This window comes from Paenibacillus sp. FSL R10-2199 (assembly GCF_038000235.1).
GTDB lineage: Bacteria > Bacillota > Bacilli > Paenibacillales > Paenibacillaceae > Paenibacillus_AQ > Paenibacillus_AQ phytohabitans.
Genome location: NZ_JBBOBO010000002.1, coordinates 1787819 through 1903161 on the forward strand (window position 1 = coordinate 1787819; position 115343 = coordinate 1903161).

Annotated in this window: 85 protein-coding genes, 14 tRNA genes and 3 rRNA genes (1 of these 102 cut by a window edge); 25 read left to right on the forward strand and 77 right to left on the reverse strand. The window is 53.2% G+C overall.

Translation table 11 applies throughout. The features are described 5' to 3' along the window. From NYE33_RS35585 to NYE33_RS35595, 3 genes are all read right to left on the reverse strand, one after another. Positions 1-799, reverse strand: partial view of a carbohydrate ABC transporter permease gene (locus NYE33_RS35585; protein ID WP_081970408.1) — the 5' portion only. The gene continues 74 nt to the left of window position 1, outside the view; only the first 799 of its 873 coding nucleotides appear in the window; it begins with the start codon at positions 797-799; its stop codon lies beyond the left edge, outside the window. Positions 800-853: 54 nt separating this feature from the next. Continuing rightward, the gene (locus NYE33_RS35590; RefSeq protein WP_341070101.1) at positions 854-3736 is read right to left on the reverse strand and encodes an extracellular solute-binding protein; all 2883 of its coding nucleotides are present in this window, start codon (positions 3734-3736) and stop codon (positions 854-856) included. Between the two features lie 138 nt (positions 3737-3874). Then, complete coding sequence (locus NYE33_RS35595; RefSeq protein ID WP_042133768.1) at positions 3875-5236, reverse strand: ABC transporter substrate-binding protein; 1362 nt, start codon at positions 5234-5236, stop codon at positions 3875-3877. A 491-nt stretch (positions 5237-5727) separates the two neighbouring features. On the opposite strand from NYE33_RS35595, the gene NYE33_RS35600 reads away from it, so the two are divergent. After that, positions 5728-6732: a LacI family DNA-binding transcriptional regulator gene (locus tag NYE33_RS35600; protein WP_341070000.1), complete on the forward strand. Its 1005-nt coding sequence runs from the start codon at positions 5728-5730 to the stop codon at positions 6730-6732. Positions 6733-7079: 347 nt separating this feature from the next. Then, entirely contained in the window at positions 7080-7583 is a 504-nt protein-coding gene (locus tag NYE33_RS35605; protein ID WP_042133764.1) for a hypothetical protein, read from the forward strand. Between the two features lie 96 nt (positions 7584-7679). On the opposite strand, the gene NYE33_RS35610 is transcribed toward NYE33_RS35605, so the two are convergent. From NYE33_RS35610 to NYE33_RS35645, 8 genes are all read right to left on the reverse strand, one after another. Next, positions 7680-8618, reverse strand: coding sequence for an alpha/beta fold hydrolase (locus tag NYE33_RS35610; RefSeq protein ID WP_341070003.1), 939 nt, complete (start codon positions 8616-8618; stop codon positions 7680-7682). A gap of 1047 nt (positions 8619-9665) precedes the next feature. Beyond that, on the reverse strand, positions 9666-11033 hold the full coding sequence (locus NYE33_RS35615) for a sensor histidine kinase (protein WP_341070004.1): 1368 nt from the start codon (positions 11031-11033) through the stop codon (positions 9666-9668). Then, the gene (locus tag NYE33_RS35620) at positions 11030-11704 is read right to left on the reverse strand and encodes a response regulator transcription factor (RefSeq protein ID WP_042133756.1); all 675 of its coding nucleotides are present in this window, start codon (positions 11702-11704) and stop codon (positions 11030-11032) included. Before NYE33_RS35620 ends, NYE33_RS35615 begins: the two co-directional genes overlap by 4 nt. 101 nt (positions 11705-11805) lie before the next feature. Further along, the gene (locus NYE33_RS35625) at positions 11806-12681 is read right to left on the reverse strand and encodes a radical SAM/SPASM domain-containing protein (RefSeq protein ID WP_042133754.1); all 876 of its coding nucleotides are present in this window, start codon (positions 12679-12681) and stop codon (positions 11806-11808) included. A gap of 55 nt (positions 12682-12736) precedes the next feature. Continuing rightward, positions 12737-13723, reverse strand: a complete 987-nt coding sequence (locus NYE33_RS35630) for a Gfo/Idh/MocA family protein (protein WP_042133752.1) — start codon at positions 13721-13723, stop codon at positions 12737-12739. A gap of 314 nt (positions 13724-14037) precedes the next feature. Continuing rightward, positions 14038-14811 (reverse strand): SDR family NAD(P)-dependent oxidoreductase, encoded by a 774-nt coding sequence (locus NYE33_RS35635; protein ID WP_197074332.1) that lies wholly within the window; start codon positions 14809-14811, stop codon positions 14038-14040. A gap of 77 nt (positions 14812-14888) precedes the next feature. Next, on the reverse strand, positions 14889-15710 hold the full coding sequence (locus tag NYE33_RS35640) for an acetoacetate decarboxylase family protein (RefSeq protein ID WP_052421673.1): 822 nt from the start codon (positions 15708-15710) through the stop codon (positions 14889-14891). Positions 15711-15734: 24 nt separating this feature from the next. Continuing rightward, positions 15735-17675, reverse strand: coding sequence for an oxidoreductase (locus NYE33_RS35645; RefSeq protein WP_042133750.1), 1941 nt, complete (start codon positions 17673-17675; stop codon positions 15735-15737). A gap of 119 nt (positions 17676-17794) precedes the next feature. Here NYE33_RS35645 and NYE33_RS35650 point away from each other — a divergent pair, with 119 nt between their 5' ends. Next, on the forward strand, positions 17795-19081 hold the full coding sequence (locus NYE33_RS35650; protein ID WP_042133747.1) for a PucR family transcriptional regulator: 1287 nt from the start codon (positions 17795-17797) through the stop codon (positions 19079-19081). A gap of 442 nt (positions 19082-19523) precedes the next feature. On the opposite strand, the gene thrC is transcribed toward NYE33_RS35650, so the two are convergent. The 13 genes from thrC to NYE33_RS35715 form a co-directional block, all read right to left on the reverse strand. After that, entirely contained in the window at positions 19524-20912 is a 1389-nt protein-coding gene (thrC, locus tag NYE33_RS35655) for a threonine synthase (RefSeq protein WP_042133745.1), read from the reverse strand. A gap of 220 nt (positions 20913-21132) precedes the next feature. Then, entirely contained in the window at positions 21133-21627 is a 495-nt protein-coding gene (locus NYE33_RS35660) for a CYTH domain-containing protein (RefSeq protein ID WP_042133743.1), read from the reverse strand. Between the two features lie 94 nt (positions 21628-21721). Beyond that, positions 21722-22267: a hypothetical protein gene (locus tag NYE33_RS35665; RefSeq protein ID WP_042133741.1), complete on the reverse strand. Its 546-nt coding sequence runs from the start codon at positions 22265-22267 to the stop codon at positions 21722-21724. Positions 22268-23203: 936 nt separating this feature from the next. Next, a complete protein-coding gene (locus tag NYE33_RS35670; RefSeq protein ID WP_042133737.1) occupies positions 23204-24925 on the reverse strand; it encodes an adenine deaminase in 1722 nt (573 codons plus the stop codon). A gap of 22 nt (positions 24926-24947) precedes the next feature. Continuing rightward, positions 24948-26021, reverse strand: a complete 1074-nt coding sequence (locus NYE33_RS35675; protein ID WP_042133735.1) for an ABC transporter ATP-binding protein — start codon at positions 26019-26021, stop codon at positions 24948-24950. A 30-nt stretch (positions 26022-26051) separates the two neighbouring features. After that, positions 26052-26840, reverse strand: a complete 789-nt coding sequence (locus NYE33_RS35680) for an ABC transporter permease (RefSeq protein WP_039310212.1) — start codon at positions 26838-26840, stop codon at positions 26052-26054. Between the two features lie 4 nt (positions 26841-26844). Further along, on the reverse strand, positions 26845-27663 hold the full coding sequence (locus tag NYE33_RS35685; RefSeq protein ID WP_039310210.1) for an ABC transporter permease: 819 nt from the start codon (positions 27661-27663) through the stop codon (positions 26845-26847). Then, positions 27656-28627: a nucleoside hydrolase gene (locus NYE33_RS35690; RefSeq protein ID WP_042133732.1), complete on the reverse strand. Its 972-nt coding sequence runs from the start codon at positions 28625-28627 to the stop codon at positions 27656-27658. The genes NYE33_RS35685 and NYE33_RS35690 overlap by 8 nt, the downstream gene beginning before the upstream one ends. Before the next feature lie 2 nt (positions 28628-28629). Then, the gene (locus tag NYE33_RS35695; protein WP_042133730.1) at positions 28630-29721 is read right to left on the reverse strand and encodes an ABC transporter substrate-binding protein; all 1092 of its coding nucleotides are present in this window, start codon (positions 29719-29721) and stop codon (positions 28630-28632) included. 315 nt (positions 29722-30036) lie between these two features. Next, positions 30037-30381 (reverse strand): hypothetical protein, encoded by a 345-nt coding sequence (locus NYE33_RS35700; protein WP_039310202.1) that lies wholly within the window; start codon positions 30379-30381, stop codon positions 30037-30039. A gap of 1256 nt (positions 30382-31637) precedes the next feature. Continuing rightward, positions 31638-33791: an alpha-galactosidase gene (locus NYE33_RS35705; RefSeq protein WP_042133728.1), complete on the reverse strand. Its 2154-nt coding sequence runs from the start codon at positions 33789-33791 to the stop codon at positions 31638-31640. A 183-nt stretch (positions 33792-33974) separates the two neighbouring features. Further along, complete coding sequence (locus NYE33_RS35710) at positions 33975-34121, reverse strand: hypothetical protein (RefSeq protein WP_156118527.1); 147 nt, start codon at positions 34119-34121, stop codon at positions 33975-33977. A 326-nt stretch (positions 34122-34447) separates the two neighbouring features. Next, on the reverse strand, positions 34448-36985 hold the full coding sequence (locus NYE33_RS35715; protein ID WP_042133726.1) for a beta-mannosidase: 2538 nt from the start codon (positions 36983-36985) through the stop codon (positions 34448-34450). A gap of 292 nt (positions 36986-37277) precedes the next feature. Here NYE33_RS35715 and NYE33_RS35720 point away from each other — a divergent pair, with 292 nt between their 5' ends. From NYE33_RS35720 to NYE33_RS35745, 6 genes are all read left to right on the forward strand, one after another. Further along, positions 37278-38630, forward strand: a complete 1353-nt coding sequence (locus NYE33_RS35720; RefSeq protein ID WP_039310194.1) for an ABC transporter substrate-binding protein — start codon at positions 37278-37280, stop codon at positions 38628-38630. 249 nt (positions 38631-38879) lie between these two features. After that, positions 38880-39773, forward strand: coding sequence for a carbohydrate ABC transporter permease (locus tag NYE33_RS35725; protein ID WP_042133723.1), 894 nt, complete (start codon positions 38880-38882; stop codon positions 39771-39773). A gap of 2 nt (positions 39774-39775) precedes the next feature. Further along, the gene (locus NYE33_RS35730) at positions 39776-40609 is read left to right on the forward strand and encodes a carbohydrate ABC transporter permease (RefSeq protein ID WP_042133722.1); all 834 of its coding nucleotides are present in this window, start codon (positions 39776-39778) and stop codon (positions 40607-40609) included. Between the two features lie 25 nt (positions 40610-40634). After that, positions 40635-42446 carry a sensor histidine kinase gene (locus NYE33_RS35735; protein WP_042133719.1) on the forward strand — a complete coding sequence of 604 codons (1812 nt, stop codon included), beginning with the start codon at positions 40635-40637 and terminating at the stop codon, positions 42444-42446. Positions 42447-42497: 51 nt separating this feature from the next. After that, positions 42498-43994 (forward strand): response regulator, encoded by a 1497-nt coding sequence (locus NYE33_RS35740; protein WP_042133718.1) that lies wholly within the window; start codon positions 42498-42500, stop codon positions 43992-43994. Further along, the gene (locus tag NYE33_RS35745) at positions 43966-44751 is read left to right on the forward strand and encodes a fused MFS/spermidine synthase (protein WP_156118526.1); all 786 of its coding nucleotides are present in this window, start codon (positions 43966-43968) and stop codon (positions 44749-44751) included. Before NYE33_RS35740 ends, NYE33_RS35745 begins: the two co-directional genes overlap by 29 nt. A 366-nt stretch (positions 44752-45117) precedes the next feature. Here the strand turns inward: NYE33_RS35745 and NYE33_RS35750 are convergent, their stop codons facing one another. The 6 genes from NYE33_RS35750 to NYE33_RS35775 all read right to left on the reverse strand — a co-directional run bounded on the left by NYE33_RS35750 (position 45118) and on the right by NYE33_RS35775 (position 56193). After that, positions 45118-45315, reverse strand: a complete 198-nt coding sequence (locus NYE33_RS35750) for a DUF4177 domain-containing protein (protein WP_042133716.1) — start codon at positions 45313-45315, stop codon at positions 45118-45120. Between the two features lie 37 nt (positions 45316-45352). Further along, a complete protein-coding gene (locus NYE33_RS35755; RefSeq protein ID WP_042133714.1) occupies positions 45353-45712 on the reverse strand; it encodes a nuclear transport factor 2 family protein in 360 nt (119 codons plus the stop codon). 126 nt (positions 45713-45838) lie between these two features. Further along, entirely contained in the window at positions 45839-48229 is a 2391-nt protein-coding gene (locus NYE33_RS35760) for a helix-turn-helix domain-containing protein (protein ID WP_042133712.1), read from the reverse strand. 121 nt (positions 48230-48350) lie between these two features. Continuing rightward, complete coding sequence (locus NYE33_RS35765; protein ID WP_052421672.1) at positions 48351-50696, reverse strand: hypothetical protein; 2346 nt, start codon at positions 50694-50696, stop codon at positions 48351-48353. Next, positions 50662-52854 (reverse strand): right-handed parallel beta-helix repeat-containing protein, encoded by a 2193-nt coding sequence (locus NYE33_RS35770; protein WP_042133710.1) that lies wholly within the window; start codon positions 52852-52854, stop codon positions 50662-50664. The genes NYE33_RS35765 and NYE33_RS35770 overlap by 35 nt, the downstream gene beginning before the upstream one ends. A gap of 252 nt (positions 52855-53106) precedes the next feature. Continuing rightward, a complete protein-coding gene (locus NYE33_RS35775; protein ID WP_341070011.1) occupies positions 53107-56193 on the reverse strand; it encodes a fibronectin type III domain-containing protein in 3087 nt (1028 codons plus the stop codon). 320 nt (positions 56194-56513) lie between these two features. On the opposite strand from NYE33_RS35775, the gene NYE33_RS35780 reads away from it, so the two are divergent. The 4 genes from NYE33_RS35780 to NYE33_RS35795 all read left to right on the forward strand — a co-directional run bounded on the left by NYE33_RS35780 (position 56514) and on the right by NYE33_RS35795 (position 62477). Then, complete coding sequence (locus tag NYE33_RS35780) at positions 56514-58838, forward strand: helix-turn-helix domain-containing protein (protein ID WP_341070013.1); 2325 nt, start codon at positions 56514-56516, stop codon at positions 58836-58838. Between the two features lie 138 nt (positions 58839-58976). Then, positions 58977-59966, forward strand: a complete 990-nt coding sequence (locus NYE33_RS35785; RefSeq protein ID WP_042133706.1) for an ABC transporter permease subunit — start codon at positions 58977-58979, stop codon at positions 59964-59966. A gap of 17 nt (positions 59967-59983) precedes the next feature. Continuing rightward, positions 59984-60877 (forward strand): carbohydrate ABC transporter permease, encoded by an 894-nt coding sequence (locus NYE33_RS35790; RefSeq protein ID WP_341070015.1) that lies wholly within the window; start codon positions 59984-59986, stop codon positions 60875-60877. 31 nt (positions 60878-60908) lie between these two features. Then, positions 60909-62477, forward strand: coding sequence for an ABC transporter substrate-binding protein (locus tag NYE33_RS35795; RefSeq protein WP_052421670.1), 1569 nt, complete (start codon positions 60909-60911; stop codon positions 62475-62477). A 281-nt stretch (positions 62478-62758) separates the two neighbouring features. Here NYE33_RS35795 and NYE33_RS35800 read toward each other — a convergent pair whose 3' ends face one another. From NYE33_RS35800 to NYE33_RS35815, 4 genes are all read right to left on the reverse strand, one after another. Next, complete coding sequence (locus tag NYE33_RS35800) at positions 62759-62905, reverse strand: hypothetical protein (RefSeq protein ID WP_341070018.1); 147 nt, start codon at positions 62903-62905, stop codon at positions 62759-62761. Positions 62906-63028: 123 nt separating this feature from the next. After that, entirely contained in the window at positions 63029-68008 is a 4980-nt protein-coding gene (locus tag NYE33_RS35805; RefSeq protein ID WP_341070019.1) for a DUF4132 domain-containing protein, read from the reverse strand. A gap of 28 nt (positions 68009-68036) precedes the next feature. After that, on the reverse strand, positions 68037-68456 hold the full coding sequence (locus NYE33_RS35810; protein WP_042133701.1) for a hypothetical protein: 420 nt from the start codon (positions 68454-68456) through the stop codon (positions 68037-68039). Between the two features lie 98 nt (positions 68457-68554). Then, positions 68555-69214: a hypothetical protein gene (locus NYE33_RS35815; RefSeq protein WP_340947922.1), complete on the reverse strand. Its 660-nt coding sequence runs from the start codon at positions 69212-69214 to the stop codon at positions 68555-68557. 189 nt (positions 69215-69403) lie between these two features. Here NYE33_RS35815 and NYE33_RS35820 point away from each other — a divergent pair, with 189 nt between their 5' ends. Further along, positions 69404-70156, forward strand: coding sequence for a 3'-5' exonuclease (locus tag NYE33_RS35820; protein ID WP_341070021.1), 753 nt, complete (start codon positions 69404-69406; stop codon positions 70154-70156). A gap of 341 nt (positions 70157-70497) precedes the next feature. Beyond that, entirely contained in the window at positions 70498-71262 is a 765-nt protein-coding gene (locus NYE33_RS35825; protein ID WP_341070103.1) for a MerR family transcriptional regulator, read from the forward strand. Positions 71263-71333: 71 nt separating this feature from the next. Here NYE33_RS35825 and NYE33_RS35830 read toward each other — a convergent pair whose 3' ends face one another. The 6 genes from NYE33_RS35830 to rbsK form a co-directional block, all read right to left on the reverse strand. Continuing rightward, positions 71334-71903: a PepSY domain-containing protein gene (locus NYE33_RS35830; RefSeq protein WP_341070023.1), complete on the reverse strand. Its 570-nt coding sequence runs from the start codon at positions 71901-71903 to the stop codon at positions 71334-71336. 192 nt (positions 71904-72095) lie between these two features. Next, a complete protein-coding gene (locus NYE33_RS35835; protein ID WP_336103273.1) occupies positions 72096-72728 on the reverse strand; it encodes a PepSY domain-containing protein in 633 nt (210 codons plus the stop codon). Continuing rightward, the gene (locus NYE33_RS35840; protein WP_341070025.1) at positions 72725-74089 is read right to left on the reverse strand and encodes a sensor histidine kinase; all 1365 of its coding nucleotides are present in this window, start codon (positions 74087-74089) and stop codon (positions 72725-72727) included. Before NYE33_RS35840 ends, NYE33_RS35835 begins: the two co-directional genes overlap by 4 nt. Then, positions 74086-74778: a response regulator transcription factor gene (locus NYE33_RS35845; RefSeq protein WP_171720666.1), complete on the reverse strand. Its 693-nt coding sequence runs from the start codon at positions 74776-74778 to the stop codon at positions 74086-74088. Before NYE33_RS35845 ends, NYE33_RS35840 begins: the two co-directional genes overlap by 4 nt. A gap of 460 nt (positions 74779-75238) precedes the next feature. Further along, positions 75239-76003 (reverse strand): type I 3-dehydroquinate dehydratase, encoded by a 765-nt coding sequence (gene aroD / locus NYE33_RS35850; RefSeq protein WP_341070026.1) that lies wholly within the window; start codon positions 76001-76003, stop codon positions 75239-75241. 324 nt (positions 76004-76327) lie between these two features. Beyond that, positions 76328-77296: a ribokinase gene (gene rbsK, locus NYE33_RS35855; protein ID WP_341070028.1), complete on the reverse strand. Its 969-nt coding sequence runs from the start codon at positions 77294-77296 to the stop codon at positions 76328-76330. 293 nt (positions 77297-77589) lie between these two features. Between rbsK and glgP the strand changes: the two genes are divergently transcribed. From glgP to katA, 3 genes are all read left to right on the forward strand, one after another. Beyond that, the gene (gene glgP, locus NYE33_RS35860; protein ID WP_341070030.1) at positions 77590-79206 is read left to right on the forward strand and encodes an alpha-glucan family phosphorylase; all 1617 of its coding nucleotides are present in this window, start codon (positions 77590-77592) and stop codon (positions 79204-79206) included. Between the two features lie 388 nt (positions 79207-79594). Continuing rightward, positions 79595-80119 carry a discoidin domain-containing protein gene (locus tag NYE33_RS35865; protein WP_341070032.1) on the forward strand — a complete coding sequence of 175 codons (525 nt, stop codon included), beginning with the start codon at positions 79595-79597 and terminating at the stop codon, positions 80117-80119. Between the two features lie 352 nt (positions 80120-80471). Then, the gene (gene katA, locus NYE33_RS35870) at positions 80472-81923 is read left to right on the forward strand and encodes a catalase KatA (RefSeq protein WP_341070034.1); all 1452 of its coding nucleotides are present in this window, start codon (positions 80472-80474) and stop codon (positions 81921-81923) included. A 93-nt stretch (positions 81924-82016) separates the two neighbouring features. On the opposite strand, the gene NYE33_RS35875 is transcribed toward katA, so the two are convergent. From NYE33_RS35875 to NYE33_RS35970, 20 genes are all read right to left on the reverse strand, one after another. Next, positions 82017-82967, reverse strand: a complete 951-nt coding sequence (locus tag NYE33_RS35875; protein ID WP_042133682.1) for a helix-turn-helix transcriptional regulator — start codon at positions 82965-82967, stop codon at positions 82017-82019. A gap of 218 nt (positions 82968-83185) precedes the next feature. Beyond that, positions 83186-83256: transfer RNA gene (locus tag NYE33_RS35880), tRNA-Gly, on the reverse strand. Between the two features lie 12 nt (positions 83257-83268). Beyond that, positions 83269-83342, reverse strand: a tRNA-Pro gene (locus tag NYE33_RS35885). Between the two features lie 153 nt (positions 83343-83495). Next, a tRNA-Arg gene (locus NYE33_RS35890) sits at positions 83496-83572 on the reverse strand. Positions 83573-83582: 10 nt separating this feature from the next. Further along, positions 83583-83657 (reverse strand) — tRNA-Gly (locus NYE33_RS35895). Positions 83658-83664: 7 nt separating this feature from the next. Next, positions 83665-83748 (reverse strand) — tRNA-Leu (locus NYE33_RS35900). Between the two features lie 16 nt (positions 83749-83764). Then, positions 83765-83840: transfer RNA gene (locus NYE33_RS35905), tRNA-Lys, on the reverse strand. 27 nt (positions 83841-83867) lie between these two features. Then, positions 83868-83942: transfer RNA gene (locus tag NYE33_RS35910), tRNA-Gln, on the reverse strand. 94 nt (positions 83943-84036) lie between these two features. Beyond that, positions 84037-84114, reverse strand: a tRNA-Asp gene (locus tag NYE33_RS35915). 4 nt (positions 84115-84118) lie between these two features. Further along, a tRNA-Met gene (locus NYE33_RS35920) sits at positions 84119-84195 on the reverse strand. A gap of 33 nt (positions 84196-84228) precedes the next feature. Further along, positions 84229-84304, reverse strand: a tRNA-Val gene (locus NYE33_RS35925). Between the two features lie 5 nt (positions 84305-84309). Beyond that, positions 84310-84381: transfer RNA gene (locus NYE33_RS35930), tRNA-Glu, on the reverse strand. Between the two features lie 51 nt (positions 84382-84432). Beyond that, positions 84433-84522 (reverse strand) — tRNA-Ser (locus NYE33_RS35935). A gap of 3 nt (positions 84523-84525) precedes the next feature. Further along, positions 84526-84601, reverse strand: a tRNA-Asn gene (locus NYE33_RS35940). A 3-nt stretch (positions 84602-84604) separates the two neighbouring features. Then, a tRNA-Ile gene (locus tag NYE33_RS35945) sits at positions 84605-84681 on the reverse strand. A 63-nt stretch (positions 84682-84744) separates the two neighbouring features. Next, positions 84745-84861, reverse strand: a 5S ribosomal RNA gene (gene rrf / locus NYE33_RS35950). 78 nt (positions 84862-84939) lie between these two features. Beyond that, positions 84940-87870: ribosomal RNA gene (locus NYE33_RS35955) — 23S ribosomal RNA — on the reverse strand. 301 nt (positions 87871-88171) lie between these two features. After that, a 16S ribosomal RNA gene (locus tag NYE33_RS35960) occupies positions 88172-89729 on the reverse strand. The 16S, 23S and 5S rRNA genes sit together here with 14 tRNA genes alongside, the layout of an rRNA operon. Positions 89730-90237: 508 nt before the next feature. After that, complete coding sequence (locus NYE33_RS35965; RefSeq protein WP_341070035.1) at positions 90238-91413, reverse strand: Acg family FMN-binding oxidoreductase; 1176 nt, start codon at positions 91411-91413, stop codon at positions 90238-90240. 40 nt (positions 91414-91453) lie between these two features. Further along, the gene (locus NYE33_RS35970; protein WP_341070037.1) at positions 91454-92101 is read right to left on the reverse strand and encodes a TetR/AcrR family transcriptional regulator; all 648 of its coding nucleotides are present in this window, start codon (positions 92099-92101) and stop codon (positions 91454-91456) included. 279 nt (positions 92102-92380) lie between these two features. On the opposite strand from NYE33_RS35970, the gene NYE33_RS35975 reads away from it, so the two are divergent. Further along, positions 92381-92506, forward strand: a complete 126-nt coding sequence (locus NYE33_RS35975; protein ID WP_076248006.1) for a DUF4023 family protein — start codon at positions 92381-92383, stop codon at positions 92504-92506. A gap of 157 nt (positions 92507-92663) precedes the next feature. On the opposite strand, the gene NYE33_RS35980 is transcribed toward NYE33_RS35975, so the two are convergent. The 3 genes from NYE33_RS35980 to NYE33_RS35990 all read right to left on the reverse strand — a co-directional run bounded on the left by NYE33_RS35980 (position 92664) and on the right by NYE33_RS35990 (position 95063). Beyond that, positions 92664-93380, reverse strand: a complete 717-nt coding sequence (locus tag NYE33_RS35980) for a stalk domain-containing protein (protein WP_042133678.1) — start codon at positions 93378-93380, stop codon at positions 92664-92666. 126 nt (positions 93381-93506) lie between these two features. Further along, a complete protein-coding gene (locus NYE33_RS35985) occupies positions 93507-94046 on the reverse strand; it encodes a GNAT family N-acetyltransferase (protein ID WP_341070105.1) in 540 nt (179 codons plus the stop codon). A 189-nt stretch (positions 94047-94235) separates the two neighbouring features. Further along, on the reverse strand, positions 94236-95063 hold the full coding sequence (locus tag NYE33_RS35990) for a methyl-accepting chemotaxis protein (RefSeq protein WP_171717870.1): 828 nt from the start codon (positions 95061-95063) through the stop codon (positions 94236-94238). Positions 95064-95357: 294 nt separating this feature from the next. On the opposite strand from NYE33_RS35990, the gene NYE33_RS35995 reads away from it, so the two are divergent. Further along, positions 95358-96893 carry an acyl-CoA synthetase gene (locus NYE33_RS35995; protein WP_047013997.1) on the forward strand — a complete coding sequence of 512 codons (1536 nt, stop codon included), beginning with the start codon at positions 95358-95360 and terminating at the stop codon, positions 96891-96893. A 158-nt stretch (positions 96894-97051) separates the two neighbouring features. On the opposite strand, the gene NYE33_RS36000 is transcribed toward NYE33_RS35995, so the two are convergent. From NYE33_RS36000 to NYE33_RS36020, 5 genes are all read right to left on the reverse strand, one after another. Next, positions 97052-97942 (reverse strand): CPBP family intramembrane glutamic endopeptidase, encoded by an 891-nt coding sequence (locus NYE33_RS36000; protein ID WP_341070041.1) that lies wholly within the window; start codon positions 97940-97942, stop codon positions 97052-97054. Positions 97943-98050: 108 nt separating this feature from the next. Beyond that, on the reverse strand, positions 98051-98623 hold the full coding sequence (locus NYE33_RS36005) for a hypothetical protein (protein ID WP_341070042.1): 573 nt from the start codon (positions 98621-98623) through the stop codon (positions 98051-98053). 20 nt (positions 98624-98643) lie between these two features. Next, positions 98644-99603: a DUF561 domain-containing protein gene (locus NYE33_RS36010; protein ID WP_341070044.1), complete on the reverse strand. Its 960-nt coding sequence runs from the start codon at positions 99601-99603 to the stop codon at positions 98644-98646. Positions 99604-99679: 76 nt separating this feature from the next. Next, positions 99680-100120 carry a HEAT repeat domain-containing protein gene (locus NYE33_RS36015; RefSeq protein WP_042133669.1) on the reverse strand — a complete coding sequence of 147 codons (441 nt, stop codon included), beginning with the start codon at positions 100118-100120 and terminating at the stop codon, positions 99680-99682. A gap of 135 nt (positions 100121-100255) precedes the next feature. Then, complete coding sequence (locus NYE33_RS36020) at positions 100256-101509, reverse strand: MFS transporter (protein ID WP_039306503.1); 1254 nt, start codon at positions 101507-101509, stop codon at positions 100256-100258. A 245-nt stretch (positions 101510-101754) separates the two neighbouring features. On the opposite strand from NYE33_RS36020, the gene NYE33_RS36025 reads away from it, so the two are divergent. Continuing rightward, complete coding sequence (locus NYE33_RS36025) at positions 101755-102696, forward strand: NADP-dependent oxidoreductase (RefSeq protein WP_341070046.1); 942 nt, start codon at positions 101755-101757, stop codon at positions 102694-102696. A 156-nt stretch (positions 102697-102852) separates the two neighbouring features. On the opposite strand, the gene NYE33_RS36030 is transcribed toward NYE33_RS36025, so the two are convergent. Further along, positions 102853-103563, reverse strand: coding sequence for a DUF554 domain-containing protein (locus NYE33_RS36030; RefSeq protein ID WP_341070048.1), 711 nt, complete (start codon positions 103561-103563; stop codon positions 102853-102855). 330 nt (positions 103564-103893) lie between these two features. Between NYE33_RS36030 and NYE33_RS36035 the strand changes: the two genes are divergently transcribed. Together NYE33_RS36035 and NYE33_RS36040 are read left to right on the forward strand one after the other, a co-directional pair. Continuing rightward, entirely contained in the window at positions 103894-105084 is a 1191-nt protein-coding gene (locus tag NYE33_RS36035; protein WP_336103184.1) for a nucleotidyltransferase domain-containing protein, read from the forward strand. 8 nt (positions 105085-105092) lie between these two features. After that, positions 105093-105218, forward strand: a complete 126-nt coding sequence (locus NYE33_RS36040) for a hypothetical protein (RefSeq protein WP_341070050.1) — start codon at positions 105093-105095, stop codon at positions 105216-105218. A 477-nt stretch (positions 105219-105695) separates the two neighbouring features. On the opposite strand, the gene NYE33_RS36045 is transcribed toward NYE33_RS36040, so the two are convergent. The 6 genes from NYE33_RS36045 to NYE33_RS36070 form a co-directional block, all read right to left on the reverse strand. Next, positions 105696-107495, reverse strand: coding sequence for an ABC transporter ATP-binding protein (locus NYE33_RS36045; protein WP_341070052.1), 1800 nt, complete (start codon positions 107493-107495; stop codon positions 105696-105698). A gap of 13 nt (positions 107496-107508) precedes the next feature. Further along, positions 107509-107967 carry a lasso peptide biosynthesis B2 protein gene (locus tag NYE33_RS36050; protein WP_042133659.1) on the reverse strand — a complete coding sequence of 153 codons (459 nt, stop codon included), beginning with the start codon at positions 107965-107967 and terminating at the stop codon, positions 107509-107511. Continuing rightward, positions 107964-108263, reverse strand: a complete 300-nt coding sequence (locus NYE33_RS36055) for a lasso peptide biosynthesis PqqD family chaperone (protein ID WP_042140743.1) — start codon at positions 108261-108263, stop codon at positions 107964-107966. The genes NYE33_RS36050 and NYE33_RS36055 overlap by 4 nt, the downstream gene beginning before the upstream one ends. Before the next feature lie 2 nt (positions 108264-108265). Beyond that, a complete protein-coding gene (locus NYE33_RS36060; protein WP_042140742.1) occupies positions 108266-109201 on the reverse strand; it encodes a hypothetical protein in 936 nt (311 codons plus the stop codon). Between the two features lie 116 nt (positions 109202-109317). Next, positions 109318-109443, reverse strand: coding sequence for a paeninodin family lasso peptide (locus NYE33_RS36065; protein WP_039306512.1), 126 nt, complete (start codon positions 109441-109443; stop codon positions 109318-109320). A gap of 29 nt (positions 109444-109472) precedes the next feature. Next, entirely contained in the window at positions 109473-111398 is a 1926-nt protein-coding gene (locus tag NYE33_RS36070) for an asparagine synthase-related protein (protein ID WP_341070054.1), read from the reverse strand. Between the two features lie 279 nt (positions 111399-111677). Between NYE33_RS36070 and NYE33_RS36075 the strand changes: the two genes are divergently transcribed. Then, positions 111678-112265 carry a GNAT family N-acetyltransferase gene (locus NYE33_RS36075; protein ID WP_042133655.1) on the forward strand — a complete coding sequence of 196 codons (588 nt, stop codon included), beginning with the start codon at positions 111678-111680 and terminating at the stop codon, positions 112263-112265. A gap of 13 nt (positions 112266-112278) precedes the next feature. Further along, positions 112279-113163, forward strand: coding sequence for a GNAT family N-acetyltransferase (locus NYE33_RS36080; RefSeq protein ID WP_042133653.1), 885 nt, complete (start codon positions 112279-112281; stop codon positions 113161-113163). Positions 113164-113186: 23 nt separating this feature from the next. Here NYE33_RS36080 and NYE33_RS36085 read toward each other — a convergent pair whose 3' ends face one another. Both NYE33_RS36085 and NYE33_RS36090 read right to left on the reverse strand, forming a co-directional pair. Then, positions 113187-113840 carry a M48 family metallopeptidase gene (locus NYE33_RS36085; protein ID WP_042140741.1) on the reverse strand — a complete coding sequence of 218 codons (654 nt, stop codon included), beginning with the start codon at positions 113838-113840 and terminating at the stop codon, positions 113187-113189. 23 nt (positions 113841-113863) lie between these two features. Continuing rightward, positions 113864-115267 (reverse strand): hypothetical protein, encoded by a 1404-nt coding sequence (locus tag NYE33_RS36090; RefSeq protein ID WP_341070056.1) that lies wholly within the window; start codon positions 115265-115267, stop codon positions 113864-113866. Between the last annotated feature and the right edge of the window lie 76 nt (positions 115268-115343).

A 115343-nucleotide genomic window follows, 5' to 3' on the forward strand; every position in this document is an offset into this window, starting at 1 on the left:
CAATCGCTGAAGCATAGCCCATCTCGAACCTTGTGGTGCCAAAGTCGATCAGGTGCGTCACGATGGTCTCCGCTGCATAGTTCACGCTCGGGAATCCGGCCAGGGCAATCGAAACATCAGCTACGGCGAACGCGGTCGTAATCTGGATGACAGCACCGAACATCAGCTGCGGGCGCATGGAAGGCAAGGTGATATACCAGAGCTCCTGCCAGCGGTTCTTGATTCCGTCCACGGCTCCCGCTTCGTATAAGGTTCCATCCACGGTCTGCAGTCCGGCAATGAAGGTCAGGAAGCCCGTTCCCAGACTGAGCCATAACTGGACCAGGATGATGATCGGCATAATATAGCCTTCTGTCTTCAGCCACTGGATCGGTTCCAGAATGAAGCCGAACTTCAGCAGCAGCCCGTTCATGATCCCGTACCGGTCCCCGGAGAAGATCATCAGCCAGATGAAATAGACATTTCCCGAGATGGACGGGGCATAGAACACGAGCGTCATTACAGCTCTAAGCTTCGGTGACAGCTCATTGATGATCCAGGCGAACACGAAACAGGCGATATAGCTTATCGGACCTGTAATTACTGCGAACAGCAGTGTGTTCTTGAGGGCAATCAGGAATACATCATCCTCCAAAAAAAGACGCGTGTAGTTCTGCCACCCAATGAACTTCGGAAATTCCAGCATATTGAAATATGTGAAGCTAAGTACAACCGAGACCAATACCGGCAGCACCGTAAATACGGCGAACAACAGCATATACGGCGCCATCAGAATGTACGAATGCTTATTCGCTCTCATCTGCTGCCATTTCAGGCTCCACCAAGTTTGCACGCTTGACTCTCCCCCTTACCGCTATAGACCAAACTCTTTGCGTTTGGTGGTGATTTCGTCCTGAATATACTGGACATAGTCCATGATGGATTCCCTGGCTTCCACACCGCCGACCACTGTTTTGTAAAAAGCATTAAACAAATGCCGGCCTGTGAAATATCCGCCCGGAACCTCAGGAACCCCTTCCGCCCATTCGAACTGGGCTTTCAGATTCTCGTAATCGGCGATCGGCCAAGGCAAGCTGTCCAGCGCTTTGATATTCGCTGTCGGATAACGTGCGGCAGCGCCCATCAAGCCTTCCATCTCACGCCCGAACACCGTCTGGGTCTGTTCACTCGTCCACCACTTCATGAATTCCCAGGACGCATCCTTGTCCTTTGCTTTATCCAGCATTACGACTGCACTGCCGCCACTGGAGACTGTGCGGTCCAGCGTACCGTCTTCCTTCACGGTTCCGGGGATCGGCACGAAGCCCCACATGCCCCTGATCTCCGGAGCAAAGACAGACAGCTGGTTGTATAAGGTATAATCCGCGATGCCGATCGGCATTTCACCTGTACGGAAACGGTTGGCAAAGTCATATTCGCGTTCCAGCTTGTAATCGGTATAGAATTCGCTCCATTGCTTGAAGGTCTCGATTCCGGTACGCGAATCCAGATCTGACGCTTTGCCGCCATCGCGGTAGAATTGCCCGCCATTCTGGAACAGCAGTGCGGCAAACATCGAATTCGGCGGGATGTTCTGTCCCTGCACTGCCGATTGGACCACTACGGGCAGGCCAAACTGCATATGATTCTTGCTGAGCACCGCGAGCAGTGTGGATACCTCATCCCAGGTCTGCGGAACCTCAAGCTCCAGCTCCTGCAGAATGTCCTTGCGGTAGAAGAGCATATTGAAGGTCTGGGTCTCAGGCAGGGCATAGACACCGCTGTCATACCGGTAAGGCAGCACCGCACTCTCGCGGAAACGTGTGCTCACTTCCCCGAAATCCGCAAACTGCGTCAGATCTGCCGCCGCATTGCGCATTGCAAAGTTAACCGGCAGATCATTGCCGATCTGCATTGCCACATCCGGCCCTTGTCCGGCCAGGGTCGCCGGAAGCAGCGTGGTCATGTTGACCAGCTTCAGATTGACATTAATCCCGGTGGCTGCGGTGAACGTCTCATCGATCATCGCCTTCATCGTATTCGCCTGATCCCGTCCGCTGCCGATCCATACGGTTACCGACTTCTGGTCATCCTCATCCGACACATTGCCGATCTGGTTGTAGTCGGTGAAGAAGGACGTGAAGAAGGCTGCGGTCTCATGCTTCAGCTTCGCGCCGAAGCCCATCCCTTTCTTCGAGAGCTTCTGATCAGGTGAAGCTATGTAGAGCGCATCCACTTCAAGCGGCTGCTCTCTTGCCGTCTGGACCCAGGTGCCGAGTCCGCCGGTATTCGTCTTGTAGGCGGTAAGTCTTTTGGGGACCGTATCCGGGTCCTCAATCATCTCGTCCAGCTGCTCGGCCATCGTCTTGAGCAGCGCTTCCTGATCACTGGATTGTCCGGATAAACGGACCAGTTCCTTCGCAATCCCCTTCAGGCGGTCGCGCTCCGCAGCGAATACCTCCAGGAGGCCCGGAATCTTCCGGTCCAGCTGGTAATCCCGGTACTCATCCGGCTTCGTTCCGGTAATCATCAGAATCTTGCGGTACATGGAGTTGAGATTGTACAGGCTGTTCTCTACCTCGCGGATGAGCGGGGCGAACTCGCCAAGGCTAACCTCAAGCCTTACGACATGTTTCCCTTGTTCGAGCTTGTATAGATAGGGCTCATTGCCGCCCATAATGTCCAGCCGATAAGAGCTTTTATACCGGAAAGGAACCTTGGCCATTTCCGCAAACGGGACGGTACCATCAATGGTCAGCTTCCGGGTTGAATAGATTCCCCGCACATAATTCTGCTGCGTCTTGAAGGCCAGCTTATAGAATCCGGTCTCAGGCACATCCACTTCCCATTCGATCCACTGACCCGGTATCCGCCAGTTCAGCCCGCCAATAGTGTTAATTTTAATTACAGAAGAACTGTACGGAGTCACTGCCGGGCTCGAACGCTCATTCAGCGGGTACAACGTCGGGGAGGATTTCGCCGTTGCGTCTTCTGCCTGAACGGTCAGGAGCTGGCCGCTTACGGCCTGAATGCCTTCGGAGTCCCACGCTTTCTTCGCTTCTTCGTACGGCAACGGCGCACTTTGCCTGAACAGCTTCAGCTGCTTAATCAGTACAGGTTCTCTTGAAGATTCCAGCGTTAGGGTATGTGTGCCGGCGCTGAAATAAAATAAAAACGGCTCATTCTCATAACCGTCAGAGTCCTGAAACGCCTTCTCGCTCCAGACCGGCCGCTCCACCTGCCTTGGCCGCAAATCATTGCCCTGGTTGTCCTGGATCAGCTGATCCGACTGATTATCCCAAATCCGGTCAAACTGCAGGAACGCTGCCTCCTTGAAAGGGAGCTGCCCGTCAATATAGAAGGCGCGCTCAATAGCCGAACTTTTCCCTTCGACGGGATAGTACAGCATCGACAAGTTATAGAAGCCGGCTTCCTTAATTTGAACAGTCCACTCGGCCTTGCCGGTTTCACCGGTTAACAGCGCTTCACCGGCCATACCTTCGTAATCGGACCACTTCTCGAAGCCGCCGCCTTCTACATGACTATAGTCAGCCGCCTCCAGAATAATTTCCTGATCAGGTCTGGGAGCGTCCTTATGTTCAGCCAGATAGGCAACGTATTTATTCTCTTGATTCGCGGCAATCTCTATGGGTTCGCCGGGAGCCTGCTCATTTGCGGCCACAGCCTGCGTAGTTGTCTCAGCCTGTACATTCAAGCCTGCCGGAAGCATGATCAGCAATGCTACAGCAGCAAGCATTATATTCTTGGCTATTTTGGATTGACGCTTTTTATCTGTCACCAGAAGTCCTCCTTACAAGCGGAAATCTTATATCCATACAATAGGGGGAGTCACCAAGACATCCCCCCGTTGTTATGACGATCCGGAACCCTCCTATTACTTGCCTAGCTTAGCAATGGAAGCTTCTGCTTCCGGCTTATACTTCTCGGCAGTCGCAGTAACCGATTGATTGTCTACAATAATGTCCTTCATATAACCGTAAGTCGGATATTCCGGGTAAGCGGTTTCAAGCAGGATCTGGCCTGTGTTATTGATATGTTCATGCATCATAGCGACATCTTCTTCATGTGCGTAGATACTTTCCAGCCATTCCTGGCTAGGGAAATCACCGGTTTGTGTAATATCATAGGTATCTTCAAAAGCCTGATAGACAGCCTGCGGATCTTTCACACCTTTGGGAACGAAGAATGCATTCTTGCCGTTATCGGCATAGGTAACTTCAGGCGATCCGGAAGGTCCGTTAGGGAAAGGAACCACACCGAAATCGAAGGTCAGATCGCCCAGGTTCCAGATCGGAGCCGGGAACATCGCTACATCGCCATCCTTGAAGGTATTGAACTCGTCATAGCCGACTTTGTCTGCGCCTTTGACTTTGACTACGTTCTCTACGTTGTACAGACGGTTAATGAATTCAGCCGCCTCAATAACCTTCGGATCAGTCAGACCCTGAGTGCTTGTTGCTTCATCCACCAGCTTGCCGCCGTTGGCAGCGGAGAAGTTGCGCAGCATATCGATTGCCCAGCCCGAGAAGCCGTAAGTATCGATTTTGCCGTCATTGTCCGTATCCTTGGTGGCCTGCTTGGCAACTTCAACGAACTTATCCCAGTTCCACTGTCCGCTGGCATACAGCTCCTGCAGGTCAGGAAGCCCCAGCTTCTTGAACAAATCACGGTTGTAGTGAATACCGGCTCCCCCAACGCCAGGTTCAGCGAAGGCATAGTCCTCATTAGCAATTTTAGGCGCCTTCACCAGCAGATTAGCTTCGTTGTTGATATTGGAAGCCGCTGTTGTATATTCGCTTACTTTCATCAGCTGTCCCTTGAGGATCGCAGGCCAGGCCGAGTTGTACTCCATAATTACGATATCAGCAAAAGGTTCCCCCGTAAGCGCGGTTGCCGTGAATTTGGGCATGAATTCTTCGAAGGGAACATTTACAAATTCGAACTTGCAGTTGTACTTTTGCTCCACTTCAGTAATCTTGGCCAGACGTTCCTTCTCGGATGCGGAATTGCCCGCAGGCTTCAGATCCCACCAGGCCGCTACCTTAATTACACGTCCGCCCATATCAACAGGGGCTGCCGTCGGTTCCGCTGTTGCTTCTGCCACTGCCTCTGTAGCAGCAGGCTCAGCCGTCGCATTGGCCTTGGTATTATTGGCTGCATTGTTGCCGCCGCTGCAGGCTGTAAGTAAAAAAACAAAACACAATAATAAAACTGAATACCCCTTTATCTTTCTCATCCGTCAAACCTCCCATGATAATTGATAAATGATGAATACTTCAGTGCTGCCGCATCTCTTATAAAGCGCTTACAATGCTGGTTAAAAAAATAACAAAAGCCCATTTACCTTTGTTTGTTTTTCACACCGCCCCTATTTGTTATTGTTTATTTGTTTTTCTTAGCATAACAAATATTACCACCAGGCAGGAAAATGGTCAATAATATTTTATTAAAAATCCTTATTTTAACATAATAAAGGCTTGTTTACGTGGGAAAACCGCTTATTTCTTGTCGGAAGTGTATACCAATGTTATCTTAAGAATAACAAAATAACAATATATGAAAACAAAATTATAATATTTAACCGAATTTATAATAACAGATAGATTCATAGACAATACCATTTTCAGAAAACTAAAAAAACAAGTGTTAGTCTACTCTTCTTCATGTAAAATTGGAATGTAGTTCTTCTGAGGAGACTAAATAAACTGACTAAAGTAGGATGATTTCATGCGGCGTAAAGTAACTATCCAATCCATAGCAGATTTTACGGGGCTATCTAAATTTGCAGTGTCACGCGCATTATCCGGCAAACCCGGTGTAAGCACACAGACCAGAGATATGATTTTCAAAGCCGCAGGGCAGCTCGGATACTTTAAAGACTCAACCGCTGCGCAGCCTCCGGGTGAGCTTATTGATCTGGATGCCCGCAAATGGTCGGGAACCATTCTGATCTTATTTCCCAACATCCGCTACCAGAATCCGGACTCCTTATATTGGGGCCCGCTGTTCAACGGCATCTCTACCCGGCTGGATCAGCGGGGCATTAATGTGCTAACGCTGACAGAGCCCAAAGATGATTCAATGTTCTCGCTCCTCAATCCCGAGGCCATCATGGGGGTCATTACAGTCGGCTCCATTTCCACACCGATTCTGGCAGAGATCAGGAGTCTCGGCATTCCGGTCATGATGGTGGATCACTACGACCCCAGCTTTCCGTGCGATTCTATCTTTACCGATAATCTGTCCTGCATGAGAGAACTGATGAACCTTGTCATCAAGAAGGGCTACCGCAGCTACCAGTTCCTCGGCAACATCCGCGATGCCCAGAGCTTCTATGAACGGTTCCTGGTCTTCCGGGCCGCACTTGAGGATAACGAGATCGAACTTAAGCAGAACCCTTCCCTTAACGGGCCGGAGATTGATAATTTCCGGGAAACCTTCACTGCGGCTGTTACCGAACACGGTCTGCCCGAGGTTTTTGTATGTGCTAATGATATCTACGCTTTGTTCGCCCTGGAGACGATGGAGATTATGGGTATGCCCGTTCCTGACAATCTGGTGTTTACCGGTTTCGATAATACGCACCCCAACCTGCCGTTCCTGGCAACCGTTAATGTAAACAAGCAGCTGCTCGGTACAAGAGCTGTAGATCATATGCTGTGGAGAATCCTGAATCCGGGTACAAGCTATGAGAAGATCCTGATTCAGGCAGATCTTATTGTCAGGGACTGAGGTAGGTAAGCCGGGCGTAAGTAGTAGAACATAATTATACTACGGGTAAATCAAGTGGGAGCTTAGCGGCTGCGCATGGAGCCAGCCATTCTACCACTGGAACTTCGGCGGGTCCTCATGGCCCATCCATGTGCGAAGCGGACTGAAATTCCTCTATCCTGCGGGATCTGGGGAAATTACGGGGGGATCGGACTGAGATTCCGCTAAGTCTCCTAATCATCCTCATTTTAAGCTCAAAAGAACAATATAACGGAATCTCAGTCCGTTTCAGCCTTATTATGAGGTTTTTTGGAGAAATAAGGGAATCTCAGTCCGCTCAGACCTCCATCTAAAGGTGGTAATGATATATGGCTGCTTCAGAAGATAACAGCTTAGACACCCTGACTTTTGAAATGTTGATTGATATATCCAAGAAATATACGAATCTCTCTAAGCATAAACGGGTATTAGCTCCGGTAGTTACTTCAACTATATCTCTATATGTAAATGGACTTAGGTTAAATGAAGACGAGGGTGAAGTATTTGTAGTCACTGAGTTCTTCGAATCCCTTACCCGTCAAGGGAGAATCCCGATGTATACCTGCTCTTGTGGTATTTTTGGTTGTGGAGGATTTTATATTGATGTTCTGTATAAGAAAGAAACAGTCATTTGGGGTACAGAACAAGCTACTTTCACCAAGTACATTTTCACAAGGGACAATATCGTACGTGTTGCGGAGGGATTGATTAATAAGCTGGTGGAATTACACCAATTGTTACAGGAGCATGAGCTTCAGACTTTTCATGACATTGAAGCCTATAAAGAGAAGCTTGCCTGGTTTCTTAATCCCGTAAATAATCAACTAAGCTAACTACAATTATCATCACAAAACAGCGGCAATCCAAGACTTGTTACTGTCCCGGGCTGCCGCTGTTTCTGTTTACCAGAATATAGCGCAAAGCTTCTATTATTTAACCTGTTCCATGAACGCCTTATAATCCTGGACGATCTCTTTAGACAGGGTGTGGTGTAGGTAATGCTCCCCTTCAAGCGGGATCAGTTTGCCGTGCACAGAATCCTTCACTTGCCCTTCATGCAGCGTCTGCCAGCCCTCAACATCTGTATTATTAGCCTGTATGAAGAGGAGCAGCGGGAGCTCCTTAGGGAATGCCAAAGCCTGAGCCGCTGTAAAGTTATCATTGAAATGTTTCATTTCATTCATAGTAGTGTCGTTGCTGGAGTTTTTATTCGAGATCATTTTCATCTGCTGCTTGATCTGATCATCATATGGCAGTCCGGCATACGGGTCACCGCTCAGCTTCTTGAGCATTCTCATCAGACCTGAGTTGTCCAGAAACTTAAACAGTCCGATGGGCATTTCAGCATCCATCCCGCCTTGTGTCGGCACACTGCTGTCGATTCCGACAAAAGCAGTCACTTCGTCTGTGTACTTGTTCACATAATCCAGTCCGTATATGCCGGCAATGGAATGCCCCATCAGCGTGTAACGGTTAATACCCAGCTGCTGCAATGCCTCATGAATTTCACTGGCAATATTATCGTTAGTCCGTTCCTTATCGGTTCCATCACTTAATCCATAGCCGAACGGCTCAACCGCTACTACCGTGTAATGCGGAGACAGCTCCTCGATCAGAGGTTTGAAATCCAGTGCCGGAGCGCCCGTGCCATAACCAGGCAGCAGCACCACAGTTTCCTCGCCCGTCCCTTGAATCAGTACATTCATCTTTTTGCCGTCTACAGGCACCAGCTGGCCGTAAGACTCAATTTTCCCCTGCTCCGATTTGCTGCTGATAATATTCACTACAAACACAACAGCTAAAAAAAGCACTATGGCGATCATTATGGCCGCAATAGATTTAAGCGTAACCCTAAGCCATTTTTTCATTATACATGCACCTGTCCTCATCGTTTGATTAAGATCCTTACGAACCAATAAGGTAAGCTTACACAATGAAGATGTACTCCCCGTGACGGCAATATGAACTGAATATGAACAGCTGCATACAAGTGGAAACGGCTACGCCGTCCTATAAGGACGGGGTGTTTCAGCGAGCAATAGAAGGATAAGTTACCGTGCGAAACATATAAATTCTTATATTTGAACAAAATCACCTTTATGGGTGAATCAAGTGCACTTTTGCTCCTCATTCCGTTTGCCGCTCACTTTCGGCGGAATTCAGGGGCACTTCTGACCCTCATTCCCGCTTGCCGCCCACTTTCGGCGGATTCAGGGGCACTTCTGACCCTCATTCCTGCTTGCCGCCCACTTTCGGCGGATTTAGAGGGATTTATCCCTTTAATTTCCCCGTGCCGCCCACTTTCGGCGGAACCGGAGGGATTTATCCCTTTAATTTCTCCATGTCGCCCACTTTCGGCGGAATCAGAGGGATTTATCCCTTTAATTTCCCCATGCCGCTCACTTTCGGCGGATTTAGAGGGATTTATCCCTTTAATTTCCCCATGCCGCTCACTTTCGGCGGATTTAGAGGGATTTATCCCTTTAATTTCCCCGTGCCGCCCACTTTCGGTGGATTTAGAGGGATTTATCCCTTTAATTTCCCCATGCCACTCACTTTCGGCGGATTCAGAGGGATTTATCCCTTTAATTTCCTCTTGCCGCCCACTTTCGGCGAATTTAGAGGGATTTATCCCTTTGATTTCCCCATACTGCCCACTTACGGCGGAACCAGAGGGATTTATCCCTTTAATTTACCCATGCCGCTCACTTTCGGCGGAATCAGTGGGATTCCGGTCTCAAGCACTAATTCGTCCTCTACAGACAGTTCCTGCTCCAAATTCCAATGTAACTTATCCACAATATTATGCACATATTATCCACAACAGACGGATATCATACTTTGCCAGTCAATGAAAAAAAAGCTGAGGCCCTGTACAAGCCTAAGCTTGAGCAGGTTGCCTCAGCATGAACAGACTAATCCGCCGGTGCAGTGACCGGCAGGGTGACAATGAAGCTCGCGCCCCGTCCCGGCTCACTCTCCACCCGGATATCGCCTTGATGGAGCAAGACGATTTGCTTAACAATGGCCAGTCCCATACCGCTTCCGTTATACTGGCGGCTGTGGGAACGGTCAGCCTTGAAGAACCGTTCGAAGATCCGCTTCTGGTCCTCAGGCAAGATCCCGATGCCCGTGTCGGATATCCGCACGGTCACGTTCTTATAATCTTGCTTAATACTGACGCTGATCACACCGCCATCCCTGGAGAATTTGATGCTGTTCCCAAGCAGATTCGTCCACACCTGATTGAATTGATCATGGTCAGCCGTCAGCCGGACGGCCTTCAGATGAAGCTCGAAGCTGATGCTGCGGGCCGACCATTGCGGCTGGAGTGCCACGATCACCCGTCTGATCTGTTCATCCAGGCTGAACGTGGTGAGCTGGAGCTGCTGTGACTGCGATTCAAGCAGACTCAGCTTCAGCAGACTGTCGCTCATCTTGGACATCCGCTCCGCTTCGCTGATGATAATATCCAGATAACGGTTCCGCTCGCCCTCCGGGATATTCATCTGCTTAAGCGCCAGCGCATACCCGGATATGGAGGTCAGCGGTGACTGAACCTCATGCGACACATTGGTGACGAATTCCCTGCGCATCTGCTCCAGCTGCTGCAGATCACGCATCATCTCTTCGAAGCTGCGCGCCAAAGTACCAAGCTCACCCTTCTGCTTAATATTCAGCTTCACATTGAAGTCTCCGGCTGCGATCCGCCGGGTCGCGGTGGTCAGCTTTTTGATCGGCCGGACGAGGAACATAGCAGCCACCAGAATCACAAGACTTCCTGATCCTAGCGAATAGAGCGAAAAGTTCAGAAGCCATTTCAGCAAAAAAGGGGTGGACGGGGGACCGGTGGATTCTACAAACAGCGCTTTCGTTCCTGCATCCGTAGGGAGCGGCAGCCCCAGAAGAATAGTGGATACCCTGCTCGGATTGACTTGAACAATGTCCCCGGCCAATACTTGCCTCACTTGCTCCATAGTCACTCTAGCCGGCTTATTTCCGTTAAGCTCACCGAAAGACTGAAACTGGCCCGTCTGTTCATAAATCCGGATATGGTAGGATTCAAGTTGTTGCATTCCATGTACGAACGCATCTGCCTCACTCAGCGGGAAGGCGTCATAGATCCGCACAATATCCTGTCCGAAGCGCAGCAGGGGGAGCTGCAGATTCTCGTTTAATTTATCTCTGAACAGCCATGTAGCCACAAAAAAGGAAATAACCGTCCCCCCGATTACGGAGACCAGGAAGGTCAGGACAACCCGGGTATATAAGGATTTGATCATTCGGTAACCTCAAGCCGGTAGCCCAGCCCGCGCACAGTCTCGATGCGAAAATCAGGTGTAGCCGTAAACCGTTCCCGCAGCCTCTTGATATGCACATCTACCGTCCGGTCATCCCCGGGATAATCAATTCCCCAGATCTGATCGATCAGCTGCTCACGCGTATAGACTTGTCCGGGTGTCCCGGCAAGCTTGTACAGCAGTTCGAACTCCTTGAGCGGCAGCGACAGCGATTCCGTCCCGCTGATCACCTTGTAAGTCTGCCGGTCAAGTGTAGTGTTGCCGATCCGGATCATCTGTGCGCTGCCAATCCGGTACCGTTTGAGCAGCGCCCTGACGCGGACCGTCAGCTCCAGCGGATCGAACGGCTTGGTCAGATAATCATCCGTGCCCAGCTCGAACCCCTTCACCTTCTCCCATGTCTCGCCTCTGGCCGTCAGCATCAGCAGCGGAAGATCGGGATCGGCTTTTCTAAGCTCCTTGCATAACGTCCAGCCGTCCATCACCGGCATCATAATATCGAGCACGACAAGATCGACATGCTCTCTGGCATAGACCTCCAGTGCTTCCTTGCCGTCCGCGGCTTCAGCTGTTGTGTATCCATCATTACGCAGAAATAGGCAGACGAGTTCGCGGATGTTCGCATCGTCGTCTGCAACAAGTATAGTAGGCATCCGTTCCCTCTTTTCGCATTGTCCGGCCTGTAATGATATTCAGAAATAAGCTTAACTTCCCCTGCGGCAGCTTCCTGTATTCACCAGCACCCGCTAACCCGCTAAGTTCCGAACCGCTGCCGGTACCCGCATTTGCGGCACAGCTCCTCGACTGCCTCCCGGCGGGAGAAGCCATAGAACAGGTTGTTCGCCCGCTCACCCTCAACAATCTCGGAGAACGGCTTCTCGTGAATGTTGCCAAGATTGATTACCCCTTCGCCATCGAGGCAGCACGGCACAACCGTGCCGTCCACCAGCACCGCCGCCTGGCTGCGCAGCGCATGGCAGAAGCCCTTGCCGTCGTCCTCCGGCTCGTGCAGAGCCGGCCATCTGAACTCGTGATCCTGGTTCAGATAGACACGCGGGGCAATCTTCACCCCGCTGCCGGGGACGACCTTCTCTTCAATCCGGAAGTCGAGCCCGAAGGCCTCCTCCAGCAGAGCCAGCGTCTCGCGGTTGCGGCTTTTCTCCAGATTCGTCCGGTTGTCCTCCGTCAGGTTCCACAGCCTGAACGAGACAATGACGCCCTGGGCGGATATCTCCCGGACGAAACTGATAATCTCCGACACATAGCCTTCGCGGTTCTCGGAGCCCGCATGGCCGTCGAAGCTGTGCAGCGAGAAGTTCATCTGCCGCAATGCCGGCTTGCCCAGCAGCTTCGGCCCCGCCTTATGGATCAGCGTGCCGTTGGTCGTGATGTTGACCTTGAAGCCTTTGGCATGCGCTGCATCCAGCAGCTCGCCGAGCTTCGGATGGAGCAGCGGCTCGCCTTTGACATGCAGGTAGATATGATTGCTATGCGGTTTAATCTCATCGAGTATGGTATTGAACGTCTCCAGCTTCATGAAATTCTTCTGCCGCTCGGTTGGCGGACAGAAGCTGCAGGCCAGGTTGCAGACGCTTGTAATCTCGATGTATACCTTTTTGAAAGTCTTCAAGTTCCGCTCCCCTTTTCAATCGTACATCCTAATCCGGGCCATGCAGCCCGTACAGCTATAGATCCGAGGCGTAGCGCAGGCCGATCTGGCTTCTTGCTTCCTCCATCAGCTCGGCAACCGCCAATGAATTGGCATGACTGTTAGTTCCGCTCTCCCGCTGGCCGCTCTTCAAGAGATGAATGAACTCCTGAATCTCATAATACATCGGCTCGAACACCTGCGGCAGCGTAAGCTCTTCGATGGTCCCGTCACGGTAATGGATTTTGACCTGGTAGGGCTGATTGATCTTGTCGATGACCATCGTTCCGTTCTCACCCTGAATCTCAGCCGGCAGATAAGAGTCGGCGATCTTGGAATGCATGACCACGGCATCCATATCCGGATAACGCATTACCATACTGCCTTCGCCGTCCACTCCGGAGGAGAGCATCATGCCCACTGCCTTCACCGAGTCCGGCTTGCCGAACAACGCCACCATGGGATACAGGCAATAGATGCCCAGGTCCATCAGCGAGCCGTTCGAATATTCCGGATTGAAGGCGTTCAGCACCGTGCCCTGGCGGTAAGCATCGTATCTCGATGAGTATTGACAATAACCGGCGAAATATCGCCGCACTTGACCCAGCTTATATAAATTATCCCGGATTACGCCAAAATTCGGCATAAAGGTTGATTTCATCGCTTCCATCAGCAGCACATCATTGCTGCGCGCCGCGTTAATCATTGCCTTCAGCTCTGTGCTGTTAGAGGCAGCCGGCTTCTCGCAAATGACATGCTTGCCATGGTTCAGACAGATTAAGGACTGCTCCGCATGCATCGAATTGGGGCTGGCGATATAGACCGCGTCCACCTCTGCGCCGGATACCATCTCCTCCAGATCCGTATAGATCGAAGCTCCTGCATATTTTGCGGCAAAAGCCCGTCCCTTCTCCTCTGTACGGGAATACACGGCTGTGAGGATAAATTCCTCATTCTCCAGTCCGGCTTGAACGAAGCGGTCAGTAATCCAGTTAGTGCCTACGACCCCGAAACGAATTGTCATGAATGATCCCGTCCTTTTTTATAAATATAAGACTATATATCCGAACACAATTAAATATCCTTCTATTTACCGCCGAGCCTATCCCATCCTTACTCAGGACAGCAGAAGGGTTTCAGCATGTCATACTGATCTATAACTGCTATTTTCTCATTCCGTGGTAGGTATGTCCACTTTTCAGCCGTAATTTCCGACAAATTCCGCTAGATTCCGCTTGTGAAAAAAAGCACCTGCATAAATGCAGGCGCTTCGTCTAATATGCAATGTTTATGCAGTGTTTATGCAATCTTTTATACAGCTTCTATACGATGCAGCTTCTATACAATCGTCCAGCCGCCGTCTACAAACAGAGTCTGACCGGTAGTGTAGCTGGAGGCATCCGAGGCAAAATACAGCACCGCCCCGTTCAGCTCCCCCGGATTGCCGGGCCGGCCCATCGGACAGACCGCATTGTACATCCGCAGCGCCTGCTCGGTGAACAAAGTGTTCTCCGTCATCTCGCTATGGAACAGGCTGGGGCCGATCGCATTTACAGTAATGCCGTCCTTGGCATACGTAGCCGCCACACCCCGGGTCAGGTGGATCACTCCGCCTTTGGCCGCATTGTAGGAATGGGTTGGAATCGAAGCCGATGCCGTGAGGCCCAGCATGGAGGCGGTGTTGATGATTTTGCCGTATTTGCGATCCTTCATGTGGCGGATGACATGCTTCGACATCAGGAAGACACCCTTCAAATCTGTATCGAGGACGCGGTCCCAGGCTTCTTCCTCCAATGCATCAATCGGCACAGAGTCCACCACACCGGCGTTGTTCACCAGAATATCAATTTGGCCAAAAGCCTCCATCACCTTAGAGACTGCGGCGATAATCTCATCTTCTTTTCTCACATCACATTCAACAGGGATAATCCGCCGCTCCGGATATTTGGCACGAAGCTCTTCGGCCACTGCTGCCAGCTTCTCGTATCGTCTGGCCAGAATGGCCACATCCGCACCCTGATCAGCCAGCATGTCAGCGAACTGCACACCGATTCCGCTGGACGCACCGGCAATAATGGCTGTCTTGCCTGTTAAATCAAAAAGGTTGATCATCAGAATCCTCCTCAAATTTGTCAGATTAGCCTATAACAATGAATGCATCTGCTCTGATCCCGCACCGGAGTTTCCCGTTATACGGAGCTCTCCGCAGCCTGAGGCTGCAGCTTGTTCTCCCACCAGTCCCAGCGGAGATAACAGTAGGGCAGGAACTCCATCGGATGTAGCGGCTCCAGCACCCTGCCCTTCTCCAGCACATTGGTACTGACGGTATAGACGGCGCCCAGCATCTTAACGACTTCAAGCTCGCTCCACGGATCATGCGGGGATTCCTGGAACATAACCGATGCTTCCGCAGCTTTATACACCTTGACGTCGCTGACCAGACGCTGGGTCACGAGGATTGGCATAAGGTCGAACCCGTTTCCGTCCACCGCATTGGAATATTTGATATTGTACAGCGGGATGTCCCTGCCGTAGAATTGCTCCAGAATCCCTTCAGCTTCAGGATCATTGAAGACTTCACCCATTTGAGCGTGTATGCTGAAAAAATCAATCCCCTGCCGGCCGATCGAGCCGCTGATGGAGTCACCTTCTACCTGCATGCGGACATCCGCCATCTTCTTCGGCAGCCCGCACACCTCACGGCCCATCGCCATGCCAATGTCGCTGGTGATCGGCATCGACAGGCAATAGTTGCCCAGCTCCCCGTTGTAATCGGCCAGCACGAACAATCCGGCTTCACGGTAAGGCGGACAGAAATTCGTTGCCGGGTAATCGGCTATAAAGGCATTCACCAGCGGCCGGCCCGCAGGCTTCAGCGGCTTCGGCAGCAGCCGTTCAATAATCTCCGGCTTCGTCTCCCAGTAGACCGTCAGCATCTCCGCATCATAAAAGGTCGTCGGTTTGCCTCCGTACTGCCGGATATCGGCCAGGCTTTTCACAAAACTCCCCATACATGATCCCTCCTCGAATTGGTATTACTTCAGCACATAAGCGGTCTCGAAGCCGGACTGGATGGCCTGGCCAATTCTGCCCGGCTTCGCGGCGTCGCCAAGCACCTTCACCTGCGGCATCGCCCGCTTAAGCTCATCCACGAAACCGCGTTCCGGCTTAACACCGATGGACAGCACTACGGCATCGGTATCCTGAACGGAAATATCACCCGTTGATACATTCTCCAGCACTACAGCACCCTCCCGCACCTCCACCAGCTTCGTTGAGGCCAGCAGCTGTACACCGTTCTTCTTCAGCCGGGTGACGATATCGATCAGGTTCGGCAGATAGGCATCGGGTCCGACCCTCGGCTGCATCTCCACCACAGTGACCTGATTCCCCTGTTCAGCCAGATATTCCGCCGTCTCCAGACCTGTCATTCCTGATCCAATTACCACAGCCCGCTTATCCCTGATTACTGCCGCCCCGCTGAGCACATCCACCACTGTGCTGACATGCTCACCAGTCACTCCGGGGATTGCCGGAACAATTGGCCGGGCCCCGGCAGCTACGAATACCGCGTACGGGTCAAGCGCCTGCAGCTCCTCCAGCGTTGGCTTCTCTGACAGCCGCACATCCACATGCAGCTGTTCCAGCTGATGCTCCATGCTGTCCAGGAACCAGTTCAGCTTCTCCTTCAGCGGCGGACGGCTGCCCAGCTCCACACTGCCGCCCAGCACATCGCGCGCTTCGAACAGCACAGGCTTGAACTTCCGCTGCGCCAGAACCCGGGCTGCCTCCATGCCTGCCGGTCCGCCGCCGACCACGGCCACGACTCTGCCGTCTCCGTTCTGCTGCGGCTCAGGGAATTCCAGCTCCCGGCCTGCCCTGGCATTGACCGCACATTTGATCACCTTGCACTCCATCACTTCCTGGATGCAATACAGACAGGAGATACAGGTTCTGATCTCTGCTTCCCGGCCTTCCGCAGCCTTATTGCCCCACTGCGGATCAGCCAGCAATGCTCTGCCAAGCGCCACGAAATCGGTATTGCCTTCTTCCAGCAGACTCTCGGCAAAATCCGGTTTGCGGATCACATCACAGGCGATGACCGGAATCTGCACGGCCTGCTTCATTGCGGCGGCAAGATGCTTCTTCCAGCCCTGCGGATAGGAGATCGGCTCGATAATCGTATTCGACGACTCATAAGTGCCAGCGCTTACATTAATGCAGTCCACACCGAGCTTCTCCAGCTGCTGCGCGGTAAGCAGCGCTTCTTCGAGCGTAATCCCGCCCGGCACGAATTCATCCCCGTCAATCCGCACAGAGACCGGGAAGCCTGCTCCGCAGGTCTTCTTGATCCCCTGCACAATCTCGCACAGGAACCGCATCCGGCCTTCCAGTGCTCCGCCGTATTTGTCGGTCCGCAGATTGGTCAGCGGGCTGAGAAATTGACCGATCAGATAGCCGTGGGCGCCGTGAATTTCAACCCCGTCGATTCCTGCCAGCTGGGCAATGTACGCCCCGAAGACGAATTTGCCCACCAGCACTTCCACTTCCTCTGTCGCCAGCTCCCGGGGCATTTCACCGATGGCTGAGGACATGACTGCACTCGGGGCGACAATCTGCTTGCCGCCGATCAGTCGGCCATGATTCTGCCGGCCCGGATGCTGGAGTTGTAGGAATATCCGGCTGTCATGGCGGTGTACAGCCCGGGCCAGCTTTTCCAGGCGGGGAACATACAGCAGGTCGCTTGCGTTCAGCTGATTGGGTGTGCCCACTCCCGTCTCGTTGTCTACACGGGTAATTTCCGTAATAATCAGACCGCAGCCCCCTGCAGCACGTTCTTCATAGTAAGCAATCATCTCATCCGAGGCTTCGCCGCTGGCCGCAGCCAGTGATGTGCCCATAGCAGGCATCACAATCCGGTTCTTCAGCTCAAGGCGTCCTATTCTTCCTGCTGCAAACAGTTTCTCGTATTTCATCTGCTCAGCACCTCCACCCTTAGTGTAAGTCCGCCGAGACTTTGTGAATATATTTACAAGCGCCAAAAATCACTTCTTTATAGTGCACAGTGCACTATGATAATAAGGGGGCGATACCAATGGATATTTCCTTAAATGAACCGCAGCGTAAAAGACTCGAAACCGAGCATTTCACCGCAGCCTTGTTCACGGCATTCATCTCAGGGGCCGGCCTTGCCGGCATCGTGCAGACGGCTGCAGGACTGCTGCGTAATCCCGTGATTGTTTTTGACGCTAGCTTCAGAATTGTCGCCCATTCCGGGCGTGAGGATATCGATGATTACATCTGGAGCGAGAACATCCGCAAAGGGTACTGCTCTTATGATTTCATTGCGGCTGTGAACAGAATGGAGAGTGTCCGGCGGGGCAAGCAGAGCGATGCTTCCTACGAAGTGGCCTGTGAAGAAACCTCCAACACCAAGCTGATCTCCAAAATAAAAGTAGGCGGCAAACCAATCGGCAATGTGCTGCTCCTGGGCTGCAAACATCCCTTTCGGCCCATAGACAGTGAACTGCTGTCCCTCACCGCCACCGTGCTTGCCGAAGAAATGGGCAAGAGCAGCTACTACCGGAACGCCAAGAATATAAAAGTAGAGGATATCATCTGCGGGCTGCTGGAGCAGCAGCTGCAGGACAGCAATACCCTTCAGGAGCGGCTGCAGTCAGCTGACCTAAGACTCGGGAAGGACCTGCTTGTGCTGCTGTTCGATCTGACCGGATACGTCGATCCGGGGCGTTATGATGACTATTTAAGAGAGCGCTTGCAACTTTTATTTCCCGGCAGTCCCTGCGCCTATTATGAGGGACGGATTGTGCTGATTCATAACGGCAGCCTCTCCCGGGAGCTCGCCTTCGGGCCGCTGCAGGAATTCCTCGGCCAGACCGGAGTCAGTCTGGGAATCAGCAGCATATTCTCCAGTCTCAATCAGTGCAGACTGCACTATCTTCAGGCGCAGAGCGCTATCCGGATCGGCCGGATTCTCTGCCCGGAACGCCAATTGACCTATTATGCCGATGTCCAGCTCTACGAGCTGCTGCCTGCAGAGGTGCTGTCAGGCGGGGAGCAGCGCTACCGCCATCCGGAGCTCCGGAAGCTGAAGGAATACGATGCCGCCCATCAGTCCAGCCTGTACCACACCTTCTACATCTATCTCAAGCATAACCGCAATATGCAGCTCGCTTCCGAAGAGCTGTACATTCACCGGAATACCCTCCGGTACAAGCTCGACCAGATCAGCAGACTGCTGGAGACCGGCTTCAGCGATTCTGAGAAAATGCTCGCCTACTACGTTTCCTACAAAATCGCCGATTTCTGCGAGAAGGCCCGGGAGCAGCAAGCGCAGCAGGAGGCGCTGCCTTTGCGGTAAGGGAAGGCCCGGTATATTGGCCGGGTGGCGAGGAGCTGCTGCTAACTCTGGCTTGATGGGCGGGGCGCTGCCAATGCTGGCTTGACAGGCGGCGAAGGCTGCCAAGCAAGTTTGCTGGGCGGTGCGCTCTGCTGCTAACGCTGGCTTGATGGGCGATGCGCTTACCCTTACTCATACACACGCACACTCTTACCCATCCCCCTCCTCTTACTCATACACACGCCCACGCTCTTACTCAGCCAGGAAGCTGCCTGGCCGGATTTCATAACTATATAGAGTCTCCCCGAGACTAGCCGCAGCATTGATGCAGCGCGGCGGCTATAGCACTATTCGTTACAAGACACTAAGCACAGAACATAAACAGCCCCCGCTCCAGAAGGAGAGCGGGGGCTGTACTATTCCTATTCAGAGAGCGGGGACCTGTATAGACCCCCGAACCTTTTTAACCGTAAAAAGCCTGCAGCTGGCGCACAATCTCCGCCTTATCATGATCGACCACAACCTGATGCTGCGGTAGCTCGAACAGGGCAGCAATCTGTGCCGGGAATTCCTGCTTGATGCCGGTCAGGGCAATCGCCTCGTCGAACTTGGCCGGATGCGCTGTCGCGAAGGCGATGCTTGTCTCACCAGGGGCGCTGAATTTCTCGTAAGCCGCAACCCCGCAGGCCGTATGAGGGTCCAGCAGATAGCCGGATTCCTGCTCGTATTTGCTGATCGTCGCAAGGCATTCCGCATTCTTGACACCCAGCGCCGAGAAGTCGGCCTGCACCCGGGCAAACAGTTCGCCGTCAACCGTGATGGCCCCCTCACTCTGCAACGCAGCCATATATTCGGACAGCTTCACTGTATCCTCACCGAGCAAATAATACAGATAACGCTCGAAGTTGCTTGCTACCTGGATATCCATTGACGGGCTGTAGGTGCCCGTGAAGCTGCCCGGTTTGTATTCGCCGGTTAACACGAACCGTTCGAGAATGTTGTTCTCATTGGTGGCGATGATCAGCTTGTGGATCGGCAGCCCCATTTTCTGCGCCAGGAAGCCTGAGAAAATATTGCCGAAGTTCCCCGAAGGCACGCTGATATTCACCTTCTTCTTGTCACTCTCCGGAAGCTGCAGGTAGGCATAGAAATAATAGACCGTCTGCGCCAGAATACGCACGAAGTTGATCGAGTTGATCGCCCGCAGGTGATACCGTCCCTTGAAGTCGAGGTCGGCGAACAGCTCCTTGATGATCTTCTGGCAATCGTCGAAGTTACCCTCTACGGACAGGTTCAGCACGTTGCTGTCATCCACGGTCGTCATTTGCAGCTCCTGCACCTTGCTGACCTTGCCATGCGGATGGAGAATACAGATTTTGATGCCTTCCTTGCCGCGTACGCCCTGGATTGCAGCCGCTCCGGTATCGCCCGAGGTTGCGCCGAGAATATGGATAATTTCGCCCCGTACCTTGGCAATATAGGAATACAGCTCACCCATGAACTGCAGCGCCACATCCTTGAAGGCAAACGTAGGCCCGTGGAACAGCTCCAGCACATACAGGGAGTCGTTTACTTTGTGCAGCGGCGTGACTTCCGGAGCGCGGAAATTGCCGTAGCTGGTGTAGACCATTTCTTTCAAGTCATCATAGGGAATTTCATCATTGGTATAGTAGGAGAAAATCTCAAGGAACAGCTCCTGGAAGCTGAGGCTTCTCCATTCTTCAAGCTTTTCAGGGGAAACCTTAGGAATCTGAAAAGGCACCATCAACCCGCCATCATCCGCCAGTCCCATCAGAACCGTGTCAATAAAGCCTCTTGCTTCCACCTTGCCTCTTGTGCTTACATACTCCATACCCGTCTCATCCTCCTGAACCCCTCTTTATTTAACCAGCTGATATTAACTGACCATATAACAATACTCGCCATCATTCTTAAGTTCAGCTTATATGGTGCTTAATTTTACTTTACATAGTAACACGTTTACGCGTTAAAGTCCGTTAATTATTGGCGTTATTTTTAAAATAAAGCGAAGTTTCGCACGCATCCTATTCACCGCATTATGCCTATGGACACTATTTGTTCTGCAGCTGCTTCCAGACGGTTTTGTTGCTGTACTTCTTCTCTGTGCTGACATCCTGGCCGAACCATTCCGGGGCGATGAAGCTCTCCGCTTCCTCCAGCGAATCGAATTCAACCTCCAGCACCGTAAGCTCCAGCTGAGTATAGAGATCAATCTCCACCGTTGTGCCGTTCCATACGCCTGTGATGCGGGTTTTGACCAGTGCTACAGCTTTCACAGCCTCGATCATCTGATTATATAAACCTGCCGAAATGGAATATTCGATCTCCTGGCGGCTGATGCCTTTGCCATCCTTGAACGTATGTGTATAAGAAACTTCGCCCGTATCCAGGTCGGTAATTTTGCGTACCCGCAGCTCCTGCCCGTCCTCAATCGCTAAATACGTCTGGTCAATGCTGTGCCGGGTGAGCACCTTCAGCTGTCCTTCTTCAATAAGCCGCTCCGGGTATTCCGGCAGCAGGAATTTGCGTTCAATCTCCATAGCCATGCTGTTTCTCTCCTCTGTGTACGAGCCTAATGTTACATATTATTTATCATCATAGGGGCGGGTCCTACGCAAGTCAACCGGAAGCGGCGGATTCTCACGGAAACAGGCGGTCGATCGACCCGATGTCATAATCGTTGATGATTTTAAAAGATCCGCTGCTGTACTTGTCTCGCCGGGAGGAGTCACCGATTGAGATATACTTGGCGTCATCCACTCTAATCGAGAATCGGTAGTATTTGTTCACATCGATATGAATCCAGTAGCTTCTGGTGAAATCATGGGAAGCATAAGAGCTTCTTAACTTCACGCCGGCAAAAGCATTCATGATCCCCGCGATTTCTGCCGGATCGGTCACCGTGACCACGACGTCATCAGCCGTTTCCGGCAAAGACCGGGTAATTTCTATCGAGGTGATATCCTGCAGGCTGATGCGGCTGGACACCCTTGCCTCGAAAGAGGTGAACATCTGTACAATCGTACCTACGTGATAAACCGCAAGCCCCAATAGGAAAATAATCAGGAAGACCCGGCCCAGCGTAAGCTTCTTCCGCTTTTCCGGCTTCCCCCGCCTTCCAGGCCCTCCCCGCTCTCCCGGCTGCTCCACATTCTCCGGCCCGTTCAACCGTTCCGTCTCCGTCACTCCAAGCACCTCCTCCGAAATCAAGCATTGCTTCCATTATATACAATATTGGTTACAGTAAAAACCTCGCTTGCCAGCTATGTATGCTAAAACCCGCTCTTGCCCGGGTGTACAGGTACAAAACCGCTCGTTGGGCAAATGCGGGTGGATGTTAGCGGAAGCATAAAGTATGGGTGAGGGATTGGCGGGAGCTGCGGCTTGCGAGAGCTGCGGCTTAGCGGGACGGCGGGGATTGCCGGATTTGGCGGGACGGCGGGACTTGCTAAGGCTTTGCCACCCCTCGACTAGTATGAGAAATGAGATTCCGTTATTTGGTCAGATCAGGCGAAATCACTGGCCAATCGGACTGAGATTCCGCTATGTGTTCCGAAATCCCTCATTTTAAGCCCGAAGTCACAAGATAACGGAATCTCAGTCCGCTTCACTCCACCGGCGATCCCACTAAGGCCCACTTTCGGCAGATTCAGGGGCACTTTTGCTCCTCACCCCTGCCCGCAACCCACTTTCGGCGGATTCAGGGGCACTTTTGCCCCTCGTTCCCGCCTGACGCCCACTTCCGGCGAACTTCATTCCTCTCTCCAGCCCACTTCCCTCGGATTCAAAGGGATTTATCCCTTTCATTCCTCCATACAACCCACTTCTAGCGGATTTAGTGGGATTTATCCCTTTCATTCTTCCATACAACCCACTTCTAGCGGATTTAGTGGGATTTATCCCTTTCATTCCTCCATACAGCCTACTTCTAGCAGATTTAGTGGGATTTATCCCTTCCATTCTTCCATACAGCCCACTTCAGGCGGTGAATACAGAGGTACTGCTGAATAACAAAGAAGGGCATCCCATCGGGACACCCTTCTCCTCCAGCTCTTCCGCCAGCTCCCCCGCTAGCCCTCTGCCAACTCTTACGCCTAATCCCGCTTCAATCCCCGGCTCCCCTTACTCATCCCCGAGCGGGAACAGCAGCGGTACTACCTTACCGGCACCAACATCAATCAGGCCGTGGTCCGTAATCTTCAGCGCCGGGCTGACCGGCAGCGAATGGGTGCTGATGGACATAATCGGGTTGTAGTGATTGTAGCCCAGCGATTCCATCGCCGTGCGCAGCGCCAGCACCTGCTCCGCAGTCTCGGCCAGCGGCGCTTCGGTCAGGATGCCGCCGACTGGCAGCGCCAGCAGCGCGAGCACCTCGCCGCCGCAGGCGACGCAGAAGCCGCCCTGCCCGGCGATCACTGTATTGGCGGCCAGTACCATGTCCGCCGCATTATGTCCGACAACCAGCAGATTGTGGTTGTCGTGTGAATACGTAGTCGCGACCGCGCCGCGCTTGATCGTGTCTCCGCCGATCAGGCCATAGGCACGGTTGCCGTTCTTGCCGTACCGCTCAAAGGTCGCGATGAGACCGCAGCCGGTCTCCTCCCACTGCAGGAGGCCGTCCTTCACTCCGGCCTCCACATGCTTCTCCTCGGTAAACGTGGACACGTTGTTGACCATCATGACGCGGGCGCCATAGCGGCCGTCCGGTAGCGCAGCAGGCACCGTGAAGTCAGCCTCCGCCAGCGGCTCCAGCTGCACACTCTTATAGAAGTGAGCCGGGAACTGCGGCTCACTCATGACCTGTGCCTGCGGGCGCTTGCGGTCAAAGACCTGCAAGCCCCGCTTGTACACCGCCTCAATCGCGAAGCTGTCCAGATCGGACAGCAGGAGGTAATCGGCGGTTTTGTTCGGTGCGATTACGCCGCGGTCATCCAGCTTCATCCGCCGCGCCGGGGTGAACGTAGCCGCATAGACTGCGTCCTCCGGCGTCATGCCCATGGCGATGGCTTTGCGGACCAGGTGATCCAGATGGCCGGTCTGCACCAGCGAATCGGTCATGACATCATCCGTCACGAAGCAGAAATGCTCACTGACCGGATGACCGATCAGATACTCCACGACTTCAGGTGTCATCGATTTCTCCTGGATCTCGATGAACATTCCGGCTGCGATCCGTGCGGTCAGCCCCTCGATACTCTGGTGGGTATGATCGGAATCAATCCCCGCATAGATCAGGCGGTGCAGATCGAGGTCCAGCAGCTTCGGCGTATGCCCTTCAATGACCAGGCCCGGATAGCGGCTGCGGACATGCTGGAGGATGCGGTTGCTTTTCCCCTCAGGATCACGGATCACATCCACAAAGTTCATGACCTCGCCCAGGCAGATCATCCGCTGCGTCTCCATCAGCTCGTCGATATCAGAGATCTCAATGGAGCCTCCCGTAGTCTCCAGCGGAGTTGCCGGCACCGAGCTCGGAATCGCATAGAACATGTCCACCTGGCAATCCCGGCTGGCCCGGATCATCTCATGGACGCCCTCTACCCCGAACACATTGGCCATCTCATGCGGCTCGGGAACAATCGTGGTTACCCCGTGCTGCAGAATACCGTAGGAGAACGTCTCCGGTGTAATCATCGTGCTCTCAATATGCAGATGAATATCGATGAGGCCGGGCACCAGATACTGCCCCGTAGCATCAATGATCTCGGCAGCCACAAACGTCTCTGCACCAAGAGGACCTACGTAGAGAAAACGTCCTTCCTTAACGGCCACATTCGCCGTCTCGAATCTTTTATAGTAACTGTTGTAGACCTTAGCGTTCAGTATAAGTTGATCTGTATTCATCGTGTATGCTCCTTATGACGCGCTACTGCACCAGCACCAGCTTCTCTTTTGGAAAATAAACCGTGACCTGCTGTCCCTGAATGAACGGCTGCTCCATCTCCTGATTGACCGTGAATACCCCAAGCTCAGTCTCTACCTGATACTGGTAGCTGCGGCCGAGATACGTGCTGACCTGCACTTTACCGGTCAAAACATTCCCCTCCATGCCTGTGCCCGTATCCGCCACGCCGCCGCCAAGCAACTGCAGATCGTCAGGGCGAATCGCACCCAGCAGCCCGGTATTTCCCTCGCCGCCCGGCCGCTTAGCCGCCTGGAATTTCAGCTCACCACGGCTCAGCTCAATATCCGAACCTTCATCATTCCGTCCGTCAAAAGCAATAAAGTTCCCGAACCCGATAAACCGGGCCACAAATTCACTGGCCGGATATTTGAAGATGTTCGCCGGATGATCCAGCTGCTCGATCTTGCCGTTATTCATAACGGCGACCTGATCGGAGATCGAGAAGCATTCCTCCTGGTCATGGGAGACGTAGACGGTGGTGATGCCGAGCTCCTGCTGGATACGGCGGATCTCCACCCGCATGTTGACCCGCAGGTTGGCATCGAGATTGCTCAGCGGCTCATCGAACAGCAGCAGATCCGGCTCGATGACAAGCGCCCGGGCAATCGCTACCCGCTGGCGCTGACCGCCGGACAGGGCGCCCGGCAGTCTGGATTCAAAACCGCCCAGGCTGACCGTCTCCAGCATCCGGTTCACCCGCTTTTTGACCTCCGCTTCCTTCAGCTTGCGCAGCCGCAGGCCGAACGCCACATTGTCAAACACCGACAGATGCGGGAACAGCGCATAGCTCTGGAACACGAAGCCGAAATTCCGCTTTTCCACCGGAACCTTGGTATAATCCTTGCCGGAGAACATGAAATTCCCTGCCTCGGCATTCAGGAAGCCGGCGATCAGCCGCAGTGTGGTTGTTTTGCCGCAGCCGCTGGGTCCGAGCAGGGAGAGCAGCTGGCCTTTTTGCAGCGACAGGTTGAAATCCTCTAAGATCAAACGGTTGTCATAAGCAACCGATACATGTTCAAGACTGAGTAGTGACATTGCTCTAGGCCCCCATTATCATTGAATAGGTTATCGTTTGGTGAAATAGGCGAAGCCCATCAGCCGCTCGATGATGAACATCAGCGCTGCCGTGAGCACCATCAGAATGACCGAAATCGCGGCAATCGTGGGATCGAAGTAATTTTGCACATAGGTCAGCATTTGAATCGGCAGGGTACTGATCCCCGGGCCTGTCATGAACACGGAAATATCCACATTATTGAACGACTCCAGGAAAGCGATCAGAATAGCCGCCAGAATTCCTGACCGGATGTTGGGCAGCACGACTTTGAAGAAAGTGTATACTCGGGTCGCCCCCAGGCTCTGCGCCGCCTCTTCTACCGCGAAATCGAAATTCTCCAGACTCGAAGCAATCACCCGGATAATAAAAGGCAGCATAATCACCGTATGTCCGATCAGCAGCCCCGCCACAATCGGCAGATTATACACCACAATCAGATAACGCAGCAGTGTGAAGCCCAGCACAATCCCGGGAATCAGCACCGGCGACAGGAATACCGCATTCAGCGTGTCCCGCCCGCGGAACCGGTAACGGCTCAGCGCGTAAGCCGCAGGCACACCCAGCAGGAGCGCCAGCAGATTGCCGAGCAGCGAGATTACAATGGAAGTCCTGAAGGTCTCCATAAAGGCGCTGACCTCAAAGATGTTCTTGTACCACTTGAGCGAAAAGCCCTCCGGGGGGAATTTCAGGACCGTGCCCGGCTCAAAGGAAGTAATGGAGATGATCACAAGCGGACCCAGCAGAAAAATAAAGACCAGCAGCGTGTACAGGGACAGCATGCGGTTACCTTCCTTCATATTCTCACCCCTTCGGATTCAGGCGGTTAGCCCAGGCATTCATCAGCCCAACCACCACAAATGTAATAACGATCATAATTACCGCGATCACCGAAGCCGCCTGCCAGTCATTCAGCGTCATCGCGTTCTGATACAGGAAGGTGGAGACCACCCGTTCCTTACCGCCGAGCAGCGCCGGCGTGGTATACGCCGTGAGACTGCCGACGAAGACCAGAATCCCGCCGATGATCAGTCCCGGCACGGTCAGCGGGAAGGTGATTTTGCGGAACGCGGCAAACGGGGAAGCACCCAGACTGCGCGCCGCCCGGACCAGCTCATGGTCCAGATTCTCCATCACGCCGAGCAGCGTAATAATAATCAGCGGCAGGAACAGATGCACCAGCCCGATCATCATCGCGGTCGGCGTATACAGAATGTCGAGCGGCTTCGCGATCAATCCTGTGTTCACCAGGAACGAGTTGATCAGCCCTTTTTTGCCGAGAATAATCATCCAGCTGAACGAGCGCACAACGGGACTGGTCAGCAGCGGAAAAATCGACAGCGCAAGCAGAAGGCTCTTCTTACGCGCGCTGGCCCGCGAGATATAATAAGCCGCCGGATACCCGAGCACCATGCAGACCAGCGTAGTCACCACACTTACCCGGAGCGTAGTCAGCAGGATGCGGTTAAAGTACCCGTCGCGGAAAAAATACAAATACCCTTCCAGCGTCAGCTTTCCGTCCTGCACAAAGGTGGAGGCAATGGTCAGCGTGATCGGGACCAGCATGAAGGCCGCCAGGAATAAGAGGCCCGGCAGCAGGAGAAGCAGCACTCTTTTATTCATTCTCATGACTCCCGTCCTTCTTCGGTTCTTGATTCAAGCTATTAATGAAGTACTCCAGAAAAGCCGGCGCGTCCACCTCCAGACAGACACCGGCATTGGCCGGCTTGTTCAGCCTGTTCTGGAAATCGCAGACCGTCTGCCCGTCGCATAGCTCGCTGCGGGTTTCCACGTCCACGTAATACTTCTGCACATTAACAAACTCCCGGTTCAGCGCCACACCTACCGCCAGCGGATCATGCAGCGCACAGGCCTGCACACCGTTACGTTCAAAATAGCGCGTACGGTAGTCCGCCGTACTCTGCTCCACATATTCGCGAACCGCCGGAATACGCAGCTTCGCGATATCCTCCGCGCTAAGCAGCGCCCGGCGGGTTACATCCAGCCCGACCAGCGTCAGCTGCGGGAAGCCCGCAGCCAGCACCAGCTTGGCCGCCTCCGGATCGACATACATGTTGTATTCCGCGGTCGGCGTGATGTTGCCGAAGCCCTGCACCACACCACCCATCACAATCACTTCGGCGGCATGCTGCGTAAGCTCCGGACATTTGTGCAGCGCGCGCGCCAGATTGGTCAGCGGCGCGGTCATAATCAGCGTGACCTCACCGGAATGCGCCAGCACCTGGCGGATGATGAAGTCCTCCGCCCGCTCTGCTTCCGCCTGCTTCGTTACCGTCATGTCGCGCAGTGCACCGCCGATGCCGTCCGAGCCGTGCACACGGTGTTCGAACACGGTATCACGGACAAGCGGTTTGTCCGCTCCGCGAAAGACCGGAATCTGCCCGGATACGCCGAGCAGCTCCAGAATTTTGCAGGTATTCAGGGTCGCCTGATCCAGCGAAACGTTGCCGCTGACTGTGGTAATCCCCAGAATATCGAACTGTCCGCTCGTGACGGCCAGCATAATTGCCAGCGCGTCATCCACCCCTGTATCTACATCGAGAATGACTTTTTTACGTCCAGTCATCCTTAGCCGCCAATCTCACGGTTGAAGCGGTCTGTCCACACGGAGATATGCTCGTTCACGAAGGACATGTCCAGCTTGCGCAGCTTGCTGATTACCTCTGCACCGTACGTTACCCCTACTGCTTCTTCATCCGTTAGCACAACCTCTGTGTTTACCGGGGAATCGACTTTGGCTTTGGCCGATTTCTCCTGCACTTCCTGGCTCAGCTGCCAGTTGATGAACTCTTCGGCAAGCTCTTTATTGTCACTGCCTTTGACCACGTTGACCGTATTCATTACGGCATAAGCACCTTCAGACGGTGCAACGAACTTGGCATCCGGCACGGCTGCCTGGAGATCCTTGAAGTACATTTCCATAATCGGACCGCCGGCAATTTCCTCCTGGCCGAACATATTTACATACTCCGAAGTCTGGGAGTAATATTTGACCACATTGCTGTCCAGCTCCTTCAGCTTCGTGAAGGCTCCGTCTTCATTGAACTCTGTACCGCCCGACACGAGCGATGCCGCATCCACAATCATTGGACCCGCTGTGGCAGTAATCGCCGGCAGCGCCAGGTTCTTGTCGAACTTACTCCACATATCTGCCCATGAACCGACTTCTCCTTCAACAAGTGCCGGGTTATAGGCAATTCCGAGACGCCCAACGGTGTACGCCGGACCATATTCTTCGCCGAGCGGCGCTTTGGCGATATCATAGATCTTATCGATGTTCGGAATATTGCTGCGGTCAATCGTTTCGAACAGACCTTCATTGATAGCCTGCTGCGCATAATAGTCAGACAGATAGACTACATCGACATCGGAGCTGCCCTGACGGATTTTGTTCAGGCGCTCGGCGTTGTTGCCGATCTCGACGACGATTTTGACATTATGCTCTTTCTCAAATGGAGCGTAGACGGATTCCTTGAAGAAGTCCTCCGAGAATCCCCAGGTTGAGACCACTAATTCCGTTGGCGCACCCCCAGATGTTGCTTCCGGTGTAGCTGCATTGTCCGTACCGGCGCCGTTTGTCGCAGCGGTATTGTTGTTGCCGCAAGCGGCAAGCAGAGAAGTCAAAGCAAGAGCAAGGCCTGTAGTCATTAATTTATTCATTAGTAAATAACCTCCCAAATGTAATTAAATATGCGGTACAATTCCAGCGGTCATCCTATACAAACGGCATGTTCTGTCAGTCTTCCATTAAGCAATCGGCAGCAGACAACGGATCAGCAGCACCCCCTGTTGGTAATAAAAACTTGGTTTGCCTTATTTTTTCACAAAAAAAAGAAAAGCATTCTTGTAGGAACAAGAACACCTTTCTTTGTATAAACAAAGGAAAGAGCTACCCCGTTATAGAAGGACGGTCTTCGCTTAAGATAGATCAAAAGCAAAAATCCGTGATATTCAAAATTCATTGACTGAAATGCTTCATTCACCGGCCAATATCATATTGGTAAAAGCCCATCCGGTTGGTGCATCATAATCCCTCAGCAGAACCTCAATCGTTAAGCCCATCTCTGCTTCAAGCCGTTCTTTGAATCTCTTCTTAAACAGCAGCGACATCCGGAAGTCCACTTCCTGCTTAAGCTCCGGCGCCTCCCCTTCCAGGGCGGTCGACCGTGGAGACCTGCGGTGCTTGGCGTGAAAGGTAATGACCCGCTGATCGACAGTAACGCGGAGCAGGGTCGTCCCGAAACCAAACAATTCCTTGGAGATCTCATTGTAGATCTGGCACATCTTCTTCTTCTGCTCGCTGTTTTCCAGTTCTGCCATGAAACCACCTTCGAAAACAGAATATCGTACATTCACATCGATAATAATTGCTATTATACATAATTCTAGCTTTTCCGGCAAGAAAAAAGCTGAATATAACATGAAAGTAACGCCAAACCCGAACGATGCCTGGCTAACAGTTATGTAAAATGAACTGAAATCCTCCGGATCGACACCCCATTACCACCGGACTCACACGGGACTCACACCAAATGTTTTACTGGAATTGGATTGCAGCAGTTCGCTGCTAGACCAGCGTTCCAGCTCTACTCCAGCTCTGTTCTAACTGTATTTCGTACAACTAAAACGATCATTTATCGCGCTGCGGGCGTTTTAATTGCATTTTGTACAGTTAAAAATCCCCAAATTCCGCAAAAGAAGTGCTTCCGCTATTTTTAAGTGTACAGAATACAGTTAACCCGGGAATCCGGTCCAATTTCCGCTCTTTAGTTGCAGAAAATACAATTAACCGCTTACGCTGCATATGGGTTACTCCAAATAAACTGGCAAGCGCTGGCTTCCACAGAAAGGTACATGTTCAAGTTTCAATTCCAATCTATCGGAGGATGATTAGCCCGACTCAGCCGCGGTTCTCGGGAAATAAGGTTCAGCCTGTTTACAGTTAACCTGCTTAATTCCAGATCCAACCGGAAGCTTACAAAAACCATCAAATAACGGCAAAGGGAGTATTGTTGCTAATAGTACTTCGTCTGGCTACGACTGCCAATGCTGCTACATCCGGCTACGTCTGCTATTGCTGCTTCATCTGTTTCATCTGGCTACTGCTGCTACGTCTGCTTCATCTGCTACATCTGCTACATCTGCTTCATCTGGCTACTGCTGCTACGTCTGCTACTTCTGCTTCTGCTGCTTCTGCTTCATCTACTACAGCTACTACTGCTACATTTGCTACTTCTGGCAACGTCTGCTACTACGTCTGCTTCATCTGCTACTACTGCTACTACTGCTACGTCTGCTTCATCTGCTACTGCTGCTACATTTGCTACTTCTGGCTACGACTGCTAATGCTGCTACGTCTGCTACTGCTGCTACATTTGCTACTTCTGGCCACGTCTGCTACTACGTCTGCTTCATCTGCTAATGCTACCTCATCTGCTACATCCGGCTACGTCTGCTACTTCTGCTACGTCCCCTTCGCCGCATCCCTAATTATTCACATGCTACAGCTTTCTATACAGAATAGGGGAAGCCAAGGTTTCCCCGGCTTCCCCTATTCCCTATGATCTGCCTGTTGTTTATCCTTCAGCCTTCAGGTGGTAGCAGCCGCTCACGAAGTCCCGCTGGACCTCCGGCAGCAGCAGACCGGCCTGCATCAGGCAGTCCCCGCCGTAGACTTCGCCGCTGCCTTCAATACGGTAGTCGAGGTCCGGGTTCAGTCCCCCGAGCAGGAGCATCCGGCGCGGCGGGTGCGGCATGGCCAGTACCCGGAAGTAATAGACCAGCGCCTCGCGCTGATCATCCGAGACGAACATCCAGGCCGTATCATTGCCCTCGAACGGGCTCTCCAGCCGGTACAGATTGCCCTGCTGCACCAGGCTGCGGATTTCCTTATAATTCGCCACCTGCGCCTTTGCCAGCTCCTTCTCCTCCGGAGTGAACTTCGTCAGATCGAGCTCATAACCGAAGTTGCCGGACATAGCTACATCTCCCCGGAAGGACAGCGGCGTGAACCGGCCCACCTGATGATTCGGCACCGCAGAGACATGTGCTCCCATCGAGCTGGCCGGATAGACTAGGCTGGTTCCATACTGAATCTTCAGGCGTTCTACCGCATCGGTATCATCGCTGGTCCAGGTCTGCGGCATATAGTAGAGCATGCCGGGATCGAAACGGCCGCCCCCGCTGCAGCAGCTCTCGAACAATATATGGGGGAATGCCGACGTCAGCCGTTCAAGCAGTTCGTACAGCCCGAGTACATAACGGTGCGCAGTTTCTTCCTGCCGGTCTGCCGGAAGCTGCGCCGAGCCGATCTCGGTCAGACAGCGGTTCATATCCCATTTAATGTAGGTTACCGGAACTGAAGAGAAGATACGGCTAAGCGACTCGAAAATATACTGCCGTACCTCAGCCCTTGTATAATCCAGTACCAGCTGCCAGCGGGCTTCACTGCGGCGGCGGCCCGGCACATGCAGACACCAGTCCGGGTGACTGCGGTACAGATCGCTATCAGGCGAGATCATCTCCGGCTCAACCCACAGGCCGAATTTGAGCCCATGGCCGTTCACCCGCTGCGCCAGGTCAGCCAACCCGCCTGGCAGCTTGCGCAGATCCTCTACCCAGTCACCCAGCGAGGAATTATCCGCATCCCGTTTGCCGAACCAGCCGTCGTCCAGCACGAACAGCTCAATGCCGAGCTTCGCCCCTTCGGCGGCAATCGCCTCCAGCTTGTCGGTGTTGAAGTCGAAATAAGTGGCTTCCCAGTTATTGACCAGAATCGGACGCTCTTTGTCCCTGTACTGTCCTCGGCAGAGACGGGTCCGGTATAGACGGTGATACGTTCTCGACATCTCTCCGATCCCCTGTCCCGAGTAGACCATAACCGCTTCCGGGGTCTGGAAATGCCCGCCGGGCTCCAGCTTCCAGGAGAAATCGAAGGAATTCAGACCGATGGTAAACCGGGTGGTTCCGAAGGGATCTACCTCTGTCTCAGCTTCAAAGTTGCCGCTGTATACCAGGGAGAAGCCGAACACCTCGCCTTGGTTCTCATCGGCTCCGGCCTTGGCCAATGCAGCAAACGGATTATGCTGATGGCTGCTCATTCCCCGGCGGCTCTGGATCGCAGAGTTGCCCTGCTCCAGGCGTCTGCGGGTAATCTGGGCCTCCCGCGACCAGGCACCGGACAGGTAGATCATATCCATGTCAGCCGCCGGGAAATCCACAGAGGCACTAAGGGCGCGCTGCAGCTGCAGCGTATCCGGGCCGTCATTGGAGAACTCCACGGAACGCGCTATGACATTCCGTTCCTTATATACCGTATATCGCAGCTTCACGGTCAGCTTGGCGTAATCATCCTTCAGAATAAGCTCAAGCGTATCTGCTTCCTCCGGCGATTCTACATACACGGAAGGCAATCCGGCAAGCTCCGGTTTGCCTTCCGTCACGCGGTACCCGCTGTAGCGCAGCTCAGTGACCCGTGTTCCATCCTCAAGTTTGGCCTGATAGGCAGGAACGCGGAAATCCCCGGTTCCATATTGCGGATATTCCTGCGGCAGCCGGTCCAGCGAGCCATGGGCCACCGGCAGGAGCAAACCGTCCAGATTGCTGCCCTCACGCAGCCGCCCTCCCCAATAGAGATGCGCTGGATAACCATTCACCAGTCCGATCACATAACTCATCCCTGTGCTCTGCAGGTGGAATATCCCCTTGTCTTCCTGAACCCATATCGCCATGGTCCTGACTCCTTCTCTCCTAAGGATTAATTATCTGCAACCTGCAACCTATAGCTACAACCTGCAGCTTACTATCTAATATCTAATATTTAATATCTAATATCTGCCATTTACTATTTGTTTCAGCCTACAACACGCACGAACCTCCGCCTCTCACCTAACGATAAGCCGAACTCCGCCCAGTCACCCACCGATAACCCTAAGCTTCGGCGGTCTTACCGGTCTTCGGCGGTGATCTACTTCTACTACCGCTACTACTTCTACTGCTGCCACTCTTACTTCTACTACTTCTGCTACTTCCGCTGCTTCCACTTCCACGTTCTCCAGCATTCTTTGTTCTTCACCAAGCCCCGCCTGCTTCTACGAGACAAGTCCAAGCGGAATGGAGAGCCGTTATTTCGCTGAAAATGCCACTTTTTCCTTCCAAGCGGACTCAGAAGCCCCTATTGCACCGCTTCAGCGTCCAAACGGCCTTCTGAGCGGGAATTAAGGTCTTCTGAGTCCGCAAGACTGGAAATAATGCTTTATTTCAAACAATAAGGTCTTGTCAGTCCGCAAGCCTGCCCGCTTCCCTAAAGTAGCAACGGCCATCCCGTCCATCAAGGGACGGAATCCGATTCAGCGTGAAGGATTGCGTAGCACCCGCTTCTTTATATTTAGATATAATCCGCCATCGAGCGGACCACCAGCCCCGTTGGAGCCGCCGGCGTGAAGTCCGCCTCACCGCTTCCGCTGAGTGCAAACTCTACCGTCTTCGGCTCGCCAGGGAGCAGATCGAAGAAGTTGTCGGAGAAGATGCCCTCTTCTTCTACGGTCAGATGCACGCCTCTCGCCAGCACATCGCTGCTGAGCGTGAAGCTCTTCCCGGCGCTGCCCGGCACTTCCGTCACCGTAATTACCGGCTTGCTCAGCGGAATATCCTTGGCTGCCGCGAAGTAATGCTCCTTGTACTCCAGCACCTGTCCGCCTTCCACCAGGGAAGCCACCAGCAACACTTGTGCCGGCTCGCGGCCTTCCAGCAATTCAGCAACCGGCAGTGTGAATACCACCGCTGCCGAATCCGCAGCCAGCGTTACCGGCTGCGACCATTCCCGCAGCAGCGCGCCGCTGAAGTCATGAAGCCGGATTACGAGCTCGCCGTCCAGCGCCTGACGCCGGTCGGAGACAGCGTGAACCTTGAGCGTATCCCCGTCCGTACCGTCAATGGACAGCAGCACATCCTTGAAGGACTTGCGCACGGTATATTGCAGCGCCTTCCAGCGTCCGTAATAATCCATACCCGCCCAGGAAGCTACCGGCCAGCAGTCATTCATCTGCCAGTACAGCGTGCCCATGCAGTAAGGCTTGTTCCGGCGGTGGCTCTCAATTGCGATGCGGATCGCTTCCGCCTGAAGCACCTGGCTCATGTACAAGAAGCCTCTGAAGTCCTTAGGCTGCGGCAGGTACATATCCATGTATTCCTTGATCAGCTGATTACCCCGTCCGTTCTTCTGATGGGCCAGCATCACCTTGGACTCCAGCTCCATATCCTCTTCTTCCGCGTAGCTGAGCACCGACTTCAGCTCCGGGAAGGACTGGAAGCCGTATTCGCTCATGAAGCGGCCAACCTTAAGGTTATAGTTCTCAAATGGCTCGATTCCGTGCCATACTCCCCAGTAGTGAATATCGCCTTCGCCCATAATCCGCGTAGCATGCTGATCCTGACCGCGGGTAAGCTCACGCAGCGGTGAGGAAGGCCAATAATCCACACCCGGATGATTCGCGGCAACAGCCTCAGGCAGAATCTTGTGGAAGATTTCTTCATACGCGGCCCATAAGGTCTCACGGATATCAGCACTCAGCTTCTCCTTCCAGCCCCAGCCCATATTCTCCTCGAATTGCGACCAGGCCGAATCAATCTCATTGTTCCCGCACCATACAGCAATAGACGGGTGATTCCGCAATCTGCGGACATTATATACCGCTTCCTCACGGATATTGTTCAGGAACGGCTCGTCCCCCGGGTACATGCTGCATGCGAACATGAAGTCCTGCCAGACCAGCAGGCCGTACTCATCACACAGACGGTAGAAAACTTCCTCTTCATAGAATCCGCCGCCCCACACACGCAGCATATTCATATTGGATTCCACTGCCGTAGCAATCTCATGGCGGTAACGTTCCTCCGTAACCTCAGTTATGAAGCTATCATTGGGAATATGATTCGATCCTTTAGCGAAGACCGGCACACCATTCAGCTCAAAATGGAACGAAGCCCCGCGCTCATCGGGCTTACGGACCAGCTTAATTTCCCGCAGTCCGGTCGTAATCTCCGACACGGCCACAGCTTCTTCTCCCTCCAGCAGCTCTGCACGGAATTGGTACAGCTCAGGTAGACCCAGCCCGTTACACCACCACAGGCGCGGCGTATCGATGACCAGCTCCAGCTCCACCACCTGATTGCCCGGAACCAGCGAAGCTGCCTTCATCCATTCCTGCCCTTCAGCAGTCACCCGCAGCATGCCGCTCCAAGCTTCCGGAGCATCCACTTCAACTACAGCCGTCAGCCGCGCTTCCTTCGGACTCACCGCATTCTGGCGGATGTACAGATCCTTAATGACCGCAATGTCCCGGCCCTCCAGCACGGCTTCACGCCAGATGCCGCTGGTCAGGAATCTCGGGCCCCAGTCCCATCCATAGTGATACGGCGCTTTGCGGGCAAACACACTGATCCGCTGCTCCTGAAGCCCGCCGAGCTCGGACTGGTCATTCGGTGCAGGCAGATCATAGCCCAGCTGGGCCAGCTTCGGCAGATCCTCGGTCACCACCGAGCGGAATACGATGCGGATCTCATTCTCCCCAGCCTGCAGAAGGCCCTTCACATTCACGGTCCAGGAGCGGAACATATTGTCTGCGGACAGTGCATGAACATTGTTCACATATACATCTGCATACGTATCCAGTCCGGCGAATACCAGCTCCGTAACCGCCAGTGTCTGCCAGTTCTCTTCTAATTTAAATACGGTTCTGTATTCCCAGTTCTTCTTGTCGATCCATTGCAGGTCATGTTCATTGGTTCCATAAAAGGGCTGATCTATAACTCCATTCCGGAGCAGATCCGTATGTACCGTTCCCGGTACAATGGCTGGAAGCCAGGCTTCATCTCCACAGGCTCTAAATTCCCAGTTCGTCAGGTTGATGTGCAGTTGTTTCATAAGTCCTCCTAAAAGTTTTGTGAGCGTACACTTCCCTGAGATTGCTTCGTACAGAACCCGCATCGGAAGTATACGCTTTAAGTTTTAATAGCATAAGCTTTAAGTTAAATAGCCTACGTTTTAATTACCCTCATTGTATTTTGTTATTTTATTGTTAGCAATAACTTAATTATAATCTTATAAACAGAACAAATAAAGACAATAAATAATAAATGAATACATTTCTCATTGGATACTTTAGCGCTATAATAATCATGTAAACGCTAACAATAAACGAAAAGGGGACTACACAATGAGAAATAAGTTATTTTCGTTATGTTTTGTTATCATCATGATCTTCTCTTTATCCCTGACAGGCTGCGGTTCAAACAACAATAACAACGCAGCGACGGCTACAGATGAGCCGGCAGCAACCACCGCTCCTGAGACTGCCGCCGGAGAGGCAACAGCTGCACCTGCTACTGAACCTGCAGCGGCAGGCGGCGCTGACATCAGCGGCAAAATCATTTTCCTGACCAACAGAACCGACATGATCGGCAAAGAGTATGACGAATATGTTAAGCGCTTTAATGAGAAATATCCGAACATCAAGGTAGAATTCGAAGCTTCCCAAACCGACTACAACCAGCAGGCAAAAGTTAGAATGGCCAGCGGCGAGCTGCCTGACGTGATGTTCGTCCCTAACATTCCGAACTCCGATCTGCCTAAATATTTCGCCTCACTCGATGATCTCGGACTGAATGACCAGCTCACCTTCAAAGATTTCAAATCCTTTGACGGCCAGCTGTACGGGATCACTACCGGTAACTCCACTTCGGGGATTGTTTATAACAAAAAAGCCTTCGCCGATGCCGGAATCACCGAAGTTCCGAAGACATGGGATGAATTCCTCGCGGCCTGCGAGAAGCTCAAAGCTAAAGGTGTCGTTCCGCTCGCTTCCAACTTCAAAGACAAATGGCCGCTTAATGACTGGGTATATGCTGTTCCCCGCGTGATTGCCGGCAACCCTGACTTCCCGAATGAGAAGCTGACACAAGATGCTCCGTTCACCATGGACAACGGATACGGCAAAGCGCTCGGTCTGCTCAGAGAGCTGAATGAAAAAGGCTACCTGGAAAAAGACATCAACTCCACCAACTGGGAGCAATCCAAGAAAGACATCGCATCGGGTAAATTCGCCATGTACTTCCTGGGTAACTGGGTCATCAATCAGGTGATCGGTGCGGGTACCACTTCCGATAACGTAGGCTTCTTCCCGCTTCCTTATGACAACTCGGGCACTTTGACGGCTCCGCTCAGCCCGGACTTCTTCTATGCCGTGGCTAAGAACAGCAAGAATGTCGATGCTGCCAAGGCCTTCGTGAAATGGATGATCGAAGAATCCGGATACGAGGACTTCGCCGGCTTCATCTCCCCGCTCAAAGGCAAAGAATCCAAGCTGACTCAGCTTAAGGAATTCCAGTCGACGGGTGTAGTCCTGCAGGAAGGTACCGTAGATGACGCCAAGGTTACCGAAATCACCAACAAAGCACAGCTCGACCTGCCTGCTATGGTCCAAGAGTTCGTGCTTGCCAAAGATCCGCAAACCGTCTTCGACAAATGGAACAAAGCCTGGGCCAAAGCCAAGAAAGACCTCGGCTACTAAAATAACCCCACAAAGTTGAGCTTGGCTTCGGGTGATGACTCAGGTACTTTGCGGGGACCCCGAAACATATAAATTCTTTTAAAACAGCCCCACGAAGTGGAGCTTTAGCTTCAAGGTATAAAATGATTTACCCTGCTGCACTAAGCAGCCAGATGCACTAAACTTCCGGCGCAAAAGGGATTATCGCCTTCATGGATAATCCCTTTTGTCGTCAATCCCACTTAAGCTTTCACGAAAGAAGGGTATGCGATGTTCGGAACACTGTCTTACAACAAGCAGAAAACTATTATCATAGTCTCCTTTCTGCTGATCCCGCTGATCCTCCTCGCCACATTCACTTATTATCCGGCGCTGAAGCTGGTCTATTACAGCTTCACCAACTGGGACGGCTACAGCCCCGAGAAGCCTTGGGTCGGCCTCGATAATTACCGCGAGGTGTTTAACACCCCTGATATTTTCAAAGTATTCACCCATAACTTCGCCTACTTCGTCATGGGTCTCGTTCAGAATATAGTGGCGATCTACTTCGCCGTTGTGCTGAACAGCAAGCTGCGGGGCCGGAATGCTTTTCGCATCATGCTCTTCCTGCCTTACATTATGAATGGTGTCGCCGTTGCCTTCATGTTCGGTTATGTCTTCGACACTACCAACGGTTCACTGAATCTGTTCCTGAACAGCATCGGCCTGACCGGCCTTGGACAGACCAGCTGGCTCGGCACCGAAGGACTGGTGAACTACGCGCTCGCTTCCACCGGCTTCTGGCGGTTCATGGGCTACAATATGGTCATTTATATTGCTTCCCTGCAGGCCATTCCGCGTGATATTTATGAAGCTGCGAAGATTGACGGTGCAAACTCGATGCAGACCCTCTGGAGAATTACGCTGCCGAATATGAAGGCCGTCATTCAGCTCAATCTGTTCCTGACCGTGACCGGCGCACTCGAAGTCTTCGACCTTCCGTTCGTACTCACCAAAGGCGGCCCAGCGGGCGCCAGCCAGACGTATGTCCAGCGCGTGGTGGATACGGCATTTGCCTTCAACAATTACGGCCTGGCCTCGGCCATGAGCGTTATCCTGCTCTTCTTTGTAGTCATCGTACTGCTGATTCAACAGCTGGTTCTTAGCCGGGGAGGAGATAAGTAGCCATGGAACATTCCAAATTGCGCTTCAAAGACCTGTTCAAATATTTCACGCTGCTCATCGGCGTATTCGTAGTGTTATTCCCGCCGTATGTCGTGATCGTCAATGCGTTCAAATCCACAGATGAGTTCAACAGCAGCAGCTCTATGGCTCTGCCGCACAGCTTCCTGAACTTCGACAACTTCATCGCTGTCTTCCAGCGCGGCGGGCTGCTCAGCGGCTTCGGCAATGTACTCGTCATTATTATAATTACATTGACCCTGAACATTCTGTTTGGCACAATGGTGGCATATGTACTGGGCCGCTTCTCTTTTAAGCTGAAGCCGGTTGTGTTCGGTGCATATCTCGTGGCCACCATCATTCCTAGCATCACCACCCAGGTCGCCACCTTCGGCATCATCAAAAATATGGGGCTCTACAACACGCTCGGCGCTCCCATTGTGCTCTATATCGGGGCCGATGTGATCCAGATCATTCTCTATTTACAGTTCATCCGCAATATTCCGTTTGATCTCGACGAGAATGCCATGGTTGAAGGCGCTTCCCTGTTCAAAATCTACCGTTCGATCATCTTCCCGTTGCTTACACCGGCGACGGCCACTCTGGTCATCCTGAAGACGATCAGCATTTACAATGACATGTACATCCCTTACCTCTATATGCCCAAGCAGAGCCTGGGTGTTGTAACGACGATCCTCATGCGTTTCCAGGGGGTCAATTCAGGCGAGTGGAACCTGATCTGTGCGGCGATCCTGCTGATCCTGCTGCCGACAGTCATCCTCTACTTCTTCCTGCAGCGTTATATCTTTGAAGGCGTAACGAACGGCGCGGTGAAATAGGGGATGTACGGAAAGGAACAACACAGTGGTATCCTATATCCGGAGATTTCCGCGTACCCTTTGGCTGTTCCTGGCCAATCTGCCTATGGAGCGCAAGCTGATTGTCGTGTTTATTTTTCTGATATCCATGCCGATCACTTATGTCAGTTATCTATCGTCCCGTTCCACCTTCAATTCCGTCCTGGTTAATGCAACAGCAAGCGCCGGACAGATGGCAGACAGCGCCTCGGATACCATCGACCGTTATGTAGCCGACCTGAAGAGGTACACTGCGCTCCCGCTCTACAATACCGATGTCCAGTTCTATCTGGAGCAGGAGCAGACCGATTGGGAAAAAAATACGGGCATGTCCATGTTCCTAAGCTATTTGAACCATACGAAAGAAGAGATTGTTGCTGTATACCTGGTGGATAAATACGGCTCCGTCTATTATGACAAAAGCTCGGGCATCAGCGAGCTGTTCCCGGAAGAACGTCTGGCGCAGTGGCAGAGTCTCACCGAGTCCGGAGTAGCTTCCATAGTTCAGGGCAGGCATATGATCCGTGTAAATGCGGGGGATCACCGGGAGGTATTCAGCATTCTGCGTACCGTCAGTTCGGTCAGCTCGCTGCAGAAGATCGGCATTATTGTGTTCGATATCAATATCAGCCTGTTCAAGGGCATCGTGGACCCGGTCAATGCAGTCACCCAGGGGAGTACCCTGATTGTTGATGACAAGGGGGAAATGATGTACGCCAGCCCGGATGATTCAGGCGGTGGGTCCGGCATGCTGGAGAAGTATACGGACAAGTTCCTGCAGCAGGTGAACGGACCCGATGGCCATTTCCAGATCACTCTGGACGGCAAGGAATATCTCGCGGTATATACTGTATCGGCCAAGACCGGCTGGACTACAATGGTCTCTATCCCGCTGGAGCGGATACTGTCACCAGTGGAGAAAACCCGTAACGCGCAGGTGCTGACCACGCTGGCGATAATCGCCTTCGCCCTGATTGTAGCCACCTTCATCTCCCATGCCCTGACGAAGCCGCTGAAATCCATGGTCCGCCTGATGAAGCAGGTGCAGCATGGCAATCTGGAGGTATGGCTGCATCCCCGGTACAATGATGAGATCGGAATGCTGGGCAGCCACTTCAACCGGATGATCATCCGCGTGAAGGACCTGCTGCAGGAAGTGAAGCTGACGGAGAAACGCAAGCAAAAAGCCGATATGCGGGCCTTGCAGAACCAGATCAATCCGCATTTCATCTACAACACGCTTGAATCCATCCGCATGCTGGCTGAAGGCAGTGATGATCCCCGGGTCGCGAAGCTGACGTACCTGCTGGGGATGCAGATGCGTTACGGGATTGTCCGCAGCGAGGAGATGGTGACCATCGGGCAGGAGCTTGATCACACCCGTAATTATCTGGATATGCTGCAAATCCGTTTCCCGGACAAATTCAGCTTGAAGATTGACGTGCCGGATGCTCTGCTGAGCTTCCCGGTCATTAAGCTGGTCTTCCAGCCGATCGTCGAGAACGCCGTCTTTCATGGCCTGGAGCCCAAGGAAGGCCCGGGCACCATCAGCATCACCGGCTGGGCAGAGGGGGGCAAAGCTGTATTTTGCGTGGAGGATGATGGTGTCGGCATGGATGAAGGTACGCTGCGCGCGCTGAACCATACCCTGACGGGGGGAGCTGACGGCGAGAAATTCGGTATCGGCCTGCGCAATGTGAACGAACGGCTCCGCCTGGACTACGGCAGCCCGTATGGACTGCGTGTAGAGAGCGAATCCGGCCAAGGCACCCGTGTCATTCTAAGAATCGAGAATCTCTCCCACCGTATTGAAGATTAACCGGAAACAGGGCAACCTGCACATTATGTCTTTTGAAAGGGGATATCCGGATTGCTGCGTATTGTGATCGTAGATGATGAAGTCCTGATCCGCGAAGGTCTGGCCCGGATGATCAGCAAGGAGAGCAGCGATTTCGCCGTCATCCGCACTTATCCTGACGGCAAACAGCTGCTGGATGCGCTGCCTGCCCTCCAGTTCGATGTCCTGATTACCGATATCCGCATGCCGCAGATTGGCGGCCTTGAGCTGATCCGTCTGCTCAAAGCCAGTCATCCCCATATTCGTTCCCTGCTGATGAGCGGATTCGTTGAATTTGATTATGCCCGGGAAGCCATCCGCAGCTCGGCGGTAGATTATCTGCTGAAGCCGATCAATAAAGAGCAGCTGTTCGACGTGCTCTACAGCCTGGATAAGGAACGCACGCTGCTGCGTGAGAAGGAAGAACGGCACCGCTCCGGGATGCTGCTCTCCATGCTGCATATTGAAGAGCCCTCCGCTGTGCTGATCGGCGGCCTTATTTTGCCCCAGCCTTATTTCTCGGTGTTTGTCCTCAAAGGAGACTCGCCTGAAACCGTCTGCTCCTGTACAGACAGTCTGCGGCAAGAGATGGATAACGGATTCGATGTGCTGGAACTCCGCCAGGGACTGCAGGTCTGGATCTGGTATTCTGCGCAGCCGCTGGAATCTGCTGAATTAAGCGAGATCCGCAGATATCTGCAGGCTGCCAGTGCAGGGCATACTCTGCATGTGGGCATAAGCCGCTCCTACGCGGATGCAGCCAGGCTCAGAACGGCTTATCTGGAAGCCAAACATGCCTGTGACTGCGGAATATACCAATCCCGGCCGCTGCATTATGTTACTATTGAAGAGCTCATCCTGCCGGATAAGGCAGGGTCTGAGCTTTTTGCGCCTTATCGTGAACCGCTGGTCCATGATTTACAGATCCTCAATGTCGAGGGTGTACTTGCAGGAATTCATAAGCTATTCTCGGAGCTTGCATCGCAGTGTGCTTATCCCGAGCAGATTCTCCGCATGTGCCGGGAGATGGAAGAGCTTGCCCGTAAGGAAGTGCAGGAATTCGAAGCGGTCTACCGTAACGGAGTGACTATGGCGCTGGAGGAACAGCTGGAGAGCTGTTTGGCTTTTGCAGATATGGAAAAGCTGTTCGCTTCCTCCTTGTCGTCTGCTCTAAGCAGTATCCGTGCCCACCGGCTGGAGTTGTCCGGTACCGCCGTCGAGACCATCAAGCGCTGGATCTCAGCCAACTATAACCAGCACGCAGATCTGAACACCCTTGCGGGGATGGTGTATCTTACGCCAAGTTATTTGAGCAAGCTGTTCAAGCAGGAGACCGGTCTTACGCTGACTGATTATATAATTGAAATCCGCATCCGCAAGGCCAAGCAGCTGCTGAAGAATGCCCCGGACCTCAAAATCCATGAAATCGGCACCGAAGTCGGCTATCCCGACCCCGCCTATTTCAATAAACTGTTCAAAAAAGTTGTCGGCGTCACGCCGAATGAATATAAACGAATCTCATCTGTGTAAGGAGTCTGATCACTTGCATCCGCTGTCCCGAACTACACATGACTCTCAGGAAATCGAGGTATATGATACAACCGAGCTGTATGGCGAGACCGGACGGTTCCGTGTGCTGCAGTTCTCGGGTGAAGCGATTCAAGGCGCGCTGGATCTGGAGCATCCTCGCCGGGTCATCTTTGAATATCCGCGGGCGATGATCCATCTGATGGAGGCGGGCGATCCTTATTTCGAGGATGTGTTCCTGATCGGGCACGGGATTGGAACGATTGCCGGGTATTTTGCGGAGAAGCGCTTTAAGGTCGCTGAGGTCAATGAGCAGGTTGTGGAATACAGCCGAACCCGCTTTGGTTACAGTCAGGACAATGTACTGATCGGTGACGGCCGCAGCCTGCTGGAGAATGAAGCAGACCGGAGCTATGATTACATTCTGCTGGATGCCTTCACCGCTGCCGGAACACCGGCGCATTTCACTTCGCTGGAGTTCTTCGGGCTTACCCGGGATAAGCTGCACGGACACGGCGCGATTATCATGAACCTGATGGGCCGCAGCGATAACGACCGGCTGATTAGTGCGATCCACACGACGCTTAACGAGGTGTATCCCCACACTAAGACCTTCGCCCTCCCGGCAGAAGGCAACGCCGATCTCCGCAACATTATTATGGTTGGCAGCAGCCGGCCAGTCACCTATCAGTCCCGCCACATGGCCGGATTCAGCGAAATTACGCCGGAGCTTGGGCATGTGATCCGGGACCGCCGGTAGTTGGCCTATGACCGGAGTTGCGCCGCCCTAGCTTTAACTGTATTTTGTACAACTAAAACGAGCGATTATTGCGCTGCGAAGGTTTTAGTTGTATTTTCTACAATTAAAAATCCTCATATTTCATAAAAGAAGGCTTACCGCTATTTTTAATTGTACAGAATACAGTTAACCCGGCAAATCCGGGTTTTCGCCGTCTTTTAACTGCAGGAAATACAACTAAATGCTAGGCACTCCGCTTTCGGTACTCGCAGGCAGGCGCTGCCGGGGGAGAAATGTCCGCCCATTGAAGGGATACGCTTGTGGCCGAACTCCACCTTGAGTCCGTTCGGCTCCGCTTCGCACCACTCGATCAGCCGCTGAATAGGCCTACTCCATTTTCTTTTCAAAAATGAGCTCATAATATTCCGGAAACCCCACAGCCTGGGCGCTGGGCATGATAACGAACTGAACGAACCGCCAGCCCTCTGCTGCATGCGTATGTATAATCTCCTGATAATTCTCCGTTGGCAATTGGAGAAATCCAGTATTCTTCTTTTTCATTTGTACAAATTTGTATTCAAACATTGATCTTCCTCCTGTTGTAATTTTCTACTTAAGCATGTTAATCCTTCACAGGCGTCCCCTGATGAAAAAACATCTGCCAGCGTCCCTCAAGCAACCTCCAGACCGAGCTGCGCAGGCAGTGAATGCCGGAATCTTCATTGAAGGTCCGGTAGGTCGCAAGGACAGCCTCCTCAGACAACGTATGGAGTTCGAAGTTACTCAAGGTCATCCGTACCTCACCTGCTCCCCCTTCGCCAACCTGATCGTGCTTCCGCCATACCCTGCCTGAACTTCCGAATTCAGTGTAATCATCTGCGATCAGCAGCGCCACCGCTTCAGGATTCGTACGCACTTCATTGCTCAGCAGCTGCTCCTCGAGATCGCAGATATGCTCTGCCAGCAATTCTTTAGCTGTCACATCAATTCCCTCCTTTTTACATTTACTATTCTGGATGGGCACCGGAATATCCTCTCCAGACAGCAAAAATCCCGGTCCGTTCTGCAGGAGGCACAGCGCAACCGGGATTCCGCAAGTGAATGAAGCCTATTCCAGCGACCGCTTCAGGCGGTATTCCTTGGGGGTAACGCCGAAGGCTTTTTTGAACAATTTGAAAAAGGTACTCTCATTGACGTATCCGACGAGCTCCATAATCTGCTTGATGCTGATATTCTTCGTCTCCAGATAAGTCTGGGCATGCTGAAGGCGGATATCGTTCAGATACTCGCTCACCGATACCTCTTCGCTCTGCTTGAACATTCTGCCGACGTAGGCAGGAGTCATATGCAGCATCGAGGCAATCCCCTGCAGACTGAGGTTCGGCTCTTTATAATTCATCTCAATGATTTCCTTAATCGCGTCCATCAGAGCCGCATTCTTGCCGCTGCCCGTCCGGTCCAGCTGATCATGGATATCCCGGCATACCCTGCCGAATAATTCAGCGGTCTCCTGCAGCGTCTCCTGCTCCAGCACCTGGCGGCTGAGCGTGCTCAGCTCCACATTCAGCGGAATAACACGGTTATGGTTAATCTCCTTAACGGAGGTTTTGATAATGCCCGTGATATGCAGCAGGCTGTGAACAATGGCATCATAATGGCAATGCCCCAGCGGAGCCAGCATATGCCCGATGGCCTGCTCCATGGCAGGCAGATGACCGGTGCGGATACTCTCACCCAGCCTCTTCTCCAGCTCCGCCGGGAAGCTATACTCCTGCTGCCGGAGATTGCCGTCCACTCGCCCCTTCGTAATGATGCTTTGCCGGCCGTATACCAGCTTATACATCGAATATTGAACAGCCGCCGCATAACGGTCCGGAATCTGTTCATGGCTGCCACAGGGTTCACTGGCCGTCAGGGTCAGTGACAGCTGGTAATAGCTGCTGACCACCTGCTGGATGTTACGGAACAGCTCATGCAGCGCTTCCTCATCTTCGGTTTCACTATTGCTGCCTTCCGCCCGGCTGATCAGTAGGGCCAGATGACTGCTGCGCATATCTGCCAGCTCACAGAGATATCGTCCGGGACGCAGGATCTCTTCTGCAATATTGCGGATAGCAAAATAATACAGGCTGCGTTCATCATGGCTGGTCCTGCTGCTGAACCCGGAATATCCGTCCACCTGAATCAGGACTACCCGGTAAGGGCCGCTGCGGCTGATTTGCAGGCCGTTCTGCCTGATATTATCCTCGAATTCCTTCGCGGACAACGCCTTGCCACCGGAGAGAAGGGTTCGGAGGTAATAGCTTGTAATAATATGCCGCTGTTTGCCCTGCTCGTCTGAGACGCTCCGCAGCTGCTGGGCCATTGTGCTGAAGAGGCTGGCCACGGCCGATAATTCATCCTTATCTTTATCTTTCTCCTTACCCTTCTCCATATTCTGCCCCGTGGCCTTACCAGCCGCCGCCTTCCCTCCCGGCTGCATCCCCAGCTGGCCTATCAGACGTCCAATAGGCTTATAGAGCTTGTGTGCTACAAGGGTAGCCAGAACCACAGCCAGCAGCAGAACGGCAATAATGACGGACAGAAAGGTGCCGCGCAGCTCCCGTATAGGCTGAAGGATAATTTCATACGGCTGCACACTGACGACCTTCCAGTTCGTCCCCTGCATATTCAGATAGTTGACCAGCAGTCTGGTGCTGCCGCCGAACCTGCCGGACAAGGTGCCGAATGCTTCGGCATCCCCCGGCGTATGCCCGCCCAGCGCCCGGATCAGCTCCCCCTGACTAGGCAGCAGCTCCGGGTTACCCGAGAGCAGCAGCTTGCCTGCCTCATCCAGCAGATAGACGCCCGATTGCTCAGGAATAGCGAAGTCATTGAACGAGCGCAGATTCTCATAGAGCCATTCGGGCTTGATATTGACGACAAGCGCACTCTCCTTACTGGTGCCGGTGTCCGTGAAATTCTGATACATCACCAGCGAAAAGAAATCAACGGGCTGGTCTGCTCCGCTGAAATTCATCGGAATCAGCTTCATCCGGGGAAGCTTCTGCTTATTCTTCACCAGCAGGGCAATCTCCCCGCTCATCGGGGCATCCGGTTTGTTCAGACTGAGCTCCCCTACGGTATAGGTCCGGTCGTCATAACCGTTATAGACAAGGATCGAATGCAGGAACGAAGAGGAGAGGTAGGCCTGCTTCAGCGAATTCATCGAACGGATCACCAGCATTTCATCAGGATCGCGCAAATTCAGCAGCGGTACAATATTAGGGTCCATGTACAGGGAGACAGCCAGATTATACATTACCCCTGACATATAGGACAGGTTGATTTGAATCTGCTTCATAGCCTTGCGGCTGACCTCCTGCTGCATCCGGATCGCGCTGCGTTCCGCATTATACTGCAGGAGCAGCGAAGAACCGGCGAGAACAGCCACCATCAGCAGTGTTACAGAGCCTATAATGCGCAGCAGGTACTTCCTGGACCTGTAAGCTTGCCACATCAGCAGTCCCCCCTCTACTAAGATGCATTATGCCGCCTGTAACCAGCATGACATATAGCGGATGGGGCTATCTACTGTACAATGTGCGAATTGCTCTCCGATCTCAGACTGCGATTTGGTTTCAGTGAAAAGCCAGCGGAACCCTGCGGACAGCGCCGGGCTCTAAGGTAATGCGCGGCCAATCGGCTGAAGCGCATTGCCCGAGCGGAACTCCCGCTGCGGTCGACAGCTCTGCGAATATGGACACCTCAGCCGGATAATTAGTGGTGTTGGCAACAGTGAGAACCAGCCTCCCCTCCTCCTGCTCCAGTGAACATTCCACATGATCAAATATCCACAGCAGCCCTGTGTCGGGCTGCACATAGATGCCCGGAACCTCCGCATAGGTCAGCATATTCGAGACCTCACACCAGCAGGAGAGCGGCAGCACTTCCCCGATCAGCTCCGTGCCCTCCCAGTCGCTCATATTCACCCTTTCGCTCATATAACCGGGCAGCAGCTCCTTCCCGTCCCAGCCCATGACAGGTCTGTCCTGGCGGGAGAGATATTGCGGAAGCTGATGCGCAGTATCCCTGAGCTGCTCCATATACAGCGGATTACCGGTGGCCCGGAACAGCTTCAGAAGCGAATCGCCAGACAGGGTGCAGATGCCCGGAGCGCTGTGCTTATTCTGCACATTGGCAATGACCGAGCCTGCCGTTTCAATCCCCAGCCGTCCGAAGGTCGATTCTTGCGGAAAAACAAAATTATACGACACACACCACGAGATTGCCTGCCGGGCCGCTTCCTCTGCCCGCTGCAGCCACTTCTCCTCCCCTGTCGTTTCGTGGAGGACGATGAACGCTTCCAGCAGGGCGAAGGCCGACTCGCTGTCCGGACACTGCAGAATCTCTCCGGGCCCGCCCGTGGTCACACCCTCCCGGGTATACTGGCGGTAATAATAATCCCCGGCTGCCCTCGCCGCCGCCAGATACACCTCTTCATTCAGGTGTTGGCCAAACAGCGCCAGTCCGGCAACCGCCATCGCACCTCCGGCAGAGCCGCCGACCAGCAGCTCTCCGGTCTCCGCCTGCACCCATTGGCCGAACTGGCCATACCGGCCCCATAAGCGGAGGAAGCCATCGGCAAGCCGCCGCGTGCCCTCAAGCCAGCGCTCCGGTACAGGCTCATTCGGATGCAGTGTGTTCATCGCCATGAGATGCTTCACTAGAAAGTACAGCGCATCTGCGCTCTTGCGCACAATATGCCATTGCTCCGGATGATCGCGCTGCGGATCTTCATTGAACTCATCGCCGTAGTAGCGGCCGTTATAGAATACACCGGGGAAGAATCCGGCCTCCGTCTGCCCGCCGAAGATGAAATCAAGGGTCCGGCCGGCTCTGCGGACCGATTCTTCGCCGCCCGCAAGCAGCAGCGCATAGCTGGACATCCCGCCCCCGACCCAGCCCAGCTGCCAGTCCTGATGCTTCATATCCACGGTGCCTACGGCGTAATAGCCGTACGGCTCCTTCCAATTCAGTTCGTTATATTTCTGCTCCTGAATGGCCCATGCCGCCGAGAACGGCAGGCTGGAGGACAGCGCCGGAATTCCCGCCAGCGACTTGCGCACCCCGGCGAATCTGGCGAACAATCCGTCTACACTGCCGCAAGGGAAGCTGTATACCTCAAAGCTCAGGCTGAGCTTATCGCCTTCCCCGAAGTCCGCCCCTCTATCCGGGGAAGGGGCTCCGGTGGTACACATGTCGTATTTGATCCGCGGCCGTACGCCCGGAGCACGGAAGGATATAACAGCAGAGCCTCTGTCCTCCGCTTCCTGCACATGAATCGAGGTCTCCCCGCAGCCGGTCTGTTGGCAGGTTAGAATCAGGATTCCCTGTCTGCGGACCGGATCATATACTCCCACCGCCGGTGTAGCTGCGTCCCCGGCCAGCAGGTGGAAGGCCGAAGGGCCGGGCCCTACGGACAGCCGCGGCACATCGGTAATCAGCGCCGGAGTATCCGGGCCGTGCTCCGGCAGCTTGCTCCAGCAGGGCGGATAGCTGAAGCTGCGCACATCGAAGCGGTTACCGTTATATATAGCGCCGGGAACAAGCACATAATTGGTGCGGTCCCAGGCAGCAAATTCAAAGCGGACCTCCGCTGCGGTTTGCAGCGACTGTCCCCGGTGGAACCAGTTCACTTCGAGCCTGGCTCCATCACTGCTGCCGCCTATCCCGGCGCAGCCGAGCGTAATCTCCCAAGCCGCTGCTTCTCCGGCAGGCAGAAGGGTCTGCCCAGCTTCTCCGGCATTTCCTGCATCTCCTGCATCTCTTGCATCTCCTGCATCCCCTGCGTCTGCCGCCCAGCCAGTGTGATATTCCATAAGCGGCTCGGCCTCCTCGAAGGTGTGCGAAGCGAAAGCCAGCTTCGCTCCGGCTTCTTCAAGCAGCAGCTCAAGCTTCTTCTGCATCTGCATCTGCATCTGCATCTGCCGCCCCCCTCTCTTCTCTCTCCGCCAAACCTGCTTCTGAAGCTCTGTCACGCGGGCCAAACTGCGAGAAATCGATATCCTCCCAGCCTAAGGCATAAGCCGGCGAAGAAGGCAGCAGCCGGTAGTCCCCTGCCGGACCATCAACGAAAGCGGGATCGGCCAAGACGGTACCGGCATCATATTTGCCGTCCAGTACAGCACGCCAGGCTTCCCATGTGTATTCTTCGCCCCATACACTATTGGGGCCGAAAGACTCTGCCGGAAGCTCGCCGGTGATCCGGGGGACGGCCCCACCGCGCCAGAACAGGTTGCGGTCAGCAGCCCGGAACCGCTCCGGACTCCAGTTGACGAAGCAGTACAGATGACCTGAATTAGAGATGATATTTCCTTCGACCGTAATATCCCGGTTCGCTTCCCCTACCATCTCCTGCGAGCCTATAGCGTTGACCGCCTGGGGATTATCCGCCATCAGATTGTTGCGGATGACATTGCCGACGCCTTTGGAGAAAATCGTCATCCATAGCTTTCCCTCACCAGTGCTGTAGAGATGATCAAGCACATTATGTGTCACAGTTACATCATCGGAGGCATCATCCAGATAAATGCCGAAGCCGAAGGAGAAATAGATACCGCTGTGATGCAGCCGGTTGCCATGGATGACGTTCCGGCGGCCGATTCCCCAGGATTCGATCAGCCCCCCGTCCTGGCTATCGGTCATCACCTCCGAGATATCGTTATAGCTGATCCGGTTGGCCCGGGTAAAGAGGAAATCCCAATGGTTCTCCCGCGTCACGGCTACACCCCATAGAGATTCCGGCAACTGCTGATGACGTTGTCCTTTGAGGGATATCCCGTAGCGGGGCATATGTGAGATGCGGTTATGCGCGACCTCGCAGTCCCCGCACTGATACAGGACAATTCCGCTTCCATGGCCGACAAGCTCTCCGCCATGGCTAATCCGGTTGTTCGTGATCCGGTGTCCTTTATTCTGATTGGCATCCTCCACTTCACGGAAGCTGCCTTCCCCCGGGGCATAACCTGAGGCGTAAATGGCCGTGTGTCCAACGGTCTGTATAATGTTTCCGTCCAGCACAATCCGTTCGGCGCTGCGGTCTAGGAAGAAGCCGCAGGCGCCGGATTCACGGATATGGCAATCCGAGATTTCAATTTCCTCCGCATTGCGGATATAGACCACTCCGTTACGTTGTTCATCCGGTTCAACATTATCCATGCCCGGCTCACTGCGCATCATCTTATAGTCTTCATAGAAATCAGTGCAGGCCAGAGTCAGACCCTGGAAGGCCAGACCGGATACCCGCCGGGAATCATCTTCCCCTTGAATTTCAAGCAGCCGCAGGACAGACGGGGCGATAACCTGCTCCTCCAGCGGAGTGCCGCGCTTGGGCCGGTAATACAGCATAGCCTCTGCCTCATCCAGATGAAATTGGCCGGGTACACGCAGGAACGACAGCGAGCCCTGCAGGAAAAAGCGTGAGCCTGCGCCAATTCCCCAGATGGTGGGCCGCGCAAGCTCAATCCAGCCGGAAGAGTGATCGATCCGCCGCACCGGAATTGTCTCCGAGGCCCAGTTCCACTCCCCTTCCCCCGGCCACACAAACATCTGCAGTCCCGCCGTATCCAGCTGCTCCGGCACATCCCCTTTCCGGGCAATGATTCCGTCATGCTCTCTTCCCTCAACCGAGGCGGCGGATTCGTAATACCCCGCCGCCGGGAGACGGGCTTTCACTACCCGTTCCCCGCCTGCATATAGCGTCTGGAACCGGGTTCCCTGCGGCAGCGTTGTACGCCAGATGCCGTCCTGCCACAGTTCCCAGCCGGAGAGCACGGCGCCTCCCGCGAGAACCGACTTCTCTCCCTCAGCATTGCGGTAGAGTACACGGCAGCAGGTACCCCCTGCATCCCCGCACCCGAAGCGCAGCGGCTCGCCAAGCTCGTAGATACCGCCCCCGAGGAAGACTGTTATCTGCCCTGTGTGCCCTCCGGCTAGGGCATCGCGCACCGCACTCTGCGCGGCGGGAATTGTGCGGTACGGTTCTTCCCGGCTTCCGCTGCCGGAATCATTCCCGCTGTGCGGGTCTACATATAGCTGCAATTCACTGTCTGTTTGCTGTTCTGCTGAGATCATTTCCTTCATCGCTCATCTTCCCTTCTTCACCCATATTCACACGGATATATAGCTTCTCCGAAAGCCTGATATACCGCCTCAGCTCCTGTCTCCAGCATGCAATCTAATCCACCTCCGGCGCTACTGTTCAATATGGCAATTACCCGCATTCATACTGTACTTTATGAGATTTACTATTCATTTCCGCAGCAAAGAGGCTTTCGCGGGGCCGCCTTTAGCCCTGCGAAAGCCTCCGTAACTTATAGCTGTATCCTGCTTACCTTACTGAATTGGAGCCAGATGCGCCCCGTCAATGACCGTGAACGTTGATCCGCCACCCGGAACGGTCCAGGCTACGGACAGGGAGTCATCGCCCTGATCTTCCTTGTGCAGCGCCTCTACGTAATAGCGCTGTCCTGCGGTCAATGTAATCTGGCCGGACTTCTGCGAAGGCTGGTAGGTCCAATTTCCCGCTGGCGTCCAGCCGGCTACGGTGGCGATCAGGACCTTATTGGCCGCACTGTTAGTCGTGCTGAGCCAGAGCTCACAGTCATTATCTCCGGCAATGGCAAACTGATAAACACCTGTAACCGTCGGCACAATATATCCTCTTACGCGTTCCCCGTAGCTGTTGGCCCAGTTCGACGGACTTGTAAAACTCGTCAAGGCCGTAACCCCGGTTGGTGTCGTCCCTACCGGGATGGCTGAAACTGAGCCTCCCGTAACATTGGTCCAGTATTCACGGGTAATCGTCCCGACCTGAGTCAAACCACCAGGCGTCGGTGTTGGTGTTACTGTTGGCGTCGCCGTTGGTGTTGGTGTCGGTGCTACCGTTGGCGTCGGTGTCGCTGTCGCCGTTGGTGTCGGTGCTACCGTTGGCGTTGCCGTCGGTGTCGGCGTTGGTGTTGGCATCATTGTCGGTGTCGGTGTTGGTGTCGGTGTCGGGTTGCTGCCTCCACCCTGGTTCACATCACAGGTCTTGTAGAAACCCACGGCCGGATCGGTGCCGAAGGCATTCGTCGAGCACATGACGGTATTGGTGTAGGTGCCGTAGGCGTAGCTGTTGTTCGCCCCGAAGCGCACCTGCTTGGTGCCTGTGAAGTTACAAGGATTGTTCTCACCGGCACAAGGAACCCAGTTAGCCGAGGATACCAGCGTCGTTACGCTTAGTGTATTGCTCGCGGCCGACAGGTTGCCTGCTGCATCCTTCGCCTTGACAGTGAAGCTGTAGGCGGTGCTTGCCGCAAGACCCGTCACCTCAAAGCTGAGTGCTCCCGTGGTCGACCCGGCCAGTACGCCCCCCTTATAGACATTGTAGCCCGTGACTCCAATATTATCGGTTGATCCGCTCCAGGTAAGACTGACACTGATGTCCGTCTTGGCCGGTGAAGCGAGATTCGCCGGAGCACTCGGCGCCACCGTATCCGGACCATTTGTCGTTACACTCAGCGCATTGCTTGCCGCCGACAGATTGCCCGCCGCATCACTGGCCTTCACCGTGAAGCTGTAGGCTGTATTCGCTGTAAGCCCGGTTACCGTATAAGAGGTTGCCCCTGCACCTACTGTAGTTCCAGTGCTTACACCATTTTTATAGATCGTATAGCCATATACCCCCACATTGTCGGTGGATGCCGACCAGGTCAGATTGACTGTGGTATCTGTTTTGGAAGGCGAGCTTAAGCTGCCGGGTGCGGTAGGCGCTGTAGTATCCGGCGGACCAGCGTATACGGTCACCGTCTGCTCCTTCACACTGGCCCGGCCGCCATTATCCCAGACACCAAGTATGACCTTATAGGTGCCTGCCTTCTGGTACGTATAGGTTGGACTCACCGTGGTAACCGGAATGCCTTCACCCAGATCCCACAGATTCTCCACAATACTGCCGTTGTCTGTGGACGTATTGGTGAATGTGACGGGCTGGCCGAGCTGAACGGTCAGCGGTGCGGTGAAATTGGCTACCGGCTTCGGATCACTGAAGCCCCGGCTGGTAAGCTGCGTATTCGTACCGTTGCCGCTGACGGTATTGCCGCTCCACTCCAGATCAGCAGCCGCTGACGGATACTGGTCAATGGATGGTCCACTGTTTCCAGTAATGGTGTTATTAACAAAGCTGATCCGGTCCACCCCGGAAGCTGTCGTAATCTCAATAGCCTTCCGGCCGTTATTCAGAATCTGGTTGCTGTCAAAAGTAATGTTCCGCGTATCCCCGTGAATCCGCACGGCATTGCCGTCATACCCCGGATAAGCGGCGGCAGGGTTGCCGGCCGGTCCATTTTTCCAGATATTCTTGTAAAAGTACTGATACTGCTCGGTTTGTCCGGTGCCGGCACCCTGAAGCTGCATACCCCACATCACGATGTTCTGCACCGTATTGTAGTTCCACAGCTGATAGCCCGTACCCGGCGACTGCTGCATGCCCACCTGCTGTCCCCCGTCTACGAGATTGCCCGAGGTGACACCATGGTCAACCATAACCTCCAGCCCCATGTGGCCGACTGAGCCGTCCGTTGCCTTAACTACATTGTTGCGCACCGCAATATACTTCGAGCGGACGGCGCTGATCCAGTGATCGACGTTGTTGTTCTCAATCAGCGAATAGTCGACGTTGGTGTGCAGCTCGATGCCGAGGCCCTCCATTTTTTTACCGGTGCCGGTGATGGTGTTGCCGCGGACGATAGCGTAAGGACTGTCATCATTCACAAAAATCCCGCCCCGGCCCGTATCCGCAATCGTATTATTCTCAATCAGCGCATAGCTGGAGCCCCAGCCGGCCCGTACCCCGCCTCCCCAGTCGGAATTCACACCGGTGTTGGTGATTGTATTGCCCGAAATCTCAATATGGGTCGATCTTACAGCATATAGCGCAAAAGGTCCGAAACCGCTCGATGCGACGAAATCCTTGACCCGCAAATTACGCATCTTGTTGCCGTCGCTGTCTTCGGAAGTAACGGCAGACTGGGCTGCGGTGTTGTTGCCTCCATCGAGGGTCATGTCCGATACTTCAGCATTCAGCGCATTATGCAGGTAGAAGAAGGTTGCGGCCGTGGCGCCGGGAGTGAACTTGATAATTACCGAATCCCGGCTGGCCCCGGCAATTTTGACGCCGGATTTGCTGTTGACGGTTCCTGACAGATAGTAGGTTCCCGCCGGAATGAGCACAGTGTCTCCGCTGACCGCTGCATCTACAGCACTTTGGAACGCCGCCTTGTCGTCTGCGGTATCCCCGCCGTTCGCACCGTAAGCGGTTACATTCACTGTTGCGGCAAACGCCGGAGTTGCCGGCACGGCTGGCAGGAGAAGCGATACAGCACCAAGAATACAGAGTATCCGCACTTTCAGTTTTGAGGCGTGTTTCAGCTTGCTTGTCATCTTCATAAATCCCTCCCCTTCAATTCTGAATCGGCTGCAAGACTGGCTTCCGGCTTTCCGCATGATCCGATGCTTCCGGCAGGGCAGACTGAATGTGAGCCGGGACATCTCCTCCTTATCTTGCCATGCCTTCTACAGGGGGAGAAACTGTTCATTTTATCAAAAAGCATGTTTTACACACTGTATAAAACGCCAAAAGCTTTAATTTTACAGAATATCATCCAGGCGTCTGACAAAAGCCTTGCACCTCTAGGCAAATTTGTTTAAAACTATATCATACCTACTCTCACAACTATGTCTGCGCCGAAGGGGCTGGATTTATGAAACCGTTCTCATTTTATAAATCGAAAAAATACTTCCAATCCGTCATGTTCTCCATCATGCTTGCCATGGCCCTGATTCTGACCGGCTTAGCCGTTGTAAATACCTATGTGCTGGAACGTTCGATCAAGAATGTGCAGGAGAATTCCAACCTTAAGGTGCTGACACAGACCCAATATAATCTCTCCTCCATGAATGAAATTATTACCCACCTCTCCACCTTCGCTTATAACGATAATCTGCTAATCCCGCTGCTATTCTCGAAACCCCTGCCTCAAATGGACTATATCCGCGGTTACCGTGAAATGGCCAATCTGATGAAAAGCTCATCGTTCCTGCACTCCATTGCCGTCTACAACGCTTCAAGCAACGAGCTTTACGGCTCGACCAGCAACTTCCTGGTCGACGGCGGTGTCACCAAAGAACGGATGACAGAGTGGCTGCTGCATCCGGCGCAGCCGCATCCGACCTCACGCCTGATCCCGGTGAGCCTGGAGCGGACGGACGGCGGAATCGATGCCTTCGCCTTCATCGTAACCGATGCCTACATCCCCTTTACCGGCGACCGGTCTGCACTCATTCTCTATATTAAATCCGGCTGGGTCTTCGACAGCCTCGCCAAACTGAATGATGCAGGCACAAGAGCCCAAGGCCAAATCTATATCCAGACTTCCGGCGGACAGCTGCTGTCCGGCGAGAACCTCGCGCAGAGTAATCAACCGGACCTGGACGGTATTACCGAACTGATCCGGCAGCATAAGGCCATGACCGGCGCAGGCTCCGGTTCAGTCACCGGCAATACCGGCAACAGCAAAAGCATTATCACCTATATGGAAGGCATCGGCGACTGGACGATCCTGTATGTCCAGCCGTATGCCTCCGTCATGAAGGATGTGACCGATGCCCGCACGAAATCGCTGCTGATTACCGGCGGCTTCCTGCTGCTGTCGATTGCCGTATCCGTCTGGCTCTCCTACAAGCTCTATGACCCTATTGAGAATATGCTGCGGCGGATGCGCCCGCTGTCCGCAGATCCGCAGCAAGCGGATGAACCATACGGTAACGAGCTGGATCTCATGAGCGGGCATTATCAGCGCATGCAGGAGAAGCTGCAGGAGATCAGCTCCGAGCAGATCGTGAACAAATATTACATCCGCAAGTTCCTGACGGACAGCCGGATCTTCTCCCATAATGACATGCAGCTGCTGATTGAGAAGCACGGGCTGCAGATCTCCGCCCGGGAATCCCTGCTCGTATGTGTGCTGCGCATCGAACGTTATGCCGCTTATGACCTGGCGACGCCGCCTTCTTCCAAGAAGCTGCACAGCTTCGCCCTGGTCAATATCGCCCAGGAGATTATGTCCCGTGCTTACCCCTGCGAAGCTGTAGATCTTCAGGGCGACCATATCGTGCTAATTGTATCAGCTACCGGCAGCACATCTGATTTTGCCGGCACGAAGCCGCTCATCCGGGAGATTCAGGATACGATCGGCCAGTATTACGGCCTGTCGTTGTCCGGGGGAATCAGCAGCGTAATCTCCCAGCTTCCGCAGCTCTCCGCTGCTTACTACCAGGCCTATCAATTATCTCTGTATACCTTCGCTTCGGGATACAAATCGATCATCCTGCCGGAGGATGTCCGGGAGAATCTCGGAAATAAACGCAAGACCCTGCCGCCGGATATTGAACGCAAGCTGTCGGAGGCGCTGAAGAAAGGCCAGCTCACGGCCGCAGGCAGCGAACTGGAGAAAGCCTTCTCGCTCCTCGCCACATTCCAGTATGAAGAGATGCGGCGTGTCGTTGCCGACCTGGCTTGGGTGGTGCAGAATACAGCGGCGGAAATTGCCGGCAACCGGGTAGGCTCCCTGCCCCTCGACATCGACCAGATTCACCGGATTCCCCAGGCGCATGAGACGCTGGAGGAGATTTACGTAGCTCTTCTGTCGCTGTGTGCCACCATCTGCGAAGGCCAGCGGCCGGCCAGTCCTGAACGTAATGAGCTGATTATCGGCACTGTCAAAGAGGTCATTGAACAGAAGTTCAACGACCTTAATCTGAGCCAGCAGTCCATTGCAGCGAACGTCAAGCTGACCTCCGCCTATCTCGGCAAGCTCTTCAAGGACAGCTGCGGCGTATCCATTACCGAGTATATCAACGATATCCGGCTGCGGCATGCGCAGGAGCTGCTGCTGCAGAGCGATTTTACGATTTCAGAGATTATGGATAAATGCGGATATGCCAATCAGAGTTACTTTTTCCGGCTGTTCAAGACCCGGTTCGGCACCACTCCGAAGGATTACCGGCTTAAGAAATCACTGTCCTGAACGTGCCGATTCCAAGAATACACAGGAATTCTCATATTGTATACTCCCGCTGCACAGCTTTTCGAACATGACATTGTATCCTCCCTCCTCCCCTCCATGGCATGATGGATTCATAACAGAACGGAGGAGGAGATGAAGATGGGAAAGCCTGAGCCGGCCGAACTAAGCACACTTCCGGGGAACACAGGCCGCAGGCAGCCCGCTGTTCTACGATGGGTGATAAGCGAATTCAGGCATCTGCGCAAGAACCGCGAACTGCTGCTGCTCGCCTTGCCCGGAATACTATTCAAGCTGGTGATCGCGTACTTTCCAATGGTGGGTCTGATTCTGGCATTCAAGTTTTTCAGATATGACGAGGGGATCTTCGGAAGTAAATGGGTAGGATTGCAGAATTTCGAATTCCTCTTCAAGGCGCAGGACGCCTTCCGCATTATCCGCAATACGCTGCTGTACAATTTTTCTTATATTATCCTGGGGACGGTCTCCGCCCTGCTGCTCGCACTGCTGCTGAATGAGCTGTCAGGCCGGCTGGTCAAGGTCTACCAGACCACGATGTTCCTGCCTTTTTTCATCTCGATGGTTATTGTCGGTTATATTGGTAACGCTTTCTTCGACTTCCAGAACGGATATCTCAATACGCTGCTCGGCTATGTGGGCATCGACCCGCATAACTGGTATCTGGAGACGACCCCCTGGATCTTCATTCTCCCGCTGGTCTCGCTCTGGAAAGGCATCGGCTTCTCTACCCTGATCTATTATGCAGGCATGACCGGCATTAACCCGGATTACTATGAAGCTGCCACGCTGGACGGGGCGACCCGTGTACAGATGATGCGCAGAATTACGCTGCCCCTGATCAGGCCGCTGATCATTATTCTGTTCATCCTGGGGCTCGGCAATATTATCCGCGGCGATTTCGGCCTGCACTATTTCCTGCCGAACAACGTAGGGCCGAACTTCCCGACCACCGACATTATTGATACGTACGTCTACCGGGCACTGACCAAGCTGGGGGACATCAACTCCGCGGCAGCCGTCGGCTTCCTGCAATCGGTAGTCGGACTGATCACTGTCGTCACCGCCAACTATGTCGTCCGCAAAATCGACGATGACAGCGCACTTTTCTGAACAGGAGGAGCACACACATGAACATGAACACAGCCAGATCCGCACCGTCTAACTTCGGCATCAATGTATTTTTTATCATAGTCTGCCTGATGATCGCTCTTCCGTTCCTGCTGGTCATCTCCATCTCGCTGACATCGGAAGATGCGCTGAGCCAGTTCGGATATAACCTTCTGCCCAAGGCGTGGAGCTTCGAGGCTTACCGGATTGTGTTTGAGAAGCCTACTACCCTGCTGCGCGGTTACGGGGTAACGATACTGATTACTGTAATCGGCACCTTGCTCTCGCTTCTGCTGACGGCCATGATGGCTTATCCGCTCAGCCGCAGAGATTTCCGCTACAACCGCCAGCTGACCTTCTTCGTCTTCTTCACCATGCTGTTCAACGGCGGACTGATTCCGTTCTATATCCTGATGACCCAGTATCTGCATCTGAAGAACACACTGGCTGCGCTGATCATTCCGGGTCTGCTAAGCCCCTTCAACATTATGATCATGAAAGGCTTCCTGGACAAAATCTCCAAGGAAATCATCGAGTCGGCCAAGGTTGACGGCGCCCGGGAGTTCCGGATTTTCTTCCAGATTATCCTGCCGCTGTCCACGCCTGCTCTGGCTACGCTGGGACTGCTGATTTCCTTCGGCTACTGGAATGAATGGTTCAATGCCCTGCTCTTCATCGACAATGACAAGTTCATTCCGCTGCAGCTATTGCTCGTACGCATCCTGTCCCAGGCCGACTTCCTGGCCAACTCGCCGATGGCGGAGGTCTCGGATAAGCTGAAGTATGCGAGCTTCCCGACCTTGTCGGTGCGGATGGCGATGGCTATTGTAGCCAGCGGTCCGATGCTGCTGATCTTCCCTTTTTTCCAGAAGTACTTTGTCAAAGGCATTACGGTAGGCTCCCTGAAAGAATAGCTTCTATTCTAAAATAATGGAGGGTTCATGAATGATCAAACACACGAAATCCACCGCTGTGCTGCTGTGTGTACTCCTGCTGTGTCTGTCGGTTCTCGCGGCTTGCGGCAACAGCAATAATAATGGAGACAACGGCGCAGCAGCCACAGGCAATGCCACAACCGAACCGTCCGCCACAAGCGGCACCGATCCCGCTTCCACACCTGCCGCCACCGAGCTTCCTGAGGTTAAGCTGACCTTCATTTATCCGGTAGCCGCTGACCCGGGCAAAGACCAGCAGCTGGTGAACGATGAGATTAATAAATACATCAAGGACAAAATCAACGCCACCGTCGAGCTCAAACCGCTGACCTTTGACGAATATGAGCCAAAGCTGAATGCCATGCTCGCCGCCCAGGAAGACTTCGATATTGCCTTCAGCTCCAAGGGCTGGCTCGGCAACTATCAGCCTTATATTGACCGGGGCGCTTATCTGGAAATTACAGATGAGATGATCAGCAGCTATGCACCCGAAGCCCGCGCCAATATTCCCGACAAATTCTGGCCGGACATGAAAGCCGCCGACGGCAAAGTCTACGGCTTCCCGATCTATCAGATCGCAGCCAAGCAGAAGAGTCTGGTGATCCAGAAGCGTTTTGCCGACAAATACAATCTTGATCTCGCGTCTATTCAATCGTACAAAGACATTGAGCCGTTCCTCAAGACACTGAAGGACAATGAAAAAGGCATCATACCGCTCGGTCTCGCCCAGAATTCCAACGGCATCTACATTGACCGCACTGAAGTCGGCGCCGACGGCTCTTCCGTATTCTATAAGAAAGACGATCCGGAGATGAAGTTCATCTCCAAGATTACACAGCTGGAGAACAAGAAAGAATATTTCCAGACGATGAACGCCTGGTACAAGGCAGGGTACATCAACCAGGATGCGCCTGTGCTGCAGAATATCAATGATCTCAAGAGCAAAGGCAATGTGGCTGTAGCGATTGAATTCACCTCGAAGCCGGGCGGAGAGATTGGTGAGAAAGCGATTAACGGCGGCAATGATGTCGTATACGCTCCGATCTCTGACAGCTATTTCACCGGGATTGCCAGCGCCATTCAGGTCATCAACAAGAACTCCAAGAATCCTGAACGTGCCCTGATGCTGATCAATCTTCTCAACACCGACCAATATCTCTATAACCTGATCTGTAACGGTATCGAAGGCACGCATTACACCAAGGTCGACGAGCAGAACATCGCTCCGATTGAGAATTCCGGCTATGCGCCTAACGGCGACTGGGTGTTCGGTAACCAGTTCAATGCTTATCTGAAGCCGGGCCAGGCCGCAGATACCTGGGAGAAGACCATCGAGCTGAACAACAATGCAATCGTGCCTGCCAGCAACGGCTTCCAGTACAGCGAGGATAAGATCAAGGCAGAGGCCGCCAACATCAACGCCGTCAAAAATGAGTTTGAAGCTGCCCTGGAGACCGGTGCGGTTGATCCGGACAAAGTCCTTCCCGACTATATCGCCAAGCTCAAAGCCTCAGGCATCGAGAAGGTAGAGGCTGAGATCACTGCCCAGTGGACCGAGTTTCTGAAAAACAAACAGTAAGCTGCGAATGTCAGGGAACGGCGATAGGCCTTCTCCGGGGGCTAACACCGTTCCCTGTTACTTTCCCATTAAAATTAGCAGTTTTATAAAATGGTGGTCACAGGGAGCATCCCCCCAGCATTTTTAATTGGATAAACGTATCTTAATTTGGGTGTTTTGAGGGAGTCGGGGGTATTAGTTGGAGAAACGCCATTTAATTTCATGCATTTCCCCTGCTCTGATCTATTTGCAGCCTATTAAGTGCTGATTATCCAACTGTTGCCCGGCAAGGGTCCCTCCGTTCATAAGCAAGTGGACAATATCCAACTATATCCGGCTACACCCGCATTCACAGCCACAGCCACATCCGCAGTCAAGCCCTTGCCAATGCTGCTCCCGGCTTCTTTAGCCGCTTCTTCGGAGTTATCCGCGTTTTGGGTATTGTTCAATTTACACTATAGTAAAAAGCACCGGCGCTCTGTTTCAGCGCCGGTGCTTTTTGCATACCTGCTATAGGTTCTCTACAGCTGAAGCATAGGCTCAGCCGCACGACTCACCCCCTACTCAGCTGCTTAAGCTTTCAGCTGCGCCAGAATCTCAGGGTCTTTAATCTTCGTATCCTCAGCCAGCAGCACGACCTTGGAGAGAATCTCCGCCGTGCGCGGATCTTCGTCCAGGAACGGCAGGAACAGCCGGCCGCGGTGCTGCGAATGGACCGGGATAATATGCAGCACCCCGCTGGCCTGCTTATAGCTCATTCCGCTGCCCAGATGCACTGCATATTCGCCCAGCGTCCCGGTAATCCGGGCATAGCTTCCGTCCACGCGGACGTTGCCGATCTTCAGCAGACGCAGGGACTCACTGATGATCACCCGGCGCATCTCTATAGTCGTCAGGCTGGCCTCCGGATCGACGCCTCCCACATGCGCTACGCTCACTACCAGATCCACATCGCGCATCACCTCGGAGAACAGGCGGGGCGGCACCTCATCCAGCTTAACGTTCTTATACGTAGTCCGGTCGAAGAACTCGACCGTCTCCAGCGTTGGCGCCTCCGTATCCGCCGGGGAGAACCAGTCCGCCATGGCATAGAGCCGTGCAATCAGATTCTCGCCATAGAATACCTTCTGCAGCCCTTCTTCATAGCTGACCGTCCACTGCCGCTCTCTCAGCAGCGCAACTGTCTTGCGCGGCTGAACCTGATGGCCCGCATAGCGGCGGGATACGCCGCCATTCGCCAGTTCATCCGCATTCGGCAGATACAGCTCCCGGAAGATCTGCTTGAACGGCTGGCTGAGCTGCCGGTCGAACAGATCCTTCTGGTACAGGCTCCACTGCCCGCTGTTATACAGATCATGCGGATGGGCGATGAATAGCTCATCCTTATCCGTAAGAGCAGTTTGCGCTCCGGAAGGATTCTCCAGCGCAGGCGGAACGGCCGCGAAGTAACCCAGTGCGCTGCCGCTCTTCAGGACAAGACCGCGCAGCAGCGGCGCCAGAATAGGATTCCGGCTGAGCCCGGTAATCTCCTGCAGCGTGAAGCTGCTGCCTGATTCCATCGAGCGCTCCAGCTCCAGGCGCGCCCGGCGGAACTGGGCCGTCAGCTCGCTCCGTGTTTCCTTCAGCGCCTCGATATAGGCATCCTTCTTCAGGCGGGCAGGCACCGATTTCAGCACCTTGCCTTTGCTGGTGATGACAAGCTCGCTCTGACCCTGCTCATCAATGACCAGCTGGGCGAAGGTGTCGGTATCCAGCGCGTGCTGCTCGAAGAATGGCTTCAGCTCATCCAGCTTGCGGGCTTCGATATCCCACATCAGCCGGGTAACATCGGCATATCCGGCATTGCGGGCCAGATTGCCAAGGGCAATCCGTGCCGCCAGCCCCTCGCTCGCCCGCCGCTGCGCGCCGAATTTCTTGCTCTCCGCGAGGAAGCGCTGGATCAGCTCATAGCGCTCCCGGATATCCTGCTCCCGGTCCTTGCGGAGCGGAATCAGGCTGTAGCTGAGCAGATGGTCTTTGTTACGCTTTTGTTCCACAGACTGCTTCATTTCCTCCAGCTTCAGCTTGCCAAGGGTGGCATCAGCGAACAGCTGGGAGCGCCGGTGGTTCGCACCCGCGGAGATATACTTCGCAGAGTCATAGAGCAGATCGAACCGCTTCTGTCCAAGCGTCTGATACGCCGACTGGAACCAGTTCATATCAAAAGCGCCGTCATTGAAGTCCTGCGGGGTAATCGGCGAGTAATGCGCCACCACCGTCTCCTTCTCCGCCGAGAAGCTCTCGTTGATATGGGCGTGGAAATACCACGCGGCACTGCGGATGCCTTCCCAATCCAGATAGCCGGAGATAATCTCAATCCACTGCGGCGCATACATGGCGGCTTCCAGCAGCCGCTTCTCCGTGATACCGGAATCCTTCAGCAGCGTCCGCAGGAGTGCAGAGTCTTCACCCTCCCGGGGATGGCTAACCTTAAGCAGATGGCTGAATGATTCCTTCTTCGTGATACTGTCGCCGTAGCCATATACATAACCCCGGATGAAGGTCTCCTTGTCGAGCCCCGCCAGAATACGGATGAAATACTCCATTCCCTGAATCCGCTGCAGCCCCATCACCAGCGGGGTCACCTCGGTCGGCAGCTCCCCGCGGGCCAGCTCGATTTCCAGCAGACGGTCAATCAATACGGTGCGGATTCCGGCAACCCGCTCACTGTCGTCAATCCACTCCACATTCCGGCCGGTTAGGGTGCGCATGTGATGACGGTTGTCATGGCCGGCAAGCAGCTCCTTGTACAATTCACCTTCACCGATTAATCCCGTTTCGTAAGCCTTCAGATAATCGTACAGCTCCAGCCTGGTGCCGGCATCCTCCGGGTTCATCCGGTCGAAGACATACAAGGATCTGAACAGCTCCTTGAAATCCTCCGGCCCGTCCGCCCGGTCCCGCATCATCCTCAGCCATGGCTGGGCCAGCACATTCAGCAGCGCCGGCTCACTTTCCAGCTTATCCTCCGGCATCGCTGCCATCAGCGCATTCAGCGCCCCGGCGGCCAGGCTGAAGTTATCCAGTTTGTCACTGTCTGCATAGAAAGCCCCGATAAGAGTCTTCACCTGATTGCCGTACCGCAGCCCTTCAAACAGCTCTGCTACATCCCTGATGGTCTGCAGCGGATATACCTGCTCTGTGAATTCCGCTCTCCAGCCCTCCAGCAGCTTATGTTTTTTCAGCTCCCTATAATCCATAGAGCCTCTGTAGTACCGGTAATAGCTCTCCATCGTTCCATCCAGATCATCCAGCTGGTTGTAGAAGTTCAGCTCCAGCAGCATCTTTGGATTCCAGCCGCTCTGCTGGAGATAGGCGGACCAGAGCTCATGGAGCGGATACTCCTCCAGTTGAGAAGCCGATTTGTCCCTGTCCTTAGCCATAGTCCATTTCAGTGTGCGCAGCACCGCACCGACCAGCAGCGTCTCCTTCTGGCCGGAATAATATTCGCTGACATATTCCGTGTCCCGCTGTCCATGAATCTGCTCATCCAGCCCGTGCAGGAAGGTCCTGATCTCCTCCAGCGGCAGGGAGAACACCTTATCCCAGCTGAATTCTCCGGGCTGCGGCCCCCCGGTCAGCCATGCTTCCGTCTCCCCCGGGTTGAACAGCCCGAACCCGCTCGCCGCCGTATATTCATTCCTGCGGCTAAGCTTCGCGATCAGCTCCCGTTCCTTCGCCGCAGGCTCGGCAATCGCTTCCACCTGTGGACGCACCGCCTCATACAGGCTGCTGCGCTGCTCATCCTCGAAGAGCACCGTCACCATCTCCAGCGCGGCCAGGCGCTGCAGGCTGTTCTTCTCCTGCAGCAGCCGCTGGATGCTGCCTTCAAGCGCCGAATCCGGCTGGCTGAGCAGCAGCCGGGTCACGTTCTGGCGCAGCGATCCGGTCTTCAGCTTCAGCAGCGCCTCGGCCTGCACCAGTTCCTCCGCATCCAGTGTCCATTCCTTGGCCTGCTCCAGGGCCAGCTCACGGTTCTTCATGCTTTTATCGCCAAGGCTGGCGAACACGAATTCACGCTGCACCGGATTCAGCGGGTCGCTAATGAAGCTGGCCAGCAGCTCGCCGCGCAGATCCGGCGAGAACTCATCCTTGAGTGCAATCAGCTCGGCAATCCAGGCGCTGTCCATATCATACGCGGCCAGGTACAGCATTTTGCGCACCGGAAGCTCCGGGGTGTAGTTCACCTGGACGAAATCCAGCACTTTGGATTCCCCGGTTAATTCACGATGGGGAGTGCGCAGGAACATCGCTTTGAGGGCAGTGAAATCCCGCTCTCGTGCCGCCTTCTCCCCCAGCTGCGGTGAACGCTGCAGCTCCAGCTTGGGCCCGTTCTTGTCCGGTCTCCACAGCCTGCTGTAGCCGTAGCTATAGTTGCTTAGAACCCAGTATTGCAGCTCCAGGTCCTGCTCCTCCAGAGATTGCCGGGCGCTCTCCAGCCGGAGCTCGCTGTTCTGGCTGTTCGCCAGCACATACTGGGCCACAATCTTCTGATAGAGCTGCCCTCCGGCCATCAGAACCCCAATCCGTCCATAGAGATCCTCTTCCTCATGCACAGCTGTTGCCCACAGGCTCAGGTAGACATGATGGGCGTTCGCATCCTCCAGCCATGCTGCCCGCACCGCTTCATCCTGCAGCACCAGGTATGCGCCTTCAATCAGGCTCTTGGCCACCCGTTGATTCTGGGCTTCCAGCCCCATGCCCGTCCACACGCCCAGCGCGCGCACGACAGCGCTGTAGCGGATGAAATCATTGTCCAGAATCAGCTTCAGCACGTACAGATTGTTATCCAGAGTTCCTTCATCCATCCGTTCCACCAGCGATTGGCGCAGCCCCTCCTGCAGCTTGGCAGCCAGCAGCAGCTCGCCCAGCATCACCACAGCTTCCTTCCGGTGACTCATGAATACGCCCTTGATCACCTCGTAGCTCAGCACCGCTGCCTGGTTATCGCCGTAGACCATTTCCTTGAGGTCGTCCAGCATACCGCTGCTGTCCTCACGGTCCAGCTCATAGGCAATGACATCGCTTAAGACCAGCCTGAAGCGGTAACTCACATTGTAATCCGTATCGTTGTCCTTTTTGCGCAGATACTCTCCAAGGACGAAACCCTGCCGCTCCATGAAGATCAGCGAGCTCAGTTTGCTCAGAATTTGTGCGCTGTGCAGCTCAAGATTACGGGTACGGTAAGGTCTGCGCACGTATCCCCTGCTGTACGGATACTCCGTACAATGCTCCACTATGTAAGTCATCACTTCTGCGGTATACGGGCTGAACAGCTTCCTGACAGCCGTCAGCAGCGGTTCATAGAATCCTTCTGTCCTGCCGCCGGCCAGTGTCCTGAGCTGTTCCATGCACGCCTTGCTCTCGTCCTCCTGGCCGCCATAATAATTCAAACGGCTGAGTCCAATAACGACAGACGCAAGACCCGATGTTTCTTCATCCAGCCCTTTGGCCTTATTCTCCATCTCCGCATACCATTGTGCTTCCAGATCCTCAGTTTTACTTACCGCCATATCCTGTTCCCCCTTCTACCTAATCTTCCTACCATAGTCTTCCGGCCAGCATAGTGAACCGGATGAATACCAGCTCATCCCCGTCCTGGATCTGCAGCGGCTCCTCTAATAGGGCACATTCCCGCTCCTGCAGGAACACCTTATATAATCCGTCCTCAAAAGCAAGCAGTGCAGCAGCAACCGCTTCACCGGTATCCGGCGGTTCACCGTTATAAATGGTCGCGAAGCCGACCTTGCCGTTCTCTCCCTGCTCCTGGATCTCATTGCCTGTAAGATAAGGAATAATATCTCCCCGCCCCTGCTTGTCCACAAGTCCCTGCACCTGCCGGACTACGATCTCAGTAATCAGCTCCTGCAGTGTAGCAGGAGCCCCCTGCAGTACTAATTCCTGCCGGGCAAGCACCGGTTTGCGTTTGCCCAGGCTTTTGACAGTAACATACAGCCGCACATCTATCCCTCCTGTTTCTACAGACAAGCCTTACCGGAAAACAGACCATCTTAGATTAATACCCAATTCCGGCCCCTCTGCCGCGCTTCGGCTAGATTTCACACGATGAAATTCGGAGCGGACATCGATTCCGCCCCGCCATCCCCCTGCAATCCGAACCAGCGCTCCAGTTCAGCGAAATTCTCCTCCAGCGTCCGGCTGCCATCTGCCTCCAGCACCTTCAGCTTCCGTTCCCCTGCCTCACTCCTGATCCTCGCAGCGAACAGCGCGTCTCTCTTCATCCAATTGTTGAACGAAACCTCCGGATTCTCTGTTGCCTGCAGGATTCCCTGAATCCATTCCCGCTTGCTGTACTGCTCCCGCTGGAACGGTTCCGCCGGGATCACCCAGATTGCCTTATCCATCGGCTTCAGAAGAGGCGCCACCAGCGCCGGCAGCAGCTGATTCCCCTCCACAACAATGGGGCCATCGCCCGAACACTCAAGATCGCTCAGCACATAATTGAAATCCTCCCGCAGACACCCGGTATAGACATCCAGCTGTTCAGTCACATCCCTGGTGAAGAACACTTCATTCATCGACATCTGCGATACCCGGTACATTGCAGACTGCGCCTTCCCTGTAATTCTCTGCAGGTGATCCTCATAATGCTCATCGCATGCGTAAAGCGTCATATTATATTTCTCCGCGAGGCGCCCCGCGAGCGTGCTTTTCCCGGCACAGGCCGAACCGCCGATCCAATAGATTTGTCTGTTCATGTACATCCGCTCCTTTGTTCTCCGGCATTACCTGATACTGAGCTATTCGACACCGGATTGCCGCCGTTCCTGCATCAATCTGCCATTTCACCGCCGAATTCCCCACACAAGCACTTTTTTTGTTAAAATAGAAATGTCGGCGCAATTACGGGCAATCCGGCGCCAGTCACTGAAACGGAGGCATTACCTGTGGATTATATTATTCTGGACATCGAATTCAACGGCCGCAAATTTGCCAGTGAGCACCCTATGGAGGTCATTGAGATCGGAGCTGTCCGTCTAGACGCTTCATTGCAATATAAGGGCGAGTTCTCCGCCTTAATCAAACCCATATACTTCTCCACCCTCAATTCCTTCATCAAGAAAAAAACCGGCATCCCCCAAGAGGATATCGATGTCGCCGACCGGTTCCCGAAGGTGATAGCCGCCTTCAGAGCCTGGCTTGACCAGAGCACGGACGGCGTGCTGCTGCTGACCTGGGGCGGCGAGGATATGAAACGGATCATCCAGGACGTGCGGATGCACAAAATCGATGACGCCTACTGGATGGAAGCAACCTACTTCGATCTGCTCAAAGGCGTACTCCGCGCCCGCGGCCTAAGCAATGACATCAGCGTTGAAGGCGCTATGGCCCTGTTTGGCCTTGAGCCTTCCGGCTCTGCACACCGCGCGCTGGATGATGCCAAGAAGACGGCCGATATTTTCCGTGCGGTCTTCAGCGAGCTGGATTTCGGGCGCTCCCAGCACTATATCGACACCTTCTCCAACGCCAGAGAACGCAAGACCGTCAAGATCGCCATCAAAGCCATGACCTCCCAGAAGATCGTTCCCACCTGGGAGCTTGTAGCCGAGCATTACTTCCCTGCTGAAGATGCTCTGGCCGACCCCCGGAAGCTCGCGGAACTGCAGGCGTATTTCGCCGCCCAGGTCGGCAAGAAATAGACAATCCCCCCCACAAAGTGGGGCGTTAGCTTCGAGGATGACTCAGGTACTTTGCGGGGACCCCAAAACACTTAAATTCTTATCTTCCAAGGCTTACCCTGCACATGACAGCGGCAGCTTTCCCTTAGACATTCATCGGGGAGACTGCCGCTGTTTGCTGTTTGGTGTTTGCGAGGTTATCCGGTTATCCGGCCAGCCCTCGGGTTATCCTAAAATTAGGATTTGACATTGCCGTTACGTGAAGGTGTACAGTAATTTTTGTAAGCAGCAGCTTACACGGCGGGGACGCTAGAGCACGTCCAGCTGTACACGCCAAGACAGAGTTGGAGGCTGAAATGACAATGGAGTACACTGTTCAGAAGCTGGGAGCGCTCGCGGGGATCAGCACGCGGACACTGCGGTATTACGATGAATTCGGGATTCTGAAGCCGGCCAGAATCAATTCCTCGGGATACCGCATCTACGGTCAGGCCGAGGTGGACCGGCTGCAGCAGATTCTCTTTTACCGGGAGCTGGGCTTAAGCCTCGAAGGGATCAGGGACATTGTCACATCAACTTCCTTCGATGGGGCCCGCGCATTGCGCGAGCACCATGACAAGCTGCTTCAGCGGAGACAACAGCTGGACCAGCTGATCGCGAACGTCGAGCAGACACTTGCACACACCGAAGGGAGAATCACAATGAGCAATGATGAGAAATTCGCAGGCTTTAAGCAGAAGCTGATTGACGATAACGAGCAGAAGTACGGGCAGGAGATCCGGGAGAAGTACGGCGAAGATGCCGTAGAGAAGTCGAACCGCAAGCTGAAGAACATGACCGAGGAGCAGTATGCTGCCATCCAGCAGCTTGAAGCGGACATGTTCGCTTCGCTGGAGCAGGCGATGGAGGAAGGAGATTCTGCAGGTGAACTTGCGCAGAAGGCAGCTGATCTGCACCGCCAGTGGCTTAGCTTCTACTGGGATACCTACACCAAGGAAGCTCACGCTGGGGTAGCGCAAATGTATGTCGATGATGAACGCTTTACCGCCTATTACGACAAACGCCGTCCCGGACTGGCGGGGTTCCTGCGGGATGCTGTACATGTGTATACGGGAGCGAAGCAGTAATGTGATGTTCCCCTTATAAAAAAGAGAGGCAGCCGGATTGCACGGCTGCCTTTTTTTTACTGCTGTATGGCTCAATCATCATCGTCGTCGGAGTCTACATCTGTGTACACAATCTTGGCTGTATACGCATCGACTCCCACTTCCGTCGAGACCCGTCCGTTTCTGATCTCCACCTCATACACGGCTCCGCCATTATCCCGGTCAAAATCAATTTCAGCTACCGTTCCTTTCACTGAGGCTGATGCTACTTCGGCCGCTTTGGCCGCTGTAATCAGCGTTCCGCTTGGTGCTGTAGCAGCAACTTCATAGTTATCATCGTCGTCATCGTCTGTTTCTTTGCGCACGCTTATCACTTTACCCGTGTACGCATCTACCCGGACATCCATCTCCTGCTTGGTCTGCCGGATCTCGACATCGTAATACGTACCTCTGAGTTTCTTATCCAGATCAATGCTCTCTACCTGTCCCGGTGCCGCCTTCAAGGCAATCTCTTCGGCTTTGCTTACACCGATCAGCGTTTTGCTCTGACTCTGCACCGATGCGGCTGCTGCCGCAGTACCGCCCTTAACCTCGCCGATACCGTAGGCACCTCCGAGAATCAATGCTGCTGCCGCTATACTGCTCCATACTTTTTTCTTCATCTTTGCCGCCTCCTAAGTTCAATCTGTGCTGCTCATGTAGTAACTATAACGGTCCAACATGAGAGGACAGCGGGAGGAACATTAGAATTTGATGAGAAAATTAACCTCACAAAGTGGAGTTATAACTTCGATGTTTACTCAGGTACTTTGCGAAGGCCCCAAAACATATAAATTCTTGACTTAGAAAAAGGCTCAGGAGTTATCTCCATCCGGTTCTTCCCACGTTACTGACATAATGCTGCCAGAGATGGCGTTAACCTGAACTACGGCCTCTCGTCCGTCTGAAGTTTTAATCTCCACCAGATAAAATGCGCCTGAGTCATTGATTCCGGTGTCCACATCATCCGGTTCCCCCGCTACTTCCTGCAATGCGAGCCGGACCGCTTCGTCTTCTGAGACCACACGCTGCGCGGACGGGGACGGAGCTGGTGACGGTGCAGCAGTTGCTCCGCCCGCAGGGGCTTGAGAGGCTGCGGGTGTAGGCTGAACAGCTGGCTCTGCTGCGCGCTTCAGCAACACTATGGAGAGGATCTCACCCGTTGCTCCATCCAGCTTCAGCTCATATAATCCCTGCGCAGTCTCCAGCTCTGCGACATATTTCCCGGACTGCAGCTTCAGACTCTCTACCGTTCCGGCATATTCATTCAGAACAGCCTGTTCAGCCTGTTCCCTGGACAGCAGCTGTTCGGATTCATTACCGAATATCCGCAGTGCAGCAAATACCAGCACGAGGAGCACAGCCAAAATAATGACCGCCTTATACAGAAGGCTCTGGGTCGATCGTTTATTATTCACTCGTTTCTTATTCTCACGTTGCTTGTTCATTGTCCTCCCCTGCTCTCAGCGGCAATCCGGATCATCACCGAGGTTCCCAGACCTATTGCACTATTCATGGACAGCTTGGCACCAATCGCACCTGCGATCTCTGCCGCAAGCGACAGCCCCAGGCCTGCACCCCCGCCCTCGCGGCTTCTTGCCTCATCCACTCTGTAGAAACGGTCGAATATCTTAGGCAGCTCCTCCGGGGGAATCCCGATTCCCCGGTCCGTAATGACTATAACCCGCTCCTGCCCGGAAGCTTCAAGGCTGACAGTTATCGCCTCATCACTGTATTTGCGGGCATTGTCCAGGAAGATGAACAGCAGCTGCCTCAGCTTCGCTTCATCGCTGTAGCCTTCAACCGGACCCTTGGACTGGACGGTTACTTCTCTCCCATATGCATTATGAAATACCCTGGCAGAAGCTCGTGCCAGCTCTTCCAAATCAATCATCTTCATCTCAAGATCCCAATGCTCATGATGCTTCGCCAGCAGCAGCAGCTGCTCGGTCAGCTCCTTCATCCGGACAGCTTCAGAATGAATGGCTTCAATCGATTCATTGAACAATTCGGGATGATCCAGCCCTCTGCGCTTCAGCAGACTGGCATAACTCTCAATTACCGTCAGCGGTGTGCGCAGTTCATGTGAAGCATCCGAGACGAATTTCTCCTGCTTCACATGATTGCTCTCCAGGAGGGCAATCATCTCGTTGAACGTACGCCCCATCTCCACCAGCTCATCCCCGGAGGTCTCCTTCAGCGCAAGCCTGCGGAATTTCCCGCTGTTTTTGATCTCCCGCATGGTAACTGTCATTTGCACGATGGGGCGCATAATCAGCCCCGACAGCAACCGGCTGGACAGCAGCAGCGGCAGCAGTGCAACAAGCGTGGCTCCGGCAAGCACAATCCGCAGCACCCGCAGTGTACTCATGGTGCTCTCCAGACTTTTGGTCATCTGGACATTCATGACGTTCCCGTCCGTCCAGATGACCGGAGCGCTCACGAATGCATAGGAGCGCCCGCCCGCCTGTATAATTCCCGTTTGCTTCTCAGGATGATAGACCGGATTCAGCCGGCTGATCTCCTGTTCGGAGGCTGAAGTGACAGGCGCAGGACCGCTCCCGTCCGGCGCGAGCAGCCGGAGCATCCCTTCAATCGGCACATAGGCCCGGAGCAGCTCCGGTGCCGCTACCCCGCTTCCCGCCCTTCTCATATCAGCAGCGACCCTGGCTGTCTCGGCAGCAGCCTGTTCCAGCTGGCTATCTGTCGACAACCGGCTGAACATCAGGTAAATGAACAGGTTCATGATGACAAGCAGTACGGCAAACAGCACACTGGAGTACAGATAGATTTTGCTCCGCAGCTTCATAGGGAGTCCTTCAGCACATAACCGATGCCCCGCACCGTATGGATCAGTTCTTCCTGATTATCCTGCGTAAGCTTTTTGCGGACATACCGGATATAGACATCCACGACATTCGTATCCCCGTAATAGTCATATCCCCAGACTGCTGTCATTATCTGCTCCCTGTTCAGCACCTGGCGTTTGTTCTTCAGCAGGAACACCAGCAGATCGAACTCCCGCGGCGTCAGCTCAATCCTTCTGCCCGCCCGCATTACCTCACGTGTAGCTTCGTTCAGCTCAAGATCATCCGCTCTCAGCCATGAGTCTGTTTCCGCTGTCTTACGTCCTGATGCCAGCCGCAGCGCAGCGCGGACACGCGCCAGCAGCTCCTCTATTTGAAAAGGCTTGGTAATATAGTCATTTGCCCCTAAATCCAGCCCTGATACCTTGTCCTCCACCGAGCTTTTAGCCGTAAGCAGCAGCACAGGAGTATCGGCATCATTCGCCCGGATACGCCGCAGCAGCTCTATTCCGCTGAATCCGGGCAGCATTACATCCAGCAGCAGCAGATCCGGCTGCTGCTCCTGATACAGCTCAAGTCCCTGATGGCCGCTGCCGGCAATGGATACACGGTATCCCTCACACTCCAGCTCAATCTGCAGCAGACGGGCTATTCTCACCTCATCCTCAACAACCAGGATAGATTCTGTCATTGGCGTTCCGCCTTTCTGCCTGCATGCACGTGTATGCATGCTTATTCTTAATCCGGCTGCCTCCATTGTAGGGCATAGGCAGGCGCAGATTCAAACTCTGCGTCTGGCCGCCGCTCTCCCTCCCCACTCAGGTTCCCGGTTTATTCTTAATAGTGTGAACTATATATCCCCTTAACAAAGGCCCCCTCCCCCTCTTCCTCCACATGCCCGCCTACCGCTCAACCAAAGGGATTTATCCCTTTCATTTCCTCATTCTGTCCGCCTTTCGCTCAATCAGAGGAAATTATCCCTCTCATTTCCTCATTCTGCCTGCCTACCGCCAAATCCAATATCCCTCTCGTTCCCGCTTATTGCCCACTCTCTGCGGATTAAACAAAAAAGAGTGCTCCAGGCCGCTTAAGCGGCTCGGAAACACCCCATTCTCTTCTACTGCGTATGCACACGCAACAGCAGCAAGAAGTTATAAGCTGCGGTGCAGCAGCTCCAGCACACTGCGTAGCTCGGCAACCGCTACCTGTCCCGGAGCCGAAGGCTTATGCGCTGCCCCGAAGGTCAGCGCTGAGCCGAAGATTTCACCGGCAAGCCGGCTGATTACGCCCTCTCCGGCCATCGACATTGTAATGATCGGACGGTCCGCATACTGCTCCTGCATCATGTTTGTCGCCGCCAGAAGGGTCAGCACATCCCCCGCACTCTGCGGCATCACAGCAATCTTCGGCAGATCTCCGCCAAGCTCCTGTGCTCTGCGCAGCCGGGAGACGATTTCATCCTGTGACGGCGTGCCATGGAAGTCATGATTCGATATAATCACGAATACCGCATTGTCATGCGCTGTGGCAATCAGCCCGCGGACCTCCTGTTCCCCGTTAAACAACTCCACATCCACAATATCAACATATCCGCTCTCTACAGCGGCTTTGTTGAGCCGGAAGTAATATTCTGTGGAGATTTCCTTCTCCCCGCCCTCTTTGGCGCTGCGGAACGTGAAGATCAGCGGGATCTCCGGCAGAATCTGCTGGATTTCCCCCAATACCTCCGTTACCGCTGCGATATCCTCCACTTGGCTGAAGAAATCGCTCCGCCACTCCACCACATCCGGAGCCAGAGCCTTAAGGGCCTCCGCCTCTTCCCGAAGCTCGGATAACGTTGTTCCGACCAGCGGAACACAGATTTTGGGCATCCCCTCCCCAAGGGTTACATTCTTAACGGTTACTGTACCGCTCATCGTTTCAGCTCCTTATGTATCAGGCTAAGCCTGTGAATTAACCGCCCGGCTCGCTTGTCCGCAGCACTCTGTATCTGGTCAAACAATCCTGCACAGAATACAACAATCCCCGCAATATATTAACCAGAATCCGAAATTGTTGTATAAAAGGCAATATTCTCCCCTTACCATGCAGAATAAAGAAACAATTCATGTATTTCATACAACAATCCATCCGGACAACGCGGTATTTATGGATTCAAGTTGTAATACCTGCAACATTTTGCCTATACAGAGTGAACTTACGAATCTCAAAGGACCGTTTACACGATCCTTACGCTAAATCTACTGTGCGCCCGGCTCGGCATCAGCAGCTTCCTGCAGGAACTGCTTCACCTCTTGTAATCTTGGCAGCGAAGGAATCGCTCCCGCTTTGCCAACCGCCAGTGCACCGACCGCATTCGCGAATCTGACCGCTTCATCCAGCGTTTTCCCGCGGGTAAGCTGCCAGGCCAGCGCCCCGTTGAAGGAGTCGCCCGCTGCCACTGTATCTACAGCTTGTACCGGGAACCCGGGAACATGCAGGCTGCCGGCGGCATTCACAATCAGCGCCCCTTTGGAGCCCAGTGTGACAATAATGTGCTGAACCCCTTTTTGCAGCAAAATCCGTGCCGCACGCTCCGCATCATCCACACTCTCTACCGGAATACCGGCCAGAATGCCCGCCTCTGTTTCATTCGGAGTCAGGTAAGTCACATGATGAAGCAATTCATCTCCGAGCGGCTGAGCCGGTGCCGGGTTGAGGATCACCGGAATTCCATGGCGGGAAGCAACGGCAGCCGCAGCCTCTACCATAGTCAGATCCGTCTCCAGCTGCATGACGACAATTCCGGCTTGGCGGATAACCGGTTCAAGTGCTTCAATATCGGCCGGCTTCATCTCAACATTCGCACCGGGGACCACAATAATCCGGTTCTCGCCTTCTCCGTCCACCACAATGGAGGCGACTCCTGTAGCCTGTGACTCACTCTGCGTGATATATCCGGTGTGAACCTGCTCCTGTGACATAACCTCCAGCAGTCCGCTGCCAAAAGAGTCCCGGCCCACTCTGCCGATCATGGTTACCTCCGCGCCAAGTCTGGCTGCAGCAACGGCCTGATTGGCACCTTTTCCGCCCGGGGACAATGCAAATTCCTGACCAAACAGCGTCTCGCCCGCTTCCGGAGCCCGTTTCGTGCGTACTACCATATCCATATTCAGACTTCCAATTACGACTATACTCAACATGAACACCACCACTTGGTTTATTTCCATTGTTTCTTCGCCATTAAGGCTACCTTCTCCATGGAAGGGACGGCACCGGCGTTACTGGTTGTTATCCTCTTATCTTATGGCCTTCAGCCGGGTTAATCAAATTTTTATGAATAGAAGCTTTGGCAGCTTTTTTTCATCAAAACTTCGCTGTGCTTTTTAAAGACAAATATGCTAGAATAGGTGTGCAATCGCTTCCAGAGCCTAACACATTCTTTTGAGCAAACGTTTGCATCTTAGATAAAGCCTGCAGCTTGGCCAATAATAATCTAAATCATATTTAGGAGGCTTATCAAGTGAACGAGAACCAACTGCCGTCAGTAGCTTATTTCAGCATGGAGTACGGGCTCCATTCAGACTTCAAAATGTACGCCGGAGGCCTGGGCATTCTGGCCGGAGATTACATCAAAGGTGCCAAGGATATAGGCGCTCCCGTCATCCCCATCGGACTCAAATGGAAACAAGGCTACACGGACCAGAAAATTGATGCAAACGGCAATCCGTACGACTCCTACCATAATTATGTGTATGAGTTCCTTGAAGATACAGGCGTCAAGGTTACGGTAAAAGTCAGAAAAACCGATGTCGTCTGCAAAGTGTGGAAAACAGAGCATTTCGGCAACAGCCCGCTTTATCTGCTGGACACCGATATTCCCGAGAACAGTGATGCCTGGATTACAGGCCAGCTGTACGGCTGGTTCGGGGAAGAACGCATTGCCCAGGAGATTGTCCTGGGGATCGGCGGCGTCAAGGCCATGCGTGCCCTGGGCATTCCGATTGATGTCTACCACTTCAACGAGGGGCATGCCGCGCTTGCAGCAATTGAGCTGATCCGTGAGAAGATGTCCGGCGGCAGTACTTTTGAGGAAGCCTGGAGAGCTACACGGGAAGAGGTTGTGTTCACTACACATACACCGATCAAGGAAGGTAATGAGACCCATCCGCTCGACCGTCTGGAGTACATGGGTGCTTTTAACGGCTTAACCCGCGCTCAGATGGAGCGGATCGGCGGAGAGCCATTCAACATGACTGTGGCAGGCCTGCGCTTGTCCCGTATCTCGAACGCCGTTGCCCAGCTCCATGCCGATACCGCCAATAAAATGTGGAAAGAGGTCGCCGGCCGGTCCGAGATCATCGGCATTACTAATGCAATTCATACGCCTACCTGGGTGGATGAACGGATGACGCGTGCTTTTGAAGAAGGCGGCGACCTCTGGGCTGTGCATAAGGAGATCAAGCAGGAGCTGATCGGCTTCATCGAGGAACGCTCCGGGATTGCCCTGAATGCCGACAACCTGCTCATCGGCTTCTCCCGCCGCGCCGCTCCCTACAAACGCAGCGACCTGATCTTCTCCCAGCCTGAGGTGATTGAGCCATACCTGGAGAGCGGCCGAATTCAGATTGTTTTCTCCGGCAAAGCGCATCCGCTGGATGATAACGGCAAGAGAATCGTCAGCAACCTCGTAGCCATGATGAAAAAATACCCGAAAAGCGTAGTTTTCCTGGAAAACTACGATATGACCATTGGTGCCCAGCTCACCCGCGGCTCCGATATCTGGCTGAACAATCCGCGCAGACCGCTGGAAGCCAGCGGAACCTCCGGTATGAAGGCCGCCATGAACGGCGTCCTCAACTGCTCCATCCTTGACGGCTGGTGGCCGGAAGCCTGTATAGACGGCGAGAACGGCTGGCAGATCGGGGACGGCTTTGAGACTACGGACTTCGCGGTGCTTGATCAGCACGACAGCGATGCCCTGTATGATACACTCCTGAACCGTGTTCTGCCGACCTTCTATGAGAACAAGGACAAGTGGGTGCAGATGATGCACCGCAGCATTGAGACCACCCGCACCGAGTTCGCCACCAAACGCATGCTGGATGAATACTATAACCGGATGTACATCAAAGACTGACTCGCGTCCGCAATTCTACAGCTTCCTCCTATATGCCCTTTCTTCGTCCCCTCCTGCCCGCTTCAGCGGGCGGGAATTTTTAGGTTCCACGAGTTTTCAGTTCATATTCTTTATCTTTAATAACGTTAATCATCTTCATTTAATCTGCTTTCCGGCGGAATTCCGTGCAAATATCCTACTTTTAGTGAAACCAGTTTCCCAAACTAATTTTTTTGGCTGCTTGTCCAATTCCGACAATATTTTCAGTTCACTTGGGTTACAGTGATAGTGTGCTACAAACGTTTGCACAATAAGGTAAGCGATGAGCGGCTAGAAGTTCCCGGGAGTTTATTTAGTCCAAACACGCACAAGTGAAGCAGGTAAAACCACTACAAAGGGAGATGGGCAAATGCAATTGCAACGAATGGGCAGCTTCAAAAAAGTAGGTATCGGCTTGGGGACTCTGCTTATGGCTTCCGCGATCAGTTTAACCGGAGCCAGTGCTGCCGGCAATCTTGTTCCAGTGATGACCTCCAACATAAGTCCGGCGGGTACCGCCTCCGCCAGCAGCGAATGGGCATTCCATGAAGCCTACAAAGCTTTTGACCATGATTACAGCACCTATTACTCCACTTCCAGCGGCAGCTCAGGATATCTGCAATACAGCTTTGGCACTTCCAAAAAGGTCCGCAGCTATAGGCTCACCACCTCATCCCAGCCTCAGGCGAATGTGCCAAAAACCTGGACCCTTCAGGGCTCCAGTAACGGCAGCAGCTGGGTCGTTCTGAGCAGCCAGTCCGGCCTTTATTATCCGGGTTCCTCTTACTACTTCAACCTCTCTTCTACAGGTGACTATACCAGCTACAGGCTGGTCATTACCGCCAACAACGGCGCTTATTCCACTTCTGTAGGCGAGCTGGAACTGTACGAATAATTAACGCTCACATGCGCTTATCAGATACAGGCCGCATTCCTGACTGATAGCGGCAATAGAGACCCTCTTACGCCTAACGTAGAGGGTTTTTGACGTTGTCACCCTACTGCTTCAGCTCATACCTCCCATTCCCATTCCCTCTCACTCGCCCTAGCCCTAGCCCTAGCCCTAGCCTTCTAATAATGCCAGATATATTCTAGTCCAGAGGCGTCAGCCCTATCATGATTTTACCTTCTTCCGCATATTGTTAATTATAATGATTATAAAAAAGGATTGATTTTATTTAATTTTTTGTTATTATAAAAATTATACTTAATCTAAAATCAAATCCTAATACGAGGTGACTGTATTCATGAGTGAGAGCAATAACAAACTAACGACAAGCTGGGGTGCCCCGGTAGGTGACAACCAGAATTCTATGACAGCCGGTTCCCGCGGACCCACTTTGCTGCAGGATGTTCATCTGCTGGAGAAATTAGCCCATTTTAACCGGGAACGTGTTCCTGAGCGTGTCGTCCATGCCAAAGGTGCCGGTGCTCATGGCTATTTTGAAGTCACCAAAGATCTCTCCCAATATACAAAAGCTGCCTTCTTATCTGAAGTCGGTAAGCGCACACCGATGTTCATCCGCTTCTCTACCGTAGCCGGGGAGCTGGGTTCTGCTGATACCGTGCGCGATCCGCGCGGCTTTGCCGTGAAATTCTATACCGAAGAAGGCAACTACGACCTCGTCGGCAACAATACACCTGTCTTTTTCATCCGTGATGCGATCAAATTCCCGGACTTTATCCATACCCAGAAACGCCACCCGCAGACACATCTGAAGAACCCGAACGCTGTATGGGATTTCTGGTCGCTCTCCCCTGAATCCCTGCACCAGGTTACGATTCTGATGTCTGACCGCGGCATACCGGCCACCCTCCGTCATATGCACGGCTTCGGCAGCCATACGTTCAAGTGGGTGAATGCAGAAGGCGCCGCAGTATGGGTGAAATACCATTTCAAAACAGAGCAGGGCGTCAAGAATCTCGATGTTAATCTGGCTGCGCAGATTGCCGGTGACAACCCGGATTACCATACTGAGGACTTGTTCAATGCGATCGACAAAGGGGATTTTCCCGCCTGGAGACTGCATGTGCAGATCATGCCTGTAGAGGATGCTGACACCTACCGTTTCGACCCGTTTGATGTCACCAAGGTATGGTCCCAGAAGGATTACCCGCTGATTGAGGTGGGCCGCATGGTGCTGGACCGCAATCCGGAGAACTACTTCGCCGAAGTAGAGCAGGCTACCTTCTCCCCGGGATCATTTGTGCCAGGGATAGAAGCCTCTCCTGATAAAATGCTCCAGGGCCGCCTCTTCGCCTACGGAGACGCCCACCGTTACCGGGTAGGAGCGAATCACAACCACCTGCCGGTTAACCGGCCCATCGCCGAGGTGAACAATAATCAGCGGGATGGCGCGCTGAATCACACCAATAACGGCGGAGGCTCCGTGTATTACGAGCCTAACAGCTTCGGCGGGGCAACCGAGTCGCCGCAGGATAGACCGGCCGCTTTTGCAGTCTCCGGTCAAGCAGACAGTGTCCCTTATGATCACAACGATCATTACACCCAGCCGGGTGATCTCTATCGTCTGCTGAATGAAGAGGAGCGTGCCCGGCTCGTACGCAATATTGTAGGCGCGATGACTCCAGTCGAGTCGGATGAGATCAAGCTTCGCCAGATTGGCCATTTCTACAAAGCCGATCCGGAATTTGGACGGCGTATCGCGGACGGACTGGGACTGGTGGTACCGGAGTAACTCCACTTGCACCCTTCAGCGCCAAGAAACCCCTGACTTCATCAGTCAGGGGTTTCTTGGGATTATCGTATTTGCATTTTCTATGTATATTCCCTAATGATACACATTCATCCACTGCTCCAGCTGCTGCTTCAGTCCCTGTCTCGCGGATACCGGCTCAAGAATCTCGGCGTTAGGGCCATATTGCAGAATCCACTTAATAAATTCCTTGTCGTTATTGACGGTGACTTCAAACAGCAGACTTCCGTCTTCCTCATCGGTCATTCGCGGGTGCACGAACAATTCCTCTTCTTTGATGTAACGCGCTACCTCCGGATGAAACCGCACTTTGAAGGTGGTATTCTTGTTGCCCCGGTCGATCGACCAGGTATTTTTCAGATACTGTTTAATATTGAAATCCCCTTTGTCGAAGGGGGTATCCGTCACCTCTACCTGCTGAAAACGGCTGATGCGAAACGTCCGGATCGCCCTCTTCAGGTGGCAATAGCCAATCAGATAGAATCTCTGGTCACGCGGAATCAAATAATAAGGATCAATCTCCCGCTGCGTTGTCTCGTTGCGCAATTGCGAGTGATATACCGTACGAATCCGCCGTTGCTCCATAATCGCCCCGATCAGCGGCTGCAGGAAATTCCGGCTCTCCTTGCGGTAAGCAGGCTTGCCCATTTGGATAATATCTGAAATATTCTCAAGCATTCCATTCTGTTTGGATTTCTCCTTCAGATGTGTGCCCATGACTTTGTCAAAGGCAGACAGAAAACCTGGGGGGATTTTGCCGGGTGCCAGCACGGAGGGCAGCAGAGAGAAGGCCATTGCCTCCTGCTCGGAGAAATCCAGCGGGTATAAGAAGAATTTCCCCATAAACTTATAACCCGTTCCTCTCCCCTCATTCATCACCGGTGCAAAATGACTGATTACATCCAAGTCCCTGTAAATCGTTCTAATATTCACCTCGCACCGGAATGCCAGATCCGCAGCCGTAATCCCGGGATTCGACTGGATGGCGTTAATGATCTTGAAGATCCGTATTACTTTGTCTGTCATAATAAATGCTCCTCAACTTCCAAGTAAATAGTGCCTGTTCTTCCATAGTTCTAATATAACAGGTCTATATAAACATGGCTGTCTGCATAATATAGCATTACCAGCGCATAGAGCGGCCACCAGCATATACTATGTATTTTTAGTAAGCAATACTTCCGCCCCATGCTAAAAAAACAAAAAAACCCTTGAATATCAAGGGTTGCTGTAACTATTATTTAAGCGGGTGATGGGAATCGAACCCACGCTATCAGCTTGGAAGGCTGAAGTTCTACCATTGAACTACACCCGCAAAGGTGAAATATCGGGATGACACGATTTGAACATGCGACCCCCTGGTCCCAAACCAGGTGCTCTACCAAGCTGAGCTACATCCCGTTAATATAAAAGCTATACTGCAAAGTAATAATGGCGCGCCCTGAGAGATACGGATGCTTCGCATCCGATTGCGAAGTTGTGCTATTGAAGCTGATGCTCCAACGAACTCGTTCGAATCCTGAGGACACTTTGATGATTCAATGAAGTTATAAATGGCGCGCCCTGAGAGATTCGAACTCCCGGCCTTTTGATTCGTAGTCAAACGCTCTATCCAGCTGAGCTAAGGGCGCAAAATCTATATGGAGCGGACGACGGGAATCGAACCCGCGACCCTCGCCTTGGCAAGGCGATGCTCTACCGCTGAGCCACGTCCGCAAAAACATGGTGCGCGTGAAGGGACTTGAACCCCCACGTCGTGAAACGCCAGATCCTAAGTCTGGTGCGTCTGCCATTCCGCCACACGCGCACACTTTATAAGAAAATGGTGAGCCATGAAGGACTCGAACCTTCGACACCCTGATTAAAAGTCAGGTGCTCTACCAACTGAGCTAATGGCTCTCATAAGAGAAGCAATCATAAATGAAATGGCTGGGGATATAGGAATCGAACCTATGAATGACGGAGTCAAAGTCCGTTGCCTTACCGCTTGGCTAATCCCCAATATTAATAATTAGCAAACACTACGGAATCGGGTGGATACTCTATACTTCGAGATATAGGATGCTCAATCCCTGATACCTTCATACAATAAAAATGGCGGAACCGACGGGATTCGAACCCGCGATCTCCTGCGTGACAGGCAGGCATGTTAGGCCAACTACACCACGGTTCCAAATTGGTTGCGGGGGCAGGATTTGAACCTGCGGCCTTCGGGTTATGAGCCCGACGAGCTACCGGGCTGCTCCACCCCGCGTCAATGTTAAAGATCTATTCTGTTAAAGATAGATGGTGGAGGCTGAGGGGTTCGAACCCCCGACCCTCTGCTTGTAAGGCAGATGCTCTCCCAGCTGAGCTAAGCCTCCATATATGACTCGTATGGGATTCGAACCCATGTTACCTCCGTGAAAGGGAGGTGTCTTAACCCCTTGACCAACGAGCCATGCTGTTAAATAATTCTACTTCTCATCCCTATACAGGGAAGGTAAAGCTACGGAGAGAGAGGGATTCGAACCCTCGAGACGCTTGTGGCGCCTACACGATTTCCAATCGTGCTCCTTCGGCCAAACTCGGACACCTCTCCAGATGGCTCCCCGAACAGGACTCGAACCTGTGACAACTCGATTAACAGTCGAGTGCTCTACCAACTGAGCTATCAGGGAATATGGTGGGCCTTAGTGGACTTGAACCACTGACCTCACCCTTATCAGAGGTGCGCTCTAACCAGCTGAGCTAAAGGCCCGTTCTCATACCACTATGCAACTAATAAGGGCAAAAAAAATACCACAGTGTGTGTGGATTGTCCGCTTGGCGGCGTCCTACTCTCCCAGGACCCTTCGGTCCAAGTACCATCGGCGCTGGAGGGCTTAACGGTCGTGTTCGGGATGGGTACGCGTGGAACCCCTCCGCTATCGCCACCAAACGGGCATTTACAGCGTAAATGCTTCAGGAATTTGATTCCTGAAAACTGAATCCGAAACGAATCTGCGTTGTTCGAAATTTGGATAAGCCCTCGACCGATTAGTATTGGTCAGCTCCATGCATTGCTGCACTTCCACCTCCAACCTATCTACCTCGTCGTCTTCAAGGGGTCTTACTAATTGGGAAATCTCATCTTGAGGGGGGCTTCACGCTTAGATGCTTTCAGCGCTTATCCCGTCCGTACGTAGCTACTCAGCCATGCTCCTGGCGGAACAACTGATGCACCAGCGGTACGTCCATCCCGGTCCTCTCGTACTAAGGACAGCTCCTCTCAAATTTCCTGCGCCCACGACAGATAGGGACCGAACTGTCTCACGACGTTCTGAACCCAGCTCGCGTACCGCTTTAATGGGCGAACAGCCCAACCCTTGGGACCTACTTCAGCCCCAGGATGCGATGAGCCGACATCGAGGTGCCAAACCTCCCCGTCGATGTGGACTCTTGGGGGAGATAAGCCTGTTATCCCCAGGGTAGCTTTTATCCGTTGAGCGATGGCCCTTCCATGCGGTACCACCGGATCACTAAGTCCGACTTTCGTCCCTGCTCGACTTGTAGGTCTCGCAGTCAAGCTCCCTTATGCCTTTGCACTCTGCGAATGATTTCCAACCATTCTGAGGGAACCTTTGAACGCCTCCGTTACTCTTTAGGAGGCGACCGCCCCAGTCAAACTGCCCGCCTGACACGGTCCCCGTACCCGATTAGGGCACTAGGTTAGAACCTAGATACGATCAGGGTGGTATCCCAACGGCGCCTCCGCAGAAGCTTGCGCTCCTGCCTCAACGGCTCCCACCTATCCTGTACAGATCGTACCCAAATTCAATATCAAGCTGCAGTAAAGCTCCATGGGGTCTTTCCGTCTTGTCGCGGGTAACCTGCATCTTCACAGGTATTAAAATTTCACCGGATCTCTCGTTGAGACAGCGCCCAAGTCGTTACGCCATTCGTGCGGGTCAGAATTTACCTGACAAGGAATTTCGCTACCTTAGGACCGTTATAGTTACGGCCGCCGTTTACTGGGGCTTCGGTTCACAGCTTCGGGTTTAACCCCTAACCACTCCCCTTAACCTTCCAGCACCGGGCAGGCGTCAGCCCGTATACTTCGCCTTGCGGCTTCGCACAGACCTGTGTTTTTGCTAAACAGTCGCTTGGGCCTTTTCACTGCGGCCCCCTCGGGCTATTCACCCTACCGAGGCACCTCTTCTCCCGAAGTTACGAGGTCATTTTGCCGAGTTCCTTAACGAGAGTTCTTCCGCGCGCCTTAGAATTCTCTTCTCGCCTACCTGTGTCGGTTTGCGGTACGGGCACCTTCTCCTGGCTAGAGGCTTTTCTTGGCAGTGTGAGATCATGACCTTCGCTACTACAATTTTCGCTCCCCATCACAGCCCAGCCTTAGTGATGTGCGGATTTGCCTACACATCAGCCTCACTGCTTAGACGGACATATCCATCAGTCCGCGTCACTACCCTCCTGCGTCACCCCATCGCTCATAGCGGATTACGGTGGTACAGTAATTTCAAACTGTTGTCCTTCGACTACGCCTTTCGGCCTCGCCTTAGGTCCCGACTTACCCTGAGCGGACGAGCCTTCCTCAGGAAACCTTGGGCTTTCGGCGGATCAGATTCTCACTGATCTTTTCGTTACTCATACCGGCATTCTCACTTGTATGCTGTCCAGCGCTCCTTACGGTACACCTTCAACCTACATACAACGCTCCCCTACCCCAGATACAAAGTATCTAGCCATAGCTTCGGTGGTGTGTTTAGCCCCGTTACATTTTCGGCGCAGAGTCACTCGACCAGTGAGCTATTACGCACTCTTTCAATGGTGGCTGCTTCTAAGCCAACATCCTGGTTGTCTGTGCAACTCCACATCCTTTCCCACTTAACACACACTTGGGGACCTTAGCTGATGGTCTGGGCTGTTTCCCTTTTGACAATGGATCTTAGCACTCACTGTCTGACTCCCGGCAAGAAGTTAATGGCATTCGGAGTTTGACTGAGCTTGGTAACCCTTGCGGGCCCCGCACCCAATCAGTGCTCTACCTCCACCACTCCATTCACCGAGGCTAGCCCTAAAGCTATTTCGGGGAGAACCAGCTATCTCCGAGTTCGATTGGAATTTCTCCGCTACCCCCACCTCATCCCCGCATTTTTCAACATGCGTGGGTTCGGGCCTCCAGTGCGTGTTACCGCACCTTCACCCTGGACAGGGGTAGATCACACGGTTTCGGGTCTACGTCCACATACTTAGTCGCCCTATTCAGACTCGCTTTCGCTGCGGCTCCGGCTTCTCACCTTAACCTTGCATGTTAAACGTAACTCGCCGGTTCATTCTACAAAAGGCACGCCATCACCCATAGATCGGGCTCTGACTTTTTGTAAGCACACGGTTTCAGGTTCTATTTCACTCCCCTTCCGGGGTGCTTTTCACCTTTCCCTCACGGTACTGTTTCACTATCGGTCGCCAGGTAGTATTTAGCCTTAGCAGATGGTCCTGCTGGATTCATACGGGGTTTCACGTGCCCCGCACTACTCGGGATCCGTCTCGGAGAGAACACAGTTTAGGCTACAGGGCTTTTACCTCTATCGCGGGCCTTTCCAGACCTCTTCGCCTACCATATTCCTTTGTAACTCCATGTGAGACGTCCCACAACCCCAAGAGGCAAGCCCCTTGGTTTAGGCTGTTCCGCGTTCGCTCGCCGCTACTGACGGAATCACTATTGTTTTCTCTTCCTCAGGGTACTTAGATGTTTCAGTTCCCCTGGTCTGCCTCTGCGTATCCTATGTATTCAGATACGAGTAACTGCGAATTACCACAGCTGGGTTTCCCCATTCGGACACCCCCGGATCAAAGCTTGCTTACAGCTCCCCGAGGCAGTTTCGTTGTTCGCCACGTCCTTCGTCGGCTCCTGGCGCCTAGGCATCCTCCGTGTGCTCTTATTAGCTTAACCAATGCGTTTTCCGTTAGGAAAATCGCTGTAGCAACTAATAACTATTTCAACTTGCTTACACAAGTTTCAGCTAAAAGATGTTCTAAAACGCAAATTCGTTTCGGTATCCAGTTTTCAAGGATCAAGGTGCTGAAATTTCGGTACAATCACGACTGTGATGTTCGAAAATTCAGACAGTGTAAAGATGAGAGCTTAAACTCTCAAAACTGACCAACGAGTGAGTGTTTGAACCCTAAGGTTCGTTGTGGAAGCTTACGCTTCCGATTTGAATGTCACCGTTGCAGGTGACGATTCTCCATAGAAAGGAGGTGATCCAGCCGCACCTTCCGATACGGCTACCTTGTTACGACTTCACCCCAATCATCTACCCCACCTTCGGCGGCTGGCTCCCTTGCGGGTTACCCCACCGACTTCGGGTGTTGTAAACTCTCGTGGTGTGACGGGCGGTGTGTACAAGACCCGGGAACGTATTCACCGCGGCATGCTGATCCGCGATTACTAGCAATTCCGACTTCATGCAGGCGAGTTGCAGCCTGCAATCCGAACTGAGACCGGCTTTGCTGGGATTGGCTCCACCTCGCGGTTTCGCTTCCCGTTGTACCGGCCATTGTAGTACGTGTGTAGCCCAGGTCATAAGGGGCATGATGATTTGACGTCATCCCCACCTTCCTCCGGTTTGTCACCGGCAGTCACTCTAGAGTGCCCAGCCTTACCTGCTGGCAACTAAAGTCAAGGGTTGCGCTCGTTGCGGGACTTAACCCAACATCTCACGACACGAGCTGACGACAACCATGCACCACCTGTCTCCGATGCTCCGAAGAGGGGCACTATCTCTAATGCTTTCATCGGGATGTCAAGACCTGGTAAGGTTCTTCGCGTTGCTTCGAATTAAACCACATACTCCACTGCTTGTGCGGGTCCCCGTCAATTCCTTTGAGTTTCAGTCTTGCGACCGTACTCCCCAGGCGGAGTGCTTACTGTGTTAACTTCGGCACCAAGGGTATCGAAACCCCTAACACCTAGCACTCATCGTTTACGGCGTGGACTACCAGGGTATCTAATCCTGTTTGCTCCCCACGCTTTCGCGCCTCAGCGTCAGTTACAGCCCAGAAAGTCGCCTTCGCCACTGGTGTTCCTCCACATATCTACGCATTTCACCGCTACACGTGGAATTCCACTTTCCTCTTCTGTACTCAAGTCACCCAGTTTCCAGTGCGACCCCAGGTTGAGCCCAAGGTTTAAACACCAGACTTAAATGACCGCCTGCGCGCGCTTTACGCCCAATAATTCCGGACAACGCTTGCCCCCTACGTATTACCGCGGCTGCTGGCACGTAGTTAGCCGGGGCTTTCTTCTCAGGTACCGTCACTCCGGTAGCAGTTACTCTACCGGACGTTCTTCCCTGGCAACAGAGCTTTACGATCCGAAAACCTTCATCACTCACGCGGCATTGCTCCGTCAGGCTTTCGCCCATTGCGGAAGATTCCCTACTGCTGCCTCCCGTAGGAGTCTGGGCCGTGTCTCAGTCCCAGTGTGGCCGTTCACCCTCTCAGGTCGGCTACGCATCGTCGCCTTGGTGAGCCGTTACCCCACCAACTAGCTAATGCGCCGCAGGCCCATCCCCAAGTGGCAGATTGCTCCGCCTTTCATTCTCTCTTCAGGAGAGGAAAGAAATTATCCGGTATTAGCTACCGTTTCCGGTAGTTATCCCAGTCTTGAGGGCAGGTTGCCTACGTGTTACTCACCCGTCCGCCGCTAAGTAAGAATGGAAGCAAGCTTCCATTCTTACTCCGCTCGACTTGCATGTATTAGGCATGCCGCCAGCGTTCGTCCTGAGCCAGGATCAAACTCTCCAAATTGTATTTAGAAAGAGCGATTGCTCATTTTGAAACATCTGACGAGAATTTTCATTCTCACGATGAGATTTCCAAAGCGTACAAGACGCTGTGAAACTCATCATTTTTGGAAGTCACTTTCGTGATTTCCAATACTCACTCGTTGTTCAGTTTTCAAAGATCAAGCTCGTTGTCAGCGCCGCTTACCGCGTCACCAGCAACTCTTATAATATATCACATCCAACCGATCAATGCAAGCTCTTTTTTTCAACTTCTTTTTCGAGCTCGGCGTTGATGTTTCGCGGCCAGAAATAGAATATATCATGTATAGAAATTCTTTGCAAGCTTTATTTTGAAACTATCTTGTGCATTCCCTTGAACTCCAGGTGCTTCACGGATTGTGCCCCATAATGCATGGAGTGCGGCGAACCGCACTCACAGTACTCCTTCCGACACAATGTATCAGTTAATCCAACAGGATAGATAATATCCACAGAGTGAAGGCTTATTACTCTCTAGCAGAATTACGGCCTTAATTATCGTCCAGTAGCTCTAGCACATCACGCCTCATGCTAAGCTGCCCTGTCTTAAGCGGAGTTCCCACACGGGCCAGCATCTGAATCGTCTGACCGGGAGCGGCATATTCGCGGTGAATCCCGCTGTACAATCTGCTCATCTCGGGATATTCCTCAAGCACCTGGCTTAATGGTTGCATAGCCAGCCCTTGAAGGTGGGCAGTCAAGGTTAACCGGCTGTAGAGCATGCCGCTCCGGATTTGGCTGACCCGGCTGTTGTCATTGCTGATAATTAGCACGTACGCGGGAGTACTCTTGACCGAAGCTGTTGTGGAGTTGATAAACTGCTTCGAAGCAGCTTTTCCTTCATTTAGGGATGGAAACAGAGTTACTGCACCCTGAAGGATATGTCGCATAATACCGCTAGTTCCTTGTCCTTCTACAGAGAATCCATCGCGGAATTGATTCTTCTCCCGTTCATTGGTGCGGAAGATCCGTGCGGATTCCTGCATCACAGAATCTACACCAGCCTCTATTACTGCCGCTTTCTCGGCGTAGTCTCCCAATATCTTCATATTGCCGGCATCCTGAACGATGTTCATTTTCAGACCGCTGATATAATTAATACTCTGCAGTCCCTTCAATTGAACCGGGCTGAGCTTATCGGAAGTATAAGGTCCCCTATTGGTATCCGGCTGGAATAAATAATTGTAGAGCGGCGGCTGGCTTACCAGACTTATGCTATTGAGCGTAAGACGTGCAACCGGTTTGCTGGCCATACTCTCTTCCAGCCTGCTCTCATCATAGCGTCCCTCAGGAAACAGTTTGATGTCTACCTGATATCCAAGCTGTTGTCCTGCAATCCGTACATATTCCAGAAAGGTTCCCTGCGAAATCATTAACTGTCTTGCTTCAGGATCCACCGCCGGAGACAGGCGTCTGTTGTCAGCATATAGTGTAAACACTTTATCGTTCTTCTGATCCAGCTTGATTAACCAAGGCTGCATATTATGCCCGCTTGCGGCCAGCAGACCATGTGCGGCCAGTCTCACTCTGGGATCTGTCATAGCTGCGGAGTACCCTTGACTCCACGGCTGCAAGTAATCCTGCTGCCTGAAGACTCCGCTAAGGAACATTAATAAGGCAAACACGGCAAGGACCAGCCCGGCAGTAAACGAAATAATTAGCTTCAATATTTTAAAACTCCTCTTTCCTTTCAATGGACCCCCTCCTCTAGACTTTTATAGACTCAACCATCAGATGGAAGGCTGCCATTACGAGTTCATCCGGTGTTGTCGAATGCATCTGCCTGAGATAATTCTCCTTCTTCCGGACCGTATTCAAAACACCGATCACACAAGACCACAGCACCAGCGCGGTTTCGACTGGATTCAGGCTTTTACGGATTACGCCCTCTTCTATCCCTTTGCGGGTTAGCCCGATTAAGTACTCTGTCATCGTCTCACCCAAGGCATAACATTCCTCTCTGGAGGCGTCCGTGATTCCCCTATCGAAGTCAATCTCTGCGGTCTCGTATTCCATAATGGCCTTGAAGTATTCCGGGTGCACTTTGCTGAAACGGTAAAAAACATTGCCCATTTGCATAAGACTGTCTATGGCATTAGCGGTCTTCGTCTCAAGCATTTCCTGCTGCAGCATCCCTTGCATCAATCTATAGCCCCTGATCATGATCTCAAAGTAAAGCTGTTCCTTGCTGTTGAAATATACATATAGCGTTCTCTTGCTGAATTCCGCCGTTTTGGCAATGTCATCCATGGTCGTATTCTGGTACCCTTTGGCAAAAAAGACTGTCTCCGCAGCTTCTATAATGTCGTTCCTGCGGAGCTCCTTCTCTTTCATTTTGCGTTCGCTGCTTCCCACAGTCTCGCCTCCTTTCAAACTGCACGGCAGTGCAGTCAAGTAAACTATTAGTTTACTTTGCGCTTCTTAGGGTCCTGATGTCTGTGAGGTTGGTTACATTCGAAAGAAACAAGCCATGCATGAGAAGGGTCCGAAGTGGATAAAGTAAATACACCAAACTTAAGCGTTTGCTTTTGAAGCTATGCTTAACAACACTGAAGCTCATGATTCCAAAGTGGGTATTGTTCGAAGTACATTCACCGAGGTTAAGCTGAGCAAACTATTAGGAGGACCGCCGCAATGGACACTCATGAATTCGTGGAGAAATTCCAGGAGAATCAGCGGAAAGCGCTGAAGAACAGAAACCGGGGCAAAGGAACACCGGGCGCACGCCTTGCGAACAAACAGCACAGCACCAATAAATAGGCTACAACATTCAGCCAGGAGCTGTATACCAAAAAAGGATGTCTGCAAGGACCAGTTCAGCTGGCTCTGCGGACATCCCTTTTTACTATAAGAACATTCTATAAATATGCTTCTGAAGATTTCTCTGTGTGTTCTATCTCTATAGAAGCAGTAGTGATTATTTGCTCAATTTCGCTACACTTACAGCTACTTTCTCGATTTGTGCTTTGCTGAGTGATTTATCCGGCGAACTGATAGTCACAAAACGGTCTGCCAGCGCAAAGGTCAGCATAGCCGTATCTGAAGGGGTGTACCACTTCGCTTCCGTTCCGTTGGATAGCTTCACGGTAGTTCCGTTATAATCGTAAGAATAATCACGCGGGGATACATTCACCCGCATTTTATTGAACAGGAAGCTTACGCCGTCATCTCCGCCCACAACCTTCTGGAATGCATCCCCGCTGATCATTTGGGCCGGAGCATAAGCTGTTTCAAAGCCCTGGTAGGCGGCGAACGCCTTGGTAATCTCTTCTTTTTGTGCTGCACTGTATTGTACTGCCGCTAAAGCAATAGCTGAACCGTTATCCGGTGTTGTAGTTACCTTTCCGCCGCCCAGAATGACCTGGTTAGTAGAAGCATTGAATGTTACCGGCACCTTCAGTGCATCCGCCAGTGCCCGGACCGGAAGGTACGTTGTATCATTATAAGTAATTGGTGACAGTGTTTTGCCATTGCCGTCTACCGGCGTGTAAGCCGCTCCGTTTACTTTGAAGCCGATGCTGTGGTTCAGGTACGCACTGATCTTCTGCATATTCGTTCCTGCGTATACACCTGCTGAACCCGTAATAGCCATTCCGAATACCATGGTTGCTATGATCATTTTTTTGCTCTTCATTATTATCGTCTCCCTTGTGTGTGTATGTTGTTTGTAGTGTTCCTTGCTATAGATTCATTAAACCATTAACTTGTTTCTAACTTGTATCCGGATTGTAAAGAAGTAATTCCGAATCTGCACCAGGTGTTAACGGCTGTTCGGGACCGTAATCTGGTACACCCCGGTGTACAGGATATCTCTAAACCGCTGGAATTCCTTCAGGGTAGCCGGCCGGGGATAGGTCATGATGCGCAGCGGCAGGTCGGCTTGACCCGCGCGCAGCGGCGGCTGCACATAAGGGTACGGATTCAGATAGAAGCCCAGCCGTTCATAGAATCCGATTCTCCGCTGTTCCGTTTCCCCCTCAGGCGGCTCCACCTCCAGCACCACCGGCTTGTCCGATCGGCTAATATAGCGGTTCATCAGCTTCTTGCCGATTCCCCCGCCCCGTATATCCGGGTTAACGGCAATATGCTCAACAAACCGCAATTCAGGGAATTCCCAGGTGGCCATGAAAGCGAGCGTCCGGTCCTCTGCATCCTTTTCGGTATACAGGTGATAATTCGGATTCGCCAGCAAGGCCCGCTGCCCGCTATAGGTTCTGATCTCACTTACCGGAAAAGAAGCTTCCATAATTGCGAATATCTCATCAAAGGTTGTTCCGCTGATTAGCGACTGATTGCTCATTTTCGGCTGCCTGCTTTCTGCTGTTTCTGTTGTGTGAAGCGTCTTGCTCTTTATTTTACCCGTAATTCCTGTATGAATAACTTCATGGGAAGCTACATTAGACATGTCTGGACCTGCTTATATAAAAAAGATGCCCGGAGGCATCATCTGAGGGTTGTTGCGGCTGCAGTTTATAATATACGTCCGGGCCTAGTCCATATTGGATAAATCATTCGCAGTCCCGGCCACATGCTCAAACGCCCGGCTTAACTCCTGCATCGATTGTCCCTGATGCTGTGAGAATGACATGATGTGCTGGATGGACTGGTCCATCTGCAGAATAGACTGCTTCATCCCAGCCAGCTGGCTGTGGATGTTCTTCACCAGTGCGTGGCTGTCATTAGCCAGCTTGCGGATTTCCGTCGCCACCACGCCGAATCCCCGTCCCTGCTCACCGGCTCTCGCCGCTTCAATTGCCGCATTAAGCCCGAGCATATGTGACTGGTCAGCGATCCGTTTGACGGTGGACAGAATCTCAAAGCTGCTCTCGATATCTTGAACCATAGAATTCGAGCTGCTCACTAACTCGTCCAGTCTTTGGGTAATTCCCATAGAGGAACGGGTCACTTCTTCGGAGGTCGCCGTCATTTCTTCCACCAGTGAGGACAATTCCTGTGCACCCTCCTGAAGCCTTGCCGCCTTGTGGTTGGATACCATCGCTGCAATAACACCAATGACTTCACCCTCACGCATGACCGGGACTGCCGTTGAGAGATAGGATATGCCAAAAGCTTCCGGGCCTCGTTCCTCGCGCTGCACTATGCCAGTCTCCAGGGCTGCATACGACACAGTACCTCTGAACTTCTCAATAGGTGCGCCTACCGGAACCTTAAGATCAATCTTCTCACCGGGAAGATAAGCAAGCACCTTGTCCGTATCCGCGAGCACCAGGGCAGCATCCTCGGGGTACGTTTTCTGAATCATACTGAGCACATTCTGCAGCTGCCCAAGCTTATCCTCCTGTTTATCCTCCAGCATAACTATCGACCGCCTGTTCCGTAATTTTCAATATTCAGGTCTGATTATATCACTTAATGAAAAGGGTAATTGAATTTTTCTGAAAATCATGTGGTTCTCCCCTTCAAGATGAGAACGTTCAAAATAAAAGCTGTCACAGAACATTCTTCTGTACCGTTACGGTGATTTAGCATCTGGTACTAGGAGAACGTGCTATACTATATTTATCAGATACATCATCATGTTTGCATAGGAGAGGTTCAATTGGATAATCAACGCTGGATCGCACCTGAATTCTACAATCTCACTTCGGAAATGGAGCAGCATCCTGAAGATAAGATTGCCCTTAAATGGTTACAAGAGAACGGGGATTTCGAAGAAATCACCTATGGACGGCTTATGGCTCAGGCTAACCGTCTGGCTGGGGGGCTGTCAGGCCTCGGTCTTAAGCAAGGGGACCGTGTCCTGGTTATGGTACCACGCCGCATTATCGCCTACGTCATCTATCTGGCCTGCCTGAAGCTGGGACTTGCCGTTATCCCATCTTCTGAAATGCTGCGGGCCAAGGATCTGTCTTACCGGCTGCGCCATTCCGAAGCCCGCGCGGTCATTGTCTGGTCGGAGGTTACCGGTGAAGTGAACAAGATCGCCGAAGATCTGCCTGCACTGGACTATCGCCTGTCTGTCGGCGAAGCTGAGCTTGGCAACGGCTGGGTAGACCTGGAAGGCCTGATGGACGGACAATCCGACTCCTTCCCTGCGGTTGCCAGCCGCCGGGACGATATCGCCATCCTGGCCTATACTTCCGGTACAACCGGCAACCCGAAGGCCGTAGTCCATACCCACGGCTGGGGATATGCGCATCTGCGGATCACCTCTTCCCTCTGGCTGGATATCCGTGAATCGGATACCGTCTGGGCAACGGCCGCGCCGGGCTGGCAGAAGTGGATCTGGAGTCCATTCCTGACCGTACTCGGCAACGGGGCTACCGGCTTCGTCTATAATGGCCCTTTCCATCCGGACCGTTATCTTCAGTTGCTGCAGGATGAGAAGATCGGTGTATTGTGCTGCACACCTACAGAGTACCGTCTGATGGCCAAGACTGAAGGCCTCGCCCAGTACGATCTGTCGAATCTGCGTTGTGCGGTATCCGCCGGTGAGCCGCTGAATCAGGAAGTCATTCACACCTTCCAGCAGCACTTCGATATTACGATCCGCGACGGCTATGGACAAACAGAGAGCACCCTGATCATCGCGGCGCTGAAGGATGAGCCGATCCGTGTCGGCTCCATGGGCAAATCAATCGCTCCCGGTATTGTTGAAGTAATCGATGAGGAAGGACATCCGCTGCCTGCCGGGGTCGTAGGTGATATCGCCGTGCATCTGAGCATGCCTGCCCTGTTCCAGAATTACTACAAAGATCCGGAGCGCAAAGCAAACTGCTCGCACGGGGAGTATTTCGTAACCGGCGACCGGGCGCGCAAGGATGAGGACGGCTACTTCTGGTTCGAGGGCCGCGGGGATGATATCATCATCAGCTCTGGTTATACCATCGGACCGTTTGAAGTAGAAGAAGCATTAATGAAGCATAATCTGGTCAAGGAATGCGCAGTGGTAGCCAGTCCTGACGAGATCCGCGGCTCGGTCGTCAAAGCTTTTGTCGTGCTCAAGGACGGCCATGCCGGCACACCGGAGCTGGCCAAAGAGCTGCAGTCCCATGTCAAGGAACAGACTGCACCTTACAAGTACCCGCGCAAAATCGAATTCATTACGGATCTGCCGAAGACGACCTCCGGCAAAATCCGCAGAATCGAGCTGCGTGAGCAGGAGAAGAAGGCTGCGCAAGAGTAGGCAGCAGCTTGGCCTACAGCAGCAGGCTCGCTCCTGTTGACTGGAAGCACGCCGATAAGGCCAGTTCCTAATGAACTGGAGAAACAATAAAATCCCCGTTCCTACAGTGACGTAGGAACGGGGATTTTTGTGCTTTTACCTCAAGACAGCCTTAAGCTCTAACGAATACGAATCGAACCTTCCCGTCCCTGTATCCTTGTACCGCGTTTGCCGCTGGACAGAAGCAGCAACGTTGTATACAGAATGACAAGAATAAGTGTGGTGACCAGACTCCCTTCCAGACCGAACTTGCCCCCGGTCAGCAGCTCATTTCCTTGTAAGGATACCGAATAGATACCTTTGGGCGTATTCCCGCTCACCGCAACGCCGTATATGTAGCCCTGGAACAGATTCCAGGAAATATGCAGCGCCATCGCAGCGTACAAATTACCTGTCCGGAGAGTCACCCAAGAGAAGATTAAAGCGATAGTCACGATATTCAGTCCACTGATCCAGCTATATCCGGGATTCGCCATGTGGGCAAGCGAGAATAAGATGGAGGTCAGGCCCACTGCGGCCGGAATACCGAGCCTTGAGGACAGCAGATGCTGAAGGTATCCTCTGAAGATCACCTCTTCGCAGATTCCGGCCAGCAGTGCCGTAATCACAATATCCGCCGCATCGAGCTGTCCGAACCGGGGCTGTGACCACTCTCCCTGAACCACAGCATTCCCCAGACCCCATAACACCAGCAGAACGGAGGATAGCAGCAGTGCTCCGCCTGCGAAGCCGGCAGCGAACCGCTTGCCGTCAGGCCTGGACAATCCTATGCTGGACAGCGGACGCTTATGTATTATTCGTACCGTATAACACACGACAATAAACGAATAGATGGCTGTAGATTTGAAGACACGCACCCAGCCGTCCGGATCGAATAGTCCTGTGGAACCTACGCGCAGCGATAGACCAAAGGAGACAATTACCGTCAGAAGCGCAATAGCCCCGCCGACCCATAAAATCTCCCAGCCTGCTCTGAGCTGCCTGTTCCGGTTCCTGAATAGAAATTGCATGTGCAGTCACCCTTCCCTTCCTCATCCTCTCATCCTTTAGACGGACCGAAAGGGAAGGGCCCTGCAAAACAATTGAATATATGCAAAATAATCCAGAGCCGCAGCTGCTTATTCCGACCAGTACTTCGCATCCGGATTCAGTGCCGCGCCTACCTCGCCTTCCGTTACCAGATCGCAATCCAGGTAGCCCTCTTCATCCAGGAAATATACCTCCTGCTTATAGAATTCGCACAGGGTCTCCAGGAATTTCTCCGGTGAATCATACATGGTCACCAAATCGCCGTAGTCGTGCAGCAGGTCGCATACCCGCTCTACCCCATCCTCAGACCGGTAGTAGCAGATAAAATCACTGCCGTAGTTAGTCAGCAGCGGCAGCACGACCCCGCCGCCGGCATAGCCCTTCTCCAGCAGGATGCCTGACAGTAGCGCTACTTCCTGGCCGTATTCCCTGATATGAATCAGCCGGTAGCCCGGAATGAATTCAACCAGGCTGGGGTCCTCTTCGCTGCTGCCCGTTCCCACAACCGTGTCATAGATTGCCTGTAAAAGCGGAGGAACCTCGGGGGCATACTCTGAAATAGCGGCACTGCCTCCTGCCGGGGCCTTGCCCAGACTGGCGGTGTAGCCGGGCCGCAATTGCGCGGACAGCTCCAGGAATTCCTGAAATTTATGGGTAAGCATGAAATCATCCTTTTCTTGGATTAATATAGTGCGCCTGTATGAACATCATCGGTCATTTTATATACTTTGCGGCCAACGGTCTTGGCTTCTGTGAACATGGAGGTGATGACCTCCTGCACGGTGGTAATCTCACGTACCAGCCCGGCAATCTGGCCGGCCATTACCGAACCGTTCTCTGTATCCCCGTCACGGACCGCAAGACCCAGAGAGCCCATTGCCAGTGCCTCCAGCTCCTCTTTACCCGCCCCGCCATTCTCCAGCCTCATGTACTCCAGCGTCATACGGTTCTTAATGCTGCGCACAGGAACACCTAGCGAACGGCCGGTTACCAGCGTATCGCCGTCTTGTGCGGCAACAACCGCCTGCTTAAACTGCTCATGGGCCGGACATTCGATTGTCGCCAGGAAGCGTGTGCCCACCTGCACCCCTTGCGCTCCCAGTGCAAAAGCTGCCGCCGCTCCCCGGCCATCGGCGATTCCGCCGGCAGCAATGACGGGAATGGCTACAGCATCGGCAACCTGTGGAACAAGCACCATGGTTGTAGTCTCGCCCACATGACCGCCCGCCTCTGTGCCTTCGGCCACAATCGCGTCGACTCCCAGCGCCTCCATTTTCCGTGCAATCTGCACAGAAGGAACTACAGGAATGACCACTATACCTGCTGCCTTCCACATGGCCACATAATTCTTGGGCGAACCCGCTCCTGTGGTCACGACCTTAACGCCTTCGTCTATCACCAGTTGCGCCAGTTCATCCCGGTTGGGAGCCATCAGCATCAGGTTGACGCCGAAGGGCTTAGCCGTCAGGCTTTTACACTTATGAATTTCTTCCCGCAGCCGGTCCGCACTCATCCCGCCGGAGGCAATGACTCCCAGTCCCCCCGCATTCGACACCGCTGCTGCCAGTTCGGCGTAGGCAATCTGCGCCATGGCCCCCTGGATAATCGGATAGGTGATCCCCAGCATTCTTGCAATACTCATAATCCTTCCCCCTTATCACATCAAAAAGCGGATCGATAAGGAAGGCTCCCCCATCTCTCCGCTTGCAGTGCTCTACCTATTTGGTGGCCGAAACCCACATTTTCTCCAGCCATTCATCGAAATTCTCGCCCTTCTCGCCTTCGTAGGCATCGTAGACGTCAACCCGCATCTTCTTCAGCTTCTCTTTGAATTCCTCGTAAGAATGGTCTTTCGGAAGACTCTTCTTAATCCGCAGAATAATCTTCGATACCCCTCTGAACAGCTCGGCCTTGTTCTTCGACGGAACCTTGACCTCTTCGCCGAAGGCTCTCAGCTTGTTGTACGCGGCTTCTTGAACGGTATATACAGGATCGCTGATCATCAGACGATTAAGGATATCAATAATTTGTTTGTGGTTGTAGCGGCCCAGCTCTTCCACTGCTTCAAGACGCGCTCTCCAATCCGCGGAGCGGCCGGCGGCTTTCTTCAGTTCCTCATAATTCTCTGGCAGCTCTTGGATTACTTCTTCATTATTCAAACGATACAATCCCCTTCTTGGTTAAATCTGATATATAGAACGTTTATCTTGCATAGTGCAATTCTACAGTACTGTACTCCTTGATTTCAATCTTTTGTACAAACATTCATGCGATTCCGGAGCAACCGGCAGCTCTTACTCATTTCCTCCGGCATTCTCCGCTTCAGCACCAGGAACAGCAGCAGGCTTGCCTGCCTCGATCAGCACCTTATTACCCAGCAGGAAAAAGCCTTGGATAAACAGCAGCATCCCCGTAATGATCAGCAGCCATTCAATCTGTATGAGATCGGCCAACGGTCCAAAGACCAGCATGCCCAGCGGCATCATCGAACTCGAAATCATGCCCAGCACCCCGAAGACCCGGCCCAGGTAATCCGGCTCCACCTTCTCCTGCAGCAGAACTGTGGAAGGGGTATTGAAGAACGGCAGCGCCAGTCCCACCAGCCCCATTACGGCAAGATAAATCCAGAAGACCGGAATTACACCCAGCGCAAACGTGCATAACCCGACGGCAAGGGCCGATAGGGTCATCGTATGAACCCGGTTCCGGAAACCCGGCCAGACGGCCATCAGCAGCCCGCCAAGCATCATCCCGATCGAGAACGTAATCTCAATGGCGGTCAGCCGCCAGATATCCCCGCCAAAGGTTCGCGTAACCTGCAGCGGAGTCAGAAACGATACCGGGGCCGCCAGCACAAAGAAAAAAGCACAGAAAATAAAAAAGCTTCTAATATAAGCATGCTGCCGGATATAGCTGAAGCCCTGGCGCAGATCACTCAAATAGCTGAGTGTCTGCTCTGCAGCAGCTTTGGCGTGAAGCGGCACCTGCACGAAGAAGAACATCGTCATAACTGCCACTGCAGCAGTAATCACATCGATGAAAAATATAATTTCAATACTCGCCATGCTCAGCAGGGCTCCGCTCAGCATCGGGGACAGCAGCATCACCATTGCCTGAATGCTGCCGTTGATTCCGCTGATCCGGGTCAGTTTGTCTTCCGGCACCAGCTGCGGCAGCATGGCTGCTACAGCCGGTGTCTGCACTCCGCCTCCAAGCGCCCGCAGGGCAGACACCACAAAAAGCAGCCACATCTGGTCGTACCCCAGCAGAAACAATATCGCCAGAACCAGCGTCGAAGCCGCAATAATGGAATCCGAGAGGACAATCAGCCATTTGCGGCTGTAACGGTCTGCCCAGACCCCCGCAAAGGGCGACAAGAGAAACATCGGCACAAATCCGCAGATAATCGCTAACGTCATCATTACTCCGGACTGTGTATTCAGGGTAATATACCAGAGAATCGCATACTGGACCAGTGAAGATCCGAACAGCGAGACGGTCTGGCTGGTAAGGAAAAAGGCAATATTTTTCTTCCAGTCAGTGTTCATTGTCAGGGGATTCCTCCTCTTTCTCAGCACTTTAGAGTCATATTCTAGCATAGTTTCCACAGCGCTACCTAATGGATTTTAACCAAGCAGGAATGGTTTGCCGTCCTTTTTCAGGACGCTACCGTTTCAGCGAGAAATATAAGATAATTTATGCGCAGAGCATATAAATTCTTAGCTTTTAAATACATCTGCAAAAGTATAGTATGTACAAACGAATCCGCAAGCAGTATAGGAGGTTACCATCAATGAAAGCCATCGCTATTCATGCGTTCGGCCCCGCCGGAAATTTAACAGAGATTGATATCCCCGTTCCCATTCCGGGTGAGCATGAAATTCTGATTGAAATGTATGCGACTTCTGTTAATCCGGCGGACTTGAAGGTCAGGGAGGGCTCATTGCCTGCTGGCAGCGGACACACACCTGCCTTCCCGCTGATCCCCGGAATAGACGTTGCCGGAGTGGTCGTGAGCACAGGCAGCGGAGTAAGCCGGTTCAAGCCGGGTGATGCGGTGTTTGGGCTGATGCAGGTTAAGAAGGGCGGGGCCTACGCGGAATATACATTGGCAAACGGCCAGGAGCTGGCGCCGATTCCCCCGGGGTTATCCTTTGAAGCAGCTGGCGCTCTGCCTGCTGCCGGACTTGCCGCCTGGCAGGCGCTTGCCAGTGCCAGGGTCTCCAGCCGGGACCGCGTGCTGGTTCACGACGGCGCGGGAGGTATCGGCAGCTTGGCGATCCAGCTTGCCAAGCTCCGGGGAGCTACCGTGATTACGACGGTAAGCGGTGATGAGCTTGATCTGGCCTGGGGCATCGGAGCCGACCAGGCGATAGACCGGCAAGAGCAGGATTTCGCCGCTATTCTCGGGCAGAGCATAGATGTTGTGATCGACACCGCCGGAGGTCTGATCCTGAACCGGAGCTTTGCGGTTCTCGCACCCGGCGGGAGGCTGATCTCCACTGCGGAGCGGCCTGACCCGGTACAAGAGGCGGCTGGGGACATCACCACAGCGTACCTCACTCCCGCCGCTGACCCGTTCCAGTTGGCCGAGCTGGCCCGGCTGACGGCCGAGCGCCGGCTGAAGCTGATAATTGGCCAGTCCTTCCCGCTCACTGCAGAAGGACTGCGCAGCGCACATCTGCTGTGCGAAAGCAGGCAGACTCAGGGCAAAGTCGCTATCACTATCAAATAACGGTCCGGCAATGCGCATGCCCGCTCATCTGATATAAGGCAAGGATACCTCCACTTCAAGACCCTTTATGGGCTAAGTGGGGGTAGTTGATTATAGAAATATTAGCCGTTTCATCACAAGTTCAAGCGGAGGAAATCCCGTATGGCCCAGGTTGCCTCAATTCAGTTGAAATCCATGCACCAGCACGACCAGCAGTACAGCCACAAGAATACCGGGCAGAAGATTGGCTACCTTGATCTTGGTAATTCCCAGCAGATTCAGGCCGATCGCCATGATCATAATCCCTCCCGCTGCGGTCATCTCAGCAATACAGTCGTTCAGCAGTGCTTCAGGCACAAACCGGGTAATCTGTGTAGCAAGCAGAGCAATAATCCCTTCATATAGAACAACAGGGACCGCCGAGAACAGAACACCGACTCCCAGCGTCGAGGTCAGAATAATGGAAATGAAACCGTCCATAATCGCTTTGGTATAGAGAATCTGATGATCACCTTTGATGCCGCTGTCGAGGGCTCCGAGAATAGCCATTGCACCCACCACAAACACCAGGCTTGCCGTGACGAATCCCAGCGAGATACTCCCCTGTCCACCTGCCCCCACTCTACGCTCCAGCCAATTCCCTGCACGGGTGAACCTGTCTTCAATGTTGATCCATTCACCGGCTACCGCCCCGATCACGAGGCTTAGAATGACGATCAGGAAATCCCCGCTTTTGAGGCCCATCTGCACCCCCAGCACAACAATCGCCAGCCCAATCCCGTTCATCACCGTGTTCTTCATACTCTCCGGTATCCGTTCCAGCAGCTTGCCCAGCATTGTTCCGATAATAATAGCTGCTCCATTCACTAAAGCTCCCAACAGCACCATCGCTCAGCAGTTCCCCCAACTATAATTTCTCTCTTATCCTAGCATTATAGGGGTAACAGGCACTGTAGCGTCAATAGTGTTGCCGGCCGAGCAGATGCATATGGCCCATCAGGATTACATCGCCAGATTAAATTGACAGATTTCTGTTAACGATGGTACGCTCACTAATATCATTCTCTAAATACAAGTAGAAACGGCCAGCCTTCCTGAGAAGAACGGTATCCGTTTCAGCGGGAAAGATAAGGACATTCTAATGCGTCTGGCATATATATTCTTATCTTTGAACAAATCCGGTGCGGATCTGTTCAAAGCCAAGTAAGGAGAGTCTCTATGAATGAACGGCCTACCCTCGATAAGGGGAGCTTATCTAAGGAAACATTACTTCTTCTTGCGCTTTTAACTTCTGAGAATATCAATGAAACGGCACACCAGAATCCGCAGCTGTTCACAGGCCTGGACTGGGATGTATTCTTGCGGCTTACCTTGCATCACCGGGTATACCCATATTTGTATCCGAAGCTCAGCCGGATGGATGGGGATGTAATTCCTGCCAGCGTCCTGGAGCGGATAAAAATGGAGTATCGCCGCAATACCGTCCAGATGCTTCAGCTCAGCGGTGAAATGAGTAACCTCGGCACTCAGCTGGCCGAATTGAATATCCGCTGCCTGTTCCTCAAGGGTCCGGTGCTTGCGCAGGCGTTGTACGGAGATATCTCGCTGCGGACCTCACGGGACCTTGATTTCCTGGTGCCGATGGCGCAGCTGCAGGATACGGAAGCCCTGCTGATCCGTCTGGGGTATGTGAAGGAAGAAACGTTCGAGAGCATACTCGGAGACTGGAAATGGCGGGAGCATCATACTACATTCAATCATCCGGTCAGTAAGATCAAGGTGGAGGTACACTGGAGATTAAGCCCGGGGCCGTCCAAAGAACCCGATTTCGATACCCTGTGGAAGCATGCGCGGACAAGCAGCCCCTTCGGCCGCAACGTCCACTATCTGGGCCAGGAGGATCTGTTCCTGTTCCTGGCTGCCCATGGAGCCAGACATGGATGGTCCCGGCTGAGATGGCTGCTGGACATCAAAATGCTGCTGTTGCAGCAGCCGGACTCCGCTGTATTGACCCGCCTGCTGCGGCGCTACAATTACAGCGCTGTAGGCGGACAGGCACTCATTCTGGCAGCCGGTCTGCTGGACGCGGAGATAGAGCCCGGATTGTCCGCTCTGACGGACCAACCCAAAGCCCGCAGATTAGCACAGCGCGCCCTGTTCTATGTGGCGCGGATGGTCAATCTGCACAACCCTCCGCTGGAGCCGGAGGTCGAGCGTCATTATAAATATTACCAGCCGGCGATTCTATCCCCCTGGCATCAGGTACTCTATGTAACCGGCTTTATGTACCCTTATGCAGCGGATGCGAAGACACTGCCGCTGCCGGAGGCGCTGCATTTCTTGTATTTCCCCCTCCGTCCTTTCCTGTGGAGCTGGCGGAAGGTAACGGGTGCAGAGAAACGGATATAGCGGGCGGGATGCGGAAACCGCACTTCACTCAACAACCACACGAGTTACCTGTCAATACCGGTCAATCGCTGGCGGGACTGGTCAGAATGGTCGGGCTGGTCGGACTGCCGGGACTTGCGGGACTAACGGAATAAACACTTAAACACTTAAACACTTAAATCCTCACTTCTGATTGATTGCCGGCAGAATTGAGTCTCTTAAGTAAGCAATGCGGGCATAAATGTAACCTTAAATAAGCAATATAGGCATAAATGTTGTACGTTTTGCAACTTTGACTTCTGGATTGCAGGGTTTGCGGGAGGATTGTTGTACAAAATACAAGAATAATCCAACAAAGCCGCTTGAATAAGGTGAAATGCTGCATTTTGTACAACAATATTGGATTTGAGCCGGTAACATGAGGAAAATGTTGTATTCTGTGCAGGATTTCATAAAGTTACAGGTTCACTACCGCGAACAGGGGATGATTAGCGGAGGATTAGCGAAGGATTAGCGGATGAATCCAGAAATTCATACTACAGTTCATCAGCCATCCGGAAGTCCAAGATCACCGCAGTGATGTCCAGCGTAGGCTAAAGACAATATAGGGGAGGGGCTAATTACCCCCTCCCCTATATTGCTTCTTCCTGCCCGCTAAGCAGACGGCTGAACATGCCGCCCTTCTCTGAAGCCAGGCCGCTGTATATTCCCTGCTGGATCACCCGTCCCTGGTCGATGACCAGAATCTGATCGGCTCCCCGGATGGTGGACAGGCGATGGGCAATGACGATGACCGTCACCGATGCCTTCAGCCGCTCCAGCGCCTCCTGAATCCGCTTCTCATTCTCGGTATCGAGCGCACTCGTCGCTTCATCAAGCACAAGGATGGACGGCTTGCGGATAATCGCGCGCGCCAGTACCAGACGCTGCCGTTCCCCGCCGGACAGGCGTACGCCGCGGTCGCCGAGCAGCGTATCCAGTCCGTCCGGCAGCTTGCGCACAAAATCAGCCGAAGACGCAAACTCCAGCGCCTCCCACAATTCTGCTTCCTCCGCATCCGGCTTGATCATCGTCAGATTGTCGCGGATGGTCGCATTGTACAGAAAAGGGTCCTGCGCAACATACCCGATGGATCTCCGGTAGGACAGCAGCCGATCACCTGTAATAGGCGCACCGTCAGCCAGGATCTCACCGGTCTCCGGCTGCATCAGTCCCATGAGCAGATCAACGAGCGTGCTCTTCCCGGCGCCCGAACGTCCGACAATGGCGGTCATCTTCCGGGCCGGAATCAAGACATTTACGTTCTGAAGTGAATATTCCGATTCATGCGGATGATAGCGGAAGTCAACATTCCTGGCTTCAAGACTATGCTTCAAGATCATAGGGGCTACAGCTTCCCCGCCTTCCACCCGGTCATGCTCCACAGCGGCAAGACATTCGTCCTGCAGCAGCTGCAGCTGCTTGAAGGAGGGCAGTACGGAAGCGAGTTGCTCCATCAGCGACTGCAGGGTAGAGAATGTCGGCCACAGCCGGGTAAATACCAGAATAACCAGCAGCAGATTAGGACCCTCTGCTTGCATAAACCGGAAGGAGACAAAGATAAACACGGCAATCAGCAGTGTAGAGGACAACTTGTACAGCAGCTGTGAGTTCGAACGCAGGCGGGTATAGTCCAGCTGCTCCTGCTTCACCTCTCCGGTGAAGGCATGCAGCCACTCCAGCCGGGAATGCTCCAGATTATTGCTTTTGATATCCTTGATTCCGTTCAGCTGATCCGTAATTCCGCCCAAGTAGGTCTTGCCAAGTTCCGTGCTGCGGCTGCCCAGCTTCTTAGCCTTACGGATGAAGCGGCGGGAGAACAGGGACAACAGAACAGCGCAGACGAGTACGGAGAGCGTCATCTTGGGGGACAGCCAGAAGGCGAAGCCGATCTGCACCAGCGTGAACAGCAGCGAGGTAAGAAACTGCAGGAAGCAGCTGATGCCGGCAAGCACTCTGGCCAGTTCCGTCGTCATCACGTTGATCAGATCGGAGGTGCGCTTTTTCAGAAAAAAAGACCATTCGGCCCGCAGCAACGCGCTGTATACCTCATAACGCAGCTGTCTGCCGTAGGTCTGCTGAATCTCCACATTGCGGATGGCCACGGACCGTGAGATCAGATTCTGGCAGAGCACAATGAGCACATAACCGCCAAGCACCAGCAGGAGCGCCGTGGTCTGCGGCAGTTCGGAGATGAAGCCAAGCATCGGAAGATGAAGACCGGCCGTGGCTGTGCCGCCTAACTGAATACCAGCCATACCCAGCATAGGTACAAGCAGCAATATGGCAGAGCTCTCCAGCAGACCACTGATCACCATACCGGACAAGTTGAGATATAGTTTAGCTCCCGACAAGCGCTGAAGCTGCCGGAAATAATAGATTATCGCTTGCATGGGCCCACCTCGATCACTCAGCTTGTAACACTTTGGCGAATTTCTCCACAACCACGAATCCCTGCATGGCATCATCACCGGAGACATAATAAGCCCCGCTTCTCAGCCAGGCATGGGCGATCATCTGCCCCTGCTTATCCCGCGCAACCCCCATATAGAGTGTGCTCTCAATCCCCCGCTTCTCCAGCATCTTCAGACCGGCTACGGCTCTGACCATACAGGTGCTTTTCCAGGGCGTATAGCGGCTGATCACCCGAATGGCCTTCGTGATTTGCTGAATGCGGGGAATATCCGTGTCTTTGGATACCGCCGGAGTCTCCAGGGATTTCACCCCGAGCTGCGGAGCCGTCTTGGCAAAAGGAAACAGCAGCTGGATTCTAACCAGGAAAAGCCGCCATAACGCCTCAGGAATCAGCGCCAGCGCGGCTTTGTCATACTTCAGCAGTAAACCGATGCGCCGGAGGGTAATCATGGCCCGTTGACGATGGCGACGAGATCCTCATTCAGCAGATTCTGCACAAAATCAAATACGTCCTGCTGTGCCAGCTCCGCCGGAACCTCAAAGATCTCCTGCATGATCTCGGCAATCCGGCGGATGGACACCGGTGATGCCAAGGCTTCCCAGATCTCGCCCCCGACCTCACCAAGGTTGTAATACTTACCGTTCTTCACATTCAGCATCACCTTCTCGCCATCCATGTCACTGGCGATATTGCCTTCCCGCTGAACCAGAACCGAATCAAGGGACAGGACTGCTGCTGTATCCATATTCATATTTTCATCTCCTTCACCTTTTGGGTAATCGTCTCAAAGATCAGCTCCGTCTGCTGCGGTGCACTGAAGCCCTGCTCCGGACGGGTCAGACGGTACATCGGTAGCCGGTTAACGAATGAGGCCAGCATACCGAAGTGCCATTCCCTGACCCCCATGGGGTCCACCAGCGCTTTTTGATAGGTATGATTATATAAGGTATGAAGCCGCTCCAAGCCGCTGATAGCCTCTACTGACACCGGCCCGTCCTGTACAGACAGTTCAAATATTCCTGCAAGCGGCAGCGGTTCAGCCTGGAACCGGTCATGAACGGGTATGGCAAACTTGGTCTCCCGCTTAAACAGCGGGCGGTACGCAGACGAATTCATTCCCAAATAGTCCAAGCTTTGCTGCCACAGCTTCTGCTGCGGATAACCTGGAACAGCTAATGGAGTTCCATTATGCACCAACACGGGAATAACGTCGTCACTGACCAGGAGATGTCCCTGATCCATTAAATAGGAAGCAAGCGTAGACTTGCCCGCTCCCGAACGCCCGACCAGCGCGTATGCCTTATTCTCAAGAACAAGTGAGCTTCCATGAAGAGCCAATACGCCTTTTTGCATCAGAAGAACACCCATGCAGCTGCCCAGAATGAACAGGCGGATGCTATCCGGATCGGCATGGACTGCGGGAGATACGGTAATAGTGCTGCCATTCTGTATAGAAAATACGGCTGTGCCTTTAACCATGAACATCACTTCTTGCTCTGCCATACCCAGATTCGGTGAAATCTTCGGTATCGCCTCCCAGCGCTCGGACAAATCAGCCTCCACAACAGATACGCTGCCCAACCTTCCGGGCTGCTCCGTACGGGGAAGTTCCGGCAAGGGGAATTCACTGAGAATTTGCAGACCAAAAGCCTTATACCCCAGGCATTGCACTGTGCTCGCCATACGGTTCACTCCACCTTTATCAATTTCACCCGGCTGCCTGCCGGTGATGTGAGGATAGCCCTTATCCCCCTCCAGCAAGCTAAGAGGGATGAGGGCTGGGATGTTGCCAAGCAAAACTAGGAGTGACTAACGATTTCTTCCGGATCCGATTGGAAGGAGTCGGCAATAGCGATCCCAGGTCCAGCCATAGTCATTTTAACATCCAGAACTTCCAATGCAGGCTTGCTGTATTCCTTTTTCATATTTGTCACCCCCTTTCAAGAAACATCCATCAGGTCACACGCTTCAGAAAGCGGTAGAACACCAGTCCTCTCGTAAGAAGGCGGAAATCCGTGTTGAATATTAATAATGGTGCGGGCTCACTACCCAGCCGGTCTAAACACCCGGCGAGCCCGGCATGATTCAAGTAAGAGGAAGTCCGGGGGTCCTGAAGCATCTCCCTTAGCTCCTGCAGGAACATCTGCCATTGGGGCAGCATACGTGTAATCCCATCTGCTCCCTGTATACCGCGCCGCGTCTGGTTTAGTCTGACCTTGTCCGGCAGCCGTCCTTCCATGGCCCGGCGGATTAACGACCGGTCCACTCCGTTCTGGACGTACTGCCCTTCAGGGACAGACAGACAGAAGTTGATGACACGCAGATCATTCGTAGGGTCACGATCCCATACCCTGTACTTCAGCGACAGCTTGGTAGCTGCCGTTCCATTCACATTCCAGATATGCGGCTGCTGGAAATGCTGTCTGCGGATATCGTATACCGTCTGGGAGGAAGCATCTCCTTCAAGCTCTCTCAGCTTCTCTTGCACCCCTGTCCGCCGTGCGAATTCAGGATGAATCAGCTCTAGAGGGGCCTCCTGCTTCCCGGAGATCAGCTGGCCAAGGCCGGGGAACACCTTGCGGCCGACAATCTTCAGCATTTTCTTGCGGCTTGCCCCCATCGAACGACTATAAAGCTTGTTCTCGCGGTAGAATGAAATCCAGTGAAATTCGCGCAGCAGCTTCGCCTGGTAATCCAGTGCAGGCCCCCAGGAGATACTCCAGTTGCCCCGTTGTCCGCTGAGCAGAACACCGGCGCCTTTCATTTGTGCTTGTTCATATATGCCTTTGAGCCAATAGGAATTCTCTATGAATTTGTAGGGCATCTCCATAATATCCAGCCATTCGTCAATTTCACCATAAGGGCTCCGGTCAGGAAAGTTCAAGAAGCTGGGCTGAATGTTCCCCACATGGTCGATGGTCTCTTGAATATATGGACGCTCATCGGTGACCCGCTGGCCCAGTTTAAAGCCTGTAAAATTGTCCAGCGGATAAGAGCTGAATGTAAATAATGGCTTGCCGCGGCGGCGGAGCTCCTCTGCAGCAAAGCTGACCACTGAGCCGGAATCCAGTCCGCCGCTCAGATTGGCGCCTACGGCGAGATGGGTCCGCAGCCGGTCTCTGACTGCCTGCCCGAATACCTCACGGAACGCTTCCTCGTATTCGCCGTTGCCGCGAAGCCTTAATGGAGGCGGAGTCCGGAAGGTGTAATACTGGGAGAAGGTAACCCCCTTCGCGCTGACTGTAACCGAGTGGGAAGGCGGCAGCTGTTCCACCCCTTGATAAACCGTGGAGAACATATCAGCCACATCGTTCCGGGCCTGGCTCGCCAGATACTCTGAAATCCAGCCTTCGTTCAGACCCTGCTGACCATCAGGCAAGGCCAGCAAGGGATGAATTACGGTACAGAAGGAGAACTCTTTGCCGGAACGGCGAAAGTAAAGCGTCCGGTTACCCGAGAAATCCCTCGCCCCAAACAGCGTCCGCTTGCGCGCGTCCCAGATCATGAAGGCAAAGTCACCGACCAGATGAACCGGAGCCTCTCCCCCCCATTTCTCATAGGCCAAGAGAATCAGCAGACTGTCTGGAATGGAATCACGATCTTCCCGGACAACCTGAAGTTGTCCGAACAGTTCGCTGCGGTTATCAATGATTGCATCGGCCACAATCGCCAGCCCGCGTTCCGGATCATAATAGGGGAGAATCTCATTCCTTGACTGTGGGGTGATCCACTGCGAGCGGCAGCCGAGGAAGAGTCCCTCTGCCCTCCAGGCCCTGGCATCATCAGCCGGATAACGCTGCAGCTGCTGCATAAGGCGCGGACCCAGCTCCGGGTCCAGCGGCCCATGCTGCATAGAATAGATCCCGGCGATTGCGCTCATTGTACGACCTCCAGCTGTCTAAGAATTCGATATTCGTTCTTAATAATGAACACTTCTTACTATATAAGATAACGTTCTTTCCATTGATTGTGAATAGTACCAGAGAGTACTTTTAGGTAGCCTTTAGCGTATTGACTTATCAATAGTTATATGATATATAGCAGCTGAGTGAAGACCTATATAAGTTGCTATAAAAGTAGCTTCATTGAAAAGCTTCATTATATGCAGCTATATATAATACTCACGCTCAGATTACATATCTCTCTAGGAGCTGAACTTATGCCTATTCATCCGATTGACCCGATCCTCCTCTCCATGCCGGAGAGCTTTGAAAGCCGCCGCCTGCTGATCCGTGCCGCTCTATGGGGAGACGGCGCCGCTGTAAATGAAGCCGTTCAGGAGAGCACAGCCGAATTAAGCCCTTGGATGCCCTGGGCACAGCATATCCCGTCTGTGGAGGAATCCGAAGCCTCCATCCGGAAGTCACGGCTGCAATTTCTGGAACGCAAGGATATCCGGCTGCTGCTCGTGAATAAGAAGACCGGTCAGCTGGTCGGCAGCAGCGGTCTGCACCGGATCGACTGGCAGGTGCGGAAGTTTGAAATCGGTTATTGGGTCCGCACCTCCTGCGCCGGACAAGGTTATATCACGGAAGCGGTGAGGGCCATTGCCGATTTCGCCGTACAGAAGCTGCAGGCGGCCCGGCTGGAGATCCGCTGTGATTCCCGCAATACACAGAGTGCGCGGGTGGCTGAACGTGCAGGCTTCACTCTGGAAGGCATTCTGCGGAATGACAAATTAGATGTACAAGGGGCCTTAAGAGACACTATGATTTATTCGAAGGTTCGCGGGGTTGAATATTACTGAAGGAGCAGCTGCCATGGATAATCTTCAATTTGTCTGCAATTATAAAGATCGGGAGCCGCTAAGAAACAGCTTTTTCGCGCTGGCTGCTGATACGTTTGAACTTGAGCTGGAGCGCTGGTATGAGCAGGGCTTCTGGGGGGAACGGTACATTCCTTATTCTTACGCAGAGGGTAATCGGGTAATTGCTAATGTCTCGGTGAACCTGCTTGAGCTGACTATTAATGGCGTGAGGTCCCGCGCCGTGCAGCTTGGGACGGTGATGACGCATCCTGACTACCGGGGACAGGGCCTGTCCGCCCGGCTGATGAACAAAGTGCTGGAGGATTACGGACTACAGTGTGAATTCATGTATCTTTTTGCCAACGATACGGTGCTGGACTTCTATCCCAAGTTCGGATTCCAGCCCGTGGAGGAGCAGCTCTTCTCCATGAACTGCCCTCCCGGTTCAGCCGGGTCCACCGGATCTCCGGAAATCCGCAAGCTGGATCTGTCCATAAGTTGTGATCTGAGCCTGGTCGCCACCTTCGCAGCGCAGCGGCAGCCGGTATCCGAACGCCTTGGCGTCAGCGGTGCCGATGGACTGCTGATGTTCTACTGCCTGAACGTCTTCAGCGGCGATCTATATTACCTGGAGGACGAGGAGGTCATCGCCATCTGCCGGCAGGAGAGCAGCCGGTTAGAGATTTACGATCTGATCAGCACGAAGCCCGTCGCCGTCCGCGAAATCGCAATGAAGCTTGCGGACAGCGCCACGGAGGCTATAGTCTTCCACTTCACGCCTAGTGACGATGACCTTGAACTGGCGGGCAGCAGCTGCCCAAGCGGTTTGTTCGTGCGGAATCAGAGCAGTCTGCAGTACCCTGCGAACGTCAAACTTCCGGCAACATCCATCGCTTAAGCCACGCCGTCATCACATAGGATTCAGAGTGTCATGAATTGCCCCTGCCGGGCCAGATAAGCTTCCTTCTCTTTGTAGTCCGGCATTACACTTCCCAGGCGGCGCCAGAAGGACCGGTCATGATTCATATGCAGCAGATGACAGAGCTCATGAATGATGACATAGTCGATCACCTCCGGCGGCGCCATGGCAAGGCGGTAGTTAAACGTCAGTTTTTTATCAAAGCTGCAGCTCCCCCATTTGGTCCGCGATTCCACAATCTCGATACTCTTCGGCTTCACCTTCAGCTGGGCCTGATAACGGGTAATGCGCTCTGCAACGATTTTTTTCAGACTGGCCATATAGAACTTCTTCAGCGCAAGCTTCAGCTCCTCCGCATTCATACCGCCGGTCGCAATCAGCTCATGCAGCGCGTGCTCTTTCCCCAGATACAGGTATGTTTCTTCCCCCTGATACTCCTTGATCTTCGGCACCTGCCGGGCCGCCGCATTGCTGCGCAGCTTCTCCAGTATCTTCGGGCCGAGCCCTTCCACCGCAGTGCGGATACTCTCTTCACTTGTTCCTGTAGGCACCTTAACGGTAATGAGATCCGATCCGTCAATCTGAACGGACATTTTCTTGCGCTTGGCATATTGAACATGGAGCGTAATCATCTGATCTTCGAGCTGAATCTGCATAGCCACCATCATTTCTGTAATTTCTAATACACCGGATACCCGGCTACAAACACTGCCAAATACAGCAGACTCCCCGCAATGAATAAGGAGGTAAGCGCGATATCCTTCCATTTCTTATCTTGGGTCAATACTACTGCCGCGAAGGCCAGCGGAAAAGCCACGGCGAAATAACGCGGAGCGGACAGCAGCCAGGTCGGACCCACAACGTAGACGAAATAGACGATTAAATACGCCATATAAGCAGGATGAAGTCTCTTCGCGCTTTTGAACATCATCAAGAGCACCAGGAAGATACTGATCAGATTCGGCAGCCACAGCCCCAGGAAGGAACGGAAGTCCGCATCCTTGAAGGTATTCACGGCATATTCCATCTGATATCTCACCGTATCGAAAAAGAAGTAGAACTGCTGCGACCAATGCTCCCGCTGATAAATACTGAACTGGAACACGTTGCCCGTAACATTGTAATTGATATAGAGATAGGCCAGCAGACCAAAGGACACTGTAGCCAGAGAGACCCCTGCTTGGATCAGTCTGTTAATAAAAGCCTTCCGCTCCAGCTGTCTGTAGCCTGCTGCCAAATCCCGGGCAAATTCCACGACAACCGGTACAGCCAGCAGTATCCCCGGAGAACGGGTGAAGCCGGCCAGCGCCGCACAGAGACAGCCGAGCAGCCAGCGCTTCTGGCGCACATAATACAATGCCATCAGGGAGAGCAGCAGGAACAGCGCCTCCGTCATGGGGATGAAGAAAAAGAACGCCGAAGGAAAGATGAAAATATATTTCACGACCCGCAGCGCATTGCTGCGTCCCATGTCCAGCCTGGCAAGCTCATAAGCGAACAACGCTGCAGCAAGGGTGCAAAGGTTAGCGGCTACAAAGCCGGCGGCCATATAATTGCCTGTAAAAAACTGCGCCAGCTTAATAATGACTGGAAATAAAGGCAGGAACACAATGTGGAACCGGGAGTCTCCTTCCGTGACATACCCGTGCTCAGCGATCCCCAGATAAGACATGGCGTCTATTCCGCGAATATGCCAGGTATCGGTAAAACGGGAGAATAAGCTTCCGGAAACCCCGTCTTTAAGCATCCAGAAGACATAGGCTATCAGAATGAGCAGCACACGGCTGGCCACCACCCAGAGCACAATCTTCCACCATGTCCGTTGCCGCTCCTCAGGCAGACTGTTGATACGTACCGGCTCCTGCATATTCCATGAACTTATGTATCCGGTCAAAGCGGGAATGGCCCGCAGTCCCGTCCAGATAAACAGCCCCAGACAGACTAGCGAGGCAAGGGTGCCCATCAGGCTCCACGCATGCACGGACACCGCCCATATCCATACGGCCACTATCATTATAAGAATAAAGAGAGCTGAAACTGCTTTGTCGACCTTTTTCACCATAGCCTCCGGTTCCGCATCCATTGCGGCATTGATTAGGATTAGAATTACAATAATCAGTCTTTTTCTCATTTTCTTATAGAAGTGGCTTTTACACAAT

Excerpts from the sequence above, each read along its gene's own strand:
- NYE33_RS35590 (WP_341070101.1), bottom strand. The coding sequence starts at position 3,736 with ATGCTTGCTGCTGTAGCATTGCTGATCATGCTTCCGGCAGGCTTGAAT.
- NYE33_RS35595 (WP_042133768.1), bottom strand. The coding sequence starts at position 5,236 with ATGAGAAAGATAAAGGGGTATTCAGTTTTATTATTGTGTTTTGTTTTT.
- NYE33_RS35600 (WP_341070000.1), top strand. The coding sequence starts at position 5,728 with ATGCGGCGTAAAGTAACTATCCAATCCATAGCAGATTTTACGGGGCTA.
- NYE33_RS35605 (WP_042133764.1), top strand. The coding sequence starts at position 7,080 with ATGGCTGCTTCAGAAGATAACAGCTTAGACACCCTGACTTTTGAAATG.
- NYE33_RS35610 (WP_341070003.1), bottom strand. The coding sequence starts at position 8,618 with ATGAAAAAATGGCTTAGGGTTACGCTTAAATCTATTGCGGCCATAATG.
- NYE33_RS35615 (WP_341070004.1), bottom strand. The coding sequence starts at position 11,033 with ATGATCAAATCCTTATATACCCGGGTTGTCCTGACCTTCCTGGTCTCC.
- NYE33_RS35620 (WP_042133756.1), bottom strand. The coding sequence starts at position 11,704 with ATGCCTACTATACTTGTTGCAGACGACGATGCGAACATCCGCGAACTC.
- NYE33_RS35630 (WP_042133752.1), bottom strand. The coding sequence starts at position 13,723 with ATGACAATTCGTTTCGGGGTCGTAGGCACTAACTGGATTACTGACCGC.
- NYE33_RS35635 (WP_197074332.1), bottom strand. The coding sequence starts at position 14,811 with ATGATCAACCTTTTTGATTTAACAGGCAAGACAGCCATTATTGCCGGT.
- NYE33_RS35640 (WP_052421673.1), bottom strand. The coding sequence starts at position 15,710 with ATGGGGAGTTTTGTGAAAAGCCTGGCCGATATCCGGCAGTACGGAGGC.
- NYE33_RS35645 (WP_042133750.1), bottom strand. The coding sequence starts at position 17,675 with ATGAAATACGAGAAACTGTTTGCAGCAGGAAGAATAGGACGCCTTGAG.
- NYE33_RS35650 (WP_042133747.1), top strand. The coding sequence starts at position 17,795 with ATGGATATTTCCTTAAATGAACCGCAGCGTAAAAGACTCGAAACCGAG.
- thrC (WP_042133745.1), bottom strand. The coding sequence starts at position 20,912 with ATGGAGTATGTAAGCACAAGAGGCAAGGTGGAAGCAAGAGGCTTTATT.
- NYE33_RS35660 (WP_042133743.1), bottom strand. The coding sequence starts at position 21,627 with ATGGCTATGGAGATTGAACGCAAATTCCTGCTGCCGGAATACCCGGAG.
- NYE33_RS35670 (WP_042133737.1), bottom strand. The coding sequence starts at position 24,925 with ATGAATACAGATCAACTTATACTGAACGCTAAGGTCTACAACAGTTAC.
- NYE33_RS35675 (WP_042133735.1), bottom strand. The coding sequence starts at position 26,021 with ATGTCACTACTCAGTCTTGAACATGTATCGGTTGCTTATGACAACCGT.
- NYE33_RS35680 (WP_039310212.1), bottom strand. The coding sequence starts at position 26,840 with ATGAAGGAAGGTAACCGCATGCTGTCCCTGTACACGCTGCTGGTCTTT.
- NYE33_RS35685 (WP_039310210.1), bottom strand. The coding sequence starts at position 27,663 with ATGAATAAAAGAGTGCTGCTTCTCCTGCTGCCGGGCCTCTTATTCCTG.
- NYE33_RS35690 (WP_042133732.1), bottom strand. The coding sequence starts at position 28,627 with ATGACTGGACGTAAAAAAGTCATTCTCGATGTAGATACAGGGGTGGAT.
- NYE33_RS35695 (WP_042133730.1), bottom strand. The coding sequence starts at position 29,721 with ATGAATAAATTAATGACTACAGGCCTTGCTCTTGCTTTGACTTCTCTG.
- NYE33_RS35700 (WP_039310202.1), bottom strand. The coding sequence starts at position 30,381 with ATGGCAGAACTGGAAAACAGCGAGCAGAAGAAGAAGATGTGCCAGATC.
- NYE33_RS35705 (WP_042133728.1), bottom strand. The coding sequence starts at position 33,791 with ATGGCGATATGGGTTCAGGAAGACAAGGGGATATTCCACCTGCAGAGC.
- NYE33_RS35710 (WP_156118527.1), bottom strand. The coding sequence starts at position 34,121 with ATGCTGGAGAACGTGGAAGTGGAAGCAGCGGAAGTAGCAGAAGTAGTA.
- NYE33_RS35715 (WP_042133726.1), bottom strand. The coding sequence starts at position 36,985 with ATGAAACAACTGCACATCAACCTGACGAACTGGGAATTTAGAGCCTGT.
- NYE33_RS35720 (WP_039310194.1), top strand. The coding sequence starts at position 37,278 with ATGAGAAATAAGTTATTTTCGTTATGTTTTGTTATCATCATGATCTTC.
- NYE33_RS35725 (WP_042133723.1), top strand. The coding sequence starts at position 38,880 with ATGTTCGGAACACTGTCTTACAACAAGCAGAAAACTATTATCATAGTC.
- NYE33_RS35730 (WP_042133722.1), top strand. The coding sequence starts at position 39,776 with ATGGAACATTCCAAATTGCGCTTCAAAGACCTGTTCAAATATTTCACG.
- NYE33_RS35745 (WP_156118526.1), top strand. The coding sequence starts at position 43,966 with ATGAATATAAACGAATCTCATCTGTGTAAGGAGTCTGATCACTTGCAT.
- NYE33_RS35750 (WP_042133716.1), bottom strand. The coding sequence starts at position 45,315 with ATGTTTGAATACAAATTTGTACAAATGAAAAAGAAGAATACTGGATTT.
- NYE33_RS35760 (WP_042133712.1), bottom strand. The coding sequence starts at position 48,229 with ATGTGGCAAGCTTACAGGTCCAGGAAGTACCTGCTGCGCATTATAGGC.
- NYE33_RS35765 (WP_052421672.1), bottom strand. The coding sequence starts at position 50,696 with ATGCAGATGCAGATGCAGATGCAGAAGAAGCTTGAGCTGCTGCTTGAA.
- NYE33_RS35770 (WP_042133710.1), bottom strand. The coding sequence starts at position 52,854 with ATGAAGGAAATGATCTCAGCAGAACAGCAAACAGACAGTGAATTGCAG.
- NYE33_RS35775 (WP_341070011.1), bottom strand. The coding sequence starts at position 56,193 with ATGACAAGCAAGCTGAAACACGCCTCAAAACTGAAAGTGCGGATACTC.
- NYE33_RS35780 (WP_341070013.1), top strand. The coding sequence starts at position 56,514 with ATGAAACCGTTCTCATTTTATAAATCGAAAAAATACTTCCAATCCGTC.
- NYE33_RS35785 (WP_042133706.1), top strand. The coding sequence starts at position 58,977 with ATGGGAAAGCCTGAGCCGGCCGAACTAAGCACACTTCCGGGGAACACA.
- NYE33_RS35790 (WP_341070015.1), top strand. The coding sequence starts at position 59,984 with ATGAACATGAACACAGCCAGATCCGCACCGTCTAACTTCGGCATCAAT.
- NYE33_RS35795 (WP_052421670.1), top strand. The coding sequence starts at position 60,909 with ATGATCAAACACACGAAATCCACCGCTGTGCTGCTGTGTGTACTCCTG.
- NYE33_RS35805 (WP_341070019.1), bottom strand. The coding sequence starts at position 68,008 with ATGGCGGTAAGTAAAACTGAGGATCTGGAAGCACAATGGTATGCGGAG.
- NYE33_RS35815 (WP_340947922.1), bottom strand. The coding sequence starts at position 69,214 with ATGAACAGACAAATCTATTGGATCGGCGGTTCGGCCTGTGCCGGGAAA.
- NYE33_RS35825 (WP_341070103.1), top strand. The coding sequence starts at position 70,498 with ATGGAGTACACTGTTCAGAAGCTGGGAGCGCTCGCGGGGATCAGCACG.
- NYE33_RS35830 (WP_341070023.1), bottom strand. The coding sequence starts at position 71,903 with ATGAAGAAAAAAGTATGGAGCAGTATAGCGGCAGCAGCATTGATTCTC.
- NYE33_RS35835 (WP_336103273.1), bottom strand. The coding sequence starts at position 72,728 with ATGAACAAGCAACGTGAGAATAAGAAACGAGTGAATAATAAACGATCG.
- NYE33_RS35840 (WP_341070025.1), bottom strand. The coding sequence starts at position 74,089 with ATGAAGCTGCGGAGCAAAATCTATCTGTACTCCAGTGTGCTGTTTGCC.
- NYE33_RS35845 (WP_171720666.1), bottom strand. The coding sequence starts at position 74,778 with ATGACAGAATCTATCCTGGTTGTTGAGGATGAGGTGAGAATAGCCCGT.
- aroD (WP_341070026.1), bottom strand. The coding sequence starts at position 76,003 with ATGAGCGGTACAGTAACCGTTAAGAATGTAACCCTTGGGGAGGGGATG.
- rbsK (WP_341070028.1), bottom strand. The coding sequence starts at position 77,296 with ATGGAAATAAACCAAGTGGTGGTGTTCATGTTGAGTATAGTCGTAATT.
- NYE33_RS35865 (WP_341070032.1), top strand. The coding sequence starts at position 79,595 with ATGCAATTGCAACGAATGGGCAGCTTCAAAAAAGTAGGTATCGGCTTG.
- katA (WP_341070034.1), top strand. The coding sequence starts at position 80,472 with ATGAGTGAGAGCAATAACAAACTAACGACAAGCTGGGGTGCCCCGGTA.
- NYE33_RS35875 (WP_042133682.1), bottom strand. The coding sequence starts at position 82,967 with ATGACAGACAAAGTAATACGGATCTTCAAGATCATTAACGCCATCCAG.
- NYE33_RS35975 (WP_076248006.1), top strand. The coding sequence starts at position 92,381 with ATGGACACTCATGAATTCGTGGAGAAATTCCAGGAGAATCAGCGGAAA.
- NYE33_RS35980 (WP_042133678.1), bottom strand. The coding sequence starts at position 93,380 with ATGAAGAGCAAAAAAATGATCATAGCAACCATGGTATTCGGAATGGCT.
- NYE33_RS35985 (WP_341070105.1), bottom strand. The coding sequence starts at position 94,046 with ATGAGCAATCAGTCGCTAATCAGCGGAACAACCTTTGATGAGATATTC.
- NYE33_RS35990 (WP_171717870.1), bottom strand. The coding sequence starts at position 95,063 with ATGCTGGAGGATAAACAGGAGGATAAGCTTGGGCAGCTGCAGAATGTG.
- NYE33_RS35995 (WP_047013997.1), top strand. The coding sequence starts at position 95,358 with ATGGAGCAGCATCCTGAAGATAAGATTGCCCTTAAATGGTTACAAGAG.
- NYE33_RS36000 (WP_341070041.1), bottom strand. The coding sequence starts at position 97,942 with ATGCAATTTCTATTCAGGAACCGGAACAGGCAGCTCAGAGCAGGCTGG.
- NYE33_RS36005 (WP_341070042.1), bottom strand. The coding sequence starts at position 98,623 with ATGCTTACCCATAAATTTCAGGAATTCCTGGAGCTGTCCGCGCAATTG.
- NYE33_RS36010 (WP_341070044.1), bottom strand. The coding sequence starts at position 99,603 with ATGAGTATTGCAAGAATGCTGGGGATCACCTATCCGATTATCCAGGGG.
- NYE33_RS36020 (WP_039306503.1), bottom strand. The coding sequence starts at position 101,509 with ATGAACACTGACTGGAAGAAAAATATTGCCTTTTTCCTTACCAGCCAG.
- NYE33_RS36025 (WP_341070046.1), top strand. The coding sequence starts at position 101,755 with ATGAAAGCCATCGCTATTCATGCGTTCGGCCCCGCCGGAAATTTAACA.
- NYE33_RS36030 (WP_341070048.1), bottom strand. The coding sequence starts at position 103,563 with ATGGTGCTGTTGGGAGCTTTAGTGAATGGAGCAGCTATTATTATCGGA.
- NYE33_RS36035 (WP_336103184.1), top strand. The coding sequence starts at position 103,894 with ATGAATGAACGGCCTACCCTCGATAAGGGGAGCTTATCTAAGGAAACA.
- NYE33_RS36040 (WP_341070050.1), top strand. The coding sequence starts at position 105,093 with ATGCGGAAACCGCACTTCACTCAACAACCACACGAGTTACCTGTCAAT.
- NYE33_RS36045 (WP_341070052.1), bottom strand. The coding sequence starts at position 107,495 with ATGCAAGCGATAATCTATTATTTCCGGCAGCTTCAGCGCTTGTCGGGA.
- NYE33_RS36050 (WP_042133659.1), bottom strand. The coding sequence starts at position 107,967 with ATGATTACCCTCCGGCGCATCGGTTTACTGCTGAAGTATGACAAAGCC.
- NYE33_RS36055 (WP_042140743.1), bottom strand. The coding sequence starts at position 108,263 with ATGGATACAGCAGCAGTCCTGTCCCTTGATTCGGTTCTGGTTCAGCGG.
- NYE33_RS36060 (WP_042140742.1), bottom strand. The coding sequence starts at position 109,201 with ATGGCGAGCACAGTGCAATGCCTGGGGTATAAGGCTTTTGGTCTGCAA.
- NYE33_RS36065 (WP_039306512.1), bottom strand. The coding sequence starts at position 109,443 with ATGAAAAAGGAATACAGCAAGCCTGCATTGGAAGTTCTGGATGTTAAA.
- NYE33_RS36070 (WP_341070054.1), bottom strand. The coding sequence starts at position 111,398 with ATGAGCGCAATCGCCGGGATCTATTCTATGCAGCATGGGCCGCTGGAC.
- NYE33_RS36075 (WP_042133655.1), top strand. The coding sequence starts at position 111,678 with ATGCCTATTCATCCGATTGACCCGATCCTCCTCTCCATGCCGGAGAGC.
- NYE33_RS36080 (WP_042133653.1), top strand. The coding sequence starts at position 112,279 with ATGGATAATCTTCAATTTGTCTGCAATTATAAAGATCGGGAGCCGCTA.
- NYE33_RS36085 (WP_042140741.1), bottom strand. The coding sequence starts at position 113,840 with ATGCAGATTCAGCTCGAAGATCAGATGATTACGCTCCATGTTCAATAT.
- NYE33_RS36090 (WP_341070056.1), bottom strand. The coding sequence starts at position 115,267 with ATGGATGCGGAACCGGAGGCTATGGTGAAAAAGGTCGACAAAGCAGTT.